The sequence below is a fragment of the Pseudomonas sp. GW822-FHT03F04 genome (genome assembly GCF_058801405.1).
Window position 1 is genome coordinate 57,672 of record NZ_JBXANF010000015.1, and the last position, 87,997, is coordinate 145,668.

The window sequence follows — 87,997 nt, forward strand, 5'->3', positions numbered from 1 at the left end:
TCGCCGTCGCGGTAGGTCTCGAAGGGCTCCAGCGCATGGAAGTTGCACGTTGACGCCAGTGCTCTGGCCAACTGGAAATAGGCAATGCCATGCATCCCGCAGCCCGAGAACCCATAGACGTCGGGCAAGCCCGGTTGCTCGAACCAGCGTGTGATTTTGACCTCCCGGGAATCGCTCACGGTGCTCTGCTGATCCAGGAAGCGGCTCAGCGCCTCGACGGTCTGGTGATCGAAGAACGTGCGCAAGGACAGTTGGCGGTCGAATTCGCGGTTGATACGCACCAGACAACGAATCGCCAACATAGAATTCCCGCCCAGTGCGAAAAAGTTGTCGTGCACAGACACCTGTTCGACCTGCAGGACCTGGGCCCAGATGGCGGCCAGTCGATGTTGGGTGGCGGTTTGGGTGGCGACGCTGACCGTCTCGCCCGAGGTGGGTGGGGGCAGGCGGCTGCGATCGATCTTGCCGCTGACGTTCAGTGGCAATTGCTCCAGAAACACCCAGGCGCTCGGCACCATGTAGTCCGGCATGACGCGTTGCAACTGCAGTTTCAGGGCATCACTCCGCAGCGTCTGTCCAGGGCGCGGGACGACGTAGGCAACCAGTTTACGGGTGGCGGGATCGTCCCCGTGCGCGGTGACGATCGCCTGCCTTACGCAAGGACAACGTCTCAAGGCGGCCTCGATCTCGCCCAGTTCGATCCGCAAACCACGGATTTTCACTTGGAAATCGATACGGTCGAGGTAGATCAGGCGCCCATCGGGCAATTGGCGCGCCAGATCTCCCGTGCGGTACATGCGGCTGTCCGGCGGGCCGAACGGGTCGGGCAGGAACCGTTCTGCGGTGAGGTCAGGACGATTGATGTAGCCCCGCGCCAGGCCATCGCCAGCGATGTGGATTTCCCCTGTGCAGCCCACTGGAACCGGATTCAGATAGCGATCCAGTACATACAGGCGAGTATTTTCCACGGGGCCGCCGAGGGTGGGGGACTGGCCGGCAACGATGTGCGCGCGACTGGAGTAGATGGTGGTTTCGGTGGGGCCATAGAGGTTCCAGACACGGCGAGCGAAGGTACGCATGCCGTCAGCCAGCGCATCGTCCATGGCTTCACCGCCACTCATGGCGGTGTCCAGAGTCAGCTCGACCTGGCTGTCGATCAACATGCGCCACGTGGCGGGTGTCGCCTGCAGGACTGTTGCGCCGTATTCGTTGGCCAGTCGCGCCAATGCCATCGGATCAGAGGTGTCTTGCTTGCTGGCGAGCAGGATCCGGGCCCCGCTGATCAGCGGGAGATAGACCTCAACCGCAAAGATATCGAAGGCGGCCGAGGTCACGCTCAGCCAGACGTCCGAAGCCGTCAGCCCCGGTGCGGCCTGCATGGCCGCAAGCAGATTGCTCAGGGCCCGGTGTTCGATCTGCACGCCTTTTGGACGCCCCGTCGAACCTGAGGTGAACAGGCAGTAAGCCAGCTGTTGCTGACCGACCTCGATCTGTGGATCGGTCGACAGCTGCCCGAGTAGGGCCTCCCGATCCCGGTCCAGGCAGATCGTCGGCAGCGCACAGTCAGGCAAGTGTCCGTGCAGATCGTCACAGGTGAGAATCAACCCGACTCCGGCGTCATCCAGCATGGTTGCGATCCGCTGCGCGGGATACATCGAGTCCAGCGGCAGATAAGCCCCTCCGGCCTTGAGAATGGCCAGCAGACTGCTGATCAACCGGGGGCCGCGTTCAACCAGTAGCGCCACGACGGTTTCCGCTCCCACCCCTTGCGCGCGCAAGTGCCAGGCCAACTGGTTGGCCTGACGGTTGAGGGTCGCGTAGCTCCATGCCTGCCCTTCAAAAATCAGCGCAGTGGCCTCAGGGGTTCGTTGGACCTGTTCTTCAAAACGCTGGAACACCGGCAATTGCTGTGCGGCACTGAGTACCGTGGCATTTCGGGTCAGCGATAGCGAAGGGCAGTCCATCGGGGCCAGAGGCAATGTGTCGATCGGTGCCTCGGGAGTGTGTGCGAGGGCTTTCAGGATGGCCTCGAAGTGCCGCGTCAGGTGCGCCATCGTCTCGGTGTCGAATTGATTGGCGTCGTATTCCAGGCGACCTTCGAGCGCTGTCTGAGCTGAATATGCCAGCAGCTTCAGGTCACAGCCGAGGCTCTGAGGCCGGGGCGAATCGGATTCTCCTCGTTCGAACATGACGGGCAGGTGTTCAACGGTCGGGTGATCACCTTGTCGGGCCAGTTCTGCCAGCACACCTGCAAAATCCGCATCGGGATTCTGCTCGGCCTGTGCATGGGCTTCACGTGTCAGAGACACCACCGCCGTAAGGCTGAGTCCGCGGCGAAGGCGGGTACGCAGGAGCCGTGTATCGACCAGGTTGCCGACCCCGCCTTCCGCTTCGCCGGGGGGGCGACGCATCGGGGTGTAACCGAGGCAGATCTCGTCCTGCTGGCTGTAGCGATACAACAAAGTGTTGAATGCCGCGATCAACGCAATATCGAGTGTCGTGCCATGGTGTGCGGCCAGGCGTTCGATGGGCTCAAGCGTTGAGGGCTCGATACGCCAGGCGGCTACGCCACGCTGACGTGGCCGGGAGGAAGGCGAAACTCCGGTTCGAGGCAGTTCCAGGGTCCATGAGCGCTGAGGCGCTGGCGGGTGGGTGATCGACGTTTCGGTGGGGGCCGTGGCGGGTTCTTCACGTTGCAGCCAGTCCGGAGGCGGCAATGCCTTGCGGTCGACCTTGCCATTGAGGTTCAGCGGCAGGCGCTGCAGCGCTATCCAGGTGTCGGGCACCATGTAGTCGGGCAAGCCGTGACGCAGGGTGTGGCTCAGTCGTTCGGGGTCGAGCGTGTGCTGGTCGGCGCAAACGAGGTACGCCACCAGCCGTTTTTCGCCCGGGGAAACGTCCAGCGCGATGACCACCGCTTCGCGGATCCCGTCGCAGGCCAGCAGTTGATTCTCGATTTCCCCCAGTTCGATGCGGTGCCCGCGAATCTTCACCTGGAAATCGATACGGCCGATGAACTCAAGTGTGCCGTCCGCGCGGCGGCGTCCCAGGTCGCCGGTCTTGTACATCCGGCTGCCGACAGGGCCGAAGGGATTCGCGATGAACTTTTGCTCAGTCAGCTCCGGACGTTTGAGGTAACCCTGTCCGACGCCGATCCCGGCGATATGGATTTCGCCGGCCACACCATCCGGGGCGAGATGCAGTTGTTCGTCCAGCACATACACCTGAACGCCAGGAATGGCCTGGCCCAATGGCATTTCTGCAGCGACTGCGGTCGATTGCAGGTCTTGCTTGCACCAGGTCGCAACGTCCGAACACTCGGTCGGCCCGTAAGAGTTGACCAGGGTCAGCGGCCTGCCTCGCAATTGCTCGATCAGCGAGCGGTCGACCGGTTCGCCACCCAGTACCAGCGTGCGCAGGCTGGCGGTTCGGGGCGAGGCGGCAAAAGCCCGGAACGCGGACGGCGCGCAGTTGAGCCAGGTCGGGCGATAGGCCGTGAGGGCCTTCAGGAAACCGCCGGCATTGGCAGGCGAATGGGCTGGAATCATGAGGCATGCACCGGTGCACAAAGGACCCAGAATGTTCTTCTGGGTGAGGTCGAAACCGATCGAACTGGCGAGCATCACCCTGTCGTCGGCAGACATCTGCAAACCGTCGCGGACATACCATTGCACCAGGTTGGCAAACCCCCGGTGATAGTTGAGTGCACCCTTGGGACGTCCCGTGGAACCCGAGGTGTAGATGCAATACGCCAGATCGTCCATCGCCACGGGCCATTGCGGGTCCGTCGAGTCGAACGCGGCGAATTGTTCGGGCTCCTCCACAGCGATCGACTCCACCGATTGACCCTCGAAGCGATCCTGCAAATGACGGGAGGTCAGTACCGTTCGAACAGCCGTGTCTTGCAGGATGAAATGGATTCGCTCATCCGGATTGTCCGGGTCGATGGGCAGATAGGCACCCCCGGCCTTGAGCACCGCCAGAATGGCGACGACCATTTGTGGGCTGCGCTCAATGCAGATGCCCACCAGTGCGTTGCGGCTGACACCGGCAGCACGCAATCGCCCGGCCAACTGATTGGCCTGGACATTGAGTGCCCGGTAGCTCAAACGGGTGTCCTGGAAAACCAGTGCGACAGCGTCCGGAGCACGGCGCACCTGTGCTTCAAACCAGCGGTGTACAGGCAGGCCAGGGGCGAGTGGCATGTCATCCCCGGTGCACGCGAGCTTCACGGGCGCGAGCAAGTCACTGACGGCGGCGCCCGGATCACTCAGGGAGGCGGACAGAATCCGCTGGTAGTCTCCGGCGAGTGCCGCGACATCGGAGGGGGTGAAAAGCATGTCGTCGAACTCGAACACGGTGTCAAAACCACTGTCGGTTTCGACGATTGCCAGGTTCATTTCGAAGGCGGCGGTGATGTTGGTGCTGGGTAGCAGCTCGAACGTGCAATCGCCGACCCGCACGGGCGGCCGTTGTACGGAGGCATGGTTGAGAAAGATCCGGAACAGCCCGCCCGAGCCGGCTTCCTGGCCCAGACGCAGGTGGCCGACCAGTTCGTGAAACGCCAGATGGCGATGCATCATGGCGCGCAGTACTCGCGCCCGAACATGCTGTAACAGCCCGGAAAACGACAGGCCGCGCGTCAGGCGCAGCCGCAGCGGAACCACGTTGACGAACAATCCGGTCAGGTCTTTCTGGTCGGCGTTGTCACGGGTGGACAGCGGCATGCCAAAGATCATGTCTTCGGCGCCGGTGTGCCGATGAAGCAGCAGCGCGCAGACGGCCATGTGGACCATGAACGGCGTGAACGTGCCGGGACCGGTCAACGCCCGCAATTGCCCGGTGGTTGTCGGTGTCAGTGTGTTGACTACATCGCGGGCCTTGCGCGTGAGTTGTCCGCTGGCAGGCCTGGCACAAGGGAAACGCTGGGGGGCAGGGCGATCCGCCAGTTCCGTGAGCCAGTAACCCAGCGAATCCGATGGGGTGGTGGTCTTTTGGCGATTCACGTACTCGCTGTAGGACAGCGGCAGAGGGGACGCTGTATCGGTCCCGCCGGTGATTGCCGTGTAACGAGCCAATAGATCGCGCCACAGAATCTCGATCGAGCTGCCATCGAAAACCAGATGATGGATGACGAACAGCAACACATGCTGCTCGGGCCCGGTTCGCAGCAGCACACAACGCAACAGCGGACCGCGGCTGATATCCATCGGCCTTTTCAGCAACGCATCGATGCGCGCGGCAAGGGTATCGCGCTCGCCGTCGGCGATCACCACGTGCTCGAGGGTGGCGTCGAAGGTGCCGGAAATGATCTGGCGGGGAGTTTCTCCCTCCAGTACAAACCGCGCGCGCAGGTTGTCGTGGCGCTGTACCAGCCAATCGATGGCTTGCTGCAAGGCAGGGATATCGAGTGGGCCATCAATCGATACACGCACCGGAATGTTGTGGGAGGTGGCGGCCTGATTGACCTGTTCGCTGATCCACAGACCTACCTGAGTGTCGAGCAGCGGCAATGAGCAGTCGTTGGGAAGGGTCGGGTTCATGAGGCTTGTGTCTCGACTTCACAGGTTTCCAGCCAATCGAAAATCTGCAGTGCGCGATCCTTGGATTCGCAGGTGAAAAAGGCCGTCAGCACGGTTTCCAGGGCCACCGGAGGCGCCATGACGAACTCGCCGTTGCTGCGGTGCTGGATGATGGTGCTGGCGCCCATTTCGCGGCATTGCGCGACCGTCTTTTCGATGGATTTCAGCACGCCGCTTTTCTTGACGCTGAAGTCGTACTCCAGGCCGATTCGGCGCTGCGGCAGATCCAGTTTCAGTTGCGGCGTATTCAGTTTGAGGTCGACGTCATAGACATCCAGCCCGAGGCAGATGTCCATCAGATAACGGGACGAGATGCCGCCACCGGAAATTCTCGGGGCCAGTTCCAGGATGTAGACCCGTTGGTCGGGCGTGATGCGAAACTCGGCGTGGAAGGGCGACTGATCCAGCCCGATGGCCGCAATGATCCGGCGCAGCGCAACCAGGAAAGGCTCACCGGCCTGCATGTCGAACGGCCTGGAAATCTGGGCGTTTTCGTGGAATGTCGGTCCTTCCAGGCGTGGGTATTTATGGTGCAGCAGCAGCGGTCTGATTTCGCCATCCAGCACATAGCCATCCACCGAGAACTCTTCACCGTCGATGTACTCTTCAATCAGGATCTGCGAGCCGCCACGCTGGCTGCTCATCAATGAGCAGACCCGACGGGTCAGCGTCAGCGCCTTGTTGAACGCGGCCTGGTCATCGACCCGGATCACCCCGGCGCTGTAGAAGCCGTTGGAGGGTTTGAGCACGACCGGCAGATTCAGCGACACCTCGACCTGCTGCCATGCCTGCTGTGCGCTGACATCCTGGGGCAGGCACAGATAACGTGAAATGAAATCGGCGGTCGCGGGGACCGACTTGAAGGCCGCTTTGTCCGTCAGCGTGAAAATGGCGTCCGGATCGCGCGCGGGCAGCCCGAAGAGGCGCTTGAGGACATCCACCTGAACCTGGAACCCGTCGTTGAATGAAACGACATGGTCGAACCGTTGCCCGGCGCCGACGGCCTCCAGTGCCGCGGACAACTGTTGTTCCCAGGCGCTCTTTTCGTTCTGCAGCAGTGCGGGCGGTACGAAACAGACGACATCTCTGTCGTGTTCGCGGCAATACGCAACATAATCCTGAAGGTCACTTTCACGGCCAAGGGCCAGAATCTGCATCATCTTTCCATCTCTGAATACAAAGTCATCGGGCGAGACGGCGCCGTTCGACGCGCCGGTCCGGTCGGTTGAAATCGCACCTGTTCCGTTCAGGTGTTGTGGAGCGAGTCATGCAGCGTTTGCCACAGCTCCAGCGTGAGGGACTCGATCACGTCGAAACGATCCTCCAGGCGCACGAGGATCAACGGTGAGTGGGTTGCCTCGAACTTGAGTGCCAGCATCGACAGCGCCCGCCAGTGGTTGATCAGCGTCTGGGTCAAGGTCGTCATCGACCCCTGGCAGTCTGCGCGCTGCAGCGATTGCGCGAGCAAGGTCAGCCCGGGAATCACGTAAAGCACCACAATGTGATCGAACAGTCGGCGTGCGGCCGTTGCGCCAGTCTCCGGCACGTCGCGAAAACGCGACATGCACAGGGCTCGATAAGCCGGGAGGGCACCGCGGTAGGTATCGTTGGTGAGAAATGAACAGGCCTGACGGTACAGACTGGCTCGTACATCGAAGTCGACAGGCTGCCCGGCAGGCTGCATCACGACAAAATGGCCCATGTGGTCGTAGGTTTCGGTGCGTACCCGATCGGTGATTGCCGTCGCGAACGCTTCGATCGGCAGCCAGGCTTCGCAGCCGTGGGGTTCGCGATCGACGATCAGTGAGTCGAAGATCCTTACATGGGTGGCGGCGTCGTTCATGCCGATCACCAGCACCGCATGCAGATAACCCGGTTTACTGCTGTAGACCGGGGCGTAGTCCAGATACGCGGAATTGACCCACACCACGATTCCGGGGTATTCGCCGAGCAGGGCCTGGAGTTGCGCTACCCAGTCTGAAGCAATGGGCACCCGTGTCACCTGGGCACCCAACACCTTGCAGGCGCGAAGACCGACGTCCTCGACGGCGAACGTGTATTCCGGCATACCCCATTCATCCAGGCCGGCGCGCAGGAGGTAACCGTCACCGGCCTCCAGCAACTGCGCCTCGTGGAGCACGGCACCGCTGCGGCCGGACAACTGCGCCAGGCTTCCGGTGAAGCAATTGATGGCCAGGGGGGCGAAGCGCACGACTTCATTCAGGTTCACAGGGCGCCCTCCGTGGCGGGGTGATGATTGACCTGCAGGCGGTTTTCGGCACCTCGTACGGCTTTGGCGATCCGCCAGAAGTAAATGAGCCCGATGGCGAGTTCGAATACCGAACCGATGATCCAGCAGGTCACCAGCGACGAGGGATCATCGCGATTGCCCATGGCGACGTAATAGATCAGCGGGATGCTCATGAACCACATCAGCACCAGCCGCACGATCAGGGAAAACCGGGCCATCCCGATGCTTTCGAGAACAGCGGCGCCGGTCATCGAAAAAGCAAAGGCACCGGAAAACGTCCACAGGACGCGCTGGGTATCGATGGCCAGGTCGATGATTTCCTGGTTATGCCCCAGGTCGCCAAAAGCCTTGAGCAAGACTTGCGGCATCGTCACCTGGACGGTGGAGACCAGCAGGACGTAGATCAACTCAATGACCACGGTCACCCGCACAATCGTCGCCAGCTCGGCATATTGCTGTTTTCCTGCCGCCGTGGCGCACAGGATGCTGCAGCCGATGCCCAGCCCGATGATCGGGATGATGCCCAGGTAGTTGATCGTCAAGTTGACGTTGTTGGCCGCCAGCGCACTGGCGCCCAGTACCGCAACGATCCAGATGAACGCCGTGTTGCCGAGTTGATCCACCCCCGCCGACAACCCGCTGGGTACGCCTCGGCGCAGCCGGAATGCCAGGCGACTCCACAGGTGTTCACTGCGGGCGATGAAGATATTCATCAGCTCGCGCCAGACCTCGCGCGGCAGCATGAGCGCGTAGCAGCCCAGCATGGACAACGTACCGATCAGGGTCCCGATAGCCGCACCGGCCATGCCCATTTCGGGCAGCCCGAACTTTCCGAACACCAGGCCCACGGTAAAGATCGAGTCGACCACCTGACCGACAATGCCGACCATCAGTGTTTCACGGGTGCGTCCCACGCCGTTGAAGAAGGATGACAACGCCGTATTGATCGCCATCACGCCACCGAAAATCGCGGCCCAGAGCATGTACTGCGACTCAAGGCTGACGATTTGCGCGGGACGCGAGCTCAACTGCGGAATCAACGCGATCAGCGGGGCGGCCATGAACAGCACCGCACCGCAGGCCAGTCCGAGGAACAATCCCAGCGCCCCTTCACCCCGGGCTTCTTCGATGCCCGAGCGGCCGTTTGCCTGGGCAACGAAAGAGCGTGAAACCCCGACGGTGCTGCAGAAGAACGCGATGATCGCCATGCTGGTAAAGACCGCCGGCCCCGATGCCGCCAACGTATCCGGTGAGTAATGCGCCAGGCATAACCGGTCGACGAGCATCATCAGCAGGTTGCCGACCATTGTCCCCATCAACGGAAACGAGACGACGGCGATACGTTTGGCCACCGCGGCGTCAAACCAGCGCTGCATGCTCGAACTCCTTTGTCCGTTGGCCGGCCGGCTGATCATCGAGTACCTCGTGCAAGTGAGCAAGCAGGCGGTCGGGGTCGCCGATCTGTGCAAGCAAAGACAGCAGCAGGCGTTCCATGCCGAAGGCTACGCAGGCTGAGTGCATGGCGGGCTCAGGGGGTTGCGGGCCGATTTTGAATGCCTGCGTGAACAGGTCGCGGTGCAGGTTGCGCGATCCGACGCTGACCTGGCGCTGCGGCCAGGGAATCACTGCTTCGAGCTTGACGCCCATCGCCAGTTGAACCTTGCGGGTCACCTGGGCCGACTCACCATAAAAGACATCGCTGGCCCGCTCCACGAAGGTCGATGGCACCAGGCGTCTGATCAGTTCCACGCCACTGTCGAACAACACCTGACACATGTGTTCGACTTGCGACTGCTGACCCAATAGTACGAATTCACGCATGGTGAAACTGGCCAGGCGTGTCGGCTCGTCGAGGACGGGCTCGTATCGGTGGCAATGGCCCAGCGCCGTGAAGCACTTGAGGTCCCAGCGCTCTGTGCTGCCGGCCAGGTGGGAGAATGTGTGATAGCAGGTCGAGGGGCTCAATACCCAGTCGCCCTCGTGATCCTTTTCAGAGTGATCACTGCACGCATGCGGGCTGGCGGTCATCGGGATGCAGGGCAGCTTGTTGAAAAAACCGATCTTCTCCAGCGCCTGTCGCTCGATCAGCGTCGTGCACGAGTGTGCCGTGGCGCTGATATGGCGGCTCATGGTGTTGATCAGTGCCCGGTCCAGAGCCTCGTAGGCCTGGTGGAGGGTGTCGCAAAAACGGTAGCCGATCAGGCCATTGCCGGAAGCGACGACCGAGAGCAGGCGACGAGCCTGTAAATCCTGCAGTGCGAACATGTCGATTATCCCGCTTGGTTCATCATGGCGATCACGCTGTCGACCAGCGCCTCGCGGCTGTCCAGACAAAATGGCTGCAACGCGGCATCGTCGAAGACGAATTGCAGACGGTCTTCGATGGCGACCAGCAGCCGCATCTGATCCAGGGAGTCGAATACGATCATGTCCAGCGGCGATGTCGGGCTGACTTGCTTGGCAGTGGCAAGCGTGTGCAGAACTTCATCGACCACTCGGGTCAGGTCCACGTGAGTCAGGGTTTCCATACGATGAATCCTTCCATGTAAAGCGTGTCCAGGGCGATGGAACGGAACGTCGCGAGTGCGACATCCGGTGACATGATCAAAGGCTGGCCCTTGACGTTGAACGACGTGTTGATGGAGCAGCCATGGCCGCACACCTTGCGAACCTGGGTCAGCAGACGCCAGAAGCTCTCGTTGACGTCCTGGCTGACCACCTGGATCCGCGCACTGCCGTCGGCATGTGCCACACCGCTGACGGCAGCCATGGCGTCTTCCCGAACCCGTGCGGTGCAGAGCATGTAGCGGGTCGGCTGCAGTTTTTTCGACTCGAACAACTGATCGCAATCGATATCCAGAACCGCCGGCGCGAAAGGGCGGAAGGGCTCTCTGAACTTCACCAGACCATTGATCCTGGCCTTGATTTCATGCCCGTTGGCCCGTCCCAGAATGGAACGATTGCCCAGCGCCCTCGGGCCGAACTCCATGCGTCCGTGAAACCAGGCAATGATCTTGTCCTCGGCGATGTCCTGGGCAGCCCGGGCGAAGTATTCATCCGTCAGCCCTTCGTAACGCCATTTCAGGCTGCCATCCGCCGCGGCTTCCTCGAGTTGCCGGCGTATGTGTTCGACACTGTATTCAGGGCCCAGGTACGGGGAAAACCCGCTGTCCATCAGCTCACCCTGTTGCGCCGCCAGATAGAGCGCGGCACCCAGTGCGGTTCCATCATCACCTGACGCCGGTTGCACGAAGGCCCGCTCCACCGATGGCAAGTTGCACAGCCGTTCGTTTGCCTTGCAATTGAGGAATGAACCTCCCGCCAGGCACAGCGATGTTTCACCGGTGCGCTCGAGCCAGAAAGCAACGAGTGACTCCAGAAGCGAGGTGAACACGGTCTGCAAGGCCGCGGCAAAATCGGCGTGCCGGTCACCGAGTGCCTCGTCACTGGCTCGAGGTGCCAGGTTGAACAGCGTCGCCAGAAACTCCATCGCCGCGGGATAACCTTCCTCCGCCCGGCTGAGTGCCTGGGCAGGCCAGCGGATGTTGATCGAGCCGGTTTTCGCATCGAATTGTGCAAGCTGATTGAAGGCTTCCAGGTACGCCGTACCGTTGCCATAGGCTGCCAGCCCCATGACTTTGTACTCGTCGCTGTTGAAGGCGAACCCCAGGAATCGGGTGCAGATGGAGTAGAGCAGGCCAAGGGAATTCTTGATGGGTTGGCCATGCAGTTTCTTGAGCGTGCGGTCTTGTGCCTGGAACACCGTCAATGATTCGACTTCACCCATGCCGTCGGAGACGATGCACAGCGCACGTTCGTAACCGCTGGTGAAGTAGGCCGAAGCCGCGTGAGCAATGTGGTGATCTACGGCTTTGAAACGCGGTGCGACATCCTCCCAGCCGGCTTGCTCCAAAGCCTTGATGACGGATTTTGCACTCAACACCTCATCGAAGGATTCCGCCGACTGGGTGAAAAAGCGCCGGTAGCGGTCATAGTCGAATCCGTGGGCGATCACTTGAACATCACCCGGTTGCAGGTGTGCCGTGCGCAGGCAGTAGTCAATCGCATGAAGGGGCAGTTCACCCGTGCCTTTGTCGCCGGTGAAGCGTTCTTCGGCCGCCGCCGCAATGACTTTCCCGTCAATGATCAGGCAGGCGGCACTGTCCAGGCCCTGACAGATGCGCTCGTCGATTTCCAGCGCTTGAGGGTGAGCGGCGCGATGGGCGCGCTGCGAGTTGGGTAATCCGCTGATTCCGAGAATGATCATGGTTCGATGACCTTGAAAATGGAGATGGCGTTATTGCCGCCAAACCCGAAGGAGTTGTTCTGGATATGCCGTAGCGGGCGCGACAGACCACCCGGTTGGGTGACCAGATCGATCTCGTATTCGAGGCTGTCCGGCTCGATGTGAGTGGGCGGCAACAATTGATGCCGCAGGGACAGGCAGCTCGCCACCGCTCCGATCGCTCCTGCGGTGGCCATCATGTGGCCAACCGTGCCTTTGATCGCGGTCACGGCCGCCGTGGGGTAGGTGTTGGCGAAGATCGTGCTTTCCGTGAGGTCATTGGCGCGGGTTCCGGTGCCATGGGCATAGATTGCGCTGATGTCCCCGGCTTGCAGACCGGCCTGTTGCAGTACCTTTTGGTGGCAGGCGGACACGCCGGCCAGATCCGGGTTGGTCGGATGCGCCGCATCATTGTTGCTCGCGACTGCCAGCAGTTGGGCATAGGGCGTGGACACGACGTCCTTGGCTCGCTGCAACACCACGAAAGCGCCGCCTTCGCTGATGGTGATGTAGCGCCGGTCACGGGAAAAAGGTTTGCATTGCTGTTCGCCCAGTGCGTTCAGGGTGTAGAACCCTGACCAGACTTTCTTTGAAAAGGCATCTCCACCGCCCACCACGGCGGTGTCGACCGCACCGCTGCGCAGCATGCGCAGTGCGAACTCCAGTGCCACGTTCGCTGAGGCACAGGTGTTGTGGAAGCACAGCGCCGGGCCTTGCGAACCGATGGCTCGCGCAACATTGCGGGCAATCGCGTGGCTGGAATAGGTGTTTTGGCGCCAGCCTTCGTCATCGTCTTCCAGATGCCGGTCGAGGATGTCGGCTTCGGCCTCGTTGTTGCCGACGCACACCAGCGCATGGCGCAGCGCAGCGGATCCGGCATCCAGGCCGGCGTCCGCGATCGCCTGCATTGCCGCGTCCACCGCGTACAGCGAAGAGTCGGGCACGTTCGGCCCGGTGACCTCAGGCGCGCGCTGTTTGAGCAGGGCTTTCTGCGGCGTGTCGATACGGCCGGCCATGAAGTTCGGCTTCATCCCTGGATAGACCGCCGCCTGGGCGCTGAAATTGGCCTGGCGATCGATCAGCGCGGTCCAGAACTGTTCGACATCGAGACCAATGGGGGTCACCGCTCCGAGTCCGGAAACGTAGATTGTGTTCAAGGGGTTTTCCTCTTGACGGAAATAGCGTTGTGAATCACCAGCCTCATGCCCTGTTCATCCCAGGCACAGGCATCCCAGGCGAGGAACGAGCCAAAGTGCCGAACGCGTGTTTTCAGATTCAGGGGGGAGGCGGCAACCTCGCGATTCAGATCGATCTGCAGTGCATCAAACCGGGCAAACACGTAGCTGGCCGCCGCGCCACCCGCACGACGCTGCTGCAGCACCAGGGCGAGATTGCCCAGCGCTTCGGTCAGGACCAGCAACGCCGGATCGGCCATTTGCGCCAGGTAGGGGTGCCGTGCAATGACCTGCTGCAGGTCGATGACAGTCTGGGCCTGGGTGCCCTCGTCATTCAGATCGATCTGCTCCGGCAGAAACCAGTACAGCGGTTCACGCGCAGGGCTGACGGGTTGTGTCGATCGACACACCTCATCCATGAACGCCGGTGTCTCGATGAGATCGCCGGCGAGCGTCGAAAACGAACAGCAAAGGCCGGCGTCGCCATTGATCTGCGTGTGCGGCCCCTCGTTCACGTAAGTGACGGCTTGCCCCGGGCGCACGAACGATTTGAACAGCAGCCGTTCGACAACCGTGGAGGAGGGCGCGGGCCGAGTCGGTTGCTGCAGTTCTCTGAGCAGCAACATCAGGCCCGGCACGATCGGGTCGTTTTCGAAGTGCACCTTGAACACGTCAAGGCCTGGGTCAAAGATTTCGGCTCGGGTGCTATTCATGATGGCGCGAAATCACGATGCTGGCGGCGTTGTCCGTCTGGGCCAGCAGCAGAGCGGCATGCTGGCCGGGCTTCAAGACCTGTACGCCCTCCAGGAAGGCCGCGAATACAAATGCCCGGTTGTACTCATTCGCCGTGGTGTCGTCGGCGTTGTCGTCCGGCGGACACTGAGCGGCCAGCAGCGTCCGGCTGCCGCTGTCGAGAAACAGCCGCGCATCGCCGGGTAACGTCTTGAGCGACTGTTGCACGTCCTTTTCAAAGCGGATAACCGCGCTGAATTGATTGCCTTGCTTCAGGGCCAGGTAGCTGACTCCCGAAGACACCCGGGTTGCAGAGGGTGCCTGCCGGGCGATGTCATCGAGTGCTTCGGGGCAATAGGTGTCCCCGACAAACACATGACTTTTTGCCTGATCGTGATCTTGCAGGTGAAGCAGGCCGTGAAGCATGGCCAGCGCCGGTGTGAGTACCCCGGCATTCAGGGTCGCATTGCCACCGCCGATGTGCTGGCTGATGTTGATGAAGGTCGAGGCCGAGCTGGTCGTGGCATAGGGGAACTGCTGAGCCGACAGTGCCTTGTGATCGAGTCTGGCCTGGCGCTGAAAGCGCAGCATGGCTTCCAGGTTGCCGTACTCGGTGCCCACGATGACGGTTTCATTGTGGGTCGCGTCCGTCGGGATCATGTAACGCGCGGCGAGGTAGAAGCAGATTCGACTGAAGGTGTCGCGGAACCGATCGCCTTTGGCATCGACCCATTCATTGAAGTCTTCGGGCAGCAGTTCAGCGTCGCCAGACGCCGACGGTGCAGGCGGATACAGCGCGTAACGCTCGATCGAAAATTCGAGAGTCGCTGGGTTCATGGGATGCTCCGAGCGGAAATGCGCAAACGCATTTCGATAGAGGCGGAGGCATCGCGAATCCGGCCATGGGCCGAGCGCGATGCCGCCGAGGGTCCAGGGTTGAGCCGGCGGACGCTTTGCAGGACCGCCGATTGACGCGTCAGGCCTTGGCGCCCTCGATTTCACGCCACAGCTCGCCAACCGTGCGCGCACGAACCAATGCATCCTCATCCAGCTCTGTGCCGAACTCGCGTTCGACCGACATCACGACATCGATCAGTTTCAGCGAATCAATGCCCAGCGCCTGCAACTCTTGGGACTCATCGATGGGATGGGTGGCATCAAGTTCGGCAACAGTTCTCAGGATTTCTACAAAACGGCTATCAACAGGCATGGTCTGGCTCTCTGGTTTTTGTATGAGTCAAATGCGGGGAACGCTGAAGGTGTCAGGACGCAAGCGCGGCGTGGATGTCGCAGACGAATTCCCGTGTATCGAGGATGGCGGCGTTGAATCCTTCCGCGACCTGGTTCGCTTCGATGGAACCGTCGGCGATCAATTGTTCGATGGATTCGCACGTTGCCTTGGCGTGGGCCTCTTCACCGCTTTCATCCATGTGGATGGTGAAAAACTCGTCGCGGGCGATAACGTTCGGAAATTGCCGGATCAGGGCGTTGTGGATCACGGCGATCTGGAAGTCGGCCTCGGTCTCGACGCCCAGGGCGTAACCCAGCGCAAAGCCCAGGTCTGCGCTGTACCCGGCGATCAGTCGGTCGACGAAACGTTGCGCGGTGTCGGGTCTTTCACCGACGTCGTAACCCAGGCTGCGCACAAAGTTGCTGAACATCGTGGAGTGGCAACTGGGGGTGTTTTCTTCGCGAATGATGCTCTTGATGTAGGCGCGCCAGTTCTCGTTTGTATGAGCTTTCAACGCTGCCGGCAGCACCTTTTTGTTGAAGCCCTGGCTTGAACCCCAGTAATACGGTTGCAGGAACGACTCGAACGCACGGGATGACATCTTTCCGTCCAGCAGCGTCAGGTACATCGGATTTTCGATGTGTTCCAGATCCATGATGCCGTGCTTGAGCAACCGGTTCAGCCAGGGCAGGGTCGAAGGATCGTCTCGCGAGGAAATTCGTTCGTGATAGAGCTGATTGGCCGCTGACCGAGCGGTGCCGGGCGCAATACCCTGCGCTGCGGCCAAGGTTGTTTCCATGGTCGTCATTGCGTTTTACCTTCCTTGCGTCAGTGTTTTCCTGGGTGTGGGGTTGCCGGTTTCAGCTGGCCAACCCACCGTCGAGCGTCAGTGCCGTGCCGGTCAGGTAAGGAGAGTCGAGCGTGGCAATGCAAAAGTGCGCGACGTCAGCGGGCGTGGCCAAGCGCTTGAGCGAAGGCTCTCTGGCCAACAGCGCTTTTTTCTCCTCCGGCAGATGGGCCAGCATTCCACCGTCGACGTAACCTGGCATGACGGTGTAGGCGCGAATGTTGAAACGGCCATAGTCGTGGGCAATGTTCAGGGCCAGGGCATTCAATGCAGCCTTGGAGCAGGAGTAAGGCGCTGCACCGGTTGCTCCACGTACGGCTGCCGTGGAGGAAATGAACTGAAAAATGCCCTTGCGTGCCTTGATGAAGTGGGGGAGCAGGTGGCGGGCTACGCGAGCCGCGCCAAAGACGTTGACATCGAATGCAGCCTGCCAGGCGTCATCATTGAGCGTATGAATCAATCCGTCGCTGGACAGGGCAGGCGCATAGATAACCGCGTCGATCGTCCCGAAGTCCGCGATGACCTGCTGGACGGCCGACCGGACGCTTTCATCGGACGTGACGTCCATGAACAGCCCGCTGGTGTCTGCCGAGCGCTTGGTATTGATGACTTGATAGTTGTTGTTTTCCGCCTCGCGGACAATGGCTGCGCCTATTTCACTGGAACCGCCAACTACCAGAAGATTCTTGTTTTGCATATATAAAGCCATAAATTCAGAGGATTAAAAGGCAACCCTTGCACTGCTGAAACCTAAGTTTCAGGACCTCTTCATCAATATCCGGTTTGATGATTTTCTTGCTGTTCTGTCGAGTGGCTTTCGTCGGCAGTACTTGCACTTTCAACAGTGCAATGAGTTGTAACAATTGGTGTGGCGGAGGGACTATGCAGCAAGCTTAAACGGGCTGTCAAGGATCTTGGATCCAAAAAAATCAACCAATAATGCAAAATAAAAAAATCATATAATGCTAATAAATCCATATAAAACAACGTCTTAAAAAATATGTGCATGAATGGCATGCATAAATGAGTTCTATCGATAGAAAAAATAATTCGACTCTTTGAAAGTATTAAATGAGGGCAGAGCGCCACTATCTGACTGTTGTTGCACTTTATTAGTGCATTGATAAGGGCGCACAAGATCAAGGATTGAAAACTTCACGTTCTTCAACTTTGGTGTGAAGTCATCCGGCCTTTGAGCAGGATTTAATAATTAAATTGAGGTTTTGTTTAAAGTCGGTTAGGTCGTTGTCTTTTAGTCGTCTGACGGGAGAGCACAAGGTGCGTTGTGACAGGTGATCGACAGGTCTGTCCTGCAGAGGATTGCGGAGCAATCAGTCCAGAGAGACTGGATCGTCGGCCCGTTTTTCTCCCGACACGCCTGGCCTAAGGTGGCCTCCAGATATTTATTGGAGGTCACCATGAATCACCCAACCCTGTTTTCTTCGATCCAGATCGGCCCGCATGCCTTGTCCCACCGCGTGGTCATGGCGCCGTTGACGCGCATGCGTTCCGAGCCGGGCGATCTGCCCGGTGCGTTGATGGCTGAATACTATTCGCAGCGTGCCACCGCCGGTGGCCTGATCATTTCCGAAGCCACTGTGGTCTCGACCACCGGCAATGGCTATCTCGGTTCGCCGGGCCTGTACAACGACGCGCAAATTGCTGGCTGGAAAGCCATCACCGATGCGGTTCACGCCAAGGGCGGGCGGATTTTCCTGCAACTGTTTCATGCCGGGCGCCAATCCCACAGCGACATGCAGCCTGACGGCGCTCAACCCGTGGCGCCTTCGGCGGTCGAGTACGATGGCGTGGCCTACACCGCCAGCGGCTGGGTCCCGAGCACACCGCATCGCGCCTTGAGCGAATCGGAAGTGGTGGCGCTGGTCGAGGATTTCCGTCGCGCCTCGGCGCGAGGCCTGGAAGCCGGATTTGATGGCGTGGAAATCCACGGCGCCAACGGTTACCTGATCGACCAGTTTCTGCAGGACGGCAGCAACCGCCGCACCGATGCCTACGGCGGCACGATCGCCAGGCGTGCGCGGTTCCTGATGGACATCACCCGGGCGGTGATTTCGGTCTGGGGTCATGAGCGCGTGGCGGTACGTCTGGGCCCGAGCGGCAATTTCGGCGACATGAAGGACAGCGATCCTGAAGCGCTGTTTGTGTATGTCGCCGAGCAACTGGCCGAGCTGAAACTGGCGTATCTGCACTTGATCGAGCCGCGCGTGCTGGGCAATTCGATCGATGAAAGCAAGGATCAGAACCCGGTGGCGGCGCAGTTGATCCGCCAGCATTACGACGGCGTGATCATCGCGGCGGGCGGTTTCAATGCCGCGTCGGCCGAGCAGATTCTGCAAGCGGGGGATGCCGACCTTGTTGCGTTCGGTCGCGACTTCATCGCCAACCCGGATCTGCCGGAACGCATCCGTCATGACCTGCCGCTCAATGCCTACGACCGTGACACCTTCTACGGTGGCAGCGCGGTCGGGTTTACCGATTATCCGTTTTATCAGCAGAGTGCCTGATCGGTTTCAACTGCTGCGTTGAGGGTAATACCGCCATCGCGGGCAGGCCCGCTTCCACAGACGATTGTGGGAGTGGGCCAGCCCGCGATGGCGTTTTTGTTGGCAAGACGTCTCTTTGCAAATCCCCCGCCCGCATCTACTCTGCCTGAACTCTCCCCACCCCCGAGTACCCCCGCCATGATGGACAGCCTCAGCGGTATCACGGCCTTCATTCAGGTGGCCGAAACCCGCAGCTTCACCGAAGCCGGGCGTCTGCTGGAGATATCCTCGTCGGCCGTCGGCAAAAGCGTGGCACGCATGGAGGAACGCCTCGGTGTGCGGCTGTTTCACCGCAGCACCCGCAGCGTCACCCTGACCACCGAAGGCGAGCTGTTTCTGGACCGCTGCAAACGCATCCTCAGTGAAGTGGAAGCCGCGCAAATGGAGCTGCTGGAGTTGTCCGCCACGCCACGGGGCAAGGTGCGCATCAGCGTGCCGATCCAGAACGTGCTGATCATGCCGGTGCTGGCCGGGTTCATGCGTGCCTACCCGGACATCGAGCTGGATGTGGACATGTCCGACCGCATGGTCGACGTGATCGAGGAGGGTTTCGACGCGGTGATCCGTACCGGCGCACCTCAGGACTCGCGGCTGATGGCGCGCAAGCTCGGTGGCTATCAATTGCAGTTGGTGGCGTCGCCTGCGTACCTGGAGCGCAACGGCGCGCCGACGCACCCGGACGATCTGAGCAAACATGTGTGCCTGCTGCACAAGTTTCCTGCCACGGGGATGATCGAGCGCTGGCCGCTGCGGGTGGGCGACACGCACATCGAACCGAGCCTTTCGCGTGCATTGACCTGCACCACGATGGACCCGCTGACGTACCTGGCGCTGGATGGGGTGGGGATTGCGTGTCTGCCGGACTTTTCAATCCGTGAGCCGTTGGCCGATGGCCGGCTGAAGGTGGTGCTGAAGGACTACACCGACCACACCGGCAACCTGTGGATGCTCTGGCCTGCGTCGAAGCAGACGGCACCGAGGTTGCGGGTGTTGATCGACTTTTTCAAAGACAACATTCTGAAGGTCTGACACTCAGCGTTGCAGGGTCTCGGCAATCGGCGACTTGCTCAGACCGAAACTGAGCATCACGGCCAGCCCGAGCAGACCGACCCCGGCGCCCAGCCACAGCGGCGAAGCGATGCCGGCATGGTCGACCATCAAGCCACCGAACAACGAACCCGAGGCGATCGCTACTTGAAATGTGGTGACCAGCATCGCCGAACTCGCTTCCGGCAGTGTCGGCGATGTCAGTTGCATCCAGCTGCTGACACCCAGCGGAATCGCCCCGTATGCCACGCCCCACAGCAACACCGCCAGCGTCACGCCCAGCCCCTGCAAGTGCGGCAAGGCCAACTGCACGATCACCATCAGCAACACCACCGCGCCCAGGGAAGCACGCAAGTGCGAAGTAATGGTGCCGGCCATGGCAAAGTTCGCCAGCATGCCGACCAGACCGAAGCCCAGCAGGATCGCAGTAATCGCACTCGGCGAGAAACCGGCTTCATGGCCAAGGAACGGCGCGATGTAGGTGTACGCCGCGAAATGCGCCGCCACCACCGTGCCCAGCAACAGCATGCTGCGACGTGCATTACCGCGCGACACATAAGCCAGCAGCGCGCGTACTTTCAGGCCCTCGCTGGAAGGCAGCGAAGGCAAGGTCAGGGCTTGGGCTGCGAGCGCGAGCAGTGCAAGCCCCGCCGTCAGCGCGAGCGACATGCGCCATGAAAACAGGCTGCTGATGAACGTCCCGAATGGCACGCCGAACACCGTCGCCAGGGTAATCCCGGCGAAGATCAACGCCGTGGCCTTCGCTGCGTTCGATACGTTGACCAGTCGCCCGGCCACCGCAATCGCCACAGCCCAGAAGCCGCCCAGTGCAATGCCAACCAATGCGCGTCCAGCCAGCATGATCGCCAGTGATGGCGCCAGCGCCGAGATCAGATTGGCGGCCACCAGCAACAGCGTCAGCAACAGCAACAGATGCCGTCGGTTCATGCGTCCCGCGCCCAGTATGATCGCGGGCGCCGACACCGCCGCGACAACACCCGGCACGGTGACCATCAGCCCCGCAACACCCACGGTGACGTTCAGGCTATCGGCGATCTGCGGCAGGATGCCGACCGGCAGGTATTCCGTGGTGACAAAAGCAAAGGCGCCGAGGGCCACGGAGTACACCGAGAGCCAGGAGGAGGGGACCTCTTGTGTGGCCGTCGCCGTGGTGGGTAATGCCTGTAGATCGTGCATGGGAGAGCTCCACAATAATGAGTGGAGCCATGCTAGGCAGCGCGTGCCTGCGGAAAAACGGGGCACAGTTCCAATCACTGCGGAGCGATTGCTCCACAATCGAATGGCGCTGGCCCCGGCCGTTCAGTTGCGATTCTGGGCGACGATTGCAAAGTTGCCCGGCGCTTTTTCCAGCAACCCCAGGAATCTCACCAGATCGACCGTGCTGCCATCGACCTTCAGGTCTTTCGAAGTGAGCGCATCCTTGATTCCCGCAGTACCACCCAGCAGTTGCACGAACAGGTCTTTGGTGACGGTCAGCGTTGCGTTGGCATTCGCTGCCGGCGGGCCTTTTCGGTAGTGCAGCACGGCGTTCTCGATCCACAGCACGAAGGATTCGCGGGTATCGGTCAGCAGCAGATTGAAGGTCCAGTTCTTGCCGTCGGCGGCCGGCCCGTCGAGGCTCGCGGCCATGGCTTCGAGGAAGCGTTCAGTGGGCGTCTGCTTCATCAGTTCGATCAAGTCCGAACGTCTGACGCCTTTGGTGGGCGGGCCGTTGCGCAGTTCCTGAGCGGCGGTCAGGTAGCTGTTGCGCCAGGTCGCGGACTCCGATTGGTAGCCCAGCTGTTCATAGGTCTGGGCCAGCAGTTCCTTGGCGGCCTTGTCGTCGGGTGCGTCGAGAACGGCCTGATCCAGCAGTTCGGCCACCCAGCGGTATTCGCCTTTGTCATAGGCCACGCGTGCGGCCTCGACCACTTTGGCGTGGCCGCCCATCAATTCGACATAGCGTTTGGCGGATTCCTTGGGCACCAGCGGATTCAAGTGCGCCGGGTTGCCGTCGTAGGCGCCGAGGTACATCTGGTAGATCGCTTTGACGTTGTGTCGCACATCGCCGTAATAACCACGGGTGCCGAAGTACGACGCCAGTGAGTCGGGCAATTGGATTTTGTCGGCGATCTCGTTGGGCGTGTAGCCAGCGTTCATCAGCCGCACGGTCTGATCGTGCATGTATTTATAGACGTCGCGGTGCTTGGTGATGAACTCGCGGATCCGCTCATTGCCCCAGATCGGCCAGTTGTGTTGGCCGAAATAGACTTCTGTGTCGCCGAGTTCGTCGAGGGCGATCTGCGTGTAGTCGGACCAGCGCAGCGCATCGCGAACCTTGGCGCCGCGAATCGGCAGCAGGTTGTGCATGGTCTGCGCCAGCAATTCCGCACCGCCGTAGGCCTTGCGTTCGGGGATCGAGAAGGTCAGCTCGGCCGGGGCTTCGGCGCCCGGTATGTTGTGAAAGACGAAGCTGACGCCGTCGAGTACGAGTTCCTGCATCGGCTGATCGATGATTTGCGTCGGCGCCAGAATGCCGATGCTGCCGTAAGCGACGTTTTTGCCCAGCCCGGTATCCACCATGCCGGTTGCGCCCGGTGTCAGGTTCTTGCCGAACTGATACATCGAACGGCGCGACATTGCCGGCCCGGCCAACACGTTTTCGCTGGTGGCTTCCTCCATGAAACCCACCGGTGCCACTACAGGGATCTTGCGCTCGGCGACTTCCGCGACCGAAGTAATGCCCAGCACTCCGCCGAAATGGTCAGCGTGGTCATGGGTGAAGATGATGGCGGTCACGGGCTTGTCGCCCAATTGTGCGCGGGCGAATGCCAAGGCTGCGGCGGCGGTTTCCTTCGAGGTCAGCGGGTCGACCACGATCCACCCGGTTTGCCCTTCGATCAACGTCATGTTGGCGATGTCGAAGCCGCGCAACTGGTAGATGCCGTCGGTGACTTTGAACAAACCGATCTGGGCGTTGAGCATCGCGTGGCGCCACAGGCTCGGGTTGACGGTGGCAGGGGCCTTGCCTTCGACGAATCTGAACGCATCGAAATCGATCAGCACGGTGCCGTCGGAACCGAGGATCTGCCCGGTCGGCCGGGCGATGAGGCCGCGTTGGGCATCTTCCAAATCCCGGGTGTCATTGAGGTCCAGGCCCTTGATCGTGGCTTCGATCACCGCTGCGGTCGCTGGCGTTGCTTCGCCATTGGCAACGCTCGGTGGTTTGTCACAACCGGCGAGGGATACCAGCGCCAGGGCGATGAGTGTGTGGCAGGTCGATCTCATTCTTGTTGTTCTCCGATGATCAATCAGCAGAGAGTAGGGAGAGGAGGGTGATGTATCCAATGCATTGTTTACATCCAGCCAATGCGTGGCTAGCATCGGCGACATGGATCTCAAACGACTGACACATCTTCTGGCGCTGGCCGATGAACGCCATTTCGGCCGCGCCGCCGAACGCGTGCACCTCAGCCAACCGGCCCTGAGCCGCAGCATTCAAGCGCTGGAGAGCGAAACCGGCCAGCGCCTGTTCGATCGGGACACCGGCGACGTTCGCCCGACGCCGGCCGGGGAGTTCCTGATCGAGCGGGCGCGGCGGCTGCTGTTCGATGCACGCTCGCTGGAACGTGATCTGGCGCTTTACGGTGATGGCCGGCTCGGCAACCTTGCGTTCGGCGTCGGGCCGTTTCCGGCGGCGATGTTGATGCATCAGGTGGTGCCGCGATTGCGCCTGGAACACCCGGCGGTCACGTTGCGTGTCGAGGTGAACAACTGGCAGATTCTTGAATCGAGACTGCGGGGCGAAGAGATCGAGTTCTTTGTCGCGGACATTCGCAACTTCTCGGTGGATTCCGATCTGCTGATCCGTTCGCTGGGCCAGGCTTCGGCGGGGTTCTTTGTCCGGCCGAAACACCCGCTGGCCGGGTGCGCGGTGACGATGAGAGACCTGGAAAAGTACGGCATCGCAACGACGCGCCTGCCGGCCGTGGTGAAGGAAGAGACTGCGCATACCCTGGGCATTTCCACTCGCCAGGCCTTGCCGCTTGCGCTTGAGTGCGACGATGTGGCGTTGCTCAGAACGGTGGCCTGTTCGACCGATACCATCCTCGGCGTGATCCACGGCGCAGTGGCTGAAGACCTGCGCATCGGTAACCTGATCGAACTGCAGGTCGTGGACAGACCCGGGCTGCATTCCGAAATCGGCGTCGTCAGCCTGCCCAACAGAAGCCTGTCACCGACCGCCCGCTGTGTGATCGACGCCATCGTCGACGAGATGGCGCAACTCAATATCTCGACCTGAGCGAGGCTCCGGTCGGCGGCCAAAACGCCAAAGCACAAGACTTCCCGCTCAAAAACCGGATAATGGCGGCCATTCTGTTCAGCTCGCTATTCTGGTAGTCCCCCATGGAAATCAAGGTCAACTTTCTCGACAACCTTCGACTTGAAGCCAAGTTCGACGACTTCACGGTGGTGGCCGACCAACCGATCCGCTACAAGGGCGACGGCTCGGCACCGGGTCCGTTCGACTATTTCCTGGCCTCGTCGGCGCTGTGCGCGGCTTACTTCGTGAAGCTGTATTGCGAAACCCGCAATATCCCGACCGATAACATCCGCCTGTCGCAGAACAACATCGTTGACCCGGAGAACCGCTACAACCAGATCTTCAAGATTCAGGTCGAGTTGCCGGCAGACATCTCCGACAAGGACCGCCAGGGCATCCTGCGCTCCATCGACCGCTGCACGGTCAAGAAAGTGGTGCAGGCCGGCCCTGAGTTCGTGATCGAGGAAGTGGAAAACCTCGACGCCGACGCCCAGGCACTGCTGATGCCGGGCGCGAACTCCAGCGCGAGCACCTACATTCCGGGCAAGGATCTGCCGCTGGAGCAGACCATCGCCAACATGTCGGGCATCCTCGCCGACCTCGGCATGAAGATCGAAATCGCTTCGTGGCGCAACATCGTGCCCAACGTGTGGTCGCTGCACATCCGCGACGCGCACTCACCGATGTGCTTCACCAACGGCAAGGGCTCGACCAAAGAGGGGGCGCTGGCGTCGGCACTGGGCGAGTTCATCGAGCGCCTGAACTGCAACTTCTTCTACAACGATCAGTTCTGGGGCGAAGACATCGCCAATGCGCCGTTCGTGCATTACCCGGACGAGCGCTGGTTCAAGCCGGGCAGCAATGACGAGCTGCCGACCGAGATCCTCGATCCGTACTGCCTGAAGATCTACAACCGCGACGGCGAGCTGCGTGGCTCGCACCTGATCGACACCAACTCCGGCAATGAACAGCGCGGTATCGTTTCCCTGCCATTCGTTCGCCAGTCGGACGGCGAGGTGGTGTATTTCCCGTCGAACCTGATCGAAAACCTGTACCTGAGCAACGGCATGAGCGCCGGCAACACCCTGGCCGAAGCTCAGGTGCAGTGCCTGTCGGAAATCTTCGAGCGCGCCGTGAAGCGCGAAATCATCGAAGGTGAATTTGCATTGCCGGACGTGCCGCAAGAAGTGCTGGCGAAGTACCCGGCGATCATGGCCGGCATTCAGGGCCTGGAAGCCCAGGGCTTCCCGGTGCTGGTGAAGGATGCATCGCTGGGCGGCGAATTCCCGGTGATGTGCGTCACGCTGATGAACCCGCGTACCGGCGGCGTGTTCGCCTCGTTCGGCGCGCATCCGAGCTTCGAAGTCGCGCTGGAACGCAGCCTGACCGAACTGCTGCAGGGCCGCAGCTTCGAAGGCCTGAACGACCTGCCGCAGCCGACCTTCGAAGGTCAGGCGGTCACCGAACCGAACAACTTCGTCGAGCACTTCATCGATTCCAGCGGAGTGGTGTCGTGGCGCTTCTTCAGCGCGCAGGCGGAATACGAGTTTGTCGAGTGGGACTTCACCGGCCAGGGTGAAAACTCCAATGCCGAGGAAGCCGAAACCCTGTTCGGCATCCTCAAGGGCATGGGCAAGGAATCGTACATGGCGGTCTACGAGCACATCGGCGCAACCGCCTGCCGCATCCTGGTGCCGGACTACTCGGAAATCTACCCGGTGGACGACCTGATCTGGGACAACACCAACAAGGCGCTGTTCTTCCGTGAAGACATCCTGAACCTGCATCGCTTGAACGAAGAAGAACTCCAGTCGCTGGTCGAGCGTCTGGTCGAAAGCGAGCTGGATGACTACACCGACATCACCACGCTGATCGGCATCGAATTCGACGACAACACCGTGTGGGGTCAACTGACGATCCTCGAACTGAAACTGCTGATCTGGCTCGCCCTGGGACAAATCGAGGAGGCTAAGGAAGCGGTAGAGATGTTCCTTCAGTACAACGACAACACCGTCGAGCGCGGTCTGTTCTATCAGGCCGTCAACGGGGTGCTGGAGATGCAGCTGGACGAGGATCTGGAGCTGGCCGACTACGAAGCCAACTTCCGCCGCATGTTCGGCAACGAACGGATGGACGCCGCGATCGGCTCGGTGGACGGCAGCGTGCGCTTCTACGGCTTGACGCCGACCAGCATGAAGCTTGAAGGCCTCGACCGTCACCTGCGATTGATCGACAGCTACAAGAAACTGCACGCGGCCCGGGCCAATGTGACGGCTTCGGTTCGCTGACAGCGATGACAACAAAAAAGCACCTTCGGGTGCTTTTTTGTTTTTAAGATGGACGCCTGTCAGAAGGAGCGATGCAATGGATCTGAAGTTCAGTCACGTCGATGTGCTGGTCAACAACCTCGAAGAGGCCTGCGCCTACTACGCGCAAATCCTGAAAGCCAGAATCTCCAGAACCCTCGTCTGGGAACGGGGTGGCCTGCATGTTCGCTACGCGGTTGCGTTGATCGGCCAGGAGCGTTTCATGCTGGTCCAGCCATTGGCGGGCAACCTCAAGGAACTGCTGGACTCGTCGGGGGAGGGGATGATCTACCGTCACTGCTATTCGACCCCGGACATCGAGAAGGCCTACGACGAACTGGTGATCGCCGGCGTGCAGCCCGAAGACGAAAACGGACAGCCCCTGGAGCGCGCCAACCTGCAATCACCGTCTGGCACACGCATCATCTGGCTGCCCAAGCGCTTCGGGCATTTCTCTATCGAGATTCTCGAAGAGCAGGCGCTGGAGGCGTTCATCACATCTGCATTTGCCTGAGTTTTTAAATGGGGACAGATTTATTTTTAAAATAAATCTGTCCCCTTTTGCATAAAATACATGCGTTGTGATGCATCCGATTGCGCGTCTGCTCCGTAAATTCAGCACCCTCATTCGAAGGGTCGAAGAATTCAGGAGACACACCATGCACTCGCTCATCAAACGCATTGCCATCGCCTGCTTCACATTGCTCTGCCTTGGCACGGGATCGAGTTTTGCTGCCGATACCGTGATGGTCGGCGGTGCAGCCATGTACCCGAACAAGACCATCGTTGAAAACGCCGTCAACTCGAAGGATCACACCACGCTCGTTGCTGCGGTCAAGGCGGCCGGGCTGGTCGACACCCTCAACAGCAAGGGGCCGTTCACGGTCTTCGCCCCCACCAATGAGGCCTTCTCCAAATTGCCCGCCGGCACTGTCGATACGCTCGTCAAACCGGAGCACAAGGCCGACCTGACCACGATCCTCACCTATCACGTCGTTGCCGGCACTCACACGGCAAAACAGCTGATGGATGACGCCAAGATGCACGGCGGCAAAGTCATGCTCAAAACTGTTCAGGGCGAATCCCTGACCGTCATGCTGCACGACGGCAAGTTGTGGGTGGTGGACGCCAAAGGCGGGAAGGCTGCGATCACCATTGCGGACGTGATGCAGTCCAATGGCGTGATTCATGTAGTGGATACGGTGTTGATGCCGAAGTAATCCTTTAAAGGGGACAGATTTATTTTTTAAATAAATCTGTCCCCTTTTAGGGGCTTGGAATTGGCCAGCGTGCCCTCATAACAAGGGTTACCTCCAATATCCCCCGAAGGGAAGGACAGACCATGACCAGCCAAACCGAAACTGCCATCCTCGCCGGCGGCTGCTTCTGGGGCATGCAGGATCTGCTGCGGCGCTATCCCGGCGTCCTGCAGACGCGCGTCGGTTACACCGGTGGCGATGTGCCGAATGCGACCTACCGCAATCATGGCAACCACGCCGAGGCCATCGAAATCGTCTTCGATCCTGCCGTTATCAGCTATCGGCAGATCCTTGAGTTCTTCTTTCAGATACACGACCCGACCACGCCCAACCGTCAGGGCAATGATCTTGGCCCCAGCTATCGTTCGGCGATCTATTACCTCAACGAACAGCAACGCGACGTCGCCGAAGACACCGCCGCCGATGTCGACGCCTCACGGCTGTGGCCTGGACGAGTGGTGACCGAAATCGAACCGGCCGGGCCGTTCTGGGAGGCGGAGCCGGAGCACCAGGATTACCTGGAGCGTATTCCGAATGGCTACACCTGCCACTTCATCCGCCCGAACTGGAAGCTGCCGAAGCGCGCCTGAGGTTCTTTAGCGTCAGTGTGAATGAGGGGAACCGGTCTGTTTTCTGAAAAATGGACCGGTTCTTTTTTGTCCTTGAGTCTGAAAGGTAGCTAAGCAAGTTAGCTATATGCTAGTTTCGCGTCCTCATCACGACCAGCCCGGACCGATCCTGCACATGACGTTACCTTCATCACCGCCAAATCCGACCGAAGATCCCCGCAGCCTGCAGATCGCCAGTGATGTCGTCGGCCAGCAGTTGCAACAGATCGCCATCCTGACGCGCAAGGCTGCCAGCCATCTGGGCACAGCGCTGGGCATCAATCAGACGGATGTGGCGGCGCTGGAACACCTGATCACTGACGGGCCTCTGCCACCGACTGAACTGGCGGCGCGTCTTTCAGTGACTACCGCCGGTATCACGCAGGTCATCGATCGACTGGAACGCGCCGGGCACGTGGTTCGCGAACGACAGCTCAATGACAAGCGCCGGGTGCTGGTGTGTCCGGTTCCGGAGTCGGTGGCGCAGGCCTATCGGCATATCGCGCCAATGCTCAATGGCCTGAGCGCCGTCCTCGGAGCACTCGACGGCAAGGATCGCGCCGTGGTTGAAGCATTCCTGGGCCAGGTGATCGAGGTCTACCGCACCACATTGCCGGGCAGCCCTGTGGCCACGTCTGAAAACCAGGACGCGTGATGAAACCAAAAAAAATACTGGTGACCGGCGCAAGCATCGCCGGGCCTGCTTTGGCCTATTGGCTGTCCCGCCAGGGTATGGACGTTACGGTGGTCGAGAGGGCGCCTGCGTTTCGCGATGGGGGGCAAACGATCGACGTGCGGGGCGCCGGGCGTGTGGTGATTCAGCGCATGGGTCTGGAAGATTTGATTCGGGCGAACACGACTCAGGAACAGGGCATCGCCTTCGTTGACCAGGATAACCGGACCCAGGCGTTTCTGGGTGTCGATGCGTTCGACGGGGAGGGGCCGATTGCCGAACTGGAGATCCTGCGGGGCGAGCTCGCCAGGCTATTGATCCAGCACAGTCAGGATCGAGTGACCTATCGATTCGGCGACAGCGTTGCAGCGATGGAAGACGATGGTGAGCAGGTTCATGTGCGTTTCGAGCAGGGTGCCGAGCAGGTTTACGATCTGGTGATCGTGGCTGAAGGGATCGGTTCGACAACGCGCAATCAGGTGTTTGGCAACGAAGTCCAGCGCCGTCCGCTCAATCTGTATACGGCCTATTTCACTGTTCCTCGGCAGCCGAGCGATGGCCAGGTCATGCGCTGGCACAATATTCCAGGTGGTCGCTGTGTCTGCTTGCGGCCTGACAATCTGGGTACCACCCGCGCGTTTTTGTCTTTTCAGCAGGCGCCGTGTGGATACGAAAAACTCGCGCAGGACGAACAGAAATCCTTGCTCAGGCAAATATTCGCCGACGCCGGTTGGGAGACACCCCGCGTGCTGGCTGCACTGGAGGAGGCCACCGACCTTTATCTGGACGCGGTGGGGCAGGTCAAAATGCCTCGTTGGTCCAAGGGGCGCATCGCGCTGGTCGGGGACGCGGCTTATTGCGCATCGCCCATCAGTGGCATGGGCACCAGCCTGGGTCTGTGCGGCGCCTACGTGCTGGCCGGTGAACTGGGGCGCCATGCCGACCATACCCAGGCGTTCGCGGCCTATGAAAAATTGATGCGGCCCTTTGTTGCCCAGGCGCAAAGCGTGCCTGGATTTGCCCCCAGACTGGCCTCGCCGCATTCGCGCCTTGGCATCGCCCTTGGTCACGCGGTGTTGAGGCTGGCGAGTGCGCCGGGGTTCAAGCGCCTGTTCGGGAAGATTCTTTCGCCGAAGGCTGATGCTATCGAATTGCCGGAGTATGACGAGCAGCCGTGGGTGTAGAGCGAGAGCATTCAATGGGACAGATTTATTATCAAAAAATAAATCTGTCCCCATTTTGTTTAGAATTGCGCCCCCTGCAGTTCTGCAGGTTTGCCATGGAAAGCAGCCGTCCGCACCTGCGCCAGGCAATCGGTTTCTACAAATTGAACAAGGATAAAGGCTCATGGGAATGAGAACGGCAGCGTTGGTTTTGTTGCTTGCAACGTCACTGACCGCCTGTGGAGGAAGCAAGGACAAGGCCAGGGAACTGGTCGATATCAGCGGCGCCTTCAAGGAGCATTACGATGAGGTGGTGGAAACCGTAATGCGAGATTACTCGCCACGTTACATGGCGGTGATGGATGAAGAAATCCGCGAGGTTGTGGAAGACAAAGTTCCCTTCGATGAGATCAGAAACCTGCGGATCGATACCTTGGCGGCTCACTTGCAGCCGGACGAACTCAATGCGGCGATTCGTGCCCACGATAACCCCGCGCAGAGCAAAGACATTTTGAACAACACGCCTGAGGGCCGCAGCTTTCTGGACAAGATCTTCGACGCTGAAGACTCCGTCGAGAATACCTTCCAGGCCCTATTGAAGGAGCGTGAACCCGCCATCCTTCAAGCGCTGGATAAAATCAATAACAAGAGGCTGGATGGCTAGGCGTCCCTGACGCACGCTCAATCCACCTTCACCGCCGCTGGCGGAGTCCACTGCCCGTCGAGCGCCGCCGCCATGAAGCATCCTTACTTCATGGCCGCCACCCGATGGCGGCGTGTCGCTGAAACGATAGCTCATGTTTGATCGAGTCAAATGGCGGTGACGGTCATGCTGCCGATTCAACCGGTCGATGCGCCACACCGGTTCCTGTACCCTGCAGCCTTTCACTCCCACGAGCATGGAAAATGGATTCTCACTCGATTCTGGCTTTTACCCTGGTGGCCGCAATTGCCATCGCCAGCCCAGGCCCCGCGACGCTGATGGCGATCAACAACAGCCTGGCCCATGGTCAGCGCAGCGCGATCTGGTCGTCGCTCGGCAATGCCAGTGGCCTGTTCTGTCTTTCAACCGCTGCGATGCTCGGGCTCGGGGCGTTGCTCGCCAGTTCCGAAATGCTGTTCAACGCGGTGAAGATCATCGGCGCCGGTTATCTGTTCTATCTCGGGATCAAGCAACTGTTCAAAAAGGACGCGATGCTTCAGGACAGTCCTCAGGACGATTCGAAGAAAGCCCGGCCCACGCGCCTGAAACTCTACAAGTCGGCATTCCTGACGGCCGTGACCAATCCCAAGGCGACGATGTTTTTCACCGCGCTGTTCCCGCAGTTCATCGACCAGGGCGCGACGCTGCTGCCGCAGTTCCTGATCCTGACGTCGATTTTCATGGCGCTGTCGGTGACGTCCCTGACGCTCTACGCCGCGCTCGCATCCCGGGCCAAAGGCGTGTTGACCCGTCCGGCGTTTTCCCGCTGGGTCAGCCGGGTGGTGGGGTCGACGTTCATCGGCTTCGGCGCCGCCATTCTGACCATGCGCCGGCAGGCTGCCTGAGGGGCAGCGTCCATCGCCAGCGTCAGCGGGTCATAAAGCTGCGAATCGCCTGCGTGGTTTCCACCGGCGCTTCTTCCATCAGCCAGTGACCCGCTCCGGCGATCACCACTTCGGTGACGTTGTCGGCGGCGTTGCGCATCACGATCGCTTCGTTGTTACCGAAGGACTTTTCACCGCCGACGGCCAGGACCGGCATCGTCAGCTTGTTCTTTGACGACGCTTCGTTGTCCACCGCGTCCTGGCGAATGGCGCGGAACTGAGCGAAGGCCGCGTGCATCGCGCCGGGGCGGGCGTAGAGTTTGGCGTAATGCTGGCGGGTGGCTTCGTCGACTTTTTTCGGGTTGCCGGCGAACTCGTTCCAGAAGCGATCCAGATAAATGCGCTCACGGCCGGCGACCAGTCGCTCCATGTCCGGGCCTCCAAAATCGAAGTGCCAGAGCATCGGCGAACGCACGATGTCGTTCCACGGCGCAATACCCGGAACGGGCGCATCCATTACCACCAGGCGATCGGTCTGTTGCGGATACCGCGAGGCATAGGCGAACGCGACCATGGTGCCGATGTCGTGACCGATGACGACCGAATGCTCGATGCCCAGCGAGGCGAGCACGGCGCGGATGTCTCCCGCCTGGGTCTTCTTGTCGTAGCCACCGTCAGGAATCGACGACAGCCCCATCCCGCGCAGATCAGGAATCACCACGGTGTGATCCTTCGCCAGATCGGTGGCGAGAGGCACCCACATGTCCCCGGTATCACCAAAACCATGCAACAGCACCACGGCCGGGCCTTTGCCGCCGATGCGCGTGTGGATCTTCGCGCCGTCCACGGCAATGTCTTGCGTGCGGAAGGAAGCGGGGAAGGGTTTCACGTCCGCATGGGCCGGAACACTCAGGGTCACCAGCAAGGAAGCGGTCAGCAAGGCGCGGATCATCACGGTGACTCCAGAGGTGTAGGTGGGTGGAGCGTAGACCGCTTTTACAACGCTGCCTTTTACCGTTGAGCGTTTTGCGCGGGAGTCTGCCTCTGGCTGACTTGAGGTGTGGTGCAAAGCCTGTCGAGAAAGGTCGAAACCTGCCGTTTGCCGCGCAAATGCACCACCGGGACGTCTGGCCCGATTGACTGGCGCACGTTGTCGATACCCGGGCGGTAACCCCGGTCAAAGGTCCATACGAACTTCAGAAACGTCAGGAATTTCCGGTCGATTTTTTCTCTGCAGCCTGTCGCGAGATCCGGGCGAGGGCGGTTCATGATGCTGCGTCGGATCACGCGGGCGAAGCAGGTGAGTCGTCGCGTATCGAGCCAGATAATCAGGTCGGCGCGGGGCAGGCGAAGGTCGAAGGTTCGCCGGGCATAGTTGCCTTCACACACCCATGAATCCGCGTTGATTGCCTCGCGGACCCGTGTGCGGAATTGTTCTGCGTCGGGCTCGACCCAGTCTGGTTCCCAGAACAAGGTATCCAGATGAACCACGGGCAGGTTCAGGCGCTGGCCGAGGGCGCGGGCGAGGGTGGATTTGCCACTGCCGGCGTTACCCAGAATCACAATCCGTTGCATAGGGGCGTCCTGTCGAAAAAAGCCGGCAATTGTGCAGGTTCCGGATGTTCAATCAAAGCGGATTCAGTCGTATTTCTTGCCTGACCCGCCGATATCAGGGAAGCTCCCGCGAATCCTGTCTCGGGCAAGTTGGCTGTACGATCGAATCGTTAGGGAAGCGTTGAATGGCGTTCAAGGTGTTGGTAGTCGGTGGGTATGGAAACTTCGGCAGCATCGTCTGCCGGCATCTGGCGTCGATGCCCGATGTTGATCTGGCGATCTCGGGTCGCGATCCGCACAAGTTGCTGCGCAAGGTCGAGGCGTTGCAAGCCGCTTCAGGAAAAACCTGCGCCAGTTGGTGCGGTGATGCCATGGGGCCCGGGTTTCAATCTGCGTTGGGCTCGATGGGAATTGAGCTGGTCGTCCACACTGGCGGCCCGTTTCAGGGGCAGTCCTATGCGGTTGCCGAAAGCTGCATCGAGGCCGGGGTGAACTATTGCGACCTGTCCGATTGCCGAACCTTCGTCAACGGTATTGCTGTACTCGATGCGCGCGCGAAAGAGGCGGGCGTGGCGATTCTCAGCGGTTGCAGTTCGGTGCCGACCCTGTCTTCGGCCATCATCGATCAGCAGCGGTATCGCTTTCAACGCATCGATTCGATCGAACATGGCATTTCCTCTTCCGCCAAGATGCCGGGGCTGTCTACCGTTGAAGGTGTGCTTGCCTACGCGGGCAAACCGATCAAACAGCTCAAGGATGGCCGGGTTCACGAAGTACCGGGCTGGCAGGATCTGACGTTGCGCAAGATGCCGCATCTGGGCACCCGCTTGCTGGCCAACGTCGACGTGCCGGACATGGACATTTTCGCCGGTCGCTACGGCGCCCGGACCTTGAGCTTCAAGGCTGGAGCGGGGTTGAAACTCGGCGGTGTCGCCAATGCTCTGTTTGCCCAGGCCCAGAAGATGGGGCTGATTCGGGACCCTGCGCCCTGGGCCGCACGACTGCATCGTTTGGGCACCTGGTTCGAGCGACTCGGCGATGGCAAAAGTGCGATGTACATTGACGTGCAAGGTATCGGGGTTGAAGGGCAACCGCTGTCCATGACCGCTCAGCTGACGGCGTGGAACGACAAGGGCCCGGAAATCCCGAGCTGCGCCGCTGTGGCCCTGGCCACCAAAATGGCCCAAGGCTATGTGCCTGAACCCGGCGCCCGGCCTTGCGTGGGCGAAATCACCGTCGACGAATACATGGCCGCGATCAACGACCCTGAAAACCTGAGCCTGTCCGTGCGTTTCTCCGACGGGCAGCGCTGACCATGCTTTACCTGTGCCTCAAATACATTCATGTGATCGCCGCGGTTTTCCTGTTCGGATTCGGCATGGGTTCCTACCTTTACCTGATCGCCGCCAGCCGCACCGCCAATCCTCAAGTGATTGCTCACGTGGCGAAAATGGTCGTGCGCTTCGACGCCTGGATCACCACCCCGGCAGGCTTCATTCAGATCGCATCGGGCTATGGGCTGATCAAGCTGGCCGGCCTTCCGTTGACCACGGAATGGGTGCTGACGTCGTTGATCATCTTTCTTTGTGTGGGATCGCTCTGGCTGCCGGTGCTGGTGCTTCAGAAGCGCCTGTACGTGATGGCTTCGAGTGCGATCGAGACCGGAGGAGGGCTCGCGGACGAGTACGGGTCGGTGTACCGCCAATGGTTCTGGATGGGGGTGGCCGGTTTTCTGGGGATGTTCGTGATTGTCTTGATGATGGTGACGAAGATGACGCCCGTGCAGGTGCTAGGGCTGTTGCTGTAGCGAAGCCTTCAGAAAGCGTTGCTCATGATCGGGATCAGGCAGAAGACAGGTGTCATATTGTCCAAACAGCCGATAACGATTCAGTGCAATACGATCGTAGGCCCAGTTCCGAAGCCCGCGCGGGAAAATGCGCAAGCATTGCAATGGACGCCAGCGGGCGGGCAGTAGGGCAACGACTTCGAAAAAGGCATCGGAGCGCTCCCAATAGTGTCGGTCGCGGATGACCGCCATGGTGTCGAACTGATCGAGGGGTAAATCTGCCCAGGCGAGCAGCGCCTGCCCTTCGGGAGATTGCACCGCCGCCAGCCGGACTCGCTGCTGGCGGTCATGGCGAATCAGGAATTTCGCCCAGCCATTGCACAACTTGCAGACGCCATCGAACAACACCACTGTCTCGCCGGGTTTCAGCAGGGGAGCCGGTGACGGGCGAATCCGGGAAACGGGCATAGACATCGGTCCATAGAGGCCTGGTTTCCCGGATCATATCCTTAAACAGTCACGACAATCTTTCCGACCTGCTGGTTGGCTTCAAGAAAGCGATGCGCCTCCTGAATGTCTTCAAGGGCGAACGTCTTCGCGATGATCGGCTTCAGCGCGCCCGAAGCGAGGCCGTCGCTGATGAACGTCTTGGCTCGGGCCAGAGCCGCAGGGTTCGCGACGACCTCTGCGTAAAGGTAGCCCTTGAGGGTCAGGCATTTGCCCAGCACGGTGAACAGCGGGAACGGCGTGGGCTCCGGGCTCAAGGCGCCGTACTCAAGCAGAATGCCGCCCCTGGCCATGCTCTGGGTGAGCTGTTCGAAAGCCGGGCCGCCGATGGGATCGAACACCACGCGCGCGCCCTGACCATCGGTCAGCGCCATGACGGCGGCGACGATATCCTCTTCATCGCTGACGATGACGTGCGCGGCGCCGGCGTCCAGCAACGCCTGCTTCTTGGCCCGGGTGCGGGTCACGGCAATCGAAGTCGCGCCCACCATTCGGGCAATCTGGAAGGCCGCCAGGCCGACGCTGCTGGAGGCGGCAGTGACCAGTACAAAATCATTCTTCGTCAGTCTGGCCTGTTCGACGAGCGCGCCCCACGCGGTGACGTATTGCATCCAGGAAGCGGCGGCCTGTTCAAAGGACAGGTTCGACGGGTGTTTGACCGTCAGCTCGGCGGGCACGTTGGCCAGCTCGCCGTAGGTGCCCCATTTGGCGATGTCCAGCGGCGGAATCAGGCTGATCGCATCACCGACCTTGAACTCGCTGACACCGGCACCGACGGCAACCACCACGCCGGCCGCTTCATAACCGAGGCGGCTGGGAAACTGCGCTTCCTGCAGATAGGCGTGATTGCGGAACATGACCTCGGCCCGATTCAACCCGAAGGCCTTGACCTCGATTTGCACCTCGCCGGATGCCGGAGCCGGCACATCGACCGATTCCAGTTTCAAAACGCTTGCGTCGCCGTATTCATGAATCCTGACAATGCGTGCCATGGTTACCTCTTCTGTGATCAATGAGGCCGGTGTGAACGACCTGAGTTCCAGTGATAACGCGCCTGTTGGAGTTGGGCGCGTCGTTGCCATGGCCGTCAATTTAGGCTTTGGCCCGGGTCGGATAAAGACCTACGATAGCGCAACACTAGAAACGCAGGGTTTCCAATGGATCGCCTCACCTTGATGGCCGTCTTCGTCAAAGCGGTGGAGCTTGGCTCCTTCAGCGCGGTGGCGGATGAGCTCAATCTGTCCCCGCAACTGGTCGGCAAACAGGTCAAGATGCTCGAGCAGCATCTGGGTGTCTCGCTGCTCAATCGCACGACCCGCAAACAGAGCCTCACCGACTTCGGCCGCACCTTCTATCAACGGGCGAAGCTGATCCTGGCCGATATGGACGCTGCGGAAGAAATGGCCGCGATGACTCGAGGCGTACCCAGCGGCCGGCTCAGAATCAACGCACCGGTCACCTTTGGCGTCAGCACGCTGTCGCCTCGGCTGCTGGAGTACATGGTCAGGTATCCGCAGGTGTCCGTGGATCTGACCTTGTCCAACGAACTCGTTGACCTGGTGGAGGGCGGATATGACGTGGTGTTTCGAATCGGTGAGCTGTCCGACAGCGGTCTGAAGGCTTTGCCTTTGAAGCCTTATCAAATGGTGTTGTGTGCAGCGCCTGCCTATCTGGCCAGACGTCCACCGATTACGACCCCGCTGGATCTTCAGGAACATGAATGCCTGGCGTTTGCCTATTCGGACGGTCGCTCACACATTCGCCTCGAAGGGCCGGACGGTTGCATCGACGTGCCGATTAAAAGCAGATTGACGATCAATCAGGCCGACCCCTTGCTGTCGGCCGCGGTGGCAGGGCTGGGTGTCGTGCTGTTGCCGTTGGAACTGGTCAAGGATGCGCTGAGAAGTGGAACGCTGGTGAACCTTCTGCCGGACTACAACGTCCCGGTCTCCCCAATGAATCTTCTGTATGCACCGGACCCTAGGCTGACGCCCAAGCTGCGAAGCTTCGTGGATTTTGCCAGGGCTGCGTTTGGGGCTGATGCGTGAAAGGGGAGCCTGGCTGTCATCAGACTCCATCGTTCAACTCATTTCGAGGCTGTCAGAAACCCCGGATCGAATGACGTATTGGCGATCCTCGCAACGTCCGATTCAGCTTCCCATTCCACGGTGTCACCTGCAATTTCGCGCACGATCCACTGCTGTGGCGCCGTCCACAAGAGTTCGATGTAAGGGCCGTTGAGCGCCTTGTTTGCAATCAGCAGCGCAACCTCATCGGCCGGGCCCGGGCACATGCCACCGACGGCCATGGGCACGCGTTCGCCTATCAGACGGGTGAGCAGGGACAGTCGCTCGGCGTGGGAACTGAAGGGAACTCGATGCGCTGCGCCTGCGTTATCCGTCAGTTGCAGATAGCCCGATTCGTCCGCGGCACAATGGATCAGAGCAAGATGCAACGGTGCCTGCCCCTGACCTTTTGCATAACGTGATGTGATGATTACGAATTCCTGAGTGGGTGAATTGACCGGGGCGTTGCTCAATTCGGTTCTGATTCCTTTGCCTGGCCTGTTGCCCATTGTGCCCTGGCCAGTCCGTAGCACTTGCACCACGCCGGGGTAGTGGACAACGTCAGCTCGGCATCATCGCGCTCAAGCTTGATATCTACCGTTTCGACGCTTGAATCGCCGCGTCAAGCAAAGGCCCCGTGATCAGTCGTGCCTTGTAGTCACTGACAAAATAATTGATTCGATTGGCCAGGTATTGAATGGACAGCCAGCCCAGGCCGTGGTGATCGCGCAACTCATCGTCGTTGAGCTTGATCAGAGCGTCATAACTCACAAAAGACGCTTCGCAATTGACGAGCAGATACAGCGATCCGTCTTTAGCCCGCAGAAGGTCCCAATAGCTGTCGTTCAGGTGATAGGTTGCCGGCGTGAGTTCAAGTAGCTTCATGTGCGTTCCTTGCTGGCGCTGATGGGGGCGCCCCCTTTTTTATCGGTGGCTGTAGCTTTTCCCTGATGTTTACCCATGCGGTTTTTCCACGGAAAGTACTCTACAAAAACCGCACGGTTGACCACTCCGGATTCACCCACCTGAAACCCGGGCATTTGTTGCAGGTCGAGTTGTAGGCACTGAGCCGCAAGTGACTTTTGTAACGCGGGATCCGGGTGAAAGGACTCTGGACGGGAGTAGCTTTTCTCAAGCGTCACATCGCAATGCGCAATTTGGCCCTTCGCGTTAGCCGTGAAATCAAAACGGGCTATGCCGAACGCGTTGATTGAGTGCCCGGCCAGCAGGTTGTCCCAGAAAAAGCGGCTTGCAAGACCAGCCTTCCGGTGTTTCAGGTCGTAGTCGGAAATGGATGAAACATCGCCCTTGGCGATTAGCGGCGCGATAATCTCAAGGGAGCCATCGACCGGGCTTTGAAGATCTTCCGGGATGGTTGACCAAATCTCGCTCCAGCACACATCGGTTACCAGATTGACGAAGCCGGGGGGGGAGTCCGGGTCAGTTGACTGCGTCTCGCAGAGCAATACGTCACCTTGCCGGCTGAGCTTCATCCGCAACTTGACGCTGCCTCGTATGCCTTCGCTATTCGCCAGCAACACTTTCTCGGCCAAGGTGTTACGTAAAACCCTGATATAGCGCCTTGCCTCCATCGCATTGATTTCTTTTGCAGTCATGAGCGTTGGAGCAGACTTGCCGCCACTGTCCATCCAGGCATTTATTCGCTGGTCGGTGGTCAGCTGGTGACAGCCAGAAAGGGAAGCCAGGCCTGTCAGTAAAAGCAAAGACGAGATCCGTCGACAATCGATCCATGATTTCAATGTATTGCTGATCACTCATGTGTTCCTTGAAAAAAACGAGGCGCCATTTTGCCTTGAAGCCAGACTGCCGTACATTTGCAACGCACATCTCGATTGATCGCAAGAATCAAACCGGACTCGGCCGCAACTCGTGCACCAGATCAATCAGCGCACGCAATCGCGCCGGCACGAAGCGATGGCCCGAGTAATAAAGCCTCAACCCGCCAAACGACGGACACCACGGCATCAGCACCGGCACCAATGCGCCGCTTGCCAGTTCTTCCTGGATGAACCACTCGGAAATGAAACCGATGCCCAGGCCCAGCACCACGGCCTGTTTGATCGCCAGCAACTCGTTGAACACGAAGCGCGTCGGCAGATCCATCTGCAATTTCTCGCCATCGCGTTCCAGCTCCCAATGGTAGATACCTCCGTGGGCCATGCGCATGCCGATGCTCTGGTGGGTGAGCAGATCCCGCGGGTGTTCGGGCACGCCATGGCGTTCGAGATAATCGGGCGTTGCCACCATGAGCATACGGATGTCGCCTGACAGCGCCACCGCAATCATGTCTTGCGGTACCGACTCGGCCAGGCGAATCCCGGCGTCGAAGCCCCCGGCGACGATGTCGACCATGCTTGCCTCGCTGACGACGTCGATGCGCACCTCGGGATAGCGCCGAGCGTACTGATCGAGCAGCGGCTCCAGCAGCAGGTAGGCCGCGCCGTGCGGTGCATTGATGCGCAGTGTGCCGCTGGGTTCGTCGAGACCGACGCTGGCCTCTTCGCCGGCACTCTTGATCTGCGCCAGGGCAGGGGCGATGCGCTCCACATAGCGTTGCCCGATGTCGGTGAGGGCAACGCTGCGTGTGGAGCGATTGAACAGGCGCACCTTCAGGCGCGCTTCGAGGCCGGCCACCGCGCTGCTCACCGCCGTGGTGGACATACCCAGTTCCTGGGCCGCGCCGCGAAAACTGTTGCGTCGGGCAACGGCCAGCACCACTTCCAGCTCGGTCATTCCTGTTCTGTGCATGGATTGTCCTGAAAATAGGGATGCTTCATCAGCCAAAGGATAGCTTATCGGAACAATCAACTCTTCTTAGACTTCGCGTCATACAGGCTCGATTCAGGCGAGTCATTTTCAGCGAGGAGTTGTCATGCAGCGCATTGAACACATCTACATCAACGGCGACTACGTCCTCCCACACGGTCAGGAATGGTTTGACCTCCATAACCCGAGCACCGAGCAAGTCATCGGTCAGGTTCGACTGGGCGATGCGCTCGATGCCCGGCGCGCCATCGCCGCCGCCAAGGCTGCGTTCCCGGCCTGGTCTCGCACCACGCGCGAGGAGCGTATTGCCGCCCTGCAACGCATGCATAAGGCCGTGGCGGCCAGAGAGGAAGAACTGCTGGAAGCCATCCTTGAAGAGTACGGCTCGCCTGCGGTTCGTGGGCGCTGGATGGCGACGTATCCGGCGGATGTGATTGCACAAGCGATCGAGGCGCTGGAGGCGTTCGACTTCGAAGAGCAGGCCGGTATGGCCAAAGTCATTCTGACGCCCGTGGGCGTGACCGGTCTGATCACGCCGTGGAACAGCAATGCCGGCTTCATCTGCAACAAACTGGCTACCGCACTGGCGGCAGGCTGCACCGCCGTCATCAAGCCCAGCGAGATGAGCGCGTTGCAGACGCAGGTCGTGATCCGGGCGTTGCACGAAGCGGGACTGCCACCGGGTGTCTTCAATATCGTCAACGGACGGGGCGATGTGGTGGGCGAGGAGATCGCCCGCCATCCCGACGTGGCCAAGATCTCGTTCACGGGGTCGTCCGCAGTTGGTCAGCATCTGGTCAGAACCGGTGCCGACACCCTGAAACGCGTGACCCTGGAACTGGGCGGCAAGTCGCCCACCGTGGTACTCGATGACGCGGATTTCCAGGCGGTCATGCCGTTGGCACTGCACGCCGGATTCCTCAACAGCGGCCAGGCCTGCATCGCGGGCACGCGCATTCTTGTCCCGCGTTCACGGCTGGCAGAGTTCGAGCAGGTCGCGAAGGAGGGCGTCGCACAGTTTCAATCGGGCGATCCGCGCAACGCCGACACCGATATCGGCCCGATGGTCAGCCAGAAACAATGGGAGCGGGTGCAGCGCTACATCCGTATCGGTCAGGAGGAGGGGGCGAGGTTGCTGGCGGGTGGCGAAGGTCGTCCGGAAGGCCTGCAGGCCGGATGGTTCGTCAAACCCACGATCTTCACGGACGCCAACAACCAGATGCGTATCGCGCGTGAGGAAATCTTCGGCCCGGTGCTGACGATCATCCCTTACGAGGACGACGCCGATGCGATAAGAATCGCCAACGATACGGACTATGGACTGAGCGCTCTGGTGCTGGGCCAGAACCCCGAACGTTGTGTGAATATCGCCCGTCAGATCGATTCGGGACGCGTGCTCATCAACACCCTGGCCCACGAACCGCGCGCCCCTTTTGGTGGCTTCAAACATTCGGGCCTGGGGCGCGAAATGGGCAAGTGGGGGATGAGCGCGTATCTGGAGCCGAAGACATTGATCACCCATGACGCGGTGAAGTGAACGCTGTGTGTGGCATCGGAAACCGGGCGGAATTCATTCCTGGTTTCCAGCAGCGTTTCGAATGATTGCCCGGGTTTGAAGTTGACCGTCCATGCTGCTGTATCGCAGCATGGCGCCTCCCGAACACCAAGCCTGGAAACTCATGTCTGACCCTTTGGATCTTGATGAATTGTTGGTACATGTCAGCGATGAAGCCTCGTTCATTCGCTTCATCCAGGCGCTGGGTGCTGATTTTGCCCACGAGCGATCACTGGAAGAGCTGTCACCTTCAACGCTCGATTGGGCCGGCGCTTCAGAGTGGGAAAACGGATCCGTAGACTCGTTTCTCGATGCCGCGGCCGCGTGGGCAGATTCAAGCAGCCGATCCACCTCAAACGACGGAGCGGTGTCGAACGTATGGCAGCGCTGCGCCGCTATTCTGTTGGCCGGAAAGTTTTATGAGTGAGCCGCACGCGACCTTCGCGTCTGGCCGGAAGAGCCCATGCCCAGAATGCTACCGGACAACGAACTCAAGGCGCTTTCGGTGGAAGCCGAGGTCAATGGATTAACGCTGAGTGATCTTGCCGTCACGTGCGCGAAGTTCGGAATGACACCGCGAGATCTGCTGAACGAGCTCTCCGTAGCGATTGCGGAAAGCTATCTGGAGAGATCGCTGGACTATGAATTTTGCGATGGTGTGATGAACGGAATCATCAATGCCGTGGTTGAGGTCGGCATGACTGACGATATGCCTGAGCCCGCCTTCTCGCTCTATCAGGCGTTTGATCTGGGTGAATGGATCCGCAGCGAGGACCCGCCGGGGACTGATCCCAGTGAGAAATACGCGAGGCCAGTGGTTGAGGACATAATGCGTGCGTTGAGGGGCTGAGGTTCAGTGTCGATTCTGACGGGCAACTGACGTGGAATCGAGCTTGTACCTCCGGCCGTCACCCGCTGCCATCGATCACACCGACTCATCCGCCGAACACCAACGATTGCGCCCCAGCCGCTTCGCCTGATACAGGCAGGTATCCGCCGACTGCAGCAGCATGGCCGGCGTCACTGTGTCGTCAACCGGATGGCGGGTCGCAATGCCGGCGCTGGCCGTGACGTACCCGAGGGGATGCCCGGAGTGTTCCAGTTCCAGCGAGCGGATGGCTTGCAGGATGTCCTCGGCGACTTGAATGGCGCCGGCGTTCTCGGTGTTGGGCAGCAGCACGGTGAACTCTTCGCCACCGTAGCGCACGGCAAGGTCGCCGGGGCGTTTGACCGCTTGCTGGATCGCGCGTCCGACGGCGTTGAGGCAGTCGTCGCCGGCGGCGTGGCCGTAGCGGTCGTTGTAGCGTTTGAAGTGGTCGACATCGAGCATGATCAACGACAGCGATGAGCCCTGGCGCCGGGCCAGACGAATCTCGTCTGCCAGTGCGTTGTCCAGGCGCCGGCGGTTGCCGAGCCCGGTGAGGCTGTCGGTCAGTGCCATGTCGCGCATGGCCTGGTGGGCGGAACGGATCTCCCGCTCCATCGCGATCCGCTGGCGCAGCTGGCTCAGCACGATCAGTCCAAAACCGGCGAGGACCAGGATCAGAAAAATCAGCACGAAGCCGTTTTTCAGCAAGTCCCGACGCCATGGCGCGGTGATGGAATCTTTCGACAGGCCGGCCTCAACCACTAGCGGATAGGTGGTCAAGGCGCGATAGCCATAAAGCCGTTCAGTGTCATCGACCACCGCTCGGATCTGGGCGATGCCTTCGTTGGAGGCGGGCAGGTAAGTCTTGAAGATCTCGCTGTTCGCCAGGCTTTTGCCTACCACAGAGGCGATGAAAGGACGGCGGACCAGAATCGTGCCGTCACGCATGGCCAGCACCAGTGCGCCTTTGTCATCAATGCGGAAATCGCCGTAATAATCGACGAAATAACTGACCTTGACCGTCCCCAACAGCACGCCTGCGAACGAGCCATCAGGGTTGTTCAAGCGGCGGGAGATGGGAATGATCAGGTCATGGGTGGAGCGGCTCTCGACCACCTGGCCGATGCGCACTTGCCGATCCTCGTGAGTGCGGTGGTACTGGAAATAATCGCGGTCGGCGTTGTTGGCTGTTTCGGGGGTGACCTCTTTGTCGGTCACGATCCAGTGGCCATCCGGGCCGTAGATGAACAGGCCGTGCAACTGCGGCATGATTTTCGATTGCTGCACCAGCAGCTTGTGAATGCGCGGGACATCGAGGTTCTGCAGTCCGTCACCTTCGACACGCTCGGCCAGCCCGGCGGTGACCACATCGACCTGGCGAATGGTGTCTTCGGCGTGCTGGGCCGTGGCGCGGGCCAGGTTGGTCACCGAATCGCGCGCAGACGCAAAGACCGAACGATAGTCACGCCACGTCCGCCAGCTCTCGACCGCCAGAAACGCCACGACCACAACCAGCATGAAGCTGACCGTCAGCCGGAAGGTCGAGCCGGCCTTCACAGCTTTGCTGGCGGGGCGCCGCTTGTCGTTTGCAGTTGGCTCTTGCGTGTTGCGTCCGAGCATCAACTTTTCCTTGAATGTCGTTCTGAACGTAATGCTGGCGGACATTATGACAAGGATCGGCAGGAAGTTCGGGACCGCAGCGTGATTGAGCCTCGGTTTGCGCTGATTGTCTCGTCTGAGTTGACGGTTAAACGCTTTGCAGGTGATTTATCGCTTTCAGGCGAGTCATTAATCTGTGCCCATCTTGAACGCAAGCGAACTTCCACAACTAAAAAGGGATTCAACATGAGCACTGCAACCTACAACCGCCTGAACAAAGACGACGCCGTGGTTCTGCTGGTCGATCACCAGACCGGTCTGATTTCGCTGGTCCAGGACTTTTCGCCGAACGAGTTCAAGAACAATGTGCTGGCATTGGCCGACCTGGCCAAATTCTTCGAGTTGCCGACCATCCTCACCACCAGTTTCGAACAAGGCCCGAACGGCCCGCTGGTGCCGGAACTCAAGGAAATGTTCCCGGATGCGCCCTACATTGCCCGCCCGGGCCAGATCAACGCCTGGGACAACGAAGACTTCGTCAAGGCGATTAAGGCCACCGGCCGCAAGCAGATCATCATTGCCGGTGTCGTGACCGACGTGTGCGTGGCGTTCCCGACCTTGTCGGCGCTGGCTGAAGGGTTTGACGTGTTCGTGGTGACCGATGCCTCCGGCACCTTCAACACCACCGTGCAACAAGCCGCGTGGAACCGCATGACCCAGGCCGGCGCACAGATGATGAACTGGTTCTCGGTGGCCTGTGAGCTGCACCGCGACTGGCGCAACGACATTGAAGGACTGGGCAACCTGCTGTCGCAACGGATTCCTAACTACCGCAATTTGATGAATGGCTACGCGGCGCTGACGGCTCGTCAGGGTTGATCGAATACTGCGAAAAATGTGAAAGGCCTGCTCTCAAAAGCAGGCCTTTTGTTTCTACTGCGGTCCTCTAAACGTGAAGGTCATTCGATGGGCGGTGTTCTATACGTTTTATAGAGCCGCTGCACTTCTGGACTGTCGAGGTTCTCGTAGGTAATGCCTTCTTTATCCAGCCCATCCAGACCCTTTATTCCACCGATCATTTCCGGCCATTCGTCACGGCTGGAGATATCGAGAACGTAGGGCTTCAGATAGTCGTCGAGATGGCCTTTGAATGGGTTTTGGATCTCATCACTGAGTGCTCGCAGGTAGTCGTCTTTGTTCGTATTTGACCAATCAATGGCGAATCTCGTGCGGTAGCACAGTTCCATGTAAATGAGCAGGATCGTGCGCCCATTGCCATCCAGAAAAGGGTGAGCAGATGCGAGCTGGCCCATTACTTCTCCCGGACGTTCTCTGAAACGCTCTTTGTTTGCAGCAAGTTCAAGGGCGTATTCCACAGACCTTCTGATGAGGTCGGGACGTTCAAAAACCGTGTGGCGAGGATCGTCTTTTGATCCCTTGAAAACGGCGAGGTGGGGTACGAGTTCGTTCCTGTCCTTTCCGGCCCATGGATAGAAACCGGAAAACAGGATTTCGTGCGTTTTGAGGACAGATTTGTAATCGATGGGTTTTCTCTTGGCCAGATAGGCAAGAGCGTCTTCGAGACTCGCTTCGAAAGCGAGATGTTCAGATTCTTTTACCTCGAGGGGATCTTTCAGCTTCAGTGAATTTTGAAGATAGCCGTTAGTGTCAAAATCGCCGAAAGGGTCGAACATCATGCGCTCAGCTTCTTTTTGGACCGCCTCTTTTCCTCAAGATAACGCCCTTGAAATGTCATGATTTCCCACTTGTTCAGAACACCCTTCCTTTTGAGATTGACGAGTAATTGCTCAACGCCATCCAGCTCAACGACATCACCCGCCAGGCGCGTAATGGTTACCGCCATGCAGCTCACGCTGTCACGGTCGGCGGTGACGTGATGTTCCTTGGCAAGCTTGCGAACCTCGGTTGCAACACTGTCAGCGGCTGGTTTAGTCATTTGGAAAACCCTTGTCTACGTGTTCTGAGCATAGCATGACGCCGGTTCATCAAAAGATGAAGGATCAGAACCAAACTGCAACAAAATCCCCAAGATTGAGCTTCACATCTTTTCATTGCCAGTCGACAATGCGCGCTCTGTTCCGGGGTAGTTCAGCGGTAGAACACTCGGCTCTTAACCGGGTGGGCGCTGGTTCGAATCCAGCCCCCGGACCCATTACAACGCAGGGTCGCAAGGAAGTATGTCCAGGCACGATAGTGAATCGGATGCGTTTGTCGGGATAAATGACGGTTATGCGCACTTTCAACTATCTCGAGCGCTGACCGCGGCACGAGAAAACGACGCTGACCCACAAATGCTTGATCGGATTGAGCGTTGGCGACAGGTTGTCGAGCATCTCGTGCAGGGCAGCGCGCTGTACGGTTCACGCACACCGTTTGCGGATTTGCCCGAATGGGTCACGTTGGAGGTGGCCACTGGCGGCTTTGCCACTGGCAAGCTTCTGGCCGGCGGCGAGTTAACGCTTTATGAGCGCCGGTTGGCTGCATTGATCCCCGGCATTCGCGTCGGGTTTGAACGACTCGATTTAAATACCTGGCATCTTTCAGATGAAGGCGTTGGATCGCTTCAAGAGTGTCTGGCGAAAGGGAATTATCAAATCGATGTGCCGGAAGAGGCTGCACTGCTGACAATTGCCTGGTTTCTGACGCACCAGCGCATCGAGGAAGCACGAACGCTGATTGAGCAGATTGCGCCTTTTTTCGAACGACTACGTTTCTTTCCGACAGTCACTGACAAGCAAGCATTCTCGGTGGCTGAAGTTGAGGTTTTTAATGTCGGTTATATCAGCCAGCGTTTGGCCACCCTTGCACCTCAACCGCGTGTGGCTGTTCAAAAACACGTTGTCGAAAACAGCTTGCCTCTCTACGACGCAGCCATCTCGCTTTTCCTTCTGACCTATCAGGAAAGCTGGCCTTGCAGGTATTACCCTGAGGGTTGGTTCGAACGTGCAATTGCGCTTGGCGCACAGTTTGAAAAGACATTGGAGTCTGATCCCCGCAGTGCAGGCTCCTCCATGAACCGGGTGGTGGAGTTGCATGCATTGCTCAAACAGTGCTCCTTTGATCCGGCATCGCTGACGGGGCGTCAAGTGGGACGCATCCGGAAGATTGTCGATGACTTTCTGGCCAAGCATGGCCATCCAGAATCCGAAGCACACTCCAATAAGCGAGCAAAGCAACGCCATCACGTGAACGCGTCGGCACATCATCTGATTGCCAAGGCTGTCTCCGCGCGTCTGACGAGTTATCCAGACTCTGAAGGTATTTCTGACTTTTCCCCTCTGTTGGAACCCATCACCAATGAGGAGGCGAACCTACATGCATTAATGGTTGGAGACGCCGTTCCCCCCTCGGTTCGTCGACGCCTCGAACGCTGTCGCAAGGGAACCGTCGCGGAGTTGATTGACCAGGGTGTGATTACATCCGGAGATACGGTGGCGCGAGTACTGCCGACCATGACGGCGGAAATCTGTAGTGCGGGATATCGAGATGCAACGCTGAAGACATTGTCTGTCGCTACGTATCGAGCTTTCAGGCGTCGGCGCTCTTTGTTGCTATTGGATATGCAACGTCAGGTAAAAATCGGAGATATTCCGTGGGTGTCAGCGCTTGAATGTGAGTATGACGCGAACGCATCTGCGGTCGAAGGCGCCAAACAGGCCCTGATCGAAGCGTCAGCACTGACTCTCTCGGCGTTTCCACAAGCGATTATTCCGAACAAATTGCTTCAGGAATTTTTGTCTCTGGTTGAAACGGCGAAGCTGGATCTTCCAATCGTGGAGGAGGTCGCGACGGACATCTTCATGGGCGCTTTCTCGAATAAATTCGTGAAGGCCGCCAGGCAATCAGCCCGTATGTTGACTGGATCGCTTTACGCCCGATATTACGATATCGATACGGATCAGTTGGCAGGTCTTCCCGACCCGCCGAAATCGAGGCGCACCAAAACGTATTGGCAACGTTCGACAAACAACAACGATGCGCTGGCCCGACTGTGCGCGCAGCGTGCAAATGTCGATATCGGTACTCGGCATCCTGCAACCAACGGCACCATTATCGAGCAGCAACAGATCGTGACAACACAGAATCTGGCAACACTGTTTGGTGTGCTGGGACTGAGAGAGGTGTTGCATGATCGCCTGAATACAATGGCTCAGTCGTGCTTCGAATGGGTTTGCCGTCGCCAACAAATTCAGATCCAGCTTTACCACGCACGCTTGGTCATGTTGAAAAATACGGCCTATGCCTGGCGTCAGATGATGTTTTATTTGTCGATGCTGGATCCGGTTCAGTTGCAGGGTGCACTCAAGACCATTGAAATGCATTTTGCGGCTCAATCCAGTGAGTTTCAGGAAAAGTTTTTACCGGCCATGATCGGGTTGCGTATAGCAGCATCCGGGCATCCGTTGACTGAGAGTCGCCAGAAGCGCGAAGGCGGGAAGGTGTTTCTCGGATGGACCACTGAACGACACTGGCTAATGCCTTCCTGAAAATTTATCGCCAAGCGAAAGGCCTGCCCTCAAAAGCAGGCCTTTCGCGTTTTCAGAAACGATCCAGCCTGTAAGGCTCGACACTCGGCAGTTCCTCACCCCGAGTCGCTGCCAGCGGCGAAACCATCCGCAACACGAGCTCCGCCGTCACCGCCGCCTGGGTCAACCCCAGATGCTGATGACCGAAAGCGAGCAGTACCTTGCCGTCGTCTGTCTGATCGATGATCGGCAGCGAGTCCGGCAGCGAAGGCCTGAACCCCATCCACGGTGTGGCCGCCTCGGCACTCAACGCCTCACGGAACAATCCCTTGCTCAACCGATGCAATTGCCAGGCGCGTGCCATGGTCGGCGGCGCTTCAAGCCCGGCGAATTCGACGGTGCCCGCCAGGCGCAAGCCTTCGGACATCGGCGTCATGATGAACTTGCGTTCCAGTGACGTAACGGGGAAGGGCAGCCGGTTGTGTTCCTGAGGCAACATCAGGTGATAACCGCGCTCGGTGTCCAGCGGCACTTTCTTGCCCGTCAGCGCTGTCGTCAGCCTGGCCGAGTGAGCACCGCAGGCGATCAGTACTCGACGGGCGTTCAAGTTGCCGGTTCCGGTATTGAGCGAAACGCCCTGTGCATCCAGTTGCCCGCCCTCGACCCGTTGCTTCACAAACTGCACGCCGCTGGCCTTCGCGGCGCTGACCAGTTCACACACCACTCGGTACGGGTCGATGAAGTGCCCGGTGCTCGGGAAAAACAGCCCGCCCTGAAGGTGTTCGCTCAGTTGCGGTGCGCTGTCACGCACCGCAGCCGCCTGCCATAAATCGACCGGCACCTGTTGCTGACGCAAGCGTGCCTGCAACGCTTCAATGGCCGGGCGCGAGTCGGGACGTTCGAACACCAGCAGCGAACCTTCCACTTTCAGCAGGTCGGGCCGCTGGATGTCACCGAGCAACCGGTGCCAGGCCTCCAGCGAGCTTTCATTGAGTGCTCGCAGACCCGCCACGGTGCGCTGGAACGGCGCCGACCGCAGGTTCAGCAACAGTCGAGTGAACCAGGGCAGGGCGCAGGGCAGGTATTTCCAGTCCAGGCGCAGCGGCCCCATCGGGTCCATGAGCATGGCCGGCAAGCGCTTGAGGATCGACAGATCGGCAATCGGAAAAACCTGCTCGGTCGCCAGGTGTCCGGCGTTACCGAACGATGCGCCGTGGCCGGGTTCCTGCGGGTCGATCACGACCACCTGCAAACCCTGTCGCGCCAGACGCAGGGCGCAGGCAACGCCGATGATGCCGGCGCCGACCACGGCGATGTCATGGGTGATGTTCGGCATGGTTTCAGGCTTCCCTCTGGCCATCGAGCAGGCGTCGCAGTGCCAGTGGATTGGCCTGTTTGAGTGCGGAGGGCAGCAAGGCGTCGGGGAAGTCCTGATAGCAGACCGGGCGCAGGAATCGCAGGATCGCTGCCGTGCCGACCGACGTGGTGCGCGGGTCGGACGTGGCCGGGAACGGTCCGCCATGCACCATCGCATCGCACACTTCCACACCGGTCGGCCAGCCGTTGACCAGCAAGCGTCCGGCCTTGCGTTCCAGTGTCGGCAGCAATGAGCGGGCCTGATCCAGATCCTCGTCATTCAGATGCAGCGTGGCGGTCAGTTGACCTTCCAGCTGTTCGAGCACCTGACGGACCTCATCGTGGCCAGCGCATTGCACGACCAGAGACGCCGCGCCAAACGCTTCGGCTTGCAGTGCGTGATCGGCAAGAAAATCCGCAGCATCGGTGACGAAGACATGGGCCTGACCCTGGTTCGGACCTGTTCCTCTCTGGCCGACCACTGCAAGACGTGCGCGCGGATTTTCCGCCAGTGCATTCACGCTGCACTCGTAAGCATTGAAAATGCCGGGCGTGAGCATGGTCTGTGCCGGGCTGCGCTGGATGAGTTCGGCGGCGGCGCCAATGAAGGTGTCCAGCGCCGGCCCCTTGAGGGCGATGACCAGGCCGGGATTGGTGCAGAACTGTCCGGCGCCCAACGTGAGCGAGGCGACAAATCCTTCGGCCAGCGCTTGCGGGCGATTGTGTAGCGCGGCGGGAAACAGCAGCACCGGGTTGATCGAACTCATTTCCGCATACACCGGAATCGGTTCGGGGCGAGCCTGAGCCGCTTTGATCAGCGCGAGGCCCCCACTGCGCGAACCGGTGAACCCCACCGCTTTGATGCGTGGATCGCTGACCAGCGCAATGCCGACCTCGCGCCCGGAACCGTACAACAACGAGAACACGCCCTCAGGCAAACCGCACGCCTTGACGGCCCGAGCCACGGCGCGGCCGACCAGTTCGCTGGTGCCGGGGTGAGCGCCGTGGGCCTTGACGATCACCGGGCAGCCGGCGGCCAGTGCCGAAGCGGTATCGCCGCCAGCGACGGAGAACGCGAGGGGGAAATTGCTCGCGCCGAACACCGCCACCGGCCCCAGCGCAATCTGGCGCTGACGCAGATCCGAACGCGGCATCGGCTGACGCTGTGGTTGGGCGCTGTCGATGCGCACATCCAGCCATTCGCCGGCTCGTACAGTGCGAGCGAACAGCCGCAATTGCTGGCAGGTACGCCCGCGTTCGCCCAACAGGCGAGGGCGCGGCAGGCCGGTTTCGGCCATGGCGCGTTCAATCAACTCATCGCCGAGGGCTTCGATTTCGTTGGCGATGGTTTCGATGAATTCGGCGCGTGCGTCCAGCGCTGTCTCGCGATAGCGGTCGAACGCGGCCCAGGCGAGTGCGCAGGCTTGTTCGACGTGCTCGGCAGAGCCGCCGGAGTAAGCGGGTTCCAGCGGCGAGTCGTTGGCCGGGTTGATTCCCTGAATGATCTCGCGATCACCCGAGATAGTTTGCTGACCGATCAGCAGTTTGCCCGTAAGAGACATGGCAGGTTCCTGGAAAAGAATGAAGGCCCGCCGCGGATGTGGGCGGCGGGCTGAAGCGAAGCGGCCGGTCAGGCGAATTTCTGTTCCGTCGACCAGTTTTCGTACCAGTGACGGAACAGCGCGTACTGGGCTTCCGCGTAGCGACGCTGCGAGTCGCTCAGGGCATCGGTCTCGTTGAAATGCAGGGTGTATTCCTTGTCGCCGTTGAGCACCATCAGGTGTTTGTAATACAGCACCAGATCCGTGCCTTCGTCGAAGGACGACAGCACCGCCAGCGCCGATTCCAGCTCCCGGGCCTGACGTCGTGCCTTGGCGTCACCCTTGGCCGCCTGTTTGCTCAGCGCCACCAGTTGTAGCACTTCGCGAGGCAGGGCGTTGCCGATGCCGGTGATTGCACCGGTGGCGTTGCAGTTGACGAAACCGTGCACGACCTGAGTGTCGACACCCACCATCAGCGTCACGTCATCGTCCTTGGAGGTGATGTGCTCGGCGGCGTAGCGCAGGTCGGCGGCACCGCCGAATTCCTTGAAGCCGATCAGGTTCGGGTATTCGCGGCGCAGTTCGAAGAACAGGTCGGCGCGGGTCGCGAAGCCGTAGTAAGGGCTGTTGTAGATCACCGACGGCAAGTTCGGCGCGGCCTGCAGAATCGCTGCAAAGTGGGCTTTTTGCGCGGCGAGCGAAGCGCCACGGGACAGCACCCGCGGAATCACCATCAAACCCTGAGCACCGACTTTTGCGGCATGGGCAGCATGGGAGACTGCTTCACGGGTGTTGATGGCGCCCGTACCGACAATGGTCGGAATCCCGGCGGCCACCAGGCGTGCCACGCCTTCCTGGCGCTCGGCCTCGGTGAGCAGCGGCCAGTCACCCATGGAACCGCAATAGACCACGGCGCTCATCCCGGTATCGATCAGTTCACGTCCCTTGGCCACCAAGGCGTCGAAATCCGGTTTGCGTGCGGCGGTGCACGGGGTCATCAGGGCGGGCATGCAGCCGGTGAAGATGTTGTCGCTCATTATTGTTCTCCTTAGAACGGTCATTCGGATTGGATTGGAAAAGCAGCGCAGCGGCTCAGATGCCCCACGCGAACGGATCTTCTTCGTCGATCAGCAGCGTGCTGTCGGCGGTCATGTAGGCGCGGCCGGTGATGAACGGGCGCACGCGTTCACCTGCCCATTCGAAGCGACCTTCGAACTGGCTGCCGGTGATGCTTGCCTGTACCCAGCGCTCGCCGGGCGCCAGTTTTTCGTCGACGGCCAGGCAAGCGAGTTTGGCGCTGGTGCCGGTGCCGCACGGTGAACGGTCGTAGGCTTTGCCGGGGCACATGACGAAGTTGCGGCTGTCGGCGTGGTCGTCATCGGCGAACAGTTCGATGTGGTCGATGGCAGCACCGTCCTCGCCATGAATGCCCTGGTCCTCGAGGGCCTTGAGCATTTTCCAGGTGAAGTCGGTCAGGGTTTCGACGTTGTCCATCGTCAGCGTCTGTCCGTGCTCCGACACTAGGAAAAACCAGTTGCCGCCATAGGCGATATCGCCGAGGAAACGGCCGTAGCCCGGCACCTCAACCGCCACTTGTTTGCGCAATCGATAAGCCGGCACGTTGCCCAGGGTCACGGCGCCGTCTTCATGCAACGTCGCGCTGACCGGACCGACCGGCGTGTCGATCTTGTGCACGCCCGGCGCGATCAGCCCCAGGTGCTGCAAGGAGGCGACCAGGCCGATGGTGCCGTGGCCGCACATGCCCAGATAGCCGGCGTTGTTGAAGAAGATTACGCCGCAGGTGGCGTCCGGCGACACCGGTTCGCAATACAGCGCGCCCACCAGCACATCGTTACCGCGCGGTTCCAGCAGGCAGGCCCGGCGCCAGCGGTCGTGCTGGCTGCGCAGGGCATCGCGCTTTTCCGCCATGGTGTTGCCGGGCAGATCGGGGAAACCCTTCATCACCAGACGCGTGGGTTCGCCGCCGGTGTGCGAATCAATGACGTGTACTCGTTTCATGGACGTGTCCCTTCAAATGATTTCAATAAGCGCCGGCAGCGCGCGGGTTGGAAGCGGAGGCCGGCGACGCCGAAGTGACTTCGCTTTCATCCTCTTCGGACTCCAGACGCAGCAGATGCGCCGGTACGCCAGTGGCGGCGCCCCAGTAATAAATGCCGGTGGCGAAAGCGGCGACGACCAGCGTGTCGAAAGGGTGGGCGAGGATGCCCAGACCACCGAAGGTGCCGAGTTTCGACAGGACGATGGTCACGGCGTAGAAGGCGATCAGCCACGCGGATGTACGCACTTGATGGGCGAGGCTCAGATGCTGGGTCGGCACGAAACGACCACACAGCAGGTACACGACAAACATCAGGATCTGCAGACCGAGCAGCCAGGACACGGTGTCCCAACCTGACCAGTAGACGATCAGCGCGGCGATGATGAACGACACCGGCCCGAGCAGGCCCATGCACTTGACCCGGAACGGGCGCGGCATGTCGGGTGCATTGCGACGCAGTGCGGCGACGGTGACCGGGGCCACGGCGTAGCTCAATACCAGTGCGGCGGACACTACGTTGATCAGCGCTTCCCAGGACGGGAACGGCAGGGTCCAGAACACCGACAGGGCAAACGTCAGCCACAGCGCCGGACGCGGGATGCCGGACTTCTCATCGATGCGGGTGAAGATTTTGAAGAAGGTGCCGGTCTGCGCCCAGCCGTAGATCACTCGTGGCGTGGCGTTCATGTAGATGTTGCCGCAGCCGCTGGGCGAGATCACCGCGTCGGCCACCACCAGATAGGCCAGCCAGCCCACACCGAGCGCCAGGGCGATGTCGCGATACGGCAGGGCAAATTCCTTGGAAACCCCGGCCCAGCCATTGGCGAGCAATTCGGTAGGGATGCCGCCGAGGAAAGCCGTTTGCAGCAACACGTAGATCGCGGTGGACAGCAGCACGGAAAGAATCAGCGCAATCGGGATGGTGCGCTGTGGGTTTTTCACTTCACTGGCCACCGAGATGATCGGGGTCAGGCCGAGGTAGGCGAAGATGACGCCGCCGGCGGAAACGGCCATCTCGATGCCCGAGAGCCCGAAGGGGGCGAAGCCTTGAACCTGGAAGTTTTCGGGTTTGAAGAAGGTGAACAGCACGCCGATCACCAGCAGCGGCACGATGAACTTGAACACGCTCACCAGATTGTTGGCCTTGGCGAAGGTTTTCACACTGCGGTAGTTGAGCAGGAAGAACACGCAGAGCAGGCCGAACTGCACCAGCCAGCCCAGCACCGTCGGATCACCGCTGCCGGTCTTGGTCAGGCCGGGAAACCACGCCGCCGCATATTGGCGAGAGGCAACCACCTCGATTGCCACCAGGCTGGAAAACGCGATCAGCGTGATAAAGCCCATCAGGTAACCCAGCAGCGGCCCGTGGCTGTAGACCGGGTAGCGCACCACACCGCCAGCCCGGGGCAGCGCCGCGCCCAGTTCGCAATAGACGATGCCCAGCAGCAACACGGCGAAACCGCCCAGCAGCCAGGAAAAAATCCCGGCCGGCCCGGCAATCGCGGAGACGTGACTGGCCGCGAATAACCAGCCCGAACCGAAGATCGCCCCGAGCCCGATAAAGGTGAGGTCGATCAATGAAAGTTGTTTTTTGAACTTGCCTTGGCCTGACATGGCATCGCCTTCTTGTGAGTTATTGGATAGGCAGGTGTGAAGTCACTGGAACGGCTAAACAGTGAACTCATCAGGCGTCGGGCGATTGATGTTTTGCGCAGGTCTGGATGACGAAATCAGCACAATTGCACTGAACGACAGCAGGCCTCGACAGGCTGCGGACGTTGCTGCAATCTGCACGCGAACGCCGTACAGCCGATCCATCCGCGAAGGAAAAACTGACGATGCAGAACGCATTTGCGATCCTGTGCGAGGGTGATGAGCGCAATCGCCCCCAGACCCTCGAAGCCTTGGTGGCGGGCGTGGCTGCGTTGTTGCCGATGCTGGATGTGATTCCGAATGCAGCGATTTTCATCAAGGATGTCGAGGCGCGTTATGTCATGGCCAACCGCACGCTGGTGCAGCGATGCGGGTTGAAAGACCTGAAACCGTTGCTCGGTAAAACCAGTGCGCAGGTGTTCCCGGCGCAACTGGGGCCGGGCTACACCGAGCAGGATCGTCGGGTGCTGGAAGAAGGGTGGGTGCTGGAGGATCAGCTGGAATTGCACCTGTACGGCAGTCGCGAACCGGGCTGGTGCCTGACCCATAAACGACCGCTGTACAACCGCGACGGCGCGATCATCGGCCTGGCGGGGATTTCGGTGGACCTGCAATCGGCCAGCGAAACCCACCCGGCCTTCGAGCGTCTGGCCGCTGTCGACGAACACATCCGCGCGCATTTCAATCGCCGGGTGACGCTGGGTGAACTGACCCGGATCGCCGGTATCTCGGTGGCGCAGCTGGAGCGCTACTGCAAACGGGTGTTCCACCTGACGCCACGGCAGATGATCCAGAAAGTACGACTGGAACATGCCCATCGCTTGCTTCACACCGACATGCCGATCACCGAGGTTGCACTGCAATGCGGCTATACCGATCACAGCGCTTTTACCCGACAATTCAAGGCCTCGACCGGATTCACGCCGCGTCAGTATCGACAGGCGACGGAACAATGAGAGGCTTGCGAGTCATCGCGGCTAGACTGAACACGTCAGCCCCCTTTGCTGCAGGTGAAACGAGATGAGCGAAATCTGGGTACGCCGATGCTCGTATGGCCTGTGCGCGATCCTGTTGACGCTCACAGCGTCCTGCTCAAGCAAGGCTCACTACGCGACTACCGGTGATCGCTGCTATGCCAAAGCGGTGCCGACGATGGGCGAGGGTGGCCTGGCCTGGGGATCGACCCTGGGCCAGGCACAGAAAAAATCCATGGATAACTGCATGCGCTACGCCGGCCGCTCCGGCGGCACGCCTGGTACCTGCCAGGTGGTGGTGTCCAAGTGCAAGAATTGATAAGGCGCGATAGCCGCCCGAGCCATATTGACCGGAAAGGACTTCAGTGAATCTTCATCTTGAAATCGAGCGGATTTTTTCCGAGCAGGCCTTCGCAAGACCGCTGTTTTATTCCTGCCCGGGAGGACTGCGTTTCGAACTCTCCGAAACGGGAGGGATGATCGAACAGTTCCTGTTGGCCTTGCGAAAATCGACCGAGATCTGCACCGACATTTTCAGTGGCGAGTCCACGCTGGTGACCTGTCTGCGCTTTCACTCCGGCGGTCAGCGATTTGCCCATCGAGCGTTGCTTCAGGCCCTTCGGTCGGCTGGCATCGAGATACCTGCAGAACGCTCGATCTGGAGTGAACGCACTGATCCGGATGACTGGTTCTGCGAAAGCGACCCCGAGTACTGGATCAACCTCGCATTCGAGGCGCCCGCAAGGTCGCTTCAAGCATTGCTCTGGTGCGCACTGGCCACGGACTTTGGCGCCATTGCGCCGAATCCACGCTGCGCGGTCTACCTGTTCAATTTGAAGGCCGAAGTGATGGTTTTCCCTTACGACGACCGAGGAATGGACGTGGTCGGGCCCAACAAGGATCTGCTTTCAAAGCTGTATCACCGGCATCAAGCGTATCTCCTCGATTACGACCGGCCCGCGATGGACGCTGACTTCGCGGGCGCTGCCTGAGATTGGCCCCGAGCCCTTGATGCCGATCAGAGAGGTCCGAGGGCTCAAGGGCATTTGAATCAAGTCCCGTTCACTAGGTGCGTTGCAAGGCCCGCGACACGTACATTTTGGTAATCATTGACACCATCTCTTTCGCCCCGAAACAACGGAAGTAAAAGTAGCCGTAGTCGGTTTCCAGACACACAATCTTGGTCATGAACCCCCATTCCAGGCTGACCTTTCGAATCGATGCCATGGGGATTTCAATATCCAGAACCCCGTCCTGAACCATACGGTTCATGGCATTGGCGTTCATGAAAATCGTGGAGTGGGTCACCGTCACCTTCCCGCCAACCCAGAGTCCGCTGGGGGCCAGAAAATTGACCAGTTTCGTCTTCAATACTGCTTCGGCCATCCCTGCATCTCCCTCGTTCAAATCACAATCCAGCATTTCAGCCGCCTGTTTACCTGACAAAAAACAAAATCACCATGTGTTTACTTCGTTCATTCATACGTCGCAGTTCTCACTGCCCGTTTCTGTCTGTCTGGAGTTCTCTCGATGCCCTCGCTCAAAACACTGCCCGCTGCATTGCTGGGGCTGGCCCTTGCTTGTCCGGTGGAAGCTGAGTCTCAGAGCATGGAGTTGGGGCAGGTGCTGATCGGGGCTGAGGATCAGAGCGGCGAAGACCTTTCGCTGGAGGAGGCCAAGGCCCGGTTGGCACAGGTGCCCGGTGGCACCAACGTGGTCGATATGCGCCGCCCGATGCAGGGGCGGGTGGCGAGCAATCAGGATGTGCTGGCGTATCAGCCGGGGGTGTATGCCCAGTCGGCGGGCAACGAGGGGGTGAAAATCTCGATTCGTGGTTCGGGCATCAATCGGGCTCCTGGTGCTCACGCGTCGGGGCTGTACACGATGCTCGACGGTCTGCCGCTGACCGGCCCCGGTGGCACACCCTATGAATTGCTGGAACCGCTGTGGCTCGACCATGTGGAAGTGCTGCGCGGTGCCAACGGTTTCGATCGTGGGGCCCTGGCACTGGGTGGTGCAGTCGATTACGTCAGCCACACCGGCTACGACGCGCCTCGGTTGAATGTGCGCTACGTCATGGGCAGCCACGGTTATGCCCAGCGGCAAGTCAGCTCGGGACAGGTGCTGGGCGACTTCGATTACTACCTGTCGATGACCGATGCACACTCCGACGGTTATCAGGATCACACCGCGAGCAAGAGCCAGGGCGTGATTGCCAACTTTGGTTATCGCTTCAATCCGAATCTGGAAACCCGCTTCTACATTCGTCACCGCGAGACCGACAACGACCTCGCCGGGCGGGTGACCAAACACGCCATCGAGCACGATCCACGGGCGGCCAACCCGGCCTACGTGACGCGCAACGACAGCCGCGATCAACCCGGCAGCACCTTCATCGGCAACAAGACCACGTATTACATCGACGACGATTCGAGCATCCAGACCGGTCTGGTTTATCACGACTACCCGATGGACCTGCGTGAAGGCCCGAACCGTCTGAAAGTGGCGTACACCGATGTCAGCGGCACATTCGACTACAAGCGCCGCGACACCCTCTGGGGCCTCGAAAGCCGCAGTACGGTCGGCCTGCGGGTGACCAAACATTTGCCTAACGACGGTGCGAGCGAGCTGGTGCGGATTCCCACCGGCAACACCGCCGGCTATGCGCCGGGTACGCACATGCGCAACTTCACTTATCAGGGTTCGGATTCTGTTCTGCATGTGGGCAACGACCTGGAAATCGCCGACGACCTGTGGCTGACCACCGGCCTCGCCGCGATCTACACCCGCCGCGAAAGTGCCGTGACCTATCCGGAGGGTGGCGGCAAGACCAGCCTCGGTGACTGGGACTACGCGCCACGCCTGGGTCTGCGCTATCAGGTGACGCCGGACCTGCAACTGTTCGGCAACCTCAGCCGCTCGGTCGAAGCGCCGCATCCGTGGTCGCTGATCTACAGCTCCAACGTACGGTTCCCGGCCGGCAGCGGCGCCGCCACCGGTACCCAGCGTGATCCGGTCAAACTGCAGAACCAGACCGCGACCACCCTGGAACTCGGCGGCCGTGGCGACAGCGCACTCGGCGAATGGAGCCTGGCGTGGTACTACGCCCAGGTGCGCCACGAATTGCTCTCGGTATTGCCGGACGCCAACGCCACCACGCCTTATGAACTCAATGCCAGTCCTACGGTGCATCAAGGTGTGGAGGCGAGCCTCAACAGCAATCTGTGGTCAGCGAACGACGGCGGCAAGCTGAGCCTGCGTCAGGCCTACACCTTCAGCGATTTCCATTACCGCGACGACGATCGCTTCGGCGGCAACCGCTTGCCGGGCTTGCCGATGCATTACTACCAGGGCGAATTGCGCTACGACTTCCCGCAGGGCTTCTTCGCCGCCGTCAACACGCAACTGGTGTCGAAAGTCGCGGTGGATTACGCCAACAGCTACTACGCCGACCCTTACGCCACCTTCGGCGCGACCCTCGGTTACAACGCGCCCAAGGGCGACTGGCAGACCTGGCTGGACATGCGCAACCTGACCGACAAGCACTACGCCGCTACAGTTACGCCGGGCTATGACGATAAAGGACTGGATGCCGCACGCTCAACGCCGGGCGAGGGCATGGCGATGTATGTCGGGGTGTCGTGGAGCTTGCTCTGAGGCTGGTGCTTGAGTGTCAAACCCTATCGATCAGTTATCTCTGGTGCATGGAACCAAAAATGAAATTGCGATTCTCCTGGGAAGAAGCGTTCGACGACTTGTTTCCGCACTGTAGTTCAAACGTCATGAAGGACGATGGTGCGAGCCCTTTGTCTTGCATCCTGACCGATGATGGGGGCTGCGGGCATATACACTCGCTGGAGTGGATAGACGTGGGTCTGGCGCGGATCAAATCGGTGAAGGAGTCAAAGGTCGAATTCGATAGCTGGGGTCGTGAAGATTGGGGATCAGAGTTTTCAAAGGACTCCGTAAAGATCTATTTCCTGATGGAAGACGATTATTGTGAATTTCTCAGTCTGGAATCCTTTGAAAAAGCCTTGATGGCATGGCGGGATTTTATTGTGTTGCCACCCGATAAAGAGGTGACACGAGAGCTGGAAATTTGAGCCTGGCCGGCGATCGGGAGAGTGTTCAGCCATCCAGCAATGGCGTACCAAGACCGGTTTCGCTTGCCTGACGTTTTTACCCGACACCCAATAGCTTTCGGCATCCCTGCCTTTGCAGTCTGACGGGGTAACCCTCAAACAATATCGTCGATCAGAATATGGTGCTGCCCGCGGCTGCATTGCTCGATTCGTGCCTCGACCTTGTAAACCGTGCGCAGCATCGGCTCGGTGATGACTTCATGGCTCGGCCCGCTGCCATGGACCGTGCCGCCGGCAATCACCAGCACCTGATCGGCAAAGCGCAGCGCCTGATTCAGGTCGTGAATGGCGATGAACACGATCACTTCGCGCCGGCGCGCCAGGGCTTTCATGAAGTTCAGCACCTGAACCTGCCGGTGCATGTCGAGTGCGCTGGTGGGTTCGTCCATCAACAGGACTTCCGGCTCGCGCACCAGGGTCTGGGCGATTGACACCAACTGTTGCTGGCCGCCGCTCAGTTCGCCGAGGTTGCGGAACGACAGCTCGGTGATCCCGAGCGCATTGAGAATCTCGTCCACCAGTTGCAACTCATCGTCGTGAACCGACCAGTTGGGCGTCAGTTGCTTACGCGCCAGCAGCACCGATTCGTACACCGTCAACCGCGCGCTGGCATTCAGGCCTTGGGGCATGTAGCTGATGCCTTGAGTGCCTTTTTTCGAGCCTTCGAGAATCACTTCGCCCGGGCCATCGATCAGCCCGGCCATGCGTTTGAACAACGTCGATTTGCCCGCCGCATTGGGCCCGACCACCGCCACGACCTGGCCGCCGGTAAACGTCGCGGTGCTGACACCGGAAATGATCTCGCGCTGCCCATAGCGGGCGCCGAGGTTGTCGAGCCGGATCTTCACCATGAGTTTTTCTTTCCGTTGAGAATCAGAGAAATGAAGAACGGCACGCCGATCAGTGACGTGACCACGCCGATGGGGAATATCGCTCCCGGAATCAGCGTCTTGCTGACCACCGAACTGGCGGACAGGATCAGCGCACCGGTCAGCAACGAGGCCGGCAGGAAAAACCGCTGATCCTCGCCAATCAGCATCCGCGCAATGTGCGGCCCGACCAGCCCGATAAAACCGATCGTGCCGACGAACGCCACCGGAAACGACGCGAGCAGGCTGACCATGATCAGCGTCTGAAAACGCAGGCTGCGCACGTTGATGCCGAAGCTGGCGGCCTTGTCATCGCCCAGACGCAGAGCCGTCATCGCCCACGCGCGTTTGGCGAAGATCGGCAGAGTGATGAGGATCACCACGCAGATCACCCCGAGTTTCGGCCACGTGGCTTTGGTCAGGCTGCCCATGGTCCAGAACACCACGGCCGCCACGGCTTGTTCGGTAGCGAAGAACTGCACCAGCGCCAGCAGCGCATTGAAGGTAAACACCAGGGCGATGCCGAGCAGCACGATGGTCTCGGCCGTCACCCCGCGACGCATGCTCATGAAGTGGATCAGCAGTGCCGAGAGCATCGCCATGATGAACGCGTTGAGCGGCACCATGTATTGCGCCGCCAGCGGAAACAGCGCCACGCCGAAGGCCAGCCCGAGGGCCGCACCGAAACCGGCCGCCGCAGAAATGCCGAGGGTGAAGGGGCTGGCGAGCGGGTTGTTGAGGATGGTCTGCATCTGCGCACCGGCCAGCGACAGCGCCGCGCCGACAGCGACCGCCATCAACGCCACCGGCAGACGGATGTCCCACATCACCACGCGCACTTGTGCCGATGCGGTATCCGGTGAAATCAGCGCGCCAAGCACTTCGCTGAGGCTGTAACGGGCCGGGCCGAGCGCCAGGTCGAGCAGCACGCTGAAGATCAGCAGCACGGACAGCCCAAGCAGAATCAGCCGTTTACGCAGCACCAGTCGACGGTAAGTGACACTCTGCACAATCGGTGCTTCGCCCAGCGAACTCATGGTTTGGCCTCGGTTTTTTGCAGACTGACGAAATAGCCCGGTTCGTAAGGCACTGGCAGAAACCGCTCATGCAATTCGCGAAACGCGGCATCCGGATCAAGATCGGCGAACAGTTCCGGGTGGAACCACTTGGCCAATTGCTGAATGGCCACGAACTGGTAAGGGCTGTTGTAGAACTGGTGCCAGATCGCATGAAAGGCTTGAGTGTTCTGCGCCTTGATGCCGGCATAGGCCGGGCGCTGGGTGTACCAGGCCAGTTTGCGCCGGGCTTCGGCCAGGTCCGCGCCCGGGCCGACGCCGACCCAGTGACCGCCCGGCGCAAAGGCTTCCCAGTCGGCACTGGTGACCACAACATGGTCGGGGTTGGCGACGATCACTTGCTCAGGATTCAGTTGCCCGAAGGTGCTCGGAATGATCCGACGGGCGATGTTGTTACCGCCGGCCATGTCGACGAAAAGACCGAAGTTCTCGTTGCCGAAACTCAGGCAGCAGTCATCGGTGTAGCCGCCTATGCGCTCGATGAACACGCTGGGACGGGCAGGGTGGCGCTTTTCGATGACGTCGGTGACGCGATGGATCTGCTGGTTACGAAAATCGATGAAGGCCTCCGCGCGTTGTTCCTTGCCGAACAACTTGCCGAACAGGCGCATGGTCGGCTCGGTGTTTTGCATGGGGTTGTTGCGAAAGTCGACGTACACCACCGGGATGCCCAGGGCGTCGAGTTTCTCGATGTAGCGTGCATCCTCGGTCGCGTGTTGGGCTTCGATGTTGAGGATGATCACGTCAGGCTTCTGGGAAATCGCCTGTTCGATGTCGAAGGTGCCGCTCTCGAAACCGCCGAAGGTCGGGATCTTGGCAATGTCGGGGAATTTGCGCAGGTAGGCGTTATAAGTGTCCGGGTCCGACTGGATCAGGTCCTTGCGCCAGCCGACGATGCGTTCGATGGGGTTCTGCGTATCCAGCGCGGCCACCAGATACAACTGCCGACCTTCACCCAGAATGACCCGCCGGACCGGCAAGTGAACCTTGACTGTGCGGCCCTGCAAATCAGTCACGCTGCCCAGGGCCGGATCCGGCTCGGCAGCCTGCGCGCTGCTCGGCATCAAGGAAGACAAGGACAGGCCCAGCAGCCCGGCGAACAGCAGGGCGGCGAAGGTCTGGCGGCGGCGAAAAACGTTAACCATGGTGTATGCCTTTGCAAAAGCCGGATCGGACCACGACGCCAGGCGCCGCACCGGGCCGGACGTTTCAGAAATCGACAGTGGCCGAGAGCAACAGGGTCCGAGGTGCGCCTTGAGAGAACGCGCCGTAAGAGGCGACGCCTGACCAATATTCTCGGTCGAACATGTTCTGCACGGTGGCCCGGAAAGTGGTCGGTCGTTCGGCGATGCGCGTGGCGTAGCGGGCGCCGACATCGAAGCGGGTCCAGGCGTCCAGTTGTTGGGTATTGGCTTGATCGACGTATTGGCTGCCGGTGTAAATGGCGCCGCTGGTCAACGTCAGGCCTTCGACTTGCGGGACGTCCCACTCGGCCCAGAGGTTGGCTTGCACTTCGGGAACGCCAACCGGTTTGTTGCCACGGTTGGCGGCGACGCCGGTGCGGGTCAGTTCGCCGTCGAGCAGCGTCACGCCACCGAGCAGGCGCGTGCCTGATGCGATCTCGCCGGCCATGTTCAGTTCGACGCCACGGTTGCGTTGTTCGCCATTGACCGCGAACACCCCGGATGCCAATTCGCCGCTGGGCTTTTCAAGTTGAAACAGGGCGATGGTGGACATGAAACGGCCGTAATCGAGCTTGACCCCGACTTCCTGCTGCCGGGACACATAAGGGGAAAAGATCTCGCCCGCGTTGGAGGCGGCGGACGGCGCGATGTCACCCTTGCTCAGGCCTTCGACGTAGTTGTAGTAGAACGCGACATGGTCCCAGGGCTTGACGACGACCCCGAACAGCGGCGTGGATTTGCTCTTGTCGTAATGTGTGGTGACGAAGCCGGCCGCGTTGTAGTTATCCGATTTGATGTTTTGCTGACGCACGCCGAGGGTGACTTGAAGGCGTTCGTCGAGCATCGACAGGGTGTCGGCGAGGGCCACGCCCGAGAGTTCGCTTTCGGAGACCTTTGGCGTATCCGGTTTGGCGATCGCGGGTTTCGGGCGGTCGATCGGGTGGTAGATGTTCGACAGGATCGCCGGCCCGGAAATGATGCCTCGGGACAAGTTATCGCGGTAACGGGTGACTTGCAGGGCAGCGCTGTGACTGATCGGCCCGGTGTCGAAACGCAGGCGTGCACCCGCGTCGACGGTGTAGCGCTGGACTTCGAATTTGTAATAGCCGGGGATCGACGAGGTGTCGCCCGCTTCGTTGATGATGGTCGGTGTCTGGTCGGACATGCGCGCGACATCCGATCGGCCTCCGCCAGCATGGGCGAACAGCGTCAGGTTGTCGTTGAGGTCGTATTCGCCACCCAATAACGCCGATTTATCGCGGGTTTCCGACCAGCCCCATTCCTGGCTGACGCTGGTGCGCCCGTTGGCTGCTGAAGGAATCTCCACGCCGGGGGCGATCAGAAACGGTCGGGACGCGGCGTCGAAGCTCTCTTTCTGGTTGATCAGATCCAGTGTGGTGCGCAGGCGGTCGCCCTGATAGTCGAGGGAAATCGCGCCGATGCCGACTTCCCGCGATTGTTTGTCGATGGCCGTTTCACCTTGCTGGACGCTGCCATTGATTCGCACCCCGAACCGGCGTTCTTCGCCAAAGCGCCGACTGACATCGACGTGACCGCCGACCTGGGTATTCAAGGCGTAACTGGTGGTAAAGCGGGTCAGGTCTTCGTCCAGCGAACGCTTGGGCACCACGTTGATCACGCCGCCAACACCGCTGTTGGGTGACATGCCGTAGAGCAGGGCGCCGGGGCCTTTGACCAGTTCGATGCGCTCGGCGTATTCGGTGAACACCCGGTAGTTGGAGGCCACGCCGTACACGCCGTCGAACGCCAGTTCACCGAGGTTGCCTTCGCCGACGGGAAAGCCACGGATGAAGAACGAGTCGACAATCCCTCCGGCCTGACCCGTGGAACGCACCGAAGAGTCACGCTCCAGCAAGTCGCCGACCGTGACTGCCTGTTGATCCTTGATCAACGTCGAGGTGTAGCTGCTGACGCTGAACGGGGTGTCCATCGCGTCGCGGTTGCCCAACATGCCGAGGCGTCCACCGCGAGCGACCTGACCGCCCGGGAGCACCGATGGCAAGCTGTCGCCGCGCCTGTCGGTGCCTTCGATTGTGGTGTCCGACAACGTGACCCGGCGTACCACCAGCGTCCAGGTGCCGTCGCTGCGGGCGACCATTTCCAGGCCGCTGCCCTCCAGCAGGCGGGTTACCGCTTCCTGTACCGAGTAGCTGCCGGACAATCCCGGGCTGACAAGGCCTTCAGTGATCGAAGGCTGAAACGACAGGGCAATCCCGGCGTCCACGGCAAAACTCGACAGGGTTACGCCAAGCGGCCCAGGCGCGATGTTGTAGGCTCGAACGGTGACCGCGTCCAGTTGCGTCGGTCCGGCGGCCAGAGCGAACGTGCCACCGGCCAGGCCCAGCACGACGCTGAGCAACACACTGCGTAGAACGGGCTTTAGTAGCAGACGATCCGGAGGCAAGGGTCGTGCAACGAGCATGAAGGAGTGACCCTATGGACGAGGTGGAATGGTTGTTCCTTTCATTGCCAGCCGAGAGCAAAAAAAGTATCACCTGTGAGGTGATTTTTTTGCTCAGGCGGGTGAGAGCGTCACCCAGTAGCCGCTCAAGTGCCCGGAGACGTGCACGGGATAGGTCTGCGCCAGCATGTTCAGCGAACGTTGGGTATCGCTGATGGGAAAGGCCCCGGAAATGCGCAAGTCGGCAATGGCCGGGTCGCAGCGCACGAAACCCCGGCGATAACGCGCCAGTTCGACGACGAAATCCGCCAGGCGCATCTTGTCGGCCATCAGCATGCCCTGGGTCCAGGCGCCGACGTTGCGGTCGGTCGGGTTCAGTGAGCCAAAAGCCTGCGATGAAAAGTCGGTACGCTGCCCGGCGTTGACGATGATCGGCGTGCGCTGAGGGCTGTCGGCCAATTCGACCTGGACGGCGCCTTCGAGGACCGCGAGTTGGGTGCGCGGCTGCCATTCACGAACGGTGAATCGCGTGCCCAGCGCCTGCATCCGGCCCTGCCGGGTGCTGACCAGAAAGGGCCGAGGCTGCGCGGCGTTGTCCGGCGCGGTCTGCACCAGGATTTCGCCTTCGCGCAGATTGATCAGCCGCTGACGGGTGTCGAACAAGACGTCGATGGCCGTGTCGGTGTTCAGGGTGATTTGCGAGCCATCGGCCAGGGTCAGTTCGCGGCGCTGGCCCACGGCGGTGTGGTAATCGGCGGACCATTGTTGCGATTGCGCCAGTTTCCAGCTGCCCCAACCGGCCGGCACCGCCGCCAACAGCAAGGCCAGTTTGCCGAGGGCTGCGCGGCGTTCCGGGTTGCTCGGGCGATCCAGCGCCGACATCGCCAGCGACGGTGGCAGGCCGCCAAACTTGCTTTGCAGCAACTGCGCACGGGACCAGGCCCGATTGCGTTCGGGGCTGCTGACTTTCCAGTATTCCCATTCCGCGCGCTCGGTCTCGCTGAGGTCGTTTTCGCTCAGACGCATCAGCCACTCGGCGGCTTCTTCGAGGATCTTCGGATCGAGCGGCGGTTCACTGCGACGCGTGAGCATTCATTCCACCAGCATCAGGCACTGCACGAAAGCCTGTTTCATGTAGCGCTTGACGGTGATCAGCGAGACGTCCAGCTGCTCGGCGATGTCGGCGTATTTCAAACCGCCGATCTGCGACAGCAGGAATGCGCGTTTGACCAGCGGCGGCAGGGTGTCGAGCATTGCGTCGATTTCGTGCAGGGTTTCCAGCACCACGAAACGCAACTCGGGTGAGGGCACTTCCGGCGCAGGCAAATGCGCGAGGGCATCAAGGTAGGCGCGTTCCAGTGCCTTGCGCTGATACCAGTTGATGAGGATGCCCTTCGCCACGCAACTCAGGTATGCCCGGGGCTGCTCGATGGTCGTGACCTGGGAGGCGAGGATCCGGGTGAAGGTATCCTGCGCCAGATCCGCCGCATCCATGGCGTTCCCCAGTTTTTTCTTCAGCGTGTTGTACAGCCAGCCGTGATGACCGCTGTACAGCGCTTCGATCACGCGCAGGTGGTTGTCGTTGTTCGCGGGAAGGGTTTCGCTCATGGCTGCAGTGTTTTGCAATTGAGAAGTATTCCCAATGCTAGTGTACAAAGAGCCCGCGACGCAAGCGCGAATCAGCATCCGTTTTCAGGTGCGGGGCATTCTCATCAACGCGTCCACCATGGCATCGATTTCGGCCTCGGTGTTGTAGGCGTGCAGGGATGCGCGGCTGACTTCCAGCAGGTCCCGTTGCTGCATGTCGAGCAGGGTCGAGCGGAAGGTCGAGGTGGTGACGTTGATGCGTTTTTCCTGCCCCGCCAGCCATGCCTGGACTTGCGCCGCGCTGGCGTCCTTGCAGGTGAACGTGACGATGCCTGACTTGACCGCGCCCCGATCCTGCGGCGTGACGCCGGGTACGTCGTTCAGGCGATTGCGCAGGTGAGCTGACAATCCTTGAATGCGCTGCCACATCGGCTCGATGCCTTGCATCAGGGCATACCGGGCCGCCGCACCCATGCCCAGTTTCGCGGCAACGTTGCATTCCCAGTTTTCGAAACGCCTGGCATCACCACGAATCCTGAAGGTGTCCGGGGTCAGCAATGAGGCCGCGTGCAGGTCGAGAAAGGCCGGTTCGAGGCTTTCGCACAAGGTCTTTTCGACGTAGAGAAACCCCATGCCCCGAGGGCCGCGAAGGTATTTGCGGCTGGTGGCAGCGAGCATATGACAGCCGATTTTCTGCACATCGATCGGCATCTGCCCGACGCCCTGACAGGCATCCAGCAGAAACAGAACCCCGGCCGCGCGGGCGAGGGCGCCGATCTGCTCGATGGGCTGCACCGGGCCGCCATTCGTGGCGATCACCGGCAGCGACACCAACGCAACCCGGTCATCGCCGAGCATGTCCCGCAGCGCCGGCAATGACACCTGGCCCTGTTCATCGTTGGGAATGACCCTGATCTCGATCCTGCGCTGCTGCTTGAGTTGCAAATAGGGAATGTAGTTGCCGGCGTATTCGGTGGTCGACGTCAGCACCACATCGCCGGGCCGCAGCGGCAATGAATAGAAGGCCATGTCCCAGGCGCGGGTCGCGTTTTCGATGACCGCGATTTCTTCGGGACGGGCGTTGATCAGTTGGCCGATGTCTTCATAGACATTTTCCACTTCAACGGATTGTTGCCCGGCGGCTTCGTATCCGCCGATCCGGGCTTCAAGTTTCAGATGACGGGTCATCACCTCGATCACCGGATCGGGCATCAGCGCTGCGCCGGCATTGTTGAAGTGAATGAGTTGCTCGACACCCGGGGTGTCGGCGCGCAGTTGTTCAATGTTCAAAGCAAACTCCTTGATCAGTCGCCCGGCGGGATCTGGCTCGGTTGCATGACCATGGGCCGGTAGCGCAAAGCAACGATGGGAATCAGCGCGAGGATGTAGGCGAGGCAGACAAACAGGTAGGTGTACTGCAAACCGTAGACCTGGCTGAGCAGCCCACCGGCCGAGATGCCAGCGATGGACGCAAACTGTGCGGTGCTCTGGGCAATGCCCAGCACATAGCCCTGGCGTGAGCTGTCGGCGGTTTTGGAGATCAGCGCCATCAGTACCGGCGTCGTGGCGCCCAGCAATACGCCCCAGATGAAGTAAGCGCCGACGAATACGATCGGGTTGCGGGTGACGCCGGCCAGTGCTGTCAGCGCAATGCAGCCGAGGACGACATAAGTGATGCGTTGCAAGGTGTCCTGTTGGGTACGGTGTTCGAAGTAACGCGACCACGCGGTTGCCGACAGAATGAAACCCAGCGCCAACAAGCCATAACAAAGCCCGACCACCGAATTGCTGACCTCGAACACCGAGCTGACATACAGCGAAAAAGACGTCTGCGGCAGCATCCGCGCCAGCAGCAAAATGCCCATGACGCCCAGCAGCGACAGCAGGGGCGTGCCTTGCCAGACGCTGGTGTTGTGGCTGACCGGAGCTTCTTTATCGGCAACCGGTGCTTTCTTCACTGGCGGCACGTCCGGCAATGTCACGGCCGCGACCACGGTGCAGATGGCGCACAGCACCGCCGCGATCATGTTGATCCAGAAGAACGTCGCGTAATCGAGGATCAGGCCGCCGACCACCGCACCGAGCAACGAGCCGACGTTGGTGGAAATCTGCAGGATCGCGAACAGCCGCGCCCGGCGTGAAGGGGCCTCGATACTCACGCCATACGCCTGGGCCGGGGCGATGTAGCCGGCGAAGGCGCCTTGCAGGAAGCGCAGGATCAGGATCACCCAGATGTCACTGCACAGGGCCAGCCCGAGCTGGGTCAATGACAGGCCGGCGAGGGCGCGGATCATCATCAACTTGTGGCCGTAGCGGTCGCCGATACGGCCCCAGAATGCACTGGTCAGAATAATGCCCAGCATCGGCCCGACGTACACAGCGATGCTGGCGAAGCTGAAGAGCGAGTCCGAAGACGTCAGACCACGCAGGTGGACAGGCCAGAACGGCCCGCTCATTTCCATCGCGCCCATCGAAATGAGCTGGATCGCGAACAGAAGATAAATCAGGACTCTTACGCGCGAACCCGCGATGGCACCTGCATGGGTCATGAGTCAGCCTCGGTTATTGAACGACATTGAGCGGGTTGGTCAGCGTGTGCTGAATCCGGTAGTTGGAGTACTGCATCATGTGCATGCGCAACAACGAACGGGTCGGCCACGGATCATTGAGGAAGGCCTTGCGTTCGACTTCCCACAGCTCCGGCGCGACACGCTCGCGCACCGCGGTAAAAGCCTGCTCGGTTTCTTCACGCAGAATGTCCCACATCCGATTGTTGTCCAGCGCGTACTCCTTGGTCAGCCACAAGGCCATTTCATGCAGATGCGTGAGGAACGCCGCGTCAAGCACGAACATGCGCACCGGCTCGATATCGCCCTCGAACACCGTTGGCAGAATGCCCGGCTGCACATGCGGTTGCAGGGTGTAGCCGCGTCCTTCCAGTAAAGGCGCGTAGGTTCTGCCGTCGCCGAAATCGCGGATCAGCAGACTACGTGCTTTGCCATCCGGGGAAAACAGCACCATCGTGTTCTGCTGGTGCGCCTCAAGCCCGATGCCGTACATCAAGTAAATTGCAATCACCGGATGGGTGACCACTTTGGCGTACTGACGGAACCAGTCTTCGACCTGGGCGGCATTGGCCCGAACGCCATCGCGCTCGATCAACTCGGTGAACAACGGCCGGCCGCTGCCCGGCAAGCGAGTGAACAGAGAAGCCACGGTGATCGGCAGACACTCATCGGTGCGCTCGAACGCTTGCTGGCTGGCGCGGAACACCACTGACAGATGCCGGCCGGGGTGGTCGTCCTGAGTGATCGCGTTCTTGTAGCGCACGCCGATTTCTTCCGGGAAGATTTCCAGTCGCTGGTCGAAGCCGTTTTCGACCTCGAGGATCTTCGTGATGACGGTGCTGATGCGCGGGCCCATGTGGATCGACTTGGCCTGCAGGCTACGCAGCTCGCTGGTCATCCACACGGCAATCGGCAACTTGATCAGCGGCGCGCTCTCCTTGAGTACCGGCATCATCGTGCGGTACGACATGGTCGGCAGGGTCTGGATGTCCGGGCCGTCGATGATGAGGATGCCTTCTGCGATTTCCGCCGCGAAATTTTTCAGCACGTAAGCCTGCAGATGCCATGAGTGAATCGGCAGTGGCAACCATTGGGATTCGTCCAGGCCCTTGCTGTTGAGCGACGCTTTCCATTGCTCCCATTGAGTCGGGAAGTTGCTGGCGAACCAGGTGTGGTAGTCCGTCACGTGGGGCATGCTTTCGCTTTTCGCCATGTCGGCGCGCAACGCGGCAATGCGCAGTGGCACCTGGGCGTTGAACTCCGGCGACAGTTGCTCGACTTCTTCGTCGCTCAGGCCCGGCCGGGCTTTCCACGTCGGATAATACGGGTGACCTTCCAGCGAGCCCCACTGGTCGAGGAGGATCGCGGCGTCCTTGGTGCTGGCGTGCTGGCGCAGGTAATCGGTCAGGCTGTCGAGGCCCTGTTCCCGGGCGGCGGCAGCCAGTCGTGCGTTCCATTGCTGGCGATACTGACGAGCATGGGCATCGTTCATCAGGCTGTTTTCCATGTCCGACTTGAGCCCGGCGATGCCTTCATCGGTCGGCTCGAAATCGAAGCTGTCGCGCAGCACATCCAGCAAATCCTGATGGGTGTAGATCACCTGGCGCACGCCTTCATCGGTCATCAGGATCACGTCGCCGTCATTGACCACGGTGTCCGCCGGGCCCTTGGCGATGTTGGAAAAGAACACTTGGGAACGGCCGTCTTTCAGCGCGTACGTGGCCTCGTTGCCGGCTGCGGAGAAGCGCAGGCCCGAGCGATCCAGAATGTTTTCGGCAAACAGGCAACGGATCATCCGTCGCAGGGCGTTCTTGCGGGAGTAGGCGATGAGTGTCTTGAAGTCATCCATATCAGCTATCTGCTCGTCGAGAAATTAATGAAAAGTTGAACCCGCTCACGCCGTGCGCGGCCATTGACTGGGGAAGTAGTCGAGCGCCGAGTCGCGCAGGCCCTGCATGTAGGAAACGCTCCATTGCAGGACTTCTTCGATGTAGGGGACTTTCAGTTCGAAGCGCCGGGCCATTTCCACCAGCAGCACCAGGCCGTAGGCGACGTCTTCATTGAAGGCACGGCTTTCGCGTTCGATCACGTAGCCGGCGCGGTTGTCATCGGCTGGAATCATCGGGGCGAGGATGTCGTTGTAGGCCTGGTTGGTGCGCAGGATCGACAGCATGCTGCTCTGATCGCGGATCTGCTCGCCGTAGGCCTCGACGATTTCCTGCTTGAGGGATTTGACCGAAGACAGGTCGATGCCCATGCGCTGGCTGATCACGCTGCACAGTTCCTGACTTTCCTGATCCATGCGTTCGAGGAAATAGGCGCCCAGCTCGGGGCACTCGGTCCACCAGCACATGCGCTGCGGGAAGATCTTGCGATGCCACTGGCCGTAGGGACCGATCAACCCGTAAATCACCGAGCTGTGCATGATCGGATTGCCCGGCGTCAGTGTGATTTCCAGGTAGTGGTCGAGCATCGTCACGCAGGGGCCATAGAGCGTCGTGAGGATTTCTTCCAGGTGCTGCCGTGATTGCGCTGATTCCCGGTCGTGCAGTGCGACATACAACTGGCTCTTGCCGCCGCCCATCTTCACCGACACGCCCGGCTTCAGATCGAACGCGGTGTGCGGCACATCCTTCATGCCCCAGATCACCACGTTCGAACGTTCGCCCAACGTGGCTTCCGCCAGCCAGTCGAAGCCGCAGAAACCCGGAATGGCGCCGACGTACACCGGTTTGCCCGAACTCAAATGCGGCGCGATGGCTTGCAGGGTTTGTGGTCGGGCATGGGCCGGAACCGTGATGATCACGATGTCGGCGTCGGCCACCACGACGCTGGCATCGGTGCTGACCTGATCCGGCCGCGCGCTCAGTGTCGAGCCGTCCGGCATCAGCGCCTGCATCGGCAGGTTGGCGAGGTGCCGGTCGACCACCTCCTTATTGTTGGTGAGCATCGAGACCTGAACATTGGGCAGCTGTTTAAACAGGATGGTATTCAGGTGCCCGGTCCGGCCTGCGCCGCAGATGGCGACTTTCAGCGGTTTCATACAGAGACTTTCCTGTGTGGGAGACGCGTCAGGCGACGCTCAATTGCAGGGGAGTGGCGTCGGATTCCAGCCAGCGGGTCTTGCCCAGCCAGCGATCCAGTTGCGGTGCGACGCCCGGGTCCAGCAGGTCCCGTTCTTCCAGCCAGTTGTCGTCGAATACGGTGTGCAGGTATTTCTCGCCGCCGTCGGCAATCGGCACCACGACGTTGCCGGTCAACGTGCCTTTGTGAATCAGCTCCAGCGCCTTGAAAATCGCGCCACCAGTAGAGCCGCCGACCAGCAGGGCCAGATTGCGCGCGATGTAGCGGGCGGTTTCGAAGGCCTGGGAATCGGTGACTTGCAAGCCCAGGTCGATGCAGCTGTAGTCGAGCACCAGGCCCACGGTGTCGCCGGCCGGGGTGCCGGTTCCCGACTGGTAATACGGATAGCCGGGATGACCGAAGACGATGGAACCGGCCGGCTCGACGGCTACTGTCACGATATCCGGGTTGTGCAGTTTCAGACCGCGGGCGATACCGGTCATTGAGCCGCCGGTGCCGACGCAACCAACGTACGCGCCGATGTGGCCACCGGCCTGGGCAATGGTTTCACGGACGAAATCGCTGTAGCCGCCGGCGTTGGCCGCGTTGTCGGACTGGTTCATGAACACCGCGCCGGGGATCTGCGAGGCGAGTTCGGCGGCCAGCCGTTGACGCTCGACCACGGCCACTTCGTCTTCCCGGTAAGTGCCGGCGACAAAGCGGATTTCCGCCCCCAGTGCCTTCATCACCGCGATCTTGTCCTGCGCCGCATGGTGATCGACCACGGCAATGAAATGCAGGTCGAACTCAACGGCTGCCATGGCCAGGCCGATGCCGGTATTGCCGGAAGACGATTCCACGACCACGCCACCGGGTTTCAACTTTCCGGACTTGAGCGCCGCCAGCACCATGTTTCGCGCCATGCGGTCTTTAATACTGCCACCGGGGTTGTTCTTCTCTATCTTCAGCAGAAGTCGGGCGTTGGTATCCGGAACATCGATGCCCAACATTGGTGTATTGCCAATAAGATCCGAAACTTTATTCAGTATCATCTGGACGTCTTTCCTTAATAGTCAGGTGTGAATGCGTAGTTGCCTTCCGTATAACACGTCGCCCTCAGTCGTTGTGGCAACGGGTGGCGATGAAATTCGTTTTCCAGCAAGTCCATCTGATAACCGGCAGTATTGGCGTAGATCAATAAGTCGCCGGTTTGTGGTGGTGTATCGAAGTTGATCAGGCGATGAGTGATCACGTCATCATCGAGACAACTATGCCCGGCGATGTAGGCTTGCATTTGAGCAAGTTTCGACTCTTTCGAAGTGATCAGGATTGGATCGACAAGGTATTCAGACGAGAACCATGTTTCGCACGCGCTGAAACTGCTGCCTTCGGCGAAGATCACAACTTTTTTGTCGGTCAGTTGTTTTGTGCGGGTTACGCGAAAGATGGTGATGGCGGCCTGGTCAACCAGACTTCGGCCAGGCTCCAGTGCCAGTTTTATATTCTGAGTTTTCAAGTAGCTCGCAATGGTTTTTCCCGGGGAGTGATCCGACTCCAGAAATAACTCCAGCCACTGGCAAGCCGTCAGACTGCTGCCATAAGGGTAATAAGAGTCGGGTACTCGACGGTTATGATAATGACCAGGATTGTTGTCGTTCTGCAAAAAACTGTTGTAGTCCTGCGGGTCTACATACCGCATCGGCAGGCCTCCACCGATGTCGATCATGACCGGGTCGAGGCCCATTTCCCTTGCCGCATCGATGAAGCCGGTGACTTCACGGAAAGCCTGTACCCGGGTTTCGTAACCGTAACCGCCGAGGTGGAAATGGAAACCTTCGAAGTGGAACGACTCACGTTGTTCGATCAGGTATTGCAGGCACTGAAACAAATCATCCGCACCCATTCCGAATCGGCTCGCCGGGCAACTTGTCGGCCTGTAACGCAGCAGGATCCGGGCTTTGGCCGGTGGTTGCGAAGTGTCGAGCAACGCTTTGAGATGGCTGAACTCTTCCAGTGAGTCCACACAAATCAGCGATCCGCCTTGCACCAGTGCGTTATGAAACGCTGCCGTTTTGGCCGGCCCGGTCGCACACAGATGTTCCGCCGGGGTTCCGGCGCGCAGTGCCGCTTGCAGCTCGAAGAGACTCGATACATCGGTGCCGATGCCCGACGCCGATGCCGCAGCCAGCAGGCATTGTGACTTGTTGGCTTTGGCACCGTAGAAAATCGCGTAGTCGACGTCGTGTCGTTTCAACACCGATTGCAGTGCCTGAGCATTGGCTTCAAACGCATGCGGCCACACCAGGTTCAGTGGGGATCCGTGTTGCTTAACAAGTTCGGCAAGTGCTTTCGGAGAATGTTTAAGAAAGTTATCGATAACAGGATCAAGTAACGGTTTCAGCACTTTTGGGTATTGGGTTTCGATTGTTTCTTTAACTGTCGGCGCAATTAATTCAGGCATAGAAAACCTCTGGCGTCGATAATCGCCATGTGCAGGTCGACAACTAATGCTTGTCGAGTCGTGTGTTCTTGCTGCTCGTCAGATACGAGTGTTTAAAGAGGTGGAGGCGGGTGACAGATCCGCTCCGCAAATAAACTCGGGGTATTTTCTTTCATAAAATTTTCACAAAACTGTTTCATGAGAACCCCACTCCTTAAGGCTCAGGCAGGCAAGGAGAAGGCCAATAACTGATGGCCTTGTCTCTTTTGAAGTGCCATTACCTGACATGTAAATGACATCATTGCGCCGAACTTTTCGTGAACAAAATTTCAGGTCTTGATTTGAGTCTTGACCCTGTCAGCGGCTCGAACAATATTGCGAACAGGAATGATTATCAAGTAAGGTTTTCAAATATTTTTGAATGAACACACACAACAGAGGAGTGCGAAGCCGCTTATTCGCATGCTCAAGTAAGCGCTCGCGTGTTGATTTTAAAAACCGTCAACGCCTTGTTATTCAAGGTGTTGGCGGTTGATTCAAGACACCCGGATGCAACCTGGTTTTCCCCCTGTAACAGGTGTTCGAATTTTTTTGAAAACCCACGACTGAAGCACGCTCAGGAGAGTCCCGATGACTGTTCGTCACAGCACCAATGCCACGCTTCCCATCAGCTACCTGTTCGTTCCCGGCAACCGGCCGGAGCGCTTTTCCAAAGCGGTCGAAGCCGGGCCGGATGCGATCATTCTCGACCTCGAAGATGCCGTTCATCCGAACAGCAAAGCCGTGGCCCGGGCGTCGATCTGGGCCTGGCAGCAGAGCACGCCCGAAACGGCCTGCCAGCGTTACATCCGACTGAATAGCGTCGGCAGTTCGCTGTTTCGCCAGGACATGACCTGGCTGGGTGACATGCGCTATCCCGAGCGCTGCGCAGGGATTTTCCTGCCCAAGGCCGAATGTCCAGAGAGCCTCTCTCGTGTGGTCGAACGCCTGCTGGCGTGGAACCCCGACCTGCAAATCGTCGCCATCATCGAGACCGCCAAGGGCTTGCATCAAGTCGAGGCGATTGCCGCGATTCCCGGCTTGGCGAGGCTGGCATTCGGTTCGCTGGATTTCTCCCTGGACATCGATTGCAGCCAGATTCCCGAGGCGTTTCTGTTCGCTCGCAATCGCATCGTGCTGGCGTCGCGCGTCGCCGGTTTGCCTGCACCGATCGATGGCGTGACCCCGGCCATCAGCGACATGGCGGTGGTCGAGCGCGACTCGCGTTACGCCCGGTCGCTGGGGTTCGGCGCCAAGTTGTGTATCCATCCTTCGCAAATCGCCACGGTGCAGAAAGCCTACCTGCCCAACGCCCGCCAACTGGCGTGGGCGGATCGGGTCCTTAACGCCGTGGCCGGGGGCAGCCACGCGGTGCAAGTCGACGGTGAAATGGTCGATCTGCCGCTGATCGAACAGGCGCAACGCCTGCGGGACATGGCCAGCCAGTACGCGCTGGTCGCCAACGCGGATGCCTGCTGAAACGGGGGACGCATCATGGGACATGGTTACCAGATTGCCCTGCGGCCACTGTGCGACGTGCGGCAATCCGAGCAGGTCGATCCGCTCAACGTGCAGCGGCTGCGCGAGGCGATCATCCAGGCCGGACACTGGCTGGAACCGATCATTGTCGAGCGCTCCCGGGGCATCGTGATGGACGGCAATCACCGATTCAACGCGGCGCGGGCGCTGGGGTTGAAACGGGTGCCGTGCATCCAGCTCGACTACGCCGATCCGCGAGTCTGTGTACGGCACTGGCAAACCGGGCAGGCGTTCGAAGTGGCGCGGATATTCACCACCATCGAGCGCGGCGAACTGTTCCCGTACAAGACCACCCGGCACGCGTTCGACCCCGCGCTGCCGGTGATCTCCATTCCGCTGCAATGCCTGTACGACTGACCGGCGTCGGAGGGTGGGTTTCGCAGCCCATCCTCCGGACGTTCTCTTCCGAGCCATCCGCTCGCAAAAAAATAATCAACGACGCTGATACTTTTTCGATTGTCGACTGGCAAATAGGAGTCATTACCATTTTCAGCCATTCGAGAAGGACCCCATCGTCATGTCTGTTGCACGTCGACCTTGCAGTGAACGCGCGTTAACGCTGGCTATTCGCACCGCCATGCTGAGTTCTATTCTGGCCGCAGGAAGCGCCACTGTCTGGGCAGCAGACCCCAAGCAATCCGAGCAACAGGACGTCGCCGCCACGGAAGGGCTGACGCTGGATACCACCAACGTTACGGGCAGCTACAACGGCGCGACTGCCTTGCCGGAAGTGCTCGCCGGAGGCCAGGTCGCCCGAGGCGCAAGGCTGGGGATGATGGGCAACAAGGATGTGATGGACACGCCGTTCAGCGTGACCAGCTACACCGCCAAGACCCTCGCCGATCTGCAAACGGTGACCGTGGCCGATGCGCTGGAACGCGATCCTTCGGTACGCTCCACCGGGCAGACCGGCGGCATCGTCGATTCGTTTTTCATCCGTGGATTTGCGATAGGCGAGGGCAACCTCGGCGAGCTGGCCTACGACGGTGTGTACGGCGTCGCGCCCAACTATCGGGTGTTCACCGAATACGCCGAACGCGTTGAAGTGCTCAAAGGGCCGGGTGCGCTGATGTACGGCATTTCCCCCAACAGCGGCGTTGGCGGTGTGATCAACATCGTGCCCAAACGACCACTGGACGAAGACCTGACCCGCTTCACCGGCACTTACGCGTCCGACTCGCAAGTGGGCGGGCATCTGGACGTCAGTCGGCGTTTCGGCAGCGAGAACCAGTTTGGCATCCGTTTCAACGGCAGCACTCAGGGCGGCGACACCGCGATCAACGATCAGGAACGCGCGCTGAACATCGGCGCCATCGCACTCGATTACAAGGGCGAGCGGTTGCGCCTGAACCTGGATTACATCAGCCAGAAAGAGAGCTTCGACGCGGCCTCGCGACCGTTCACCATTGCGCCGGGTGTAAAGGTTCCATCGGCGCCGAACGGCCGCACCAACCTGCCGCAGGACTGGGGCTGGTCGGACACCAAGGAACAGTCGGCATTGCTCGGCGGCGAGTATGACCTCAACGATAACCTGACCGTGTTCGCCCACGCCGGCGGCGGTCGATCCGACGTCAAGCGCATGTCCGACCAGGTACCGCGAATCCTCAACGACGCCGGCGACACCAGCAACATCCCCGGTTACTACAAATTCAACGTCGACCGTTCGACGGCTGACGTGGGGATGCGTGCACTGTTCGCCACCGGCCCGGTCACCCACACGACCACGGTCATGGCGACCCGTTATCAGGACGAATTGTCCCGTGGCATCAACAACGGCACGGAAATCCGCTCGAACATCTATCACCCGGTAGACGTGCCCAAGCAGTACATCAGCTCGCCGAAAGTGCTGCGCATTTCCGAATCGGAACTGTCTGGCGTCGCACTGACCGATACCCTTGGCTTTCTGGATGACCGGATTCAGTTGACCCTCGGCGTACGCCGACAGGACATCGAATCGCGTAACTACAACGCCTCGGGCTCGGTCAGTTCTCGTTATGACGACAGCGCGACCACACCACTGGCGGGCGTAGTGGTCAAACCATGGGAAGACGTTTCGCTGTACTACAACTACGTCGAAGGCCTGAGCAAAGGTGATATCGCTCCAGGCACCGCAGCCAACTCCGGCGAAACGTTCGCCCCTTACAAGTCCAAGCAACATGAAATCGGTGTGAAGTACGAACACGGTACGTTCATGACCACCCTGGCCCTGTTCCAGATCGAGAAACCCAGCGGCGAAATCGGCGCCGGCAATGTGTTCTCGGTGCAGGCCGAACAACGTAACCGTGGCGTCGAGTTGAGCATGTTCGGTGAAGTCGCGCCGGGCACTCGCCTGATGGGCGGCGTGACCTTGCTGGACGGCGAACTGACGGACTCGGCCACCGCCGCCAACCGTGGCAACAAACCGGTGGGCGTGCCGGATGTCCAGGCCAACCTTTGGGCCGAGTGGGACACACCGTGGGTCGAAGGTTTCACCCTGACCGGCGGCGCGATCTACACCGACAGCCAATACGTCAATCAGGCCAACACCCAAGAGCTGCCATCCTGGACCCGCATCGACGCCGGCGCCCGTTACGCCACCAAGATCGAAGGTCGGCCGACGACATTCCGGGCCACGGTGCAGAACGTGTTTGATCGTGAGTACTGGTCAGGTGTGGCGTCCTACGGCGCGTTCTCCCCGGGCTATCCACGCACGTTGCAGTTGTCGGCGACCGTCGACTTCTGATCGGGGGCGCACTGCTGAGTGCGCCTTCTTCTATATAGAGCTACGCACAGCGGCTGATCATAAAAAGGAGTATTCGCATGTTAACCAGCCCGGCATCGACGTCCTCTGGCAAGCAATTGCAGTTCCCGTTGTCGAAGGGGCAGCGGGCCTTCGATTTCGAGCGCAGCACCAATGAGCATATCCGTGAGCTGCTGCATTATTACGGGCTGCGCACCAGTCTGATCCGGATCAAAGTGATCGATGCCTTGCTGGTTGCAGCACGCGAAGGACGCGCCGTTGGCGGGCGCGGGGTGCATGGGTATCTGCAGGCGTTTGTCAGCGGCATTCAGTTCATCAGCGTCAGGGAAGTGCTCAAGCGTTTGTGCGAGGAGGGCGTCATCGTGTTTCAGCCTGACAAGAGCTACCGGTTTACCGGCGAAGCCTACACCTTGCTGGAGCAACATGCCGACCGCTGAATGACTGCGTTTGCTGTCCTGATCAAAACCACCTGCTCGCGGGTGGTTTTTTCGTTTGGGGCCGTCAATCCCGATTCGATGAAAGCGTTCGATCACCGGACAGCCAAACCTTCGTCCAATTGCCCACCCCGACACTCCGGCGTACTGTGACCGGTGAACCACCCGTGATCACACAATAAATAGAAGATCGAGTGCCTTGCCCATGGACAACCGCCTGCTGAGCGACCGCAGCAGCGTGTTTCGCCACGCTGACCCGTATGCCGTCTCCGACTATGTGAACCAGCACGTCGGCCAGCATTTCATCGGCCTGTCCCGGACTACCCATCCCCAAGCCAGCCTCAACCACCGCAAACTCGCCGACCTCGATCTGTGTCGTATCAGCTATGGCGGCAGCGTTCGCGTCACTTCGGTGGCGCTGGAAACGGTCTATCACCTGCAAGTCCTGCTGCAAGGCAACTGTCTGTGGCGCGGGCCCAAGCGCGAGCATCATCTGGTGCCGGGCGAATTGTTGTTGATCAACCCGGACGATCCGGTCGACCTGACTTATTCCGATGACTGCGAGAAATTCATCCTCAAGGTGCCGGTCAGCGTGCTGGAGTCGGTGTGCGACGAGCAGCGCTGGTTGCATCCTGCCGGTGGCATCCGGTTTCTGCGCAATCATTACCGGCTCGATGAGCTGGAAGGTTTTACCAACCTGCTCGGCATGATTTGCCAGGAAGCCGAAGCCAGCGATCCGTTGCTGCGGGTGCAGGAGCATTACGCGCAGATCGTCGGCAGCAAACTGATCTCGCTGATGAACACCAACGTCAGCCGCGAGTGCCTGAGTTCACCGAGTGTCAGTTTTGAACGCATCCTCGACTATATAGAGCGCAACCTGAAACAGGATCTGCCTGCCGAACACCTGGCCACACAGGCGAACATGAGCCCGCGTTCTCTGTACGCCCTGTTCGAACGCCAGCTCGGCGTGACCCCGATGCAATACATCCGCCAGCGCAAGCTGGAACGTATTCATGCCTGCCTCAGCGATCCGAGTTGCCCGGTGCGCAACCTCACCGAACTGGCGCTGGACTATGGCTTCCTGCACCTCGGGCGTTTCTCCGAAAGCTATCGCCAGCAGTTCGGCGAACTGCCGTCCGTGACCTTCAAACGCCGCCACTGAAATTCCCGCCCCGAAACAACCTGAAGCACCTGCCCCGCCGTCCTGCACAAAACGGATAACGCTCTGCAGGATTCGGATATTGCCTCCCGCGTTGCCTCCCTAATCTGACCTGGCCTGAACAATAACAATGGAGGCCCCGGCCATGTCCCTGGGAATCGACTACCTCAATGCCATGCTTGAAGAGGACCCCGAGAAGGGTGCCTACCGCTGCAAGCGGGAGATGTTCACCGATCCGCGGCTGTTCGAACTGGAGATGACGCACATCTTCGAAGGCAACTGGATCTACCTCGCCCATGAAAGCCAGATCCCCAACGTCAATGACTTTCTGACCACCACGATGGGCCGCCAACCCGTCTTCATCGCCCGCAACAAGGCCGGTGAACTCAATGCCTTTCTCAATGCGTGCAGCCATCGCGGCGCCATGCTGTGCCGGCACAAGTCCGGCAACCGTTCCAGCTACACCTGTCCGTTCCACGGCTGGACGTTCAACAACAGCGGCAAACTGCTCAAGGTCAAGGACCCGAGCGAGGCCGGCTACCCCGAAGGCTTCAACTGTGAAGGCTCCCACGACCTGACCAAAGTCGCGCGTTTCGAATCCTATCGCGGCTTTCTGTTCGGCAGCCTGAATGCCGATGTGAAATCCCTCGCCGAGCACCTGGGCGAGTCGGCCAGGATCATCGACATGATCGTCGATCAGTCCCCCGAAGGCCTTGAAGTGCTGCGTGGTTCCAGCTCTTACATCTATGAAGGCAACTGGAAACTCACCGCCGAAAATGGCGCCGACGGCTATCACGTCAGCTCCGTGCACTGGAACTACGCCGCCACTCAGAATCAGCGTCAGCAGCGCGACGCCGGTGAAGAAATCAAGACCATGAGCGCCGGCAACTGGGCGAAGAAGGGGGGTGGTTTCTACTCGTTCGAGCACGGCCATCTGCTGCTCTGGACCCGCTGGGCCAACCCCGAGGACCGTCCGGCGTACGAGCGTCGCGATGAATTGGTCCGGGACTTTGGCCAGGCTCGCGCCGACTGGATGATCGAGAACTCGCGCAACCTGTGCCTGTACCCCAACGTGTACCTGATGGATCAGTTCAGTTCGCAGATCCGCATCGCCCGGCCGATCTCCATCGACAAGACCGAGATCACCATTTATTGCATCGCGCCCAAAGGCGAGAGCGCCGAGGCTCGGGCCAAACGCATTCGCCAATACGAAGACTTCTTCAACGTCAGCGGCATGGCCACCCCGGATGACCTCGAAGAATTCCGCTCGTGCCAGACCGGCTACGGTGCCGGGCGCGGCTGGAACGACATGTCCCGTGGCGCGACCCATTGGGTCGAAGGCGCGGACGCGGCGGCCGAGGAAATCGACCTCAAGCCATTGCTGTCCGGCATGCGTACCGAAGACGAAGGCCTGTTCGTGCTGCAACACAAGTACTGGCAGGAAACCATGCTCAAGGCCGCCGCCAGCGATAAAAACCTGATCCCCGTGGAGGCCGTGCAATGAGCAACCTCTACGACACCGTGCGCGATTTTCTCTACCGCGAAGCACGTTATCTCGACGATGGCCAGTGGGATCAGTGGCTGGAACTCTACGCTGCCGACGCCAGTTTCTGGATGCCGGCCTGGGACGATCACGACACCCTGACCGAAGACCCGCAAAGCGAAATCTCGCTGATCTGGTACGGCAACCGTGGCGGCCTCGAAGACCGGGTATTCCGGATCAAGACCGAGCGCTCCAGCGCGACCATCCCCGACACCCGCACCTCGCACAACCTGAGCAACATCGAGATCGTCGAGCAGGGCAAAGGGCAATGCCAGGTGCGCTTCAACTGGCACACCCTGAGCTTTCGCTATCAGGTCACCGACAGCTACTTCGGCAGCAGTTTCTACACCCTCGACCTGCGCGGCGAACAACCGCTGATCAAGGCCAAGAAAGTCGTGCTGAAGAACGATTACGTCCGTCAGGTCATCGACATCTACCACATCTGATCGAGACGGCGGCGAGCCGGGCTCGACGCTGTGAGCGAGGTGCACCATGAGTTACCAGATCGCACTGAATTTCGAAGACGGGGTCACCCGTTTCATCGAGGCCTCGGGCCACGAAACCGTCGCCGACGCGGCGTATCGCCAAGGCATCAACATCCCGCTGGACTGCCGCGACGGCGCCTGCGGCACCTGCAAATGTTTCGCCGAGGCCGGGCGATACGACATGGGCGACAACTTCATCGAAGACGCCTTGAGTGAAGACGAACTGGCCCAGGGTTATGTGCTGACCTGCCAGATGCGCGCCGAAAGCGATTGCGTGGTGCGGGTGCCGGTCGGCTCGCAGGTGTGCAAGACCGAACAGGCGAGTTATCAGGCGTCGATTAGCGATGTCCGGCAGCTCTCTGAGAGCACCATCGCGCTGTCGATCAAGGGTGAGTCCCTGAGCAAGCTGGCGTTCCTGCCGGGGCAATACGTCAACCTGCAAGTGCCGGGCAGCGAGCAATCCCGTGCCTATTCCTTCAGCTCGTTGCAGAAGAACGGGGAGGTCAGTTTCCTGATCCGCAATGTCCCTGGCGGCCTGATGAGCAGCTTCCTGACCGGGCTGGCCAAGGCCGGCGACAGCCTGAATCTCGCCGGGCCGCTGGGCAGTTTTTACCTGCGGCAAATCAAGCGGCCGCTGCTGCTGTTGGCGGGCGGCACCGGGCTCGCCCCGTTCACGGCGATGCTGGAGAAAATCGCCGAGCAGGGCAGCGAGTATCCGGTTCACCTGATCTACGGCGTGACCAACGATTTCGATCTGGTTGAACTTGACCGCCTCGAAGCCTTCGCCGCGCGCATCCCGAATTTCAGCTTCGGCGCCTGCGTGGCCAATCCGCAGAGCCAGCACCCGCTCAAGGGCTATGTCACCCAGCACATCGAACCGCGCCACCTCAACGAAGGCGATGTCGACGTGTACCTGTGCGGCCCGCCGCCGATGGTCGAGGCGGTCAGCCAGTACATCCGCGAGCAGGGCATCACGCCGGCGAATTTCTACTACGAGAAGTTCGCGGCGGCCTGAGTCTTTTTTCTGAATGTCGAGGTTGTCATGAACAACAGATTCGCCAACAAGGTCGCGCTGGTCACCGGCGCGGCGCAGGGCATCGGTCGCCGGGTGTGCGAGCGATTGCTGGAAGAGGGCGCACACGTCGTCGCCGTCGACCGCTCCGCACTGGTTCACGAACTGCAAGGCGAGGGCGTTTTGTCGCTGACCGCCGACCTTGAGCAATACGCCGATTGCGCCCGGGTGATGAGCGCCGCCATCGATGCTTTCGGGCGCCTGGATGTGCTGGTCAACAACGTCGGCGGCACCATTTGGGCCAAACCGTTCGAGCACTACGACGTCGAGCAGATCGAGGCCGAAGTGCGCCGCTCGCTGTTCCCGACGTTGTGGTGCTGCCACGCGGCATTGCCGTACATGCTCAAGCAGGGCCGCGGCGCGATCGTCAACGTATCGTCGATTGCAACCCGCAGCCTGAACCGTGTTCCGTACGGCGCAGCCAAGGGCGGCATCAACGCACTGACCGCGTGCCTGGCTTTTGAGAATGCCGAGCGCGGGATCCGGGTCAACGCCACCGCGCCCGGCGGCACTGAAGCACCTCCCCGGCGCATTCCGCGAAACACCGCCGAACAGTCCGCGCAGGAGCAAGCCTGGTATCAGGAAATCGTCGCGCAAACCCTCGATAGCAGCTTGATGAAACGCTACGGAACCCTCGACGAACAGGTCGGCGCGATCCTGTTTCTGGCCTCGGACGATGCCTCCTACATCACCGGCGTGACGCTGCCGGTCGGTGGCGGCGATCTCGGCTGACGCCTATTGAATGGACATCTCAATGAACCGAATCCTGATTGAAAACCTGTCGACGATCATCGTCGACCTGCCGACCATCCGCCCGCACAAACTGGCGATGCACACGATGCAGAACCAGACGCTGGTGATCCTGCGCCTGCGCTGCAGCGACGGCATCGAAGGCATCGGCGAAGCCACCACCATCGGCGGCCTGGCCTATGGCTACGAAAGCCCGGAAAGCATCAAGGCCAACATCGACGCGCACCTGGCGCCGGCGCTGATCGGCATGGACGCGAGCAACATCAACGCCGCGATGCAGAAGCTCGACAAGATCGCCAAGGGCAACACCTTCGCCAAGTCCGGGATCGAGAGCGCATTGCTCGACGCCCAAGGCAAACGCCTTGGCCTGCCCGTGAGCGAACTGCTCGGCGGACGGGTCCGCGACAGCCTCGAAGTCGCCTGGACACTGGCCAGTGGCGACACCGCCCGCGACATCGCCGAGGCCGAGCAGATGCTCGATCTGCGCCGCCACCGAATATTCAAACTGAAGATCGGCGCCAACCCGCTGGAGCAGGATCTCAAGCATGTGGTGGCGATCAAGAAAGCCTTGGGTGGTCGCGCCAGCGTTCGGGTCGACGTCAACCAGTACTGGGACGAATCCCAGGCGATTCGTGGCTGTCAGGTGTTGGGCGATAACGGTATCGACCTGATCGAGCAGCCGATCTCGCGAGTCAATCGTTCCGGGCAGATTCGTCTGAACCAACGCAGCCCGGTGCCGATCATGGCCGACGAATCCATCGAAAGCGTGGAGGACGCGTTCAGCCTCGCCGCCGACGGCGCCGCCAGCGTCTTCGCCTTGAAAATCGCCAAGAACGGCGGTCCGCGCGCCGTATTGCGCACTGCGCAAATCGCCGAAGCGGCCGGCATCGCCCTGTACGGCGGCACCATGCTCGAAGGCTCCATCGGCACGCTGGCCTCGGCCCACGCGTTCCTCACACTCAGGCAACTGACGTGGGACACCGAGCTGTTCGGCCCGTTGTTGCTGACCGAAGACATCGTCACCGAGCGCCCGCAGTACCGCGACTTTCACCTGCATATTCCACGTACCCCAGGCCTGGGCCTGACGCTGGATGAAGAGCGCCTGACGCGTTTTCGCCGGCACTGATTCCCCAAGGAGAACGCCATGCTGTTCCACGTAAAAATGACCGTGAAATTGCCCGCCGATCTGGATCCGGCCGTTGCCACAAAGCTCAAGGCCGACGAGAAAGAACTCGCCCAGCGCCTGCAACGCGAAGGCCAGTGGCGACACCTCTGGCGCATCGCCGGGCACTACGCCAATTACAGCGTGTTCGACGTACCCAGCGTCGAGGCGCTGCACGACACCCTGATGCTGTTGCCGCTGTTTCCCTACATGGAGATCGAGATCGACGGCCTTTGCCGTCATCCCTCGTCGATCCACGCCGACGACCGCTGAGCCCGGACTCAACCCACAACAACAAGATGAGGTGAACACCATGACCGTGAACATTGCCCATACTGCCCAATTGCAGAAGTTCTTCGAAGAAGTTGCCGGTTTTGCCAACGATGGCGGCAGCTCGCGCTTGAAAACCATCGTCCTGCGGGTGTTGCAGGACACCGCCCGGATCATCGAAGACCTCGACATCAGCGAAGACGAATTCTGGAAGGCCGTCGATTACCTCAACCGACTAGGCGGCCGTTCGGAAGCCGGGTTGTTGGTGGCCGGCCTTGGCCTCGAACATTTCCTCGACCTGTTGCAGGACGCCAAGGATGCGCAGATCGGTTTGACCGGCGGCACACCGCGCACCATCGAAGGCCCGTTGTACGTGGCCGGGGCGCCGCTGTACGAAGGTGAATGCCGGATGGACGATGGCAGCGAAGAGGGTGTCGCCACGGTGATGTTTATCGAAGGCCAGGTGTTCGATCCGCAGGGCCAGCCGCTGGCCGGCGCCACGGTCGACCTGTGGCATGCCAACACCAAGGGTACTTACTCGTTCTTCGATCAGAGCCAGTCCGACTACAACCTGCGCCGCCGGATCATCACCGACGCCGAAGGCCGTTACCGTGCCCGCAGCATCGTGCCTTCCGGTTATGGCTGCGATCCCCAGGGCCCGACTCAGGAATGCCTGAACCTGCTCGGCCGCCACGGCCAGCGTCCGGCTCATATTCACTTCTTCATTTCCGCGCCTGGGCATCGACACCTGACGACGCAGATCAATCTGTCGGGGGACAAATACCTGTGGGATGACTTCGCCTATGCGACCCGTGAAGGGTTGGTCGGGGAAGTCGAGTTTCGTGAGGATGCCGCGGGGCGTCGTGCCGAATTGAAGTTCGACTTCCAGTTGCAACAGGCGCCGGATTCGGCAGCCGAACAGCGCAGTCAACGGCCACGGGCGTTGCAGGAATCCTGATTCCAGAGCTCTGACCGGATTGGTTGAACTGCGCAAGAAGTTGCGCAGTTGTTCGTAATAAAACCAGGTTAAAAACCGCTACAGGCCTTGCCGATCAAGGCCTACAGCCAAGTGCGCAAGAAGTTGCGCA

General features: G+C 60.1%; 80 protein-coding genes and 1 tRNA gene (1 of these 81 running past the window's edge). 37 read left to right on the forward strand and 44 right to left on the reverse strand.

Going from position 1 to position 87,997, the window contains the following annotated elements:
• The 13 genes from AC1RMX_RS27895 to AC1RMX_RS27955 form a co-directional block, all read right to left on the reverse strand.
• Positions 1–5,543, reverse strand: partial view of an amino acid adenylation domain-containing protein gene (locus tag AC1RMX_RS27895; protein WP_493073700.1) — the 5' portion only. 604 nt of this gene lie to the left of the window's left edge; the window shows 5,543 of its 6,147 coding nt (coding positions 1–5,543); the start codon lies at positions 5,541–5,543; its stop codon lies off the left edge, out of view.
• Positions 5,540–6,742, reverse strand: coding sequence for an ATP-grasp domain-containing protein (locus AC1RMX_RS27900; protein WP_493073701.1), 1,203 nt, complete (start codon positions 6,740–6,742; stop codon positions 5,540–5,542). The genes AC1RMX_RS27895 and AC1RMX_RS27900 overlap by 4 nt, the downstream gene beginning before the upstream one ends.
• An 86-nt stretch (positions 6,743–6,828) precedes the next feature.
• Positions 6,829–7,812 carry a cysteine peptidase family C39 domain-containing protein gene (locus AC1RMX_RS27905; protein ID WP_493073702.1) on the reverse strand — a complete coding sequence of 328 codons (984 nt, stop codon included), beginning with the start codon at positions 7,810–7,812 and terminating at the stop codon, positions 6,829–6,831.
• Entirely contained in the window at positions 7,809–9,209 is a 1,401-nt protein-coding gene (locus AC1RMX_RS27910; protein WP_493073704.1) for an MATE family efflux transporter, read from the reverse strand. Before AC1RMX_RS27910 ends, AC1RMX_RS27905 begins: the two co-directional genes overlap by 4 nt.
• A complete protein-coding gene (locus tag AC1RMX_RS27915; protein WP_493073705.1) occupies positions 9,193–10,098 on the reverse strand; it encodes a class-II aminoacyl-tRNA synthetase family protein in 906 nt (301 codons plus the stop codon). The genes AC1RMX_RS27910 and AC1RMX_RS27915 overlap by 17 nt, the downstream gene beginning before the upstream one ends.
• A 5-nt stretch (positions 10,099–10,103) precedes the next feature.
• On the reverse strand, positions 10,104–10,361 hold the full coding sequence (locus tag AC1RMX_RS27920) for a phosphopantetheine-binding protein (protein WP_096820639.1): 258 nt from the start codon (positions 10,359–10,361) through the stop codon (positions 10,104–10,106).
• The gene (locus AC1RMX_RS27925) at positions 10,349–12,100 is read right to left on the reverse strand and encodes a carbamoyltransferase family protein (RefSeq protein WP_493073707.1); all 1,752 of its coding nucleotides are present in this window, start codon (positions 12,098–12,100) and stop codon (positions 10,349–10,351) included. Before AC1RMX_RS27925 ends, AC1RMX_RS27920 begins: the two co-directional genes overlap by 13 nt.
• A complete protein-coding gene (locus AC1RMX_RS27930) occupies positions 12,097–13,275 on the reverse strand; it encodes a beta-ketoacyl synthase N-terminal-like domain-containing protein (RefSeq protein ID WP_096820641.1) in 1,179 nt (392 codons plus the stop codon). Before AC1RMX_RS27930 ends, AC1RMX_RS27925 begins: the two co-directional genes overlap by 4 nt.
• A complete protein-coding gene (locus tag AC1RMX_RS27935; protein ID WP_141401780.1) occupies positions 13,272–13,964 on the reverse strand; it encodes a hypothetical protein in 693 nt (230 codons plus the stop codon). Before AC1RMX_RS27935 ends, AC1RMX_RS27930 begins: the two co-directional genes overlap by 4 nt.
• A 34-nt stretch (positions 13,965–13,998) precedes the next feature.
• On the reverse strand, positions 13,999–14,862 hold the full coding sequence (locus AC1RMX_RS27940; protein ID WP_493073709.1) for a hypothetical protein: 864 nt from the start codon (positions 14,860–14,862) through the stop codon (positions 13,999–14,001).
• Between the two features lie 139 nt (positions 14,863–15,001).
• Positions 15,002–15,235 (reverse strand): acyl carrier protein, encoded by a 234-nt coding sequence (locus AC1RMX_RS27945; protein ID WP_096820644.1) that lies wholly within the window; start codon positions 15,233–15,235, stop codon positions 15,002–15,004.
• A 52-nt stretch (positions 15,236–15,287) separates the two neighbouring features.
• On the reverse strand, positions 15,288–16,055 hold the full coding sequence (locus tag AC1RMX_RS27950; protein WP_141401781.1) for a diiron oxygenase: 768 nt from the start codon (positions 16,053–16,055) through the stop codon (positions 15,288–15,290).
• Positions 16,056–16,116: 61 nt separating this feature from the next.
• A complete protein-coding gene (locus tag AC1RMX_RS27955; RefSeq protein ID WP_493073712.1) occupies positions 16,117–16,800 on the reverse strand; it encodes an SDR family NAD(P)-dependent oxidoreductase in 684 nt (227 codons plus the stop codon).
• 721 nt (positions 16,801–17,521) lie between these two features.
• Here AC1RMX_RS27955 and AC1RMX_RS27960 point away from each other — a divergent pair.
• Both AC1RMX_RS27960 and AC1RMX_RS27965 read left to right on the forward strand, forming a co-directional pair.
• On the forward strand, positions 17,522–18,628 hold the full coding sequence (locus AC1RMX_RS27960; RefSeq protein ID WP_096820647.1) for an alkene reductase: 1,107 nt from the start codon (positions 17,522–17,524) through the stop codon (positions 18,626–18,628).
• Between the two features lie 180 nt (positions 18,629–18,808).
• Positions 18,809–19,696, forward strand: coding sequence for a LysR family transcriptional regulator (locus AC1RMX_RS27965; protein ID WP_096820717.1), 888 nt, complete (start codon positions 18,809–18,811; stop codon positions 19,694–19,696).
• 3 nt (positions 19,697–19,699) lie between these two features.
• Here AC1RMX_RS27965 and AC1RMX_RS27970 read toward each other — a convergent pair whose 3' ends face one another.
• On the reverse strand, positions 19,700–20,911 hold the full coding sequence (locus tag AC1RMX_RS27970) for an MFS transporter (protein ID WP_493073714.1): 1,212 nt from the start codon (positions 20,909–20,911) through the stop codon (positions 19,700–19,702).
• A 123-nt stretch (positions 20,912–21,034) separates the two neighbouring features.
• Positions 21,035–23,002, reverse strand: coding sequence for an alkyl/aryl-sulfatase (locus AC1RMX_RS27975; RefSeq protein ID WP_493073716.1), 1,968 nt, complete (start codon positions 23,000–23,002; stop codon positions 21,035–21,037).
• 103 nt (positions 23,003–23,105) lie between these two features.
• Here AC1RMX_RS27975 and AC1RMX_RS27980 point away from each other — a divergent pair, with 103 nt between their 5' ends.
• From AC1RMX_RS27980 to AC1RMX_RS28020, 9 genes are all read left to right on the forward strand, one after another.
• Entirely contained in the window at positions 23,106–24,017 is a 912-nt protein-coding gene (locus AC1RMX_RS27980; RefSeq protein WP_493073718.1) for a LysR family transcriptional regulator, read from the forward strand.
• A gap of 104 nt (positions 24,018–24,121) precedes the next feature.
• Positions 24,122–26,326 (forward strand): OsmC domain/YcaO domain-containing protein, encoded by a 2,205-nt coding sequence (locus AC1RMX_RS27985; RefSeq protein ID WP_493073719.1) that lies wholly within the window; start codon positions 24,122–24,124, stop codon positions 26,324–26,326.
• Positions 26,327–26,402: 76 nt separating this feature from the next.
• Complete coding sequence (locus AC1RMX_RS27990; protein ID WP_096820652.1) at positions 26,403–26,858, forward strand: VOC family protein; 456 nt, start codon at positions 26,403–26,405, stop codon at positions 26,856–26,858.
• 145 nt (positions 26,859–27,003) lie between these two features.
• Positions 27,004–27,564 (forward strand): fasciclin domain-containing protein, encoded by a 561-nt coding sequence (locus tag AC1RMX_RS27995; RefSeq protein WP_096820653.1) that lies wholly within the window; start codon positions 27,004–27,006, stop codon positions 27,562–27,564.
• A 122-nt stretch (positions 27,565–27,686) separates the two neighbouring features.
• Complete coding sequence (gene msrA, locus AC1RMX_RS28000) at positions 27,687–28,193, forward strand: peptide-methionine (S)-S-oxide reductase MsrA (RefSeq protein WP_273538091.1); 507 nt, start codon at positions 27,687–27,689, stop codon at positions 28,191–28,193.
• A 154-nt stretch (positions 28,194–28,347) separates the two neighbouring features.
• The gene (locus tag AC1RMX_RS28005; protein ID WP_493073722.1) at positions 28,348–28,866 is read left to right on the forward strand and encodes a MarR family winged helix-turn-helix transcriptional regulator; all 519 of its coding nucleotides are present in this window, start codon (positions 28,348–28,350) and stop codon (positions 28,864–28,866) included.
• Positions 28,866–30,068, forward strand: coding sequence for an FAD-dependent monooxygenase (locus AC1RMX_RS28010; protein ID WP_096820656.1), 1,203 nt, complete (start codon positions 28,866–28,868; stop codon positions 30,066–30,068). Before AC1RMX_RS28005 ends, AC1RMX_RS28010 begins: the two co-directional genes overlap by 1 nt.
• 163 nt (positions 30,069–30,231) lie before the next feature.
• On the forward strand, positions 30,232–30,711 hold the full coding sequence (locus AC1RMX_RS28015) for a hypothetical protein (protein WP_493073724.1): 480 nt from the start codon (positions 30,232–30,234) through the stop codon (positions 30,709–30,711).
• Positions 30,712–30,953: 242 nt separating this feature from the next.
• The gene (locus tag AC1RMX_RS28020) at positions 30,954–31,595 is read left to right on the forward strand and encodes a LysE family translocator (protein WP_493073726.1); all 642 of its coding nucleotides are present in this window, start codon (positions 30,954–30,956) and stop codon (positions 31,593–31,595) included.
• Positions 31,596–31,617: 22 nt separating this feature from the next.
• On the opposite strand, the gene AC1RMX_RS28025 is transcribed toward AC1RMX_RS28020, so the two are convergent.
• Both AC1RMX_RS28025 and AC1RMX_RS28030 read right to left on the reverse strand, forming a co-directional pair.
• The gene (locus tag AC1RMX_RS28025; RefSeq protein ID WP_102622426.1) at positions 31,618–32,526 is read right to left on the reverse strand and encodes an alpha/beta fold hydrolase; all 909 of its coding nucleotides are present in this window, start codon (positions 32,524–32,526) and stop codon (positions 31,618–31,620) included.
• 59 nt (positions 32,527–32,585) lie between these two features.
• Positions 32,586–33,149: a P-loop NTPase family protein gene (locus AC1RMX_RS28030; protein WP_493073728.1), complete on the reverse strand. Its 564-nt coding sequence runs from the start codon at positions 33,147–33,149 to the stop codon at positions 32,586–32,588.
• Between the two features lie 164 nt (positions 33,150–33,313).
• On the opposite strand from AC1RMX_RS28030, the gene AC1RMX_RS28035 reads away from it, so the two are divergent.
• Together AC1RMX_RS28035 and AC1RMX_RS28040 are read left to right on the forward strand one after the other, a co-directional pair.
• On the forward strand, positions 33,314–34,441 hold the full coding sequence (locus tag AC1RMX_RS28035; RefSeq protein WP_493073729.1) for a saccharopine dehydrogenase family protein: 1,128 nt from the start codon (positions 33,314–33,316) through the stop codon (positions 34,439–34,441).
• A 2-nt stretch (positions 34,442–34,443) separates the two neighbouring features.
• Positions 34,444–34,935: a DUF2269 family protein gene (locus AC1RMX_RS28040; protein ID WP_102622429.1), complete on the forward strand. Its 492-nt coding sequence runs from the start codon at positions 34,444–34,446 to the stop codon at positions 34,933–34,935.
• On the opposite strand, the gene AC1RMX_RS28045 is transcribed toward AC1RMX_RS28040, so the two are convergent.
• Positions 34,918–35,382 (reverse strand): thiol-disulfide oxidoreductase DCC family protein, encoded by a 465-nt coding sequence (locus AC1RMX_RS28045; RefSeq protein ID WP_102622430.1) that lies wholly within the window; start codon positions 35,380–35,382, stop codon positions 34,918–34,920. The two genes, AC1RMX_RS28040 and AC1RMX_RS28045, sit on opposite strands and share 18 nt — an antisense overlap.
• 41 nt (positions 35,383–35,423) lie before the next feature.
• Positions 35,424–36,413: a zinc-dependent alcohol dehydrogenase family protein gene (locus AC1RMX_RS28050; RefSeq protein ID WP_493073731.1), complete on the reverse strand. Its 990-nt coding sequence runs from the start codon at positions 36,411–36,413 to the stop codon at positions 35,424–35,426.
• A 165-nt stretch (positions 36,414–36,578) separates the two neighbouring features.
• Here AC1RMX_RS28050 and AC1RMX_RS28055 point away from each other — a divergent pair, with 165 nt between their 5' ends.
• Entirely contained in the window at positions 36,579–37,469 is an 891-nt protein-coding gene (locus AC1RMX_RS28055) for a LysR family transcriptional regulator (protein ID WP_102622432.1), read from the forward strand.
• A 38-nt stretch (positions 37,470–37,507) separates the two neighbouring features.
• On the opposite strand, the gene AC1RMX_RS28060 is transcribed toward AC1RMX_RS28055, so the two are convergent.
• The 4 genes from AC1RMX_RS28060 to AC1RMX_RS28075 all read right to left on the reverse strand — a co-directional run bounded on the left by AC1RMX_RS28060 (position 37,508) and on the right by AC1RMX_RS28075 (position 40,256).
• Positions 37,508–37,960, reverse strand: coding sequence for a hypothetical protein (locus tag AC1RMX_RS28060; protein WP_493073733.1), 453 nt, complete (start codon positions 37,958–37,960; stop codon positions 37,508–37,510).
• A 121-nt stretch (positions 37,961–38,081) separates the two neighbouring features.
• A complete protein-coding gene (locus AC1RMX_RS28065; protein WP_493073734.1) occupies positions 38,082–38,372 on the reverse strand; it encodes a hypothetical protein in 291 nt (96 codons plus the stop codon).
• Positions 38,369–39,262 carry a hypothetical protein gene (locus tag AC1RMX_RS28070; RefSeq protein ID WP_493073735.1) on the reverse strand — a complete coding sequence of 298 codons (894 nt, stop codon included), beginning with the start codon at positions 39,260–39,262 and terminating at the stop codon, positions 38,369–38,371. Before AC1RMX_RS28070 ends, AC1RMX_RS28065 begins: the two co-directional genes overlap by 4 nt.
• Before the next feature lie 91 nt (positions 39,263–39,353).
• Complete coding sequence (locus tag AC1RMX_RS28075; protein WP_493073737.1) at positions 39,354–40,256, reverse strand: LysR family transcriptional regulator; 903 nt, start codon at positions 40,254–40,256, stop codon at positions 39,354–39,356.
• A gap of 124 nt (positions 40,257–40,380) precedes the next feature.
• Here AC1RMX_RS28075 and AC1RMX_RS28080 point away from each other — a divergent pair, with 124 nt between their 5' ends.
• From AC1RMX_RS28080 to AC1RMX_RS28090, 3 genes are all read left to right on the forward strand, one after another.
• Positions 40,381–41,811, forward strand: a complete 1,431-nt coding sequence (locus tag AC1RMX_RS28080) for an aldehyde dehydrogenase family protein (RefSeq protein ID WP_493073738.1) — start codon at positions 40,381–40,383, stop codon at positions 41,809–41,811.
• 91 nt (positions 41,812–41,902) lie between these two features.
• A complete protein-coding gene (locus tag AC1RMX_RS28085; RefSeq protein ID WP_173861397.1) occupies positions 41,903–42,256 on the forward strand; it encodes a DUF7660 family protein in 354 nt (117 codons plus the stop codon).
• 36 nt (positions 42,257–42,292) lie between these two features.
• The gene (locus AC1RMX_RS28090) at positions 42,293–42,679 is read left to right on the forward strand and encodes a hypothetical protein (RefSeq protein WP_493073740.1); all 387 of its coding nucleotides are present in this window, start codon (positions 42,293–42,295) and stop codon (positions 42,677–42,679) included.
• A gap of 75 nt (positions 42,680–42,754) precedes the next feature.
• On the opposite strand, the gene AC1RMX_RS28095 is transcribed toward AC1RMX_RS28090, so the two are convergent.
• Positions 42,755–44,317, reverse strand: coding sequence for a sensor domain-containing diguanylate cyclase (locus tag AC1RMX_RS28095; protein ID WP_192560586.1), 1,563 nt, complete (start codon positions 44,315–44,317; stop codon positions 42,755–42,757).
• 225 nt (positions 44,318–44,542) lie between these two features.
• Here AC1RMX_RS28095 and ycaC point away from each other — a divergent pair, with 225 nt between their 5' ends.
• On the forward strand, positions 44,543–45,175 hold the full coding sequence (gene ycaC, locus AC1RMX_RS28100; protein WP_085708478.1) for an isochorismate family cysteine hydrolase YcaC: 633 nt from the start codon (positions 44,543–44,545) through the stop codon (positions 45,173–45,175).
• Positions 45,176–45,255: 80 nt separating this feature from the next.
• Here the strand turns inward: ycaC and AC1RMX_RS28105 are convergent, their stop codons facing one another.
• Positions 45,256–45,993 (reverse strand): Fic family protein, encoded by a 738-nt coding sequence (locus AC1RMX_RS28105; RefSeq protein ID WP_273538356.1) that lies wholly within the window; start codon positions 45,991–45,993, stop codon positions 45,256–45,258.
• Positions 45,990–46,253 carry a hypothetical protein gene (locus AC1RMX_RS28110; RefSeq protein ID WP_096820674.1) on the reverse strand — a complete coding sequence of 88 codons (264 nt, stop codon included), beginning with the start codon at positions 46,251–46,253 and terminating at the stop codon, positions 45,990–45,992. Before AC1RMX_RS28110 ends, AC1RMX_RS28105 begins: the two co-directional genes overlap by 4 nt.
• 141 nt (positions 46,254–46,394) lie before the next feature.
• Here AC1RMX_RS28110 and AC1RMX_RS28115 point away from each other — a divergent pair.
• A tRNA-Lys gene (locus AC1RMX_RS28115) sits at positions 46,395–46,469 on the forward strand.
• Positions 46,470–46,494: 25 nt separating this feature from the next.
• On the forward strand, positions 46,495–48,804 hold the full coding sequence (locus AC1RMX_RS28120) for a hypothetical protein (RefSeq protein WP_493073741.1): 2,310 nt from the start codon (positions 46,495–46,497) through the stop codon (positions 48,802–48,804).
• A 52-nt stretch (positions 48,805–48,856) separates the two neighbouring features.
• On the opposite strand, the gene AC1RMX_RS28125 is transcribed toward AC1RMX_RS28120, so the two are convergent.
• From AC1RMX_RS28125 to AC1RMX_RS28145, 5 genes are all read right to left on the reverse strand, one after another.
• Positions 48,857–50,119, reverse strand: coding sequence for an NAD(P)/FAD-dependent oxidoreductase (locus AC1RMX_RS28125; RefSeq protein WP_493073742.1), 1,263 nt, complete (start codon positions 50,117–50,119; stop codon positions 48,857–48,859).
• A 4-nt stretch (positions 50,120–50,123) separates the two neighbouring features.
• On the reverse strand, positions 50,124–51,701 hold the full coding sequence (locus tag AC1RMX_RS28130; protein ID WP_493073744.1) for an aldehyde dehydrogenase (NADP(+)): 1,578 nt from the start codon (positions 51,699–51,701) through the stop codon (positions 50,124–50,126).
• 68 nt (positions 51,702–51,769) lie between these two features.
• On the reverse strand, positions 51,770–52,717 hold the full coding sequence (locus tag AC1RMX_RS28135; protein WP_493073745.1) for a dihydrodipicolinate synthase family protein: 948 nt from the start codon (positions 52,715–52,717) through the stop codon (positions 51,770–51,772).
• A gap of 55 nt (positions 52,718–52,772) precedes the next feature.
• Positions 52,773–53,699, reverse strand: a complete 927-nt coding sequence (locus AC1RMX_RS28140) for a 4-hydroxyproline epimerase (RefSeq protein WP_096820679.1) — start codon at positions 53,697–53,699, stop codon at positions 52,773–52,775.
• Between the two features lie 22 nt (positions 53,700–53,721).
• Entirely contained in the window at positions 53,722–55,353 is a 1,632-nt protein-coding gene (locus tag AC1RMX_RS28145) for an APC family permease (RefSeq protein ID WP_493073747.1), read from the reverse strand.
• Between the two features lie 224 nt (positions 55,354–55,577).
• On the opposite strand from AC1RMX_RS28145, the gene AC1RMX_RS28150 reads away from it, so the two are divergent.
• The 3 genes from AC1RMX_RS28150 to AC1RMX_RS28160 all read left to right on the forward strand — a co-directional run bounded on the left by AC1RMX_RS28150 (position 55,578) and on the right by AC1RMX_RS28160 (position 57,358).
• On the forward strand, positions 55,578–56,348 hold the full coding sequence (locus AC1RMX_RS28150) for an AraC family transcriptional regulator (RefSeq protein ID WP_096820681.1): 771 nt from the start codon (positions 55,578–55,580) through the stop codon (positions 56,346–56,348).
• Between the two features lie 64 nt (positions 56,349–56,412).
• Positions 56,413–56,685: a DUF4189 domain-containing protein gene (locus tag AC1RMX_RS28155; protein WP_096820682.1), complete on the forward strand. Its 273-nt coding sequence runs from the start codon at positions 56,413–56,415 to the stop codon at positions 56,683–56,685.
• A 46-nt stretch (positions 56,686–56,731) separates the two neighbouring features.
• Positions 56,732–57,358, forward strand: a complete 627-nt coding sequence (locus AC1RMX_RS28160; protein WP_493073748.1) for a DUF3885 domain-containing protein — start codon at positions 56,732–56,734, stop codon at positions 57,356–57,358.
• A gap of 73 nt (positions 57,359–57,431) precedes the next feature.
• Here the strand turns inward: AC1RMX_RS28160 and AC1RMX_RS28165 are convergent, their stop codons facing one another.
• A complete protein-coding gene (locus tag AC1RMX_RS28165; RefSeq protein WP_102622474.1) occupies positions 57,432–57,752 on the reverse strand; it encodes a hypothetical protein in 321 nt (106 codons plus the stop codon).
• 144 nt (positions 57,753–57,896) lie between these two features.
• Here AC1RMX_RS28165 and AC1RMX_RS28170 point away from each other — a divergent pair, with 144 nt between their 5' ends.
• Together AC1RMX_RS28170 and AC1RMX_RS28175 are read left to right on the forward strand one after the other, a co-directional pair.
• Positions 57,897–60,023 carry a TonB-dependent receptor family protein gene (locus AC1RMX_RS28170; RefSeq protein ID WP_493073749.1) on the forward strand — a complete coding sequence of 709 codons (2,127 nt, stop codon included), beginning with the start codon at positions 57,897–57,899 and terminating at the stop codon, positions 60,021–60,023.
• Between the two features lie 59 nt (positions 60,024–60,082).
• Positions 60,083–60,469 carry a DUF5376 family protein gene (locus AC1RMX_RS28175; protein ID WP_096820685.1) on the forward strand — a complete coding sequence of 129 codons (387 nt, stop codon included), beginning with the start codon at positions 60,083–60,085 and terminating at the stop codon, positions 60,467–60,469.
• Positions 60,470–60,603: 134 nt separating this feature from the next.
• Here AC1RMX_RS28175 and AC1RMX_RS28180 read toward each other — a convergent pair whose 3' ends face one another.
• From AC1RMX_RS28180 to AC1RMX_RS28235, 12 genes are all read right to left on the reverse strand, one after another.
• The gene (locus AC1RMX_RS28180; RefSeq protein ID WP_493073750.1) at positions 60,604–61,359 is read right to left on the reverse strand and encodes an ABC transporter ATP-binding protein; all 756 of its coding nucleotides are present in this window, start codon (positions 61,357–61,359) and stop codon (positions 60,604–60,606) included.
• On the reverse strand, positions 61,353–62,414 hold the full coding sequence (locus AC1RMX_RS28185; protein WP_096820687.1) for a FecCD family ABC transporter permease: 1,062 nt from the start codon (positions 62,412–62,414) through the stop codon (positions 61,353–61,355). The genes AC1RMX_RS28180 and AC1RMX_RS28185 overlap by 7 nt, the downstream gene beginning before the upstream one ends.
• Positions 62,411–63,598, reverse strand: coding sequence for an ABC transporter substrate-binding protein (locus AC1RMX_RS28190; RefSeq protein WP_493073751.1), 1,188 nt, complete (start codon positions 63,596–63,598; stop codon positions 62,411–62,413). The genes AC1RMX_RS28185 and AC1RMX_RS28190 overlap by 4 nt, the downstream gene beginning before the upstream one ends.
• A gap of 64 nt (positions 63,599–63,662) precedes the next feature.
• Entirely contained in the window at positions 63,663–66,080 is a 2,418-nt protein-coding gene (locus tag AC1RMX_RS28195) for a TonB-dependent siderophore receptor (protein WP_493073753.1), read from the reverse strand.
• A gap of 93 nt (positions 66,081–66,173) precedes the next feature.
• Complete coding sequence (locus AC1RMX_RS28200) at positions 66,174–67,151, reverse strand: FecR domain-containing protein (protein ID WP_096820690.1); 978 nt, start codon at positions 67,149–67,151, stop codon at positions 66,174–66,176.
• Complete coding sequence (locus AC1RMX_RS28205) at positions 67,152–67,667, reverse strand: sigma-70 family RNA polymerase sigma factor (protein WP_096820691.1); 516 nt, start codon at positions 67,665–67,667, stop codon at positions 67,152–67,154.
• Positions 67,668–67,751: 84 nt separating this feature from the next.
• A complete protein-coding gene (locus AC1RMX_RS28210; protein WP_493073754.1) occupies positions 67,752–68,936 on the reverse strand; it encodes an aminotransferase class V-fold PLP-dependent enzyme in 1,185 nt (394 codons plus the stop codon).
• Positions 68,937–68,950: 14 nt separating this feature from the next.
• Positions 68,951–70,195 carry an MFS transporter gene (locus tag AC1RMX_RS28215; RefSeq protein ID WP_493073755.1) on the reverse strand — a complete coding sequence of 415 codons (1,245 nt, stop codon included), beginning with the start codon at positions 70,193–70,195 and terminating at the stop codon, positions 68,951–68,953.
• A 13-nt stretch (positions 70,196–70,208) separates the two neighbouring features.
• Positions 70,209–72,062: an IucA/IucC family protein gene (locus AC1RMX_RS28220; RefSeq protein WP_493073757.1), complete on the reverse strand. Its 1,854-nt coding sequence runs from the start codon at positions 72,060–72,062 to the stop codon at positions 70,209–70,211.
• Positions 72,063–72,107: 45 nt separating this feature from the next.
• Complete coding sequence (locus AC1RMX_RS28225; protein ID WP_493073758.1) at positions 72,108–73,256, reverse strand: NAD/NADP octopine/nopaline dehydrogenase family protein; 1,149 nt, start codon at positions 73,254–73,256, stop codon at positions 72,108–72,110.
• 28 nt (positions 73,257–73,284) lie between these two features.
• Positions 73,285–74,328: a PLP-dependent cysteine synthase family protein gene (locus AC1RMX_RS28230; protein ID WP_096820696.1), complete on the reverse strand. Its 1,044-nt coding sequence runs from the start codon at positions 74,326–74,328 to the stop codon at positions 73,285–73,287.
• A gap of 14 nt (positions 74,329–74,342) precedes the next feature.
• The gene (locus AC1RMX_RS28235; protein WP_493073759.1) at positions 74,343–75,737 is read right to left on the reverse strand and encodes a Y4yA family PLP-dependent enzyme; all 1,395 of its coding nucleotides are present in this window, start codon (positions 75,735–75,737) and stop codon (positions 74,343–74,345) included.
• Positions 75,738–76,346: 609 nt separating this feature from the next.
• On the opposite strand from AC1RMX_RS28235, the gene AC1RMX_RS28240 reads away from it, so the two are divergent.
• The 12 genes from AC1RMX_RS28240 to catA all read left to right on the forward strand — a co-directional run bounded on the left by AC1RMX_RS28240 (position 76,347) and on the right by catA (position 87,867).
• The gene (locus AC1RMX_RS28240) at positions 76,347–77,234 is read left to right on the forward strand and encodes an HpcH/HpaI aldolase/citrate lyase family protein (RefSeq protein ID WP_096820698.1); all 888 of its coding nucleotides are present in this window, start codon (positions 76,347–76,349) and stop codon (positions 77,232–77,234) included.
• 15 nt (positions 77,235–77,249) lie between these two features.
• Positions 77,250–77,651 (forward strand): ParB N-terminal domain-containing protein, encoded by a 402-nt coding sequence (locus tag AC1RMX_RS28245; protein WP_085708451.1) that lies wholly within the window; start codon positions 77,250–77,252, stop codon positions 77,649–77,651.
• A gap of 160 nt (positions 77,652–77,811) precedes the next feature.
• The gene (locus AC1RMX_RS28250) at positions 77,812–80,016 is read left to right on the forward strand and encodes a TonB-dependent receptor (RefSeq protein ID WP_102622463.1); all 2,205 of its coding nucleotides are present in this window, start codon (positions 77,812–77,814) and stop codon (positions 80,014–80,016) included.
• A gap of 77 nt (positions 80,017–80,093) precedes the next feature.
• Complete coding sequence (locus AC1RMX_RS28255) at positions 80,094–80,471, forward strand: fe2+ zn2+ uptake regulation protein (protein ID WP_493073761.1); 378 nt, start codon at positions 80,094–80,096, stop codon at positions 80,469–80,471.
• Positions 80,472–80,673: 202 nt separating this feature from the next.
• Positions 80,674–81,630: an AraC family transcriptional regulator gene (locus AC1RMX_RS28260; protein WP_493073762.1), complete on the forward strand. Its 957-nt coding sequence runs from the start codon at positions 80,674–80,676 to the stop codon at positions 81,628–81,630.
• 142 nt (positions 81,631–81,772) lie between these two features.
• Positions 81,773–83,131, forward strand: a complete 1,359-nt coding sequence (gene benA / locus AC1RMX_RS28265) for a benzoate 1,2-dioxygenase large subunit (protein ID WP_493073763.1) — start codon at positions 81,773–81,775, stop codon at positions 83,129–83,131.
• The gene (benB, locus tag AC1RMX_RS28270; protein ID WP_493066246.1) at positions 83,128–83,616 is read left to right on the forward strand and encodes a benzoate 1,2-dioxygenase small subunit; all 489 of its coding nucleotides are present in this window, start codon (positions 83,128–83,130) and stop codon (positions 83,614–83,616) included. Before benA ends, benB begins: the two co-directional genes overlap by 4 nt.
• 46 nt (positions 83,617–83,662) lie before the next feature.
• Positions 83,663–84,670 (forward strand): benzoate 1,2-dioxygenase electron transfer component BenC, encoded by a 1,008-nt coding sequence (gene benC, locus AC1RMX_RS28275; RefSeq protein WP_493073764.1) that lies wholly within the window; start codon positions 83,663–83,665, stop codon positions 84,668–84,670.
• A gap of 27 nt (positions 84,671–84,697) precedes the next feature.
• Positions 84,698–85,459 (forward strand): 1,6-dihydroxycyclohexa-2,4-diene-1-carboxylate dehydrogenase, encoded by a 762-nt coding sequence (locus AC1RMX_RS28280; RefSeq protein ID WP_102622468.1) that lies wholly within the window; start codon positions 84,698–84,700, stop codon positions 85,457–85,459.
• Between the two features lie 22 nt (positions 85,460–85,481).
• Positions 85,482–86,603, forward strand: a complete 1,122-nt coding sequence (locus AC1RMX_RS28285; protein WP_493073766.1) for a muconate cycloisomerase family protein — start codon at positions 85,482–85,484, stop codon at positions 86,601–86,603.
• Between the two features lie 18 nt (positions 86,604–86,621).
• On the forward strand, positions 86,622–86,912 hold the full coding sequence (gene catC / locus AC1RMX_RS28290) for a muconolactone Delta-isomerase (RefSeq protein WP_192560614.1): 291 nt from the start codon (positions 86,622–86,624) through the stop codon (positions 86,910–86,912).
• 40 nt (positions 86,913–86,952) lie between these two features.
• Positions 86,953–87,867: a catechol 1,2-dioxygenase gene (catA, locus tag AC1RMX_RS28295; RefSeq protein WP_493073767.1), complete on the forward strand. Its 915-nt coding sequence runs from the start codon at positions 86,953–86,955 to the stop codon at positions 87,865–87,867.
• Positions 87,868–87,997: the final 130 nt, after the last annotated feature.

What these genes read in the sequence shown, in the direction of transcription:
- AC1RMX_RS28090 (WP_493073740.1), top strand. Translation starts at nt 42,293, where the DNA reads ATGCCCAGAATGCTACCGGACAACGAACTCAAGGCGCTTTCGGTGGAA.
- AC1RMX_RS27900 (WP_493073701.1), bottom strand. Translation starts at nt 6,742, where the DNA reads ATGATGCAGATTCTGGCCCTTGGCCGTGAAAGTGACCTTCAGGATTAT.
- AC1RMX_RS28255 (WP_493073761.1), top strand. Translation starts at nt 80,094, where the DNA reads ATGTTAACCAGCCCGGCATCGACGTCCTCTGGCAAGCAATTGCAGTTC.
- AC1RMX_RS28260 (WP_493073762.1), top strand. Translation starts at nt 80,674, where the DNA reads ATGGACAACCGCCTGCTGAGCGACCGCAGCAGCGTGTTTCGCCACGCT.
- AC1RMX_RS28135 (WP_493073745.1), bottom strand. Translation starts at nt 52,717, where the DNA reads ATGAGCGACAACATCTTCACCGGCTGCATGCCCGCCCTGATGACCCCG.
- AC1RMX_RS28165 (WP_102622474.1), bottom strand. Translation starts at nt 57,752, where the DNA reads ATGGCCGAAGCAGTATTGAAGACGAAACTGGTCAATTTTCTGGCCCCC.
- AC1RMX_RS28190 (WP_493073751.1), bottom strand. Translation starts at nt 63,598, where the DNA reads ATGGTTAACGTTTTTCGCCGCCGCCAGACCTTCGCCGCCCTGCTGTTC.
- benC (WP_493073764.1), top strand. Translation starts at nt 83,663, where the DNA reads ATGAGTTACCAGATCGCACTGAATTTCGAAGACGGGGTCACCCGTTTC.
- AC1RMX_RS27910 (WP_493073704.1), bottom strand. Translation starts at nt 9,209, where the DNA reads ATGCAGCGCTGGTTTGACGCCGCGGTGGCCAAACGTATCGCCGTCGTC.
- AC1RMX_RS28010 (WP_096820656.1), top strand. Translation starts at nt 28,866, where the DNA reads ATGAAACCAAAAAAAATACTGGTGACCGGCGCAAGCATCGCCGGGCCT.
- AC1RMX_RS27920 (WP_096820639.1), bottom strand. Translation starts at nt 10,361, where the DNA reads ATGGAAACCCTGACTCACGTGGACCTGACCCGAGTGGTCGATGAAGTT.
- AC1RMX_RS28205 (WP_096820691.1), bottom strand. Translation starts at nt 67,667, where the DNA reads ATGAGCGAAACCCTTCCCGCGAACAACGACAACCACCTGCGCGTGATC.
- AC1RMX_RS28040 (WP_102622429.1), top strand. Translation starts at nt 34,444, where the DNA reads ATGCTTTACCTGTGCCTCAAATACATTCATGTGATCGCCGCGGTTTTC.
- benB (WP_493066246.1), top strand. Translation starts at nt 83,128, where the DNA reads ATGAGCAACCTCTACGACACCGTGCGCGATTTTCTCTACCGCGAAGCA.
- AC1RMX_RS28130 (WP_493073744.1), bottom strand. Translation starts at nt 51,701, where the DNA reads ATGTCTCTTACGGGCAAACTGCTGATCGGTCAGCAAACTATCTCGGGT.
- AC1RMX_RS28065 (WP_493073734.1), bottom strand. Translation starts at nt 38,372, where the DNA reads ATGAAGCTACTTGAACTCACGCCGGCAACCTATCACCTGAACGACAGC.
- AC1RMX_RS28225 (WP_493073758.1), bottom strand. Translation starts at nt 73,256, where the DNA reads ATGAAACCGCTGAAAGTCGCCATCTGCGGCGCAGGCCGGACCGGGCAC.
- AC1RMX_RS28085 (WP_173861397.1), top strand. Translation starts at nt 41,903, where the DNA reads ATGCTGCTGTATCGCAGCATGGCGCCTCCCGAACACCAAGCCTGGAAA.
- AC1RMX_RS28235 (WP_493073759.1), bottom strand. Translation starts at nt 75,737, where the DNA reads ATGCCTGAATTAATTGCGCCGACAGTTAAAGAAACAATCGAAACCCAA.
- AC1RMX_RS28215 (WP_493073755.1), bottom strand. Translation starts at nt 70,195, where the DNA reads ATGACCCATGCAGGTGCCATCGCGGGTTCGCGCGTAAGAGTCCTGATT.
- AC1RMX_RS28105 (WP_273538356.1), bottom strand. Translation starts at nt 45,993, where the DNA reads ATGATGTTCGACCCTTTCGGCGATTTTGACACTAACGGCTATCTTCAA.
- AC1RMX_RS27940 (WP_493073709.1), bottom strand. Translation starts at nt 14,862, where the DNA reads ATGAACCCAGCGACTCTCGAATTTTCGATCGAGCGTTACGCGCTGTAT.
- catC (WP_192560614.1), top strand. Translation starts at nt 86,622, where the DNA reads ATGCTGTTCCACGTAAAAATGACCGTGAAATTGCCCGCCGATCTGGAT.
- catA (WP_493073767.1), top strand. Translation starts at nt 86,953, where the DNA reads ATGACCGTGAACATTGCCCATACTGCCCAATTGCAGAAGTTCTTCGAA.
- AC1RMX_RS28250 (WP_102622463.1), top strand. Translation starts at nt 77,812, where the DNA reads ATGTCTGTTGCACGTCGACCTTGCAGTGAACGCGCGTTAACGCTGGCT.
- AC1RMX_RS28230 (WP_096820696.1), bottom strand. Translation starts at nt 74,328, where the DNA reads ATGATACTGAATAAAGTTTCGGATCTTATTGGCAATACACCAATGTTG.
- AC1RMX_RS28150 (WP_096820681.1), top strand. Translation starts at nt 55,578, where the DNA reads ATGCAGAACGCATTTGCGATCCTGTGCGAGGGTGATGAGCGCAATCGC.
- AC1RMX_RS28110 (WP_096820674.1), bottom strand. Translation starts at nt 46,253, where the DNA reads ATGACTAAACCAGCCGCTGACAGTGTTGCAACCGAGGTTCGCAAGCTT.
- AC1RMX_RS28195 (WP_493073753.1), bottom strand. Translation starts at nt 66,080, where the DNA reads ATGCTCGTTGCACGACCCTTGCCTCCGGATCGTCTGCTACTAAAGCCC.
- ycaC (WP_085708478.1), top strand. Translation starts at nt 44,543, where the DNA reads ATGAGCACTGCAACCTACAACCGCCTGAACAAAGACGACGCCGTGGTT.
- AC1RMX_RS27950 (WP_141401781.1), bottom strand. Translation starts at nt 16,055, where the DNA reads ATGGAAACAACCTTGGCCGCAGCGCAGGGTATTGCGCCCGGCACCGCT.
- AC1RMX_RS28025 (WP_102622426.1), bottom strand. Translation starts at nt 32,526, where the DNA reads ATGATCCGCGCCTTGCTGACCGCTTCCTTGCTGGTGACCCTGAGTGTT.
- AC1RMX_RS27970 (WP_493073714.1), bottom strand. Translation starts at nt 20,911, where the DNA reads ATGCACGATCTACAGGCATTACCCACCACGGCGACGGCCACACAAGAG.
- benA (WP_493073763.1), top strand. Translation starts at nt 81,773, where the DNA reads ATGTCCCTGGGAATCGACTACCTCAATGCCATGCTTGAAGAGGACCCC.
- AC1RMX_RS27965 (WP_096820717.1), top strand. Translation starts at nt 18,809, where the DNA reads ATGGACAGCCTCAGCGGTATCACGGCCTTCATTCAGGTGGCCGAAACC.
- AC1RMX_RS27990 (WP_096820652.1), top strand. Translation starts at nt 26,403, where the DNA reads ATGGATCTGAAGTTCAGTCACGTCGATGTGCTGGTCAACAACCTCGAA.
- AC1RMX_RS28055 (WP_102622432.1), top strand. Translation starts at nt 36,579, where the DNA reads ATGGATCGCCTCACCTTGATGGCCGTCTTCGTCAAAGCGGTGGAGCTT.
- AC1RMX_RS28020 (WP_493073726.1), top strand. Translation starts at nt 30,954, where the DNA reads ATGGATTCTCACTCGATTCTGGCTTTTACCCTGGTGGCCGCAATTGCC.
- AC1RMX_RS28005 (WP_493073722.1), top strand. Translation starts at nt 28,348, where the DNA reads ATGACGTTACCTTCATCACCGCCAAATCCGACCGAAGATCCCCGCAGC.
- AC1RMX_RS28280 (WP_102622468.1), top strand. Translation starts at nt 84,698, where the DNA reads ATGAACAACAGATTCGCCAACAAGGTCGCGCTGGTCACCGGCGCGGCG.
- AC1RMX_RS28120 (WP_493073741.1), top strand. Translation starts at nt 46,495, where the DNA reads ATGTCCAGGCACGATAGTGAATCGGATGCGTTTGTCGGGATAAATGAC.
- AC1RMX_RS28245 (WP_085708451.1), top strand. Translation starts at nt 77,250, where the DNA reads ATGGGACATGGTTACCAGATTGCCCTGCGGCCACTGTGCGACGTGCGG.
- msrA (WP_273538091.1), top strand. Translation starts at nt 27,687, where the DNA reads ATGACCAGCCAAACCGAAACTGCCATCCTCGCCGGCGGCTGCTTCTGG.
- AC1RMX_RS27985 (WP_493073719.1), top strand. Translation starts at nt 24,122, where the DNA reads ATGGAAATCAAGGTCAACTTTCTCGACAACCTTCGACTTGAAGCCAAG.
- AC1RMX_RS28175 (WP_096820685.1), top strand. Translation starts at nt 60,083, where the DNA reads ATGAAATTGCGATTCTCCTGGGAAGAAGCGTTCGACGACTTGTTTCCG.
- AC1RMX_RS28170 (WP_493073749.1), top strand. Translation starts at nt 57,897, where the DNA reads ATGCCCTCGCTCAAAACACTGCCCGCTGCATTGCTGGGGCTGGCCCTT.
- AC1RMX_RS27955 (WP_493073712.1), bottom strand. Translation starts at nt 16,800, where the DNA reads ATGCAAAACAAGAATCTTCTGGTAGTTGGCGGTTCCAGTGAAATAGGC.
- AC1RMX_RS28240 (WP_096820698.1), top strand. Translation starts at nt 76,347, where the DNA reads ATGACTGTTCGTCACAGCACCAATGCCACGCTTCCCATCAGCTACCTG.
- AC1RMX_RS28125 (WP_493073742.1), bottom strand. Translation starts at nt 50,119, where the DNA reads ATGCCGAACATCACCCATGACATCGCCGTGGTCGGCGCCGGCATCATC.
- AC1RMX_RS28185 (WP_096820687.1), bottom strand. Translation starts at nt 62,414, where the DNA reads ATGAGTTCGCTGGGCGAAGCACCGATTGTGCAGAGTGTCACTTACCGT.
- AC1RMX_RS28050 (WP_493073731.1), bottom strand. Translation starts at nt 36,413, where the DNA reads ATGGCACGCATTGTCAGGATTCATGAATACGGCGACGCAAGCGTTTTG.
- AC1RMX_RS27975 (WP_493073716.1), bottom strand. Translation starts at nt 23,002, where the DNA reads ATGAGATCGACCTGCCACACACTCATCGCCCTGGCGCTGGTATCCCTC.
- AC1RMX_RS28200 (WP_096820690.1), bottom strand. Translation starts at nt 67,151, where the DNA reads ATGCTCACGCGTCGCAGTGAACCGCCGCTCGATCCGAAGATCCTCGAA.
- AC1RMX_RS27945 (WP_096820644.1), bottom strand. Translation starts at nt 15,235, where the DNA reads ATGCCTGTTGATAGCCGTTTTGTAGAAATCCTGAGAACTGTTGCCGAA.
- AC1RMX_RS28095 (WP_192560586.1), bottom strand. Translation starts at nt 44,317, where the DNA reads ATGCTCGGACGCAACACGCAAGAGCCAACTGCAAACGACAAGCGGCGC.
- AC1RMX_RS28045 (WP_102622430.1), bottom strand. Translation starts at nt 35,382, where the DNA reads ATGCCCGTTTCCCGGATTCGCCCGTCACCGGCTCCCCTGCTGAAACCC.
- AC1RMX_RS28075 (WP_493073737.1), bottom strand. Translation starts at nt 40,256, where the DNA reads ATGCACAGAACAGGAATGACCGAGCTGGAAGTGGTGCTGGCCGTTGCC.
- AC1RMX_RS27960 (WP_096820647.1), top strand. Translation starts at nt 17,522, where the DNA reads ATGAATCACCCAACCCTGTTTTCTTCGATCCAGATCGGCCCGCATGCC.
- AC1RMX_RS27980 (WP_493073718.1), top strand. Translation starts at nt 23,106, where the DNA reads ATGGATCTCAAACGACTGACACATCTTCTGGCGCTGGCCGATGAACGC.
- AC1RMX_RS28030 (WP_493073728.1), bottom strand. Translation starts at nt 33,149, where the DNA reads ATGCAACGGATTGTGATTCTGGGTAACGCCGGCAGTGGCAAATCCACC.
- AC1RMX_RS28145 (WP_493073747.1), bottom strand. Translation starts at nt 55,353, where the DNA reads ATGTCAGGCCAAGGCAAGTTCAAAAAACAACTTTCATTGATCGACCTC.
- AC1RMX_RS27925 (WP_493073707.1), bottom strand. Translation starts at nt 12,100, where the DNA reads ATGATCATTCTCGGAATCAGCGGATTACCCAACTCGCAGCGCGCCCAT.
- AC1RMX_RS28180 (WP_493073750.1), bottom strand. Translation starts at nt 61,359, where the DNA reads ATGGTGAAGATCCGGCTCGACAACCTCGGCGCCCGCTATGGGCAGCGC.
- AC1RMX_RS27915 (WP_493073705.1), bottom strand. Translation starts at nt 10,098, where the DNA reads ATGTTCGCACTGCAGGATTTACAGGCTCGTCGCCTGCTCTCGGTCGTC.
- AC1RMX_RS28140 (WP_096820679.1), bottom strand. Translation starts at nt 53,699, where the DNA reads ATGAAACGAGTACACGTCATTGATTCGCACACCGGCGGCGAACCCACG.
- AC1RMX_RS28285 (WP_493073766.1), top strand. Translation starts at nt 85,482, where the DNA reads ATGAACCGAATCCTGATTGAAAACCTGTCGACGATCATCGTCGACCTG.
- AC1RMX_RS28035 (WP_493073729.1), top strand. Translation starts at nt 33,314, where the DNA reads ATGGCGTTCAAGGTGTTGGTAGTCGGTGGGTATGGAAACTTCGGCAGC.
- AC1RMX_RS28220 (WP_493073757.1), bottom strand. Translation starts at nt 72,062, where the DNA reads ATGGATGACTTCAAGACACTCATCGCCTACTCCCGCAAGAACGCCCTG.
- AC1RMX_RS28015 (WP_493073724.1), top strand. Translation starts at nt 30,232, where the DNA reads ATGGGAATGAGAACGGCAGCGTTGGTTTTGTTGCTTGCAACGTCACTG.
- AC1RMX_RS28155 (WP_096820682.1), top strand. Translation starts at nt 56,413, where the DNA reads ATGAGCGAAATCTGGGTACGCCGATGCTCGTATGGCCTGTGCGCGATC.
- AC1RMX_RS28080 (WP_493073738.1), top strand. Translation starts at nt 40,381, where the DNA reads ATGCAGCGCATTGAACACATCTACATCAACGGCGACTACGTCCTCCCA.
- AC1RMX_RS27995 (WP_096820653.1), top strand. Translation starts at nt 27,004, where the DNA reads ATGCACTCGCTCATCAAACGCATTGCCATCGCCTGCTTCACATTGCTC.